The following is a 115,343-nucleotide window of genomic DNA, read 5'->3' as shown; positions in this document are numbered from 1 at the left end:
AGAAATTTCTTCAACTCGAGGGTTTTTAAAAATTGAACTTATTTTTAACAGCTTTCCTGTACACTTTTCAATTTCCCTTATCATTTTTAAAACTAAAATGGATTGTGCCCCCATATCAAAAATATTGTCGCTCATTGAAATATTATTGGCAGGTATGTTCAAGACATCTGATATAATTTCAACTACTGCTTTATCAGTTTCAGATACAGGTGGAGACATAAGAGTATTAGAAACAATTTTTGCATTTGGTAATTTAGAAATATCTAATTTTCCAGTTGTCTTTATAGGAAATTCATCGATTTGTGCGTACCTTCTAGGAACCATATAATTTGGAAGTCTTTTTTCAAGAGATTTCATTATGGCATATAAATCCAGATTATTATTTGAAATCATATAAGCAGCTAATGATGCATTTTTTTCATCCCAAATAACTTTAGACTTAGTAATTCCAGGCAAGGTAAGTAATATTTGTTCTATCTCAGATAATTCAATTCTATGTCCATTAAGTTTTACTTGCTTATCAGACCTACCTATGAATTCAATATTTCCATCAGAATTCCAACGACATAAGTCTCCAGTTTTGTAATATCGCTTACCATTCAGTTCGATAAATACTTTTGCAGAAAGATCAGGCCTATTTACATAACCTTTTGCAATTCCTTTTCCAGATACTATCAACTCCCCAATAATCCCTATACCTGTATCTTTTAACTTTTGATCAACTATCCTTACTTCATAGCCTTCAAGAGGTCTACCGATAGGAATACGTTTTTTCAAATTTGTTTGTGTGTCTAGTTGATAATATACACAACCAACAGTAGCTTCAGTCGGTCCATAGCCATTAATAATTACTACTTTATTATTCCTATTTGTTATTCTCTTATACAAACCAACATTAAATTTTTCCCCTCCCATCATTATCATAGAAGTAACATCAAAGATTTTCTCATCTAGTAGCTCTAATCTACTTGGTGTTGAAAATATTCCAATATTTCTAAATTTATGAAAATCTGGTGTTTCCCTTGTGTCCTTTGAAATAATTACAGGAATACCTTTAATTAATGGCAGATAAATTTCCTGAACAGTTATATCAAAAATAAAGTCGTTTAAAAAAAGTACATTATCACATACTTTATTAAGTAAACATAAAATACGATTATCTTGATAAAAATTTCTTAAATTTTTTCGAGAAATTTCAACTCCTTTTGGAACACCAGTAGTACCAGAAGTATATATAATATACGCTGAAGTTTCTTCATCTATTTTTAAAGGAGCGTATTCATATTCTTTATTAAAATCAATATTATTTTTATTTACTATAGCTGTTTCAAATAAGTGTGTGGCTTCACTTGTATCACTAATAATGATAGATAAATCAGAATCTTTTTCAATAAAAGAAAGCCTTTCTTCAGGATCTTCTTTAGAAAGTGGAACATAACAACCGCCTGAATAAAGTATTGCTAACATAGATATAATAATATCCGGCCCTCTATCTAAAAAAATACCTATCCTATCTCCCGCTTTGACCCCATAGTTATCAATCAAATTTTTAGCTAAGATTGTAATTCTATGAACTAGATCTCCATAAGTTATAGTCTCATTAAAAAAATATAAGCAAGCTTTATTAGGATTTTTTAGTGCAATTTTATTAATTTCTTCTAAAATATCTTTGTTGACAGTCCATTCAGGAGTAGTGGAATATTGATTAATTAAATTCTTTTCTTCATTGTTAACTAATACTAAGTCAGTAATATCAGAGTCAGTTTTTTCCATAGCTTCCTTAAGAAGATATAAATAGTGCTTCATTACATATTTAACAAATCCGGCGGAATAGCTTGAAGTGTCATATTCAATTTTTATTTTACCTGACTGTTCTCCTGGTTCAGAAAATAATAAAGAAAACTTAAATTTTGATTTACCATTTGAAATTGAAGAAAATATTAGTGTATCATTGCTAGTTCCAATTTTTATATCACTAGGCTGACTAGCGAATACAAAATCAATTGTCTGATTTGGAATAAATGTTGGGTGAGCAATTGATTCATAAAAATCTTTCTTAACTCTGTTGACAACTTCATAAAATTTACAATTTTTAATATCGACTGATATGAACAATGTCTTCACAAACACATCAATCTGATCTTGATTCTCTTCAGTCTCTCTTCCTGAAATTGGAAAAGAAAATGATATTTTATTACTTCCAGTATATTTATATAAGAGGACAGCATAGACAGACATTAAAATGATGTAAGGAGTTGTCTTCATTTGTACTGAATATTCCACAAGACTAGCCCATAATTCTTTAGAAAACTCTTCTGAATAAGTAACATCACTGATGTTTGAATTTTCTGATACAATATAATTTCCATCAATATTTACAGGGCATAATTTTGACTGTTTTTCTTCCCAATACTCAAAATCTTTATTATTACTTTCGATTTTAAAATTGGGTAAAAATAATGATGGTTTAATATCAGAACTTTCAAGATAGTATTCATTGTCTAATATCTTAGAAAAAATACTAAAGAAATTTTTCACTGCAATTCCATCAAAAAAAGCATGGTGAAAATCAAACAAGAATCGTGTAGATTCACTTGATGATTTGATTATAAAAATTCTAAAGGCTTCTCCATTACTGATATCAAACGGTTGAATTAAATCTTTTATAGAATTGATACTCTGTTCTTCTATTTCAATGACTTTATTATTATGAATATCCCTTTTTTCTCTACGAAAATCATTTTTATCAAAAACTAAATTCATTTTCAAAACTTTAAAATGATCACAAATAGAATCTACAACTTTGCGAACTTGTTCTGTAGAAATACCTCTTTGATAATTACAAATATATGGTAAATTATATCTCGTATCATTATATTTTTGATTAGCGAGGTATATTCTTTTTTGAGTTTCAGGCATCTCACTGATAGATAACTCTTTATCCGATAAATTATTTTTAAAATTAGAAATTTTCTGACTAACCATATCGCATAAATCAGAGACTCTTAAATTATAAAATATATCACTAATAGTACAATCTATTCCAAAAACCTTATTTATACGTCCTACCAACCTGATTGAATGGAGTGATGTCAATCCCTTTGATAATAGGTTATCTGTCATTTTTAAATCAACAACATTTAAAACTTCTTTTACAATTTCTATAATACTATAATTATCGTCTCCAATTTTTGCAGAACTTCTAAATGATATTTGAGGTAACTTATCTCTATCTACTTTCCCATTGATATTAGTTGGTATTTGACTAATTCTTATACAATAGTTTGGAAGCATGTAAGACATTAACTTACCAGTTAATTTTGAATCAATATAATTCTTATCTAAATTTTTTTCAGACACATAATAAACAGTTAAATAGTCAAATCCATCAATATTTTGTAATTTAGCAACTGCATTTACTACCTCTGGAATTTGGTTAAATTGATATTCAACCTCTTCAAGTTCTATTCTGTAACCATTTAATTTGACCTGATTATCGATCCTACCGATAATTCTTATTTCTCCATCTGATGATATCAAGCCACAATCCCCTGTATGGTATCCTTTTCGATCTTTCAAAAATGCATCTGACTCTAGATTTTGATAACCTAGTCCTACTCCCCTACCATATACTACAATTTCACCAACTGTACCAGCTAAACAGTTTTTATTATCTCTTTCTATTGAAATTTGATAATTTGAATAAGGTTTTCCGATAGATATAGTTTTCAAATTTGAAATTTTGTCCGTATATTTAATTCTCTTAAAACTTGAATAAATTGTACATTCTGTTGGTCCATAGCCATTAATAATATCTGCCTTTGTATATTTTCTTATCTCTTTAACTAACTTACTTGATAATTTTTCTCCAGCAAGAATTATTAAACTGACACTATTCAGATATTCTTTCTTTTCAACAGTATCAAATACATATTGAAATTTTGATGGTGTAGTTTGTAAAATATCTGTTTTAATAATTGATTCTATAATATTATTTTCGTCTGGTATCACTACAGTACCTAAATTAGTTAAAGGAACATGAATTTCATTTTGAAAAATATCAAATGAAGTTGATGTTAACGAAAGCATCGTACGGTTTTTTATATCATTTTCCCTTACAATTGTATTTTCATTATTTAGAAGTGTAAAATTGGCTAAGTTATCAAAACTAATTTTCACCCCCTTAGGATTCCCAGTCGACCCAGAAGTATAAATATATGTACAAATGCTATTTGGATCTACTTTTACATTTTTATATGTCTTGTCTATTAAATTTTTTGATTCAAGAATCTTAGTAATATCCATCATAGATAACACACATAATGGATTCAAATCACTTAGAATTTTTTTTGACCTATCATTAGGAACAGAAGGATCCAATATAAAGCACGCTGCTCCTATTAGCCAACATCCATACATAGCAATGATTAAATCAATCGATTTTTTCATGCCCAATACTATGACTTTATTTTCTAATTTTTCTCCATATTTCCATTGAATGTAGGTAGCGATTTTTTGAGATTTCTTTAACAATTCAGCATATGTTACTTTATTTTCCTTCTCCACTACTGCAATTTTCTCAGGATATTTATTAGCTAGAATTTGGAATCTATCGACTGGCAACATAATTGATTTATTATTTATAACATCTTGTTGATTCTCTTTAAAGAAGAAAGAATCAGTAATTTCACCTTCTTCTGAATTTAGTAGTATGTCTAGACATTCTTCATATAATTTAATTAAATGATTAACAAAATTACTAGAAAACTCGTTAGTACTGTAATTTAGTGTAATATCAATACTATCTTTATAAGTACTAATAACAAAGTGTAGAGGAAATTCATTTTCCTCTCTTTCATATTTTTGTTCTAAAAAATAACCTGTAGTTTTCTCAGAATAATTATTATTAACTACTAAAGAACCAAAATTATTAGTAGGAGAAACTTTTACAATGTCTGAAAATGAACAAAACTGATGAATATTATCATTTAAGCTTTCACTATTAAAAGTAACTACTGATTCTTTTATTTTACTTTCATAGTTAACATTGAAAATTACAGGAACAATATTAACAAAGTTTCCTATTTCATTATCTACACTATCTAGTCCCCAACTTCTTCCTGATGTCGCTCTTGCAAATAAGATATTCTTTGATAATGAAAGTCTAGACTGAGTAATTCCCCAAAGATATTCTAAAATATTATTAAGTGTTACATTCCAAGAACTTGACAATTGCTTCAATTTATCAAACTGAGTTCCTTTAAGATTTATGCTTTGATGTAACCATTCACTTCTTTCCGATTTTTCTGAAAACACATCAGATAAATGATAGTCACTTTCAATTTTACTAACCTTTTCATTCCAATAATCTTGGTTTTCTTTTTTGACACTATTATAAAAATCTGAATAGGCACTAAAAATATTATCAGCCAACTTAATATTTAATATTTCGTTACTATATAATTTCATAAATGATAATATTAAATTATCAAAACTTTTTCCATCAACTAATAAATGGTTAGTTGTTAAACATAAATAATAATCTGCATTATTCTTTATAATATCCATTCGAACAGCCGATTCTGTTTGAATATCAAATTTTTTTAAATGTCTTTGCTTACAAGTTTTCTTTAATTCTTCAGAATTACCGACTGTAAAAAAATTTATTTTATTTTTAATACTCTTTAATGTCACAGCAACAGGCTGTTTTACATCTTTATAGATAATTACTGTTCTCAGAGCACTGTACATATGTGTTAGCTTATCTAAGATACTTTGACATTTTTCGGTATCTAAAGGAATTTTTGATTTATATAGTCTTTGAACAGAATATTTAGGATGGTATTCATTACTTAAAATTTGAAACAGTATTCCTTCTTGAGCAGCAGTTAATTTATTAATTCTTTCAACATTATTTTTTTCCATATTTTTCCCCTACAGCTTTTAATTAAATTTATCTAGAATATTAGAAAAATCATCAAAATCAATACCTTCATCAACTTCAATTTTCACTTCATTAACTTCAGTATTTTCTAATTTTAGTGTTTCAGAAATAATTTCATCGACAATTTTCTTTAAAACTTTTTGTGAATAAAATCTTTGTTGAGCTTCAATAGAAATGGTAACATCTCCATTTAAAATCATTACATCAATTTTCATTGGATGCATATTAATAAAGTTAATTTCATTTTTTTCATATTTGAAGAAATCTTTTACATATTGAATATTATTGTCTTCTGTTATTTCTCCAAAAAAATTAAATAGAAAATGTGGCATGATAAAATTCAAGTTGTCAAATGAAAGCCCATAACCGATTCCATCGTTCGGTATTGATTTAATTTGCTGATGTATTTTAAATAACCCCTCTTCTGTGGTACTTTCTTTAGTTAATATTAAAGGGTAAAAGCTAGTAAACCAACCAACGGTGTTTTCTATCCTTAATTTCCCTGAAAAATCATGTCTTCCATGACTCTCAACTAATAATGGAACTTTTTCAATGTTTTTAATTTTTTGTAAAGCTTTCTTTAAAAGGAGTAAAATCAGATCTAAAATAGTATATTGGCTACCATCGATTATTTTCTTCAATGAAGAGATTGAAGAAATTTTTTGTGTTATATTTACAACAGGTTCGGCTACTTCGGTGATAGTAAGTTGGTTCAAATTTTTATTCAATTCAAAAAATTCCTCATTTAAATCTTTCCAATACTTAAATTCTGAAGAATTTACAAAATCTTTTTTATATGATTCTAAAAAGTAACTCCAAGATCTAAAAGAAGTCCCAACAGTTTTATGATCTTCATAATCAGAATTAATCAAAATATTTTTTCCTAATTGATCAAAATCATCAAAAATATTTTTCCAAGAAATTTCATCAATAATTAAATGATGTGCAATAAATAGAAGTAAACATTTATTAGACATTTCAAATACGACTACTTTAAATAATTGTTCATTGCTATGAAATTCTAACTTTCCATCAGTTAACAGTTTATCTAGCTCTTTCTTCCAATCCAACTCTTGATCTGACCTACGATCTATAATTTCTAAATTTGAGAAAGGGCTATTTTCAATAGTTAGAGTGCCATTCTTTAAAAAGATTGCTGTTAGCTCAGGATGAATTCTTGCTAAATTAAATAGTACCTTTTTGATTTGACCAACATTTAAATTTTCTTCAGTTTTTGACCGAATCTGATTAAAATGTCCTGGATGTTGCATTTGATATTTTTTAAATAATTTTATAATAGGAGTATCAATGACACTACCATATGGTGTAATATCATCTTCAAATTCTGAAGTATCTTCAACAATATTTTGACAAAGGTCAATAATTTTATTACTTGTCAATATTTGTTTTATTGTACAGTTAAATCCATTTTTTCGTAAAATTGATACAGCACGTATTGCCTTCATAGAGTCACCACCTAAAGAAATATAATTTTTATTCAAATCAATATCTTGTTTCCCTAGAGACAACGCTAAAGAATTATAAATAGCCTTTTGCTTTTCATCTAGTTTATCAGTGTAATTTTGTAAATATTTTAATTTACTATTCGATAACTCAAGCAATTTCTTCTTATCAAGTTTTCCATTTAATGTTATAGGAAACTTATCTAACTGATAGTACTCATGGGGCACCATATACTTAGGGAGCTTTGTTTGCAAATAATTTCTTATAGATTCTTCTTCTATTTTTTCTTTTGAAATAAAATATACTTTTAATGTGTTTACCACTTCTTTAGTATAAATAATTCTAACATCATCAATACTGTCGAATTTTTTTAAATGAAATAGGATTTCATTTAAATCAACTCTATAACCATTAATCTTTATTTGATCATCCTTTCTTCCTACATAATATATTAATCCATTTTTAACATATCCAAAATCCCCTGTTCTATAAGCTCTCCCTGTTCCGAACGGGTTATTTAAAAAGGCTTCAGCATTTTTGGCTGGGTTATTCAAATAACCTTTAGCTAAACCTACTCCTAAAATAAATATTTCTCCCTTTTTACCTTCATCACAAATCTTTAAAGTTTTGGGATCAGCTATTACTACTTGCATATTTTTAATCGGTACGCCAATTGGTATTTGAGATTCTTCACCAGATACTTTATAGTGAGTAACGTCTATACTAGCTTCAGTTGGTCCATACAGATTTACTAAGGTTCCCTTACTTAATTTGTAAAATCTAGAGGAATATTCTGGAAGCAATGGTTCACCACTTGAAAAAATCCATTTTAAATTAGATGAATCTTCAATACTATTATCTTCCAAATAATTCAAATATTCTGATAACATAGTTGGTACAAAATGGGTAACTGTAATTTTTTCCTCAATAATTTTTCGATAAATTTTTTCAGGATTTCCTTGTTCGCCATCTTCTAATAATACACATGATGCACCAGTAAAGAACCACCAGAAAAGTTCCCATACTGACACATCAAAAATATAATTTGTCTTTTGAAGTATCCTATCATTATTATTAATTGGATATTCTTCTTGCATCCATGAAATCCTGTTTATACAGCCTAAATTCGTATTCACAACTCCCTTAGGTACACCAGTAGTACCTGAAGTATATATACAGTAAAGAGGATCATCACCGTTTATAAGAGGAATACTAACTTTTGAATTTAATTCTCTTTTAAAAAAATCATCATTAGCAACTAGCGTAAAAATTGTATTGTTTAAATTAATGTCTCCATCTACAATTACTATTTTAGAATCTGTATCTTTTAATATATAATCTGTTCTTTCTTCTGGAAATTCTCGTGAAATTGGAACATACACAGCACCTACTTTAAGAATTCCTAAAATCGCAAATAACATTTTTTCTGATCTATGCATAATAACAGAAATAAAATCGCCTTTTACTACATTATTTCGTAAAAGTTCATCAGCTACTTTATCAGAATTTTTATCAATCTCATCATAACTATAATTAGAAAAATCCGTAACTAATCCTACATTGTTTGGAGATTCCATAACTTGCTTTTTAAAAATTTCAATAATACTATTTGCTCTTTTCATTTTAAAGTCTCCTCTATAAATTCTGTTATGCTATCAACAATTGGTTTAACATTGTCAAAAATAAAAAAATGATTTCCCTGAAAATTATGAATTTTAAAATTTGAATTCGTAAGCTTTTCCCAGAAACTTACTTTTTCTTCAGAAAAATTCTTATCTTCATTGCCACTAAAAGCAAGAATAGGAATGTTTATTAATTCAGAACTTGCTCTAATACTATCAAATATTTGATAGTCATTTTTAATAATTTCCCCAAAAAATTCCACAGCTTCTGGATTATTTAAAATTTCTAGAGGAATTCCTCCTAGTTTCATTATATTCTCAATAAAGTTCTTGTTAGAATAGTATTTTGAGGATCCCCTACTTTCTTTCATATCAGGTGGGTACATTCCAGAAACTATCATTCCTTGTACTCTATTTTTTGATTTATTAAAATCTTTAACAACTTCATATGTAATTAATGCACCTAAACTATGTCCAAAAATAAATAAAGTATCATTGTCACTAATATTTGATTGTATGTAATTTACACAATCTTCTCTCACTTTATCAATGTTATCCATTAATTCTTCAGTAACTCGTTTACCATGCCCAGGATAATCATAAAGAATACAATCAATATTATTATTTTTCAGTCGCTTAGAAATATCAGCATATCCCCACGAATTTCCTCCCGCATAAGGTATCATAACTAACTTAATCACATAAGCCTCCTCATTTTTCTTTGTAAATTAAAGCAATTTTTCAAACTCTTTATCTTCGTAAATAAATAATTGACAGCTAGGATTTCCACTTAAAATATTAGCTGAAATCCAATATTCCTGAATATTGACACTTATAGAATTTAAATTTAACTTAGATGTATTAACGTTAAATAAATCATCAATTAAACCAGTTCCTTTCATCTTCAAATAAGACTCCTTCAATGTCCAAATTCTTGTTGCTTCACTTTTAGCATTACAACTTTCTGAACATACTTTTTCCATTTCTTCTGTACTTAAAAACATATCTTTTATAGATAGGTCCATATTTTTAACAGTCTCTACATCAATACCAACTTTTGAATTTGATACAGCAACAACCACACATCCATTCGTATGGGAAATATTAAAATATAACTTTCTCAATCCCTGTTTTATTTTAAAGTACGGTTTTCCATAATGTGTATAAGAAAATTCTGGAATTTTCTTAATATTCAGACTATTTTTTATAATATGCTCTAGAAGTCTATAACCTATAATCGAATTAATGCAATCATTATAAGCATATTTCAGCGCTTCTTTCTGTCTATCATATGGAAGTGAATATAAAGCTTTTTCTACATTTTTGGTATTATAGTCAATATTTTTAACTACACCTAAAATAAATACACTAGCATCCAATGGTATCATAAACCTCATAATCTCCCTATCATCTAAATGTTGATTTTTATTTTCAAACATTTTACATCTTTTTTTCAATCTTTGCAAGCTTTTTCTAGTATGAAGCACCCATGTTTCTCTGATTACCCCTATTTTTTAAAAAGATAAATTGCAAGAATAAGTGCAACATTTTTACCACTTATTTGAAAGTACCTCGAAGGGTGTTCTGTAACCTAAACATTTGCGTGGTAGATGGTTGATATGAAACAGTGCTGAGAACAAGTCTTCATCACTAAAGCTTGTTAAATCAGCCTTCTTAGGGGAATATTCTCTGAGTAAACCATTGGAGGTTTCGTTATTTCCCCTTTGCCAAGAAGCATAGGTATCCTCAAAGTAAAAATCAATACCAAGATCTTCTATCAAAGGGTAACAAGAGAATTCCTTTCCATTACAGAAATTTCATCACTACTATGGTTTCGGCTGAGAGCCTGCCCCAGCCATTGTTATTCAACGAAGAATAAGTTGATAACAACAATAGGCGAGGGTACTTCTTATGATTAGTTGTTACTACGTCTTATTTACTCCCATGAGACCTCACGGGATAAGTCGTACAAAGAAAAAAAGCAACGATTTTACGCTGCTTTTTACATCATGGATATTGATTAGCTATCAAAAAAATAAAATGGTTCACCTATTTAGTTTACTAAATCAATCTTCAAAGTAATCCTCTAGAAGCAAGTTATTATTTAGAATGCATAACTTTTTAAAATGTAATCTTTCTTGAAAATATGTGTCATGACAAACCAATAGTATCGAACCTGGATAACTTAATAAGAATTTTTCTAGTGCATTAAGTGAGGTAATATCAAGAAAGTTTGTTGGTTCATCTAAAATAAGAAAATTTGAATCGCTCAGAAGGACTGATGCAAGTTGGCCTTTAACTTGCTCACCCCCAGAGAGCTTGCCAAACGGAACAAATATTTTATCAAATTTTAAATCTAGCATTGCAAGAAAGTTTATAATTAATTGTTTATTATGACTACTTGTTTCATATATATTATCAAAGAGTGTTTTATCTTGGTCTAGTGTATTTAATTCTTGACTAAAATACCCAATTTTTAAACCTTTTGAAAAATATCCATCTATTTCTTGATTTACTATACTTTTTAATAATGTAGTCTTTCCAGATTTATTTCTCCACCTGCTCCAGTTTGATAGTTGAAGTCAGGTTCATCTTGGCAAAGAGATTGAAAAGAAAAATGATAAATAAGAGTAAACGATAAGATAAAACCATTGAGCAGTTGAATTTATCCAACAAATCAATAAAAAAACTAGTAAGGAAATAAGTGAATAAATATAAGGAGATATTTGCTCAAAATGATGATTTTTTTGTATCGTATGTGATAACTAAATCTACGACTGATGCAATAAAAATTATCATAATTCCAAATATGTTTTATAAAAGATACACATTTTATATAATGGTTGTCTGGGTTCCTATTTTTGAAAACATATCCCTTCTTCTTTTGAAATTTTCTTACTCAAACGATTGATAAACTTATTCACTTTAAATACGATATTTTCATATCTATTGCTCTCTAATTCTATCTGGATACCTAACTCATTCAATTCCTTCTCAACAACATCAATGCCAATTTTATCAGTTATATTCAATTTTGAAAGATTCAATTTCATTTTTTGCTTATTTTCAACTGAAGCCAGTAAATATTCTGCTACTTGATTTAAGGTTGTCACTCGTTCTTGCAAAGCATTGATTCTCAATTCTGAAGCTGCCAATTCATGAATTAAATCATCTTTAATTGTAATATAAGAGTGCTTATCCATATCCAGCTCAAGTAAAGTATACACTTCCTCAATCTTCTCTTTAATCATATCGACTGTCGTTTTTCTGCGGAATGGAATCGTTTGATTTTCAGAGCTGAACTGTCTAATCAAGGTTCGACCTTTCATGTAGCGATTCTTCTCAGGATCGTCTTTATGATAGACATAGTAGGAGCTAGTTTCTCTAATAAAAACTTTCACCTTCTCCTCTTCAATATCGAGCTGCATATTCGGCACAAAGATAAGCCCCTCCTGACGAATACCAAACTTGACCTTGATGTAAATACCATCATCTACTACTTTTTCAATTTGATTGAGTGACAACTCTACCTCAAACTCATGAACGGCATCTCTGTTGCTCTTGAACTCTTGATAGGATTCCCAGAACTTCTCATCTCTTGGGAGTTCTTTTTCTTTGGAAAATTTTTCTTCTTGATAAAATTGAACCAAATCCTCAATTTCTGGATTTTGCCAATCTTTTCTACTCTCAAAATAATCTTGGAAAAATTCTACACCATAAAGATTTTTCTGGTCTAGTTCTGTCTCTTTCACCTCCACTCCTGCCAACTGGAAATACACATGCTTTTGTTTGGGAATGATAGTTAGATCAAAAAGTTTCGCAGTTTCAATCAAGTCATCTATATTCTCAGCCTTTGATAAGAGAAATTCCATGAGTTCTTCCATTTCCCTTTTGGCAAAGTAATTCTTAAAAAATTCTTCTGTATAAGGTTGCTTGCGATTGAGTTTATTGCCACGCACCACCTGTTTCATGGATGAGTCCGTCATAAAAAAGGTCGCATGCTTGTGGCTAAAATCCATTTCTACATGTAGTAGTGGAGCATTCTTTTTGAAATCCTCAAAGTCTCTAGAATGTTCCATCAAAAAATAGAGTCGCTGCTTGAGTTCATACTTGTGATTGGTCTTGCGATAAACTTCATACTGCTGGTGAGAATAGCGATTCTCTATAATTTTCGCCCCTGCAATTTTAGAAAATCTATCTGAAATCATTCGAAGATTTCGCTCCACTTTATAATCCCACTTAAGTTTTTTGTCAGAATTGCTGTCAACCGAGTTTATAATGATGTGATTATGCAGATGGTCTTTATCAACGTGGGTCGCAACGATAAAGCGAAACTTTCCACTAGTCAATTCTTTCATGGTCTCATAACCAATCTGATTGATTTGTTCAGGAGTGAGATTGTCCTCTGGCGAAAAGGACTGAATAATATGGTGAGCATGGATTTGTCGTTGTTTCTCCTCCAGCCTATCGTGTCGAAAATCGTAAAGCGTGTCATTGTTGATAAAATTTTCATGATACATCTGCACCATTTCCTCATAGCTAGGAAAGTCCAGAAAATTCCTCATATCATAATCCGACACTAAGGTAAGATTTTTTGTTTTATCAGGATTGAGAATATACTTGATGAGCTTTCTGCGATAACTCTTTCCATGAATGGCAAAATGCTTAGTGATGACCATGGAACTCCCTCAGCTTTTGAGCTTGTATTGTAAATTCTTTCTCAACTTCTTTTATCAATTCAGCGATTCCCTTTTTCAACTCTTGCAATTCTTCGCTAGAAATCAACTGAGATTGGTTCACACTTCGAGCAATCTGATTGATGTTATTGCCAATCCTCTTCAACTCAAACACTAAGTCTTGGTAGCCATTTGTATCAATGGTGATGAAATTCATTCCAGGGTCAAGTAGGGTGCGTCTCGCATATTCAGAAAAAGATTGGCAGCTACTTTGGTCGATATTTCTATTTAGTTGGTTCAACTCAATATCAGACAAAAACACTTTCTTGAGATTGATTCGGTAACGATGTTCCATGTGTCTACCTCATATATTTGTCTTGGAAGTCTTGACTGAGAGGAATGGAGTTGCCAACTTCTTTAATCAATTCCTGTACGCAGGTTAAGAGAATAGATACATGTTCCTGGGTGACTTGACGTTCTGACTGGATCGAAATTAAAATCTCATGAACATCACGGCTGATTTGTTCTAGTTTTTGAGATTGCCAAAGGGTGAACCATATCTCTATCTGTTTTTGTAAATCAGAGGAGAGTAAACTTTTACGGAGAAAATCTGAAAAATTAGTATCTCCCTGCTCTCTCATCAAAGCTAAAATTTGCTTTTCCTCTTCATCTGTTAGGCGAAATTGTTTCCGAATATCACGCACGTCTCGTTTCATACTGCTACTTCCTTTCCAAAATACCTGTACTGACAATGTCTGCTACCGTACAATGTCCGTACACTTTTACACCAACTGATTTTCATTCTTGTAAGGCTTTGCGAGCTCAGATATTGTGTCCACAATATCCCAAAAATCATATCGCCAGCCTATCAAAACCTTCTAGTTTTGACAGCCAACGATAAGAAAACTTGGTGACTTCGCCCCCAAACCCCCATAGAAAATCTTAGTTGGATTTTTTAAAATTGAAAAAAGTATATCAGAGGGAATTTGGAAAAGTTATCACAGGAGAATGAGAGGATGAAAAAAAAGAGCCTTTCGACTCTTAAAAAGTTGAACTTATCTCAATAGCAGAATTATCTACAAGGAGTGTTTATTACATCCTCTTAGCTATATTGAACTCATCTAATCGTTCTCTTTTGTCTTTTGCATTCTGAATATATCGACTATAATCTTCTTTGAAATCGTTCAAACTCACTAAAGAAATATAAGAATCGTGCTCATCATCATAAAGATCATTACATGGATTTTTCTTATAAACCGACTTAATATTTAGCATGTTCTTTCTAGCTAAATTATCAAAATATTTCAAAGACCTACACGACTTAGTCTGCTGACAATGTTGACAATAATGAGTACTATCATCTAGTACCTTATCTTTAGCTTCATCAGTATAAACAGCTATCACACCATTTGTTCTGTTATTTTTTCTATCCTCTAAAGAATACCTTAGTTCATCATAAAGCCAATCATCATAATTTCCAATCCAATTCTTTCTATAAGAAACAGCCTCTGGAGTTAATAATACAATTGTAACCGATGTATCTTTTAACTTCTCATATAGATATTCCTTAATAATGTTCTCACTCATTTGACCTCTATCAACATCTTCTGATCTATTAATTACCTCAGTAGATTCATCAAATAAATCAACTAGTTCGTCTTTAATCTCTTTTCCATCACTAAAACGGAACGAAATAAATATTTTGGTTGCCATTATCGTACCTCATTGACAATTTTATCAATCGTGGAAAAAACTTTAGTGAAATCCTTTTCAGTCTCCAAAGTTTCCCAGTAATTATCTAAATAACTATATTCTCCTGATTGTTTCATCTCATCATAAATTTCTTTTGCAGCAAATCCAGTAGAGGCAATCGGAATGATTATCTTTCCTTTTTCTTTAGCTATTTGAAATTCCTCCATCATGCCTGAAGCAAGTTCTACCTTACCATCAACTAGCTTGTTACCAAATAAAAATATACACACCCCTGACTCACTAATCATTTGTTCACGATTCTCGGTCCAACATTCTTTTAACGATTTCTCTCCATTAGCATTTTGTGGAAAAGGAAACAAACCAAGGTGTTCAGCCACATGTCTATATTTAGTTTTATAAATTTGATCCAGCGCACCATTAATAACACTGCTTCCTATCCCCAGTCCAAACCCTGATATTATTTTATAATCTTTTGAAATAAGAAAACTAGATAAATCATAGCAGTATTGATTTACCTTTTCTTCACTCCAATTCTCATTATAATCTGATATACTACCTGAAATGAAGATTGTATTTTTAAAATATTCTCTTTCAATTTCTAGTAATAATTGGGGAATCTCAGTATAATCATTTACCAAAACAGTCTCAATACCATATCGTTTTAAGTCTATTATTTTTAAACCTTGCTTTATTTTTGCATAGTCATACTCTTTTTTCGTTTTATAATCTTTTCTTAATACAGTTCTCTGAATACAATAATGTTCTCTTTTGTTATCTCCTAATAAAACATTCACCTTTCCTAAAATAGACTCTAGGTTTGGATCTTCAAAACTGAACCCTACAAATAGGAACGTTTTTGAGACTAAGTCCCCACGCAAGGCTGTAACAAATAACGAATTTTTCTCACCATATCTTTCATAATCATCTTTTGAAATAACTGCATCTTGGGGAGATCTTATATCACCGTGCATTTTATATACGATAGCATCACTATCATAAATATTAATAGCCAAATCATCTACTTTTCTTTTTATATCCCCCCTGCGATTATTTTTTTCCAATCCATTTTCTATGACCTCATCATAATTTGTTGTCCAATATGTAGAAATGGGAAGACGTGTTAATATATTCATAACATCCGTTTCTGCATCTGAACTAGAAAACTGATTAATTATTTTTTGATTCACAGTACCACGATTTCCCATTTTAGAATTGATATAGTATTGCGCCACTCCAATTAAATCTGTTTCTTTATCAATGTCCAAATTTATTTCTTCTGAGAATGGTCTTACCAATTCTTTCCAATTAACAAAACCGGCATCAACTGATGTCCCCGCACCAGCAAATACTGCAGCATTCCCTTCTTGAATAACTTCAGTATATTTTTTAATAAATAGCTCTTTTTCCATATTAACTACTCCTATTTTTCCAATCATTAAATATAATAGATGATTGTTTATCAACTTCAATTGTAATGTTTTCAGAAAGATGTAGCTCTGGATAAATAGAATAAAATTTGGGAATAATTGTTCTATCTATTTTTTCTGAAAAATAGATACATATTTTCTTTCCAATTCCATCTGCATATCCCAATTCCCAAGCACACCACTGAGAATTAAGTGTCTTACTTGAAAAGTACAAAACAAATACATCCGATTGTTTTATACGCTCTTTGATAATATCGACTGTTGAAGTATTACACCATTCTCGTTTCAGATCGTATTTATCATTAACCCAGTCAATATATACGACTTGGCCATTTTTGTTTAGTTTTTTATAAAAGGTTATTATTTTTTCTTCATCTTGAGAGTTATGTGAAAGAAAGATATCAAATTTTTTTATCTTTTCTAGATCATCAATGTATAACCTCTTCTTCAACTCTTCTGGTCCTTTCCTATTTGTTACTATTTCATTATCAATAAAATTTGTTTTTCCTTTCTTTTTTCTACTCAATCTAAACGGTAGAGATAAACTTTGAAAGTACGACTGAACTTCTTTTTTTAGCGATTGATTTCTTACATGACCATTTATTGCATAGAAAAAATTATGAACTTCCTTTGAATCATACTTCGAAAGTTCTCTAATGATTTCTAATCTTTCATGTAAATCATGTGTTTTAAAAAATCTTTTGCGATAATGTTCCAGATAAGAGGGATTTATTTCTTGGATATAATCTAATGATTTTTTTCTTTTTATAGTTTGCAGCTTTAATTTTGCTAAAGATTTTTTTCGAATTTCATCTGCCTGAGTTTTTCTTTCTTCAATACTCAAAATATTTTTTCTTACTTGTCTTCTTATATATTTAGATGTTTCAAGAATAAAATCATTAGTTTCTAAAGACATCCTTTTACTCTGAATTTTAACTAAATTTTTTTTAATAATACGTTTACCATACCAATAGTTTCTTTCTATTATAAGTCTAGAAATTTTATCAGGAAACATATAAATAAATTTTTTAACATAATCTTTGTTGGAAAATTTTGCTGGCATAGCTTCTATGGTCATATTATGAGCCAGTTTAAACTCTTTTTGCAATTTTATATAAAATTCATTATATTGTCTCATTACTTTGCCCATTTAATCTGCAACCTCATAATAAATATTTACTGTTTTATAACTCCTCTACGGAAATTATTACAAATTCCCTTTTTTAATTTGGTACTCTTCTGCAACAAGAGAAGCCGTTTTATTATCGTACCTTTCACTATCGTAATAGAAAAAATAAGGTACCTGATAACCATACCACACGTTTAATCCTGTTTCTTCTTTCAGTAATTTACAGAACCCCATTGAATATTTCTTACAAAATATTGAAGTCATTATTTTAAATTGACCTTCAAATATTATTCCTCTATTTTGAAACTCTGTAACAATCTCTTCAAATTCTTTGTCTAATATATCTCTTAATTTCATAGTGTTCCTCCCATCTTGATATTGATATAACATAAAGCATGACTAATTAAAATTTTCTCAATTTGTTTTCCCCAGTCTCAACATTTACTTCTTACCTTACTCCACTCATCAAACAGAAACTCTTTGAGCTTGATACAATGGATAATTGTCTTTCTAGTTCGCTTTTTCCATGGAGAAAGATAGCTATTGGATTTTGGCTCATTCACTTTCCTTTCGTCAGTGTGCAAACATTTCGACCTAAGGCACAGGCAAACTCATTCTCACTAGAATCATATAAACTCATTAAACTACCATTCACATTTCTGATGTTTTTAGTATGTACTCAATACCATCCAAGTAGCACCTGTAACGCTCAAGCTCTTCAAAAGTACTCACTAGATAAATGTTGGTATTCACCATATCAGATAAGGCGCCACTCATTACAATCCAGTGAATGCTCTCATCATTAAAGACGAGGTTCTGGCTATCTTGATAACAATAGTGATGAGTTAGGAGATTTGTTCAACGTTTCTTAACAATCTCCATTTTTAAAGTCAGTTTATTATCTTCCCACTAGATTTAATATTTTTTCTTTCCCAACAATATTCACACACGATACATTGAATTTTTGGCAGATTGTGTCTATTAATTCTTTTGAAATTATACTTGTTCCCTTCTCATCACGGTTAAGGCTATTGGGTGAAATGCTTATAATTCGTGCAAATTCTGAACATGTCAGGTCATGTGCCTTTCGTATGAATTTTATATTGTTTCCAATCATGGCATGCTTCTTTTACTCGATAATACTATTATAACATTTAGAAATTAAAAAACAGATTCTAAATCAATAGAACGTATAATTCTAAAATTAGAATTTTCAGTGATAATTCTATAAAATGTTGCTTTTCTAATAAATTTGTACTTATTTTCTTCAGACTAGATAAATATCTCGTTGTTGTAAGTTTGTAATTGAATCAAAAGTATTAGATATAATTTCAAAACAGTGTTTTAAGCTATAGCTGATCAATATCATAGTTTGATATTGAATGATAAGTAAAAATTCATTATACAATTCAAGCTACTGAAGATGAATTTATGATATACTAGTGATAATAAATAGTTATCGGGAGGAAAGTTGAGAAATGACCAGTTGTTTTGTAGTTATGGGGTTTAATACTAAAAAAATTCCTAATACAAATATAGAAGTGGATTTGAATCAAGTCTATAATAATTTAATTAAGCCAACAATTTTAGAAAAAGAATTAGTTTCTGTTCATGGTAAAAACCACTTTAGAGCTGATGAAGTTTTCAGTACACAGAGTATAACGAAAACATTTATCGAAGGTATATTAAAAGCAGATATTGTAATTGCAGATATTACTACTTTAAACCAAAATGCTATCTATGAGTTAGGTCTACGTCATGCTATGAAACCCAAATCAACCATTATACTGTGTGATCATCACACAGCTAAGATTAGCTTTTTTGATATTGCACACTTACCTCAAATCAGATATGATTCTGATAAGTTAAACGAAGTGGATGAAGTTAACAAGGTGAAAAAACTGCTTTCTGAATATATTGATTCCGCTATAAAGTCAGATGAGACATTTACTGATAGTCCAGCCTTTGAATCTGCTCTATACCGTGTAATAATTAACGATTTAATCGATAAAACTGAAATTCAAAGTGAAGAAGCATTAGACAAGTCAATAGCTGAACTTTATGATCAAGCCACGGAACTCAAGAATTCAGAAAAGTATCCTGAGGCAGAAGAAATATTTCAGCAAATTTTAGAAAGTGGATTTATTGATGAAGAAATTTTGGCAGGCTATTTACTATCATCCTATAAGAAAAATGAATCTTCGCTAGCAAATTTAAAAATGGCACAGCAAAATATTAGTAAATATATAGATATAAACACCACAACATATCATAAGTTATTAGGTATTTATGGAGCTATTTTCTTACGTATATTTTATATTACAAAGAATAGGAGTGACTTAATGTCTGCAATTAATTACTATAGGTTAGGCATGAATTTTGAAGATAGAAATATTTATTGTGCAAGGAATTACTGTGCTAACCTGTTAAAAATAGCCTTAGTTGAGAAAGATGTTGAAGTTTTAAAGGAGTTCTACTATACATCTGTTTATACAGCAAAAACTATTTTAGGATCTTTAGAAAAAATACATCGTAAATCTAGTGAATATGACGACATTTGGTTTCTTTCCAATCAAGAGGATCTAATGCTGATTTCAGGCCTTCTTTCAAAACCTATTAATGATATTGAGGGTTTAACTGAACGACAGAAAAAAACAATTAATGAAGGTAGTATTATGTTAAGTGAGGATCTCCAGAGGATTAAAACTGCAATTGTAAATGGTAATTAATAGTTTATTTCCCCTCCTTTGATAAAGTTATACTTATCATCAAGAAGGTTTTTCCATGCATGAAAACTTTTTTGAAACCCTTCTGATTGCAAGTACATTAATATATTTTCTTTTGTTTCTAATGAGAATTCAGGTGATGTTATAGAATATTCTCCCTTCTTTAAAATCCCTTCTTCAGTTAAATTTTCTTGAGGAATAGATAGCATTGGAAGATTATAAGTTAGCGCTAAAATCCCTTCAATATGACAATAAACACTTGTAACCCACTTATTCTTTAAGTGGGTCTCTTTGGATGCAAAGAAGTCTGGATTATCCTCAGCTCCCATTTTTCTGGTTCCACTAGAAATAAATGTCTGACCAAATGCAACAATTATAATTCCGTAACTCCTTTGTATCATCTCACTCAACGAATTCATGACTTCGTAAGGAGTATACTCAGCAGCTTGTAATGTTACACATTCAATATTGTGTCGTCTTAAAAATTTAATCAATTCTTTAATAAATAAATTTTGATTCTCTGTAAATGGATTAGGTCTGCTTAAAAATACTCTTATTTTTTTATTTGACATATTCGCTATCCCCTACCGATAACTATTTATTATCACTATACAAAGTACTCAAATAGGTTTATAATAGCATGATTATTGATAAAGGAGATTTTTATGGATTATAAACTTATTTCTACTTACTTAGATTTTTGCAAAACTCATAAGCGTTTGAGTTCACACACGATTCGCGCTTATAAGAATGATCTTATGCAATTTTATAACTCAGACTATGATAATGTCGAATCCTATATAGAACAGTTGACACAATCTAACATAAAAACGAATACATTAAGAAGAAAAATTGCTTGTATGAAGGTGTTTTATAACTATCTAAAATACCAGAACATAATTGAAGAGAATCCCTTCAATCAATTGCGCTTTCAATTTAGAACTGAAAAAGTATTGCCTAAAACGATTCCGTATGACATTCTGAAAAGCATTTTTATATATTTAGAACAGAAAGTAATTGTATCTAAAACTGACTATCAAAAACAACACGCTGAAAGAAATCTACTAATTATTTCACTTTTACTTTCAACAGGCATCAGAATTTCTGAACTTTGCCACATTCATCTCAAAGACATTAATCTTTCCAATAAGACACTCCAGATTATAGGAAAGGGTAAGAAAGAACGTATCCTATTTTTAGGAGATCAAACAACCTTCAATTTATTAGAAACATATATAAATAAAACAAGAAATGAATCCAATGATTTCTTGTTCCCAGGGAAACATTCACTTAAACCATTGTCAGAGCAAAGTGTACGTTTAGTAATAAAGAGAATCGTTGAACAAAATAACTTTTCTAGAACTATTACACCGCATATGTTTAGACATAGCTTTGCGACAATGCTTCTAGATAGTGATGTAGATATTCGATATATTCAACAAATTCTTGGACATAGTTCTATATCAATCACACAAATCTATACTCACGTATCTCATTCAAAACAAAAAGAAATACTTAGTTCTTTTAATCCCATATCAGTAATTCATTCTGAAATCGAGTAAGAGACATCTCCAAAGTCTACAGTTCACTTCATCTTAAATTAATTTTTGTAGTTCGACTGTAGTTAATAGATTTTATACTCAACAAAAGCAAAAAACATATAAAACTTCACTTTGAATCAGCATTTATACTTTATTCCGTATTAAGAACTCCATAATTGTTTTTCTAAAATACATCTTTCAAATATCCTTAAATATAATAAAAAGAGATGGTCAAAATCTCAATTCTTGAAGAAAACGCATAATTTCAAGTTTTTCAACACCTGAGACTATGCGTTTTTTTGGTTCTAAAAAATTTTCGCCCACCTTAAACAACTAACAAAAGTTATAAGTAGATTATATTTTAAAATTTGTGTTCTAACTACCATTTCGATTAGTTAAATCTTTCAGTCTTTCTTCTCCAGATTTAAGCATCTCTTTCTCAACTTGATTCCATTCTCCAAATAGTAAATCATGTAGAACGGTTGCTGCTGAAGTTTTGTCTTCTTCTGAATCGTATACACAACTTCTATCTCGTTGGTAAATTTGAATTCTTTCAAAGATAGCTAGTTTTTCCAATTGTCTTGTATTATCAACTAGATGATTTACAATGAAATCATGATGTTCTTTTGGAGTTGCGCGTGCTTGATCTGGATTGATAGCGTACAGTTCTTCATAACGGATAAGGGTGCTCAGATAGGACAGCTTAGGCTTTGTCGCAATCAAAGCTAATTGTACTTCATATCCCATACTTTTCAAGAGTTGTGCTGTTTCCTTTGGAACATCAACGCCCTTTAACTACCCTATTCTAACGCCAAATTGGAAGCGACTAATAATCTCATTAAACTCATCAAACGAAATGCCTTTGGTTTTCGAAACTTTGAAAACTTCAAAAAACGGATTTTTATCGCTCTGAACATCAAAAAAGAAAGGACGAAATGTGTCCTTTCAAGATCTTAGCTTTTCTTCAACCCACTGCAGTTGACAAAGAGCCATAACATTTAGAAAAAAGAAATGCACCATTTTTGGTGCGTTACTTCTTGTTTTTCTAGCCTAAACTTTACTTCTAAAAAAGCCACCTTAAAGAGTAATTCCTTTTTCGGTGGCTTTTTAAAATACTATACATTAAAATACTCTTGTTTAATTTTTGTAAGCAGATTGTTAGCAACCGAAGTTACACCAACATGCATCAGTTCAGGATCAGAATAATCTAGATTACGAGCATAGCCTTCTGCAACAGTCTGAGCAATACGCTTATCCAATTTATAATTAGAGGCTTTTAATAGTGCTTGAAATAATTCTGAACTATATAGTTTAATATTATTTTCCAATGATACTACTGCCATTTTTGTAACTCCTCTCCTGTTTTTGATTGATAAACCTTCTCTATTTTCATTATATCACAAAAAGATTGGTTGTGGATGGATAATTGTTTAAAAGAATATGGTTTTCTAAACTCAGCAAGCATTTCTTCTTTTGTAATTTCATTCTGACGAAAACGAGCTAAAGCTTGGGTTGGATTGTCATCAGTCTGAACACCATAGATAAAATCAAAATGGTGTTGTAATTCATCTGGATTTTCCCGATTTTGAACGACAAATTCAGCAAAATCTAAATCTGACTCTGACTTTTTATGTTTTGCAAAATAGTGACAATGATAGTCAGGGTTCTTAAAAATTTCTATAAAATTTGAAATACGAAATTCTACTATAATTCCTACTTCTTCTTCTGAGTCAAAAATATTATTATTAGAGCTGCTTCGATTTAATACTTCAACTTGCTTGTTAATAAATTTTCTAGCTTGTTCAAAGTCAGGCGTGATATAGAAACCAGGACCAAAATCTAGCTCACTTCCTAAATTAAATTTAACATCTATACCACTTTTTAAGGATTCTAAATGTCTCAATAATGTAGCATGAAACCACTGCGTCTGACCTAGTTGCTTTTCCTGCTTGGTAGTCAACTCCAAAATATTTACTTCCTTCTCTAGTCTATACTAAAAGTATAACACAAGACTTTATTCAAGTAAAAGAAAATTGTATAAAACTATTCACTTCCTTCCGTCTTTCCTAAATCTCTCTAAATTCTTCTCCAATTGTTCCTTATGAAGTTGATTCTTAGCTTCCTTTAATGTGTCGTCCAAAGTTTCTTCTCTATAAGTTGATTCTGTTTTTACTTGTTCTGATTCTTGATCTGGAGTGAAAATGATATCTAACAGTCGGTCTATTTTTTCAAGATCTTGGACAGACATATCAGATAGTCTATGAATCAGCTTTTTAAATACATCACTATTGTCGTGATTTTTCTTAAAAAATGTTGTAAACATCTATAACCTCTCAAAAAAAGCAGCCTATCAGGACTGCTTAGTGTAATTCCGAAATCGCATCATAAATGGACTGTAATTTCTTATTGTCTTTATTCTTTGTGTCAATCAACGTATGTAGCTCTTCAATTTTCTTTTGACTGCTTTGAATATCGCTATTGTTATCAGCAATAAGTCTTTTAAGATGTTGCTGATAACTTGTAGTGATATCTGTCTCTTTTCCTGTTCTAACCTCTGTAACTTTAGGTTTAGAACTAGAATTTGATTCCGTCACAGGCGCTTGTTTTCGCTTTTGAAAAGCTGCTTCATAATTTACATCATTACCTCCTTGATGATTTCCAAATAAGGCCGCAATTTTATCTGAATCCCCTTGATTTTCTGATTTACTTTCTAATGGTTGATTAAAATTCCAATCTTTTGTCATTCACTCATTTCATCCTTTCTAAATTCAGAATCATCGAATTGTCTTTCTTTACCAAAGGCATGGTCAAGAGCTTCTTCAAAACTCATGTGACTGATGCTTTGACGCCTTTTGAACGTCGCAAACATCGCTGTCTCCAGTTGCTCTTTGTAAGCAGCGAGTTTTTCTGTCTCTCTTGCTACCTTGCTTTCTTGCCTAGTGACCTTTTCTTCTAAGCGCTCGATTATGGTCATATACGATCCTCCTTCATTCTAATATTAGCTAAAACAACTTGATTTTGTTATCACAATTCTAAACATTGAGAGTTTTGTCTTACTGGTGGATTTCCAAATGTCTCTTTTACAGTTTCAAGCTTAAATTGAAAATCTGATTTCTTTTCTCTAAGAATATCGTTCCAGTCTATTTTTTCTTTCCCAGATTCATTATTAGGTAAATCCAGTAAAACAGGAAATCCTGATTGAGATAACTTATCAGAAAAATCTTTTCCTGCATCATCACAATCTACCGCAAGTGTCAATAAATCAGGATGATTATCGAAATAGGTGGTGGTATCACGAATTGTATTGATCAAATGCAATAACTTTGAAGGTGTTACTGTATCTAAAAATTCCAACTTCTGATTTTCTTCAGCTATTAGTCGTAAAGTTTGATAAGCAACAACAGACCTTTTTAATCCTTCCATAGATACCAAACGAACATTAGTTAGACTTTGTTGATGAAGTTCGTAATAGCTCATCAAGTCGATGAACGATTCACAAAAGACCAGTCTATTTGGTTTACCAATGTCAAAGGATATTCCAACATGTCCATGGCTTCCTTTTAGAATCGTTTTTAACCTTTCTCTAGGAAGAGAGTGATTCTTATAAATTCCTTGTAAGCTTGCTGCCTGCAGCTTGTGGCGATGATCAAAGCTTTTAAAAACGTTAACAGGTTCAACTGTTTCATTTGTTTTCCAACTAGCTTGTGCTATCAAACCTTGTTGAATCATCTTTTGTATGATTTCTTCTGAGATTCCTCTACATTCTGTTAAGTAATATCTAGTCAAACTGCAGTTAGAATCTTCTACTCTCTTTAAAGGATAATAAAATGGTCTCTCTCTTTTTTCTTGAATAGCTTCTTTTTGAAAAGGTTCTTCAGAAAGAAAGGCTAGAGCTTCTTTAAAGGAAATTCCCTTAACAAGTCGAACAAAATCAATGACATCACCTTGAATATCTCTTGAAAACCATTTAAAAGTATTGGTAGTTGAAAAAATCCGAAATGAATCGTGTTCAGGATGTTCATAGACACTGCTCGAAACTTGTTTAAAGGAGATACCTAAACGATTGGCTACATCAAGAATTGAAATTTGCTTACATTCTTCTATTCCCATGCAATATCATCATTTTGTCGTAGTATTTGGCAGTGATGGTATTGATGATGATTCTTCTAAAGTTTTAGGAGTTGCATTATCTAAATCATCTAACCCAGATTTCCAAACCTGTACTTGATTGACCAATAACTTACCTGGTAGTTTCGAATAAGACAACTTAACCGTTCTGGTTTCTGTCTGATTGGTCTTTGATTGGTTGGCATTCTTTAAATCGGATACATAGGTTACATTATAAGACACCATAGCAATGGCTTGATTCGTAGTCTGATTGACAAAGATATCAGCTTTTTCAAAATGATAATCCAAAATATAATCCTTATACACTTGGTTCATGGCATCATTTTGACTTGACAATTCTTGAGAATAAGCTGATTCAGTCATATAAGGTTGAATACGTGTATTATTTTCTCCGAGCTTTTCTTTCGTATAGTACTGTGTCAAAAATTCTTTTACAGTATCTGATGACAAAATACTTGCTTTATCTTCTGCTTGTTTGTCCTCTACAAGTTTAGCTGCAGCCAATTCAATCTCTTTACGACTTTGTTTAGCAGTAGAATGTTGACCAGCAGTATATCCCATCATGAGAATAAAGCTAGTTGCAGCCACTGCTCCAACACTAATTAAGGCTTTAGTTTTGACTTTATTTAACATCTTAGACCTTCTTTCTATAAAAACTAGGTCAAGAATAACAAAAAGAACTTGTAAGTTTTATCACATCACAACGAAAGGTAATTCCTACATTTCAGGCGCAAAATCGTACAGTTCAGAGAAAAAAATAAAACTAGCTGTCTTTGAAGTATAATAGACTTATTGGAAAAAAATAAAATGCATACTGTACTATGCTATACTATAGTTAAGAAAACTATTTACAAAAGATCATGCAACTAACTTCTGAGAACTTTAAATTATTTATTAGTGTAAAAAAGGACACCTTCCCAACGAAGATATCCTGTCTAAATAAAGCTTATAAAACCAAACACTATAAAGGAGGACGTCCAAAAACGCTAAGTCTATAAAAACAGTTGATGCTAAACTTGCGTTATTTATTCTATTGACCAACTCTACGTCTCCTAGCTTTTGATTTTGGTCTTGGATTAGCGACAGTCACCGAACGATAATATTGGTAGAAGATACTCTTCGTTCTTCAGGTCTATTTGCCTTAGACAACTTAAAAGCAGCAAGTGTCACTATAGCTATTGATGTCATAGAAAGTCCTATTTCAACGTCCTAAAAGAAACCAAAGTAAAATTATTCAGGAAAAAAGAGACACACCATGAAGACACAAATCATACTCGATTTAACACCACTTCATGCCTGCTAATTAGTTTTTTAAGAAGGTCATACACATGATTTTACTCTTTTTAAGAAAGGATAGGTCAAGTTTGCCAGAGCAATCACTTGATTTTCTGTATTTGGATTATTTATGCATTATGAATATTCATAATATAACCTTCATTCCTGTTAAAAATTCTAAAAAGCATCTATTGACTGAAGAGGATAAGAAGTTTAATAGAGATACTTGTAATACGTATTAAAATTGAGCATTTTAATGCTAAGTATAAAACTTTTCAATTTATGGAATCATCAACTATGAGTTAAAATAATTTTCGAACAAAGGCTGTCCAAAAAACTTGATATAATGCGTTTTATTATGGGAATATTCATTTCATTTACTCCTGAAATTGAGTTTTTACCCAGACTCATTAATGTTATTGATATAATCCAATAATAATGATAATATCAAATAGTAATAAAAAAATTTGATAGTATTTTTTCATAATCTGTCACGCTTTCTAATGATTTTTTATGGTAAATGGAGATAAATATGATTATAGGTGAAACTTATAGAAAAATACGAGAAGGAAAAGGTATTTCTATTTCTTCATTAGCAGGTGCAGAAATTTCAAAGTCTCAAATATCTAGATTTGAATTAGGAGAGACAGAAATCTCATTTTTTAAATTATTATATCTACTTGAAAAAATAGGTGTAACACTAGAGGAGTTTTTGCTTTCATGTAATAATTATCAGCCTTCAGACTTCAATACCTTGATACGCTTAGTTCAACAGGCTGCATACAATCAAGAAATCAAATCATTACTTAATATGGTAAGCAAAGAGATGGAACTGTTTAGAGAAACCAAATCTCATTATCATAAGTTAAACGCTATTTTCATTGAAAGTATTATCTATGGAATTGATAATACTCATCAATTGAGTAATCAAGACACCTCTTATCTTACTAATTATTTATTTTCTGTTGAAAACTGGGGATATTACGAAATTCTTATTCTTGGAAATTGTTGTCGAGCAATATTACCAAATTTATTATTTAGATATGCCAAAGAGGCGCTTAAAAAAGGAAAGTTGTATAGTTCTATACCTAGAAATAAACAAGCTCTCGTTCAATTACTTCTTAATTCACTTCTTATTATGATTGAAAACAGCTTATATGAGGAAGCTTTATTTTTAGAACAAGCTACTAAGAATATATTATCTAATTCCACAGATTTTTTTGAACAAACTATTCTTTTGTATTTAGAAGGATTTTTTGAACTTAAATTTCATCATAATCAAAAATCAATTTTAAAAATAGAAGATGCTTTAAAAATTTTTGAATTATTCAATAAAACATTATACAAAAATTATAAAGATTACTACAAAAAAAATATTATCATTTTATAACAATGTGGTAATTCCTATTTTGAATAATTGCTTTTTTTGAAAAACTTTTTAATTCATCTAAAGAAATCAATTCCAGCTCTTCAGCAATACTATCCCAACTTGGAATATCAAATAATTTTTCTCTACAAATTGTTTTTAAATATTCATTTTTATTAACTTCACAATTTATGTACAATTCATTGATTACTCTTTTTTTAGCCTTATAAAATAATAGTTCATCAGATAAATCGGATTCATTAACAAGATTGTTCTCCAGTGTTTTAATCAATTTTTTCTTATAGATTGTAGGTGTTATAGTTACTATTTTTAGTAAAGTCATATTACTATAAAATATTGGGTATGATACAATACTATATATCCATTGCTTTTGTGTCCTTAACTTATGGCCTAATAATGAATCTTTAATACCAGTTAACATCGAGTTTAAGATACTTAACATTGCCATTTCATGAGATGATGCTACCATACCAGATATATCTAGATACATAGAAATTTCAGAAAGTTCTTGTTGTTTATCTAATTCCGTTAAACCAGTTGAAAAAGCCGGAGAGTTAATTTCTACAGATGATCCACTTAAAGGTAACATATTTTCAATACTTATGATTTCACTTTGTAGAAAACTTGGACCAGCAATAGCAATCTGGAATTCTCCTGCTTGAATATTTTTTATATAAAATTTATATATAGTTTCTAAACTAACATACTCAATATTACCTCTAGTACCAATAATATCTATTGACCAAGAACTATTTTTAAAAATTACTCGATTATCATTAATAGATTTTTTACTATTTTCATACTGATTTAATTCAATTAAGACTATTTTCTTTTCCCTCAATAGTTCATCTTCAGTAATAGAAAGATTGAAAATCCTACTTATCAGTATTTTAAAAATTTTATTGAAATCTTCAGCTAGACAGTAACCACTTAAATTAATATAATCTCTAGATGTCTCTCCTTTAATAGCTGCACCATTCATATCAAACAATTCATTTAGTGATTGTTCATTCCCTGCTCGTATTAGTAAATGTTCAATAAGATGTGAAAATCCTAATTCATTTACTTGCTCAATACTAGTACCTGCAACAAACATCAATGAAAAATATGCAAATTTACTTGCTTGATTTTTTTTAAATATAATTTTCTTATTCATCAATTTTTAGAATCTCCCAGAGTTTACTTTTATCGAAATCATGACCACATGTAGGACAATGAGATTGCTTAGAGAAGTGCTTGAATTCATCTTCCCTAAAACTATAAAAATCAAATCTAAATAAAGTATTCCAAACATTACTATTTTTCTCTGTTACACAATCTAACCATTTCTTCACAACCCATGATGACAATAATAGAATATTAGTTAAAATATTTGCAGTTATTAATTTTCCATCATAGTTTGAAAATTTTTTAACTAAATTTTGAAAGTTATCACTATCTTGTTCATAAAGTAAACAATCAACACAGCCTATATTTTGAATATTAGGATTACAAAATAAGAGTTTACCTGCGCTACGTTGGCTAAAACAGTATATACTAGGGATATTAAATAAATAGCATGCTCTATTTACTAATCTTTGTGCTATATAAGGAGGTTCATCCATACAACAAAATACCCAGTCACTTTCAGAAATTTCTTTTTTTACAGCATCAACAGTGCTCATTTTTAATTTTCTTTTTGTGACTACACACTGATAATTACGTTTTAGAATACAATCTTTTACACAGTCAACTTTATATTTACCAATATCGTTAAAGGTAAACATAGATTGCCTATTTATATTATTTTCTTTAACAATATCATCATCGACTAAATGAAGTCGCCCTACCCCTAATTGGGCTAATTGTAATGCGATATGAGAACCACCGGCTCCACATCCTAGTATGGTAACTTTTAAATTACTCAATTTTTCAAGTAATTTAATCCCACCAATACCTTCACTAGAATAATAAGTTTCTAGTGATTCATTAATTAAATAGTGATCAATTTGATTTACAGGTCTATCTAATATTTCTAATAAATTACGATCAGAAAATTTAGATATATATTTTTCTATAATATTTTCGGATATATCATATTTTTTTCTTAATAAATCTTTAATTTCTTCAAAGCTATTAATTCCATTGCAACAAGAAATTAAATCTGACCAAAAATCTGAGTATCCTGTAATTTCTAATACATCAACATCATCAGCTCCAATTCTTAATCTGTCGTTCTTCCATTGGTAAACGATTCTATCCTGGTTCCATTTTGGGAAATAATTATCCATTTTATATCCTCAACTATTTGATAAAAGCATGCAAGATGAACATGCATGCTTCTGTTATACACGAGAAGTCGATTAATATTATTGACTTCTTTTTTATTAATACAAACTAATTTAAACTCTCTTTTTAAGAGTTTAAATTAACTAAATCTAAAATTATCTTAGATAAAGTACCAATTAGTTGTATCTTCTTCACGAATTTCTTCAAATTCTAACTCCAAAATGTTGAAATCTTCCATAATCATGATCATCACCTCCTTTCTATTATAAAACAATAATCTGATCAAACTCTTCCAATATTTCTGGATTTTGATCATGAGTAATGACAATAACAATTGCATCTTTAATGGATAGAATGTAATCCATTATTTCTTTTGCTTTTATTGGATCAAGGTTACTTGTAGGTTCGTCAAATATATAAACTGAATATGTTTTGACTAAAAACCTAGCTAAATCAATTCGTTGCTTTTCTCCTTCTGAAATGATTTGGTTTGATTGAGCTAGGTTTTTACGAAGGAAGTCTTCATTAAAACCTAAGGATTTTCTTAATTTTTCAGTTAAATGAAGGTTTCTAGCCAATTTGATATTCTCTAGAATATTGCCTTCAATCAGAAAGTCATTTTTTTGCACAAACGCAATATCTTTATATAACTCCTCTGAGGAAATATCAATATTCTGTTTTCCGTTGATTTTTATTTCTCCATCATAAAGATTTTTTGGATAATAATTTAGTATTAATTTTACTAAAGTTGTTTTCCCAGCTCCTGAAGCACCTATAATTGCATAGCGCTTGCCTTTTTTAAATTCATAGGAAAAATGATCAAATAATATTTTATTTTCAATTTCATAATGTAATTGGCTAATAGAAATGGTCGAAATGTTATCACAATCAATTGTACTTGTTTTATGGGAAGTTCCTTGATTTGTCTCATATAGATTTTCCTGGATATTATCAATAATGGACTTGCTACTGCTGATTAAATTTTTATTGTAAAGAATAGATTGTAATGGAGCAAAAACACCGTTTAATAATTGAATACTTGCTACGAGTAATCCAATAGTCAGTAAGTTATTTCTTACAAAAAAGATACCAGCGACCATACAGGATAGTTGAGAGCCAAAACTTAGTAAAATTCCAGTAGTTGAAGCTAAGTCTTTTAAGAATTGATATGTTTTTCTGGACTCTTCAAATTCTAAACTGATTCCCTGAATTTTTTCTTGGGTCCAGCTTTGAATATTTAATAACTTAATTTGTTCAAAACCATTAATAAAGTTTGTCATTTTTGACAAATAGTGATTATTTTGTAGAGAATAATTATTTGTTGATTTAGTCATTAACTTTCCAGGAATTTGTGATAGGAAAACCGTTATACTCGACAATAAAAGGAAGACTAATGCTAATCGCCATTCTATATAAATAATAGCAACCACACTCATGATAAGGCTCCCTAAATTTGCAATTAGAGAGATTTTAGGGATTAATAAATTTTCTTGAATAAGGTCACTGTTTTTGGTGATATTATTTAAGAAATCTGAATGGTTACGGTTGTCAGTTTGGTTAAATTCACGCGATAAATAATGTAATAAGAGACGCCTTTTTAGATCTAAAATAACTTTTTTTACATATTCGTTTTTAAGATAGGAATAGGAAGAAGAAATCAAGAACCACAGTAAAATCGAACCTACAGAAATAGTGATATGAAAGAGTAATCCACTATTTGAATTAGATATACTATCAAGTATTCTTCCTAATTGCAGAGAGAAGAATGTCATTAAAAGAGCACTTGTCAAACTTAATAAAATAATCAAGAAATATAGTAATTTATATTGTTTCATAATCTGGTTCATATCTTACTCCTTAAGTAACTCTGATGAGAATATTATAATCCAAATATGAAAATCAGAAACAAACTTCCCGTATTGGGGACGCAATGAATAGTTTACACTAAATATAAAAAAAAATTATAAAATAATTATTTTTTAAAATAAGAGGAGAACTCATATTTTTATTTAACAATGAATATATCACACTAAACCAGATAGAATATACAAGTTAATTTGTACCGAAATTACTATATATTATAAGAAAAATAGAAACTCTAAAGCATTCTGTACACTTTAATTTTAATTCATCTCTTTTTGTTTCTAATACAGAGTATTGAGACTGGATTATAAGCACATCAACAAAAAACTCTATTCAAACCTACCTTTGAATAAAGTCTTTTAACTATCTAAAAAGTTCACATTTTATGCTTATTTATGGAGTTAATGAAGCGCCAACTAAATCCTAGAACCAACATCAGATTGATGAAAAAGTACACAGCCGTAAAACTAGTTAAACCATGTTGTCTGATATCATCAAAATATAAACTAGGTTCAGTAAAGAACAGATAAATTCCATAGACCTCCACGAAAATAAGAAAACTGATAAAACCAATAAGGAAAAGTCCACTGGCAATAAGAAAGAGTCTCCATAAAAGAATGAGAATTCCTCCTACTGCTAAAAAAATTACTGGGATAAGGAGTAAATCATTCATGACTTTCTCCTTTCTAATCAATCAACTGACGATAATGGGTGGCAAGAGAGGAATCAAACTCTTCTAATTTTTGAACTAAGTCCAAATACTCTTCTTTTTCATGTTCTTCAAAGTCCACACCTTGATGATTCTGAAGAGCGATTTCCAATTGACTAGTGAGCTCTCGTTTAGAAAAACTGTAATCCCCTGTCACTTCCTCATAATGTTCCTTTAACTCCTTGTAGGCTTGGTATTCTTCAGGTGTTTGAAATCCCTGTACCAAAGCCTCTTCTAATTGATAATAGGTATCTTCCATCATAATCGTTACCTCGTTTCTTTCTATCTTTATTCTACCGCGCTTTTCTTTTCTTGTCCGCTATTTATATCTATTTTTTAATCTAATTCAAAAGAAAGTTGTTCTTGCTTTTCTTTTCCTTTTTCGTGGAATTGTCGTAAGGCCTGATCAATAATATCTAAATCCGTTTCTGTTTCAATCAATGGCGCGAGTACATCGTATTCGGCCTTTTTAGTTTGATAATCCTCTTCCTTTGGAAAATTTTTCTCAATTTCTACCTTAGCAGTAGTCCATTTATCCTTTAATTCATCCAATAAGTTCTGAGTTTTCACTTGGTCATCTTTAATGTGGTCTATCGTATGCTGAAGCCTTTGAATTGTCCCCAAAGGAGAATACAAATCCAAACTGACAGAATACTGATTTTCTCCTACAATCTTAACAGAGAAGGTTTCAGGAAGAGGCTGATTCGTTGGTAGACTAAGCATTTTAATGTCAAATCCTCGATAACTTGCTAGGGTTCGAAATTCTTTGCTGTCAGATTGATTATGACGGATAAGACGGTGTAGGGATTCACCTGCTTCAGCTCGTTGCTCAAAAACTTGTTTACCTATCGTCATAGAAAATGATTGGTCTTTCGACATTTCAGACTGTTGAATGTCGCCTTCATACTTGCTTAATCGTTTCTCAAGAATGGGCATATTTTCTTCACAGTAAGAGATTGTATGACGATAGTGATCCTTGCTGCGTTGAAAGGCGCGTCTTTGATTTTCTAATAGAGTTAGATCATTCTCTAGTTCCATCTTATATTTGAGATAAGGATTACCTGTTGCTAGTGCCTTAAAATCAGAAGCTGTCATAGTCTGTTCATCAATATCTTCCGCAGCACGAATCGGCTCCTTAGAAGTCATAATCTGCTTAATATAACGGAGTTTGTTCTCCTGAGTTGCCCATAGATAATTATCAAACGAACCTTTGGTAATATAGTGGTAAATATCCACTTCCTTGTTTTCATTTCCCTGTCGGATAATACGTCCATTACGTTGCTGAATGTCACTTGGTCTCCACGGTACATCCAGATGGTGAACTGCTTTCATCTTGCTCTGAACATTTAAACCTGTTCCTCCTTTTTCAGTTGAGGCAAGAAGAACCCGAACCTCTCCTACATTAACCTTTCGAGACAAGCTATTCTTCTTTTCATCACTATTGGCATCATGTACAAAGGCAATTTCCATACTAGGGATTCCTCTATCAACTAATAAAGCCTTAATCTCAGAATAAACATCAAAGCCATTATCTTTTTTCTTAGGTGTGCCAATATCTGAAAAAATCATCTGAGTAGCCTTATTTTCCATTCCCTCACGATAAATTCTTTCAACATTATCCACTACCTGAAGCAGTTTATGATTGTCTGCTAGACTATAACTAGAGTCCAATAAACGCATATCAATAGCTAGTTTCCGCGCCTCACCCGTAATCTTCAACATGTTATCCTGGCTCGGATCAACTGTTCCACATTTGACCATATCTGACCTCATAACTAATTCTTCTAAATAGAGTTTCTGGTTTTCAGTTAACTCACTCTCAATAGGGATAATATGAGCTTCTGGAACAGGTAAATCCAACATATCTTGTGTTTGAATGTCGGCTGTTTCTTTATAGATTTTCATCAACTCAGGTAGATTGACAAACTTTTTAAATCGTTTCTTAGGTTGGTACTTATCCCCTGTAGGAGCTAATTCCATAGAGTTTTGAATTTCTCCAAAAGCACCTACCCAAGAGTCAAAATAATCAACTTGATAGCGTTTTAAGATATCTGGTTGAATGTAGTTCATCATAGTATATAACTCACTAATAGAATTGGAAACAGGTGTTCCTGTCGCAAAGACAATGTTTTTAAAATCATGTTCTTCCTGAATCTGTCGAACCTTCATTTCCATATCCACATTCTTCTTAGACGTTGTATTGGTAATCCCTGCTACATTTCCAAGTCCAGTAATTGGACGTATATTTTTAAAGTGATGTGCTTCATCCACAAAGAGAAAATCAATTCCTAAGTTCTCAAAATCAATAAAACTATCACGATTAAAGCGTTGGAGTTCTTCCAATTGTCTCTCAAGACCACTTATTGATTGCTCTGCTTCTTTAACGGTGTACTTATTTTCAGAATGTGTTTTAATCTCTCGTAGTTCATTGAGTTTGTCCTCGATATAATTCATCTGTCTTTCCTTACTGACAGGGATTTTTTCAAATTGAGAATCCCCAATGACAATGGCATCGTAATCTCCTGTAATGATACGTGACACAAATTGTTTTCTTCTCGCCTTCACAAAATCTTTCTTAGTGGTCACAAAGACTTTTTTAGTAGGGAAAAATTTCATGATTTCTTGGCCAAACTGAGCAGACAAACTAGAGGGCACCACATACAAGGGCTTATGAACCATCCCCAACTCCTTTAATTTAAACCCAGCACCAAGCATGGTCAAGGTCTTTCCTGAACCTACCTCATGAGCTAATAAAGCTCTTTTTTCTTCTACGATTCTTTGAATAGCATTCTCTTGATGAGGACGAAGACTGATGTTTTGTGCCAAGCCATCAATGACTAGATGGCTACCATCATACTCTCGACTAACTGTTCGATTATAAAGACGATTATAGCTTTCCTCAATGACCTGTTGGACTTCTGGATACCGTGAGACAAATTCTTGAAAGAGCTCTTGTAAATGCTGCTCTTTTGCTCTTAGAACAGAGGTTTTTTCCAAATCTGTGATAGTCTTTTTCTTTTCCCCTTCCGTAACAGTCATGGTAATCGTCGGTTGGTTCGAATTAAGTAAATTCTCAAAAATCTTTCTTCCTGTATCATAACGTGACCCACTAACTCCAAGACTACTATCTTTGGCACTTGGATAGCGATAAACAAATGATGTCCTTAAATGAACCTGGCCATCGACAGGATTCACTTCAATGACTTGTTCAACATCTGGCGAAGACAATTCAAATTCACGATTGGTAAAACATTCAAAGGCAAATTTACCATAAACGGATTGAGGAATCCAACGTGACCCTATTTTGAACTCAATATCTGCCAGATGAATCCGTGGAGGGCGAACAGATTCTAACAAATCTAAAGCATGAGACCAGTCAAATTCTTGGTTGTTTTCATCTACTAATAGTTGAACTACTTCTATCTTATTGAGAATATCTCCTGACAAAAACTGGTTCTTAGAAAGATATTTTCTTTCCCCTCTTAAATAACTTTCTGGATCCATTAAAACCTGGTCACCTAACTCATCTAAAATAGCAGCTTGGCTATGTTCGGGATAAATTGATACCATATAGTCTAAATCAACTCCTCTACCATCCGATAAACTGGAGTTTAAGGCATCTAAAGCCGTTGATACTCTTGTAATCTCTCTCTCTGGTCTAACCAATGCTTTCTCAAAGGCTAAAGATTTTTTATATTTTACTTTCTGGTCTTTAGAATCGATGTATTCATCTTCTAAACTTGCTAGTAAAGAATACTTATCGTCACTATCAAATAAGTTCCGATTGACTGAGGCATTCAAGTATCCAAATTGACTTACAAAGCGGTCATAGTTATGATTGAGTTTACTAAGTAACACCTGAAATTCTGTCCGACTATAATCTTGATGACGTTGAATTTCAATTAAGGATTGATAGGTCTCTCTCAAATCAACCATGCCCTTAATGCGACTAATATCCTTATCCGATAAGGGACTTTCATAAAAGACAGTTTTTTTGAACAGTCCCTTATACTTCCCTCTTTTACTCGCTTCTTCTGACTTGTAAACATCTAGTGCTTCCTCTTCTGTCAAATGAAGTTGCACGAATCGGTCTATTTTATGTTCAGACAAAGAACTGTCCCAAGCTTTAAAATCTCCCTTCTCATCTACATAATAACTAATTTCGTCTACTTTTGAACTTTTCCGAATGCCATGCGTATCTCGGTAATAAATTTGATTTCCCTCATATCCAAAAGAATAGAGCGCTAAGTCCTCACGTATACGACTTGGGATCGAATTATCCACTTCTTCTTGGATAAAAACAGGTGCTTTCAAAGAATTGTCAATTTGTTTAGGTGCTTCCACATTCTCGAATGCTTTCATTATATCAGTAGATAATGTTTCTGATTCCCCCTTTACATTGAGGGTTCCTCCATTAAAATTACGTACTTCATATTCACCCAAAACTTGTGTGTTGTATTTCCCATCAAAATAAGGATTGATCCAGACACGCTTATCTTCCTCAAAGGGAATAGAGCCACTAAAGACAAGTTCCTCCTCATTAAGATTCTTTGCTTGATCCTTTTGAAAGAAGAGGAGATCTGTGGTCACTCGAGTACCTGCAATCGTTTTAAAAGCCGTATCCGGCAAACGAACACCCCCTAAAAAATGAGTGTTGGTTTTAATCTCTTGTAAGACATTATCTGTCCGCTTATCCATTGTCCCAATAGATGAGATAATCGACACTTGTCCTCCGTCTCTTACTAAATCAAGTGAGTGTTTGACAAAGTAATCATGAATCATATAAGGTTTATCGTAGTTTTTATCGGCAATGCGAAAATTTCCAAAAGGAACATTCGTTAAGACTAAATCAAAACTATTATTTTGATAGGGAACTTCTTCAAATCCTCGCACTTCAATATGGGTATTGGGGTGGAGTTGTTTTGCGATTGCGCCTGTCACACTGTCTAATTCAACCCCATAGAGCTCTGATTTATCTCGTATACTTCTAGGCATCGCCGCAAAGAAGTTCCCAGTCCCCATAGAAGGATCTAATATCCTTCCTCCCTCAAAACCATCATCCAGTAATTTTTGCCAAATCTGGCGAATAATCATTGGGTTTGTATAATAGGCTGTGAGAGAACTTTGTTTCATGGTGGAGTATTCTGATTTACTTACTAAACTCTTAAGAGTTAAACGTTCTGCTTCATACTTTTGATTGAGTTCATCGAAAAATTCATTAGCAAGACCACCCCATCCAACATACTTGGCTAGTAGTTCTTGTTCTTCTGGACTTGCTTGTCGTCTCTCTTTTTCTAATCTTTTAACAAGATCAATTGCGGCGATATTCGTTTCAATTTTTTCTCGATTTGTCTTAGGATAAAAGTCCTCTAAATCATCTGGAAAAACAAAATCTTGAACAGGGACATCCGTCTCTTCTATGCCTACAATAAGCGTTTCTGTTTCCTTATCCTTTTCATTTTCTTCTTCCAGGTAGGAAAACAGATCTATTTCCTGGCTTTCACTTGGTGATTCAATCTCAATCTCTGAATCTTCTTTTTCAAGTTCTAAATGAGACAATACTTGTTCAATCTCTTCCAAACTGTTCAAGTATAAGATAGGATTCTCTTCAAATAACTGGTTGGAATCATTGAATAGCTCTAGGCGAACTAAGTCATTTAACTGCGCATTTTCAATCGAAACCAACTGAAATACTTGTCCTTTATAACTTACTTGTGAACCGATTGGATATTCCCTCAAAGCTTCTTCTACAATTTTATCTACTTTAGATAGGGAATGAACTTCCACATTTTCTTCTACCTGGTCAATATTATCTAAAGGTAAGACTGCTTCCTCTACTTGCTTAGACTTTTCTCTTATAGCCTTTACTTCATCAAAATAAGTAATAATTTTCAGCTTTTGTGTCAGTGGGAGTTGTGTGTAGTTTTCTTCATGATGGACAAGATCCGTAACGATATCTAAAGTAGCCATCAATTCTGAACCCAAATAGGCTAGAACATCTCCTTCTTTTTCTTCAAAATGAATCTCAAGAACTTCTTTTTTTAGTTCTTTGGAATCAACCATTAGAAGAAACTCCTCTATATCTCTACTAATGCGGTCAGATAGATTATTCGCAACCCGATAGACATTGACTAAATTGACATCCTGATTCTGATGAAATACAAGCTCACTTAATGGTGTTAGCTTCTCTTTCTCAGATTGGATGTAAAATCGAGTGAAAAGATTATAGGTTGCGACTTCTAGCACCAAGTTTTTCTCAAAATTACTTAATTGAGATAATTTACTTAGACCTGCTTGTCCAAAATTTCTTGTGTAACTTTCTAAATCTTGGTCATTATTTTCAGAACTGGCCTCTAGGAAAGAGATAATATCTTGATGAAACGAATAGACATGAGGTATCTCCTCTATCTTGCCCTCTTCAGTCAAAAAACTCTCTACCAAATTCTGCCATTTCTCATCAAAATGTTGCGCTTGATAACGAAGAAATAAGTCCATTTTCTCTCTATCTTTTGGAATTGTTCCACGAAACATAGCCAATAATTGTATTACTTCCATACTCGCTCCTTTCATCTATACGAAAATAGGAGAATCACATGATTCCCCTACAACTCTATCTCCATTTCAACCTCTTGAGGACTGATTTCTAAATCACTAGATAAAAGAGAAACGGCATCCGTTCTCATGTAGTAAGTATATAAGTCTTCTAGGTCTTGTTGGTTTTCAATCCCTGTTTCAATACTAATCAGAGCCTGTATAAATTCCTTGTAGTGACTCTCCATCATATCTGAAATCTTTTGTTTCATTTCCATAAATACTGAGGACGGTTCAGTGATACTTGTTTGGTCTATGTCTTGTAAATCCTTTTCTAAGGGATTGGTTCCTTCTTCTATTTCCACTAAATCTGAACGACCATCACCATCAGAATCTGCGCTAAGAGGATTGGTTCCTAGCGCAAATTCTTGAGCGTCAGTCAGTCCATCTTGATCCGAATCACGTTGATAAATGGCTTCCATATACTTCCTTCTTTCTTAGTTAATCTTTTTTCACTCCAATCCTACCAAATATTCCTTGAAAGAAGTATCACAACAAAAAAGAGAACGAGCCAAAACTGCGTTCTCCTGAAAATGATAAAACATTACTATTAAAATAGATTACATGTAAAACTCTAATCAGGCAGAGCCTGCTAACTCATGACAGAAAAAGATGTTTAGCCTATAGTGCTGGCATTAAAAAATCCTCACACATCACGCAAGGAAATCGCTAAATAAAACAGGCTTTGACCATGTCGGGATTAATTGCAGCACATTCCAAGGATCCAGCTTTTTCTTTTTTTTATAATCGAATTTCCCAAAGAGTAAGCAAGATGAAGGCCGTCATTGCTTATGCTCATAAGATTCTCAGAATCATTTACAAACTACTTTCTGCCAAGCATACTTATCAAAAAGAGAAGGGGCTAGGACTGAGGAAACAGTTCTAACGCCAAAACTAAAAAATTTCAATTACACGCTAGTACAGGAATTGATTTTTTACGCTTTCTTACTGTTTTTTCAAATAAAAAAGATGACTTACTGAACCTGTAAGCCACCTAATCAGTCGGTTTATTCTGGTGTCTGCCACCGCTTGGCCCGTACGTCCAAGATTGCTATCGGATTTTGTTCTGGTGTCCGCCACCGCTTGGCCCTTATGTCCAAGATTACTATCAGATTGACCATGAGCCGACCACTCATTTATAGACATATTGTATCTTTAAATAGCTACAATTTCAAGTGTAAACTCTTCTATTTGGTCGTATAAGCAAAACTGATGGCACTATCTGCTTGAGAGATTTTTCTAAAGGTATAGTTAGGATTGCCACCATAGTTGGTTTCAGACACAAGGAAAGAACCATCATCATAGACCTTCTCTACAAAAGCCACATGACCATAGCTGGCTGGTGTACCATGTGTACCTCCTACAAAAGAAACAATAGCACCTGCTCTTGGTGTAGAGCCCGTTTCCCCACCAAGACTTGAAGCTGTCGCAACCCAGTCTTGACCATTTCCCATGGTATTAATGATTGAAATCTTTTCTCCATTTCTACCTTTTAATTTTAAGCCTAACTGGTTCATACGAGCCGCAACACCCCATGTACATTGTCCATAAGCATAGGCCATACCATCTCCACCACCAGGAACAGAATGATCATACAAGTCCCCACGAACCCCTTCAAGGGATTGTGGATCACTTTTTGCCTGTCCTCCATTTGTTTGACTAAAGCCTTTTTCAATTTGGTAATACCATTCCGTTGCTCTGGTTTGTCTTTCCAGTAGTTTGTCACCAGAATTTCCCTCCCAATAGGTCAGAAAGAGTTGGGCCAGATTGGCTGCACTGCCTGTATTTTTAAAGAAATCCTTTAACCAACTTTGATAGTAAGGACTATCCCCATGAAGCATAAAATCAAATTGTAGGTCTAAATCATACCATTTCTTATTTTGGGTGCGTGCATAATTTAACAAGGCTGTATGCCGTGTTGACCCATCTGCGGTATCTGTCCATTGCCCTAAACCTAGACCTCTATGAAGAATATTAGGATAAGCACCACTATAAATGGCTGGACCTCCAATCGCTAACCAGCTTTCATCATCCCATGAGGAATCGGTAGCGCCAACAGGAGGAGATAAATAATCTCCTTCAGCTCGTTTAGGATTAATAGAAGACTCTACCGACCAATTTCCTAAAATTGCCGCAATGGCTTGGGGACTTGCCCCTTGAGATTTCAAAAACTCATAAATATGTTTTGCTCGTTCAAACTCATCCCCACCAAACTGACCAATGGCTGGTAAGATAGTGGTCTGAAGTTGAATGACTTTTGGAAAATAAAATTGCGGATTGACATACACCAATTTTTCTTTCTTGTTTTTATACTTTTGATAGGAAACTTTCAAACCTGTATCGTCTGGTGTTTCACCAATAATATCACCCGTTAGGACTCTTGTCCCCTCAATCGCACGGCCATTATGAATAGAATACAAGGTCAATCGACTCTCATTCTCTCCTTTTCCGTTAGTGAGAATAACATCATCTCCGTCTAGAGATACAACACCATCCATTGGTGCGACAATTGTTTGGTGAGCCTTCGCTTCTAGTAGAATATACTCCTGAAGAGTAGGTTTTCCGTCTAAATCATAGTATCCATAACGATAAGTCATGGTTAGACTATCTTCGTTGCTTTTCCCCTCAAATGGATTGTCCAATTCCTGCATGGAAGCATAGACACCCTCTTCTTTTAGTTCCTTTATTTCCTCTTGATCGTCTCTCGATAGTTTATACTTAGGAGTTTCATAGAGGTCTTGCATGGATTTCAAATCATCCCCATCGTTTAAATCATGCCACAAAGTAGACAGATAATCCTTGTAAGATTCTGAACTAAATAAGTGAACTGGTTTGTGTAACTCATAGTCATGGAATTTAAAGTTCATATACCCCATCACATCATCAACTTTTGTGTAATAAGTAATTCCTTTGTCATTTGTGCGAGTATGTTCTGCATCTTCCCAAGTTAGGTGGGTATAAGCTTTTGTTAATTCAAATTCATCTTGTTGAATCAAACTAGAAGATGAAAATCCTAAAAAGAAGCTCATCATAAGTAAAAGAAGAAAGACTATTCCTCCAACTATCCAGGTTACAGGATTTCCAGCCACAAATGTAAAGAAGGAAAAGGCTGCTTTTAATTTTTGATAGATATTTCGGACACTTAAAAGACCTTGTTTCTTTAATTTTCGATACCGATTTTTAAAGGAACTTGGATTATCTTTAGTTAGTTTCCATCCTTTTCCATCCTTAAAATGATGGTATCGCTCTTTTGTGTTGGTCAGTCTTTTCTTGGTAAAACGACCTGTTGCTTGTCCTGTTTTGACACTAGCTTTTCCAAGATTATAAGAAAGCCGACTGTAGCGTTTCCCTTTTCTAATGGTCTCATGAAGTGTGCGATAACTTTCTAAATCTTCATTTTCTGAAGCTAACTCTCCACCTTCACGTCCAAGGACATAAAGAAAAGTTTTGGCTTTCCTACTGACTTTTTTGGACTTATAGGCTTGTTTAGTAGATTTTAGATTCTCTTTTGCGGCCTTGACTTCTTTCTTAGCTTTTAATTCTTCTAAACTCTTCCCTTGAAAGAAAAAATTAGATTTATGTTTCGATTCCTGACCGTAAAGAAATTTTTGATTGGTTTTTCTTTCTTTACGACTCTCTTTTCTTTCTTCTTTTGCTTCTACCTTGGCTTCTCTAAATTGCTTCTTGGCTATTTTCAATCGTTTCCTAGCATGAGGCAACCGTCTGTCTCTTAATTCTTTCCGATTCAAAAGAGATGGAGGACTATTTTGAAGAATATGATTGTAGTCTTCATTTGCTTGTCTTACTCTCTCCTTTGAAGCTTCTCTCATCTCCTCTAGCTTTTCTTTTATCTCTTTTTTCCATGCTTTTTCATCCAGTCCAGCGGAATCTTTTTTCTGTTTCCTCACCTCCTTCTTTCCTTGTTTCAAGAATTTCTTCTCATCTTTTAGACTTCTTCTAAATGCCTTTCCGGCACGTATGATTTCTCTTTTATCCTTCATTTACCTTCCCCTTAATTAGAAGCCATTTTATCAGGATCTGTACTCATGATATCAAACAATTGAGTACCTTGAGGAATCTTATTTTTAAAGGGAACAACAACTGAACCAGCTTTTATCAGTCCTGCCCCTTTTTCTGGATTGACAAGGTATTTTTCAAGTTCTTTTGACAAGCCTAAGAGTTGAACCAGTTCTTCTCTATCATTTTTTGCTTGCTTGAGGAGAATCATAAATTCACTATTTGCAATAATCCGTCTACCATTTGGATCTAACAATAAGGTTTCGACGTTTTGAGTTATTCCAGTCGGACTGGCTCCATATTTTCTGACACGACTCCACAATTTAAAGAAGAAATCACTGGCATATTTATCTAATAAGAGAAGCTGCATTTCATCAAAATAAATCCAGGTCTTCTTCCCTAATTTTTGGTTCCGAACGACACGATTCCATATCTGATCAAAAACAACCATAAGGGCGATTTGTTTCAGCTCATCTCCTAACTTCTTAACGTTATAAATCAAGAAATTAGATCCTGTCTGAATATTGGTCTTATGAGAAAAAATATCAAGAGAACCTTCGACATACAGTTCCATATCAAGTGCCAAATTCTGCGCTTCTTCTTCTGGTTGTTGACTCAATACAAAGACCCATTCTTCCAAAGAAGGCTCTTTAAATGACTGATAGGTGAGCCTCGTAACTCGGTCGATAATCGATTTTTCTCTTCCATCCATTTTTCTATCCAATAACTTGCCGATAAAGGATAAAAGAAATTCTGATTTTACCTTTACAGGATCTTCATCCATATTTTCCTCAGACAAGTCAAGGACATTGAGATAGGTTTGGGAATCAGGCGCAATATCAATCATTTCTCCCCCAAAAGTCCGTCCAATGACACTGTACTCTGCTTCTGGATCCACGATGATAATTTCAGTATTTTCACCAGATTCCTTGATTTTGGTCGTGATAATTTCATGCTTGGTTGCCATCCCTTTCCCTGCTCCAGATGTTCCTAAAATCAGACCAGACGGTGTATTTAATAGGCTGCGATCAATGGTAATAATATTACTTGATATTTGATTGATACCGTAATATTTCCCACTACGGTCTTGTAGGTCTACTGAAGTCCAAGGTGAGTTCACTGCTATATTGGACGTTAATAAACTCCGTGATACTCCCTCTAAAAAATCACAACCAAATGGCAGCAAACTATTAAAGGCTGCTTCTTGCATATATGGAAGTTTATCAATCATTAGGTCATTTGAGCCGGCCACTTGTTGAATCGTGTCTAGGGCTTGTTTGAGTTCTTCTTCATCCTGACCAAAAACACCAATCAAGAAGACCGTTTGAAATAGTTTATCTCCTGTCTCGGTCATGGTTTTTAATAGTTCCTCAGCTTCATCGATATTGCTTTCTAATACATGACCTACTTTTTCCAAATAGATACCTGTACGAGCTAGTTTTTGTTGTTCCCCAATCTTTTGAGATTCCATCAAGGTCTTCTTTGTTCGTAGTTTCTTCATAGCATCTGCCTTAGTCGAACTTTGAGCATGAAGGCTTACAATCAATTCCAAATCTCCTTGCATGAGATCTCGAATAAACTGATCCCCTAATTCCATGCCGTAGTCTCTCACATAGACAATCTGCAATAAGCGGTCATTGATTTGTAGGTAATTCTTGTTTTTAAAATCCAAGAGATTAGGTGCTATGAAGTGACGAGTTGTCTGACCCGATCTCGTTAAATCACGGTAAGAAAAAGGAAGATGGTGTTCTCCTCTAAGCATATCCGCCAACAAGTTGACACGTTCTTCACCAGCCAAGGATTCAAAACGTGCATCAATTTCTGAGAAACCACTCTTGAAATATTCTCCAATTTGGGACAAGGAACGATAGGCTTGTTTGGGATTAGAATCCTTTCTACCAAAGCTAATCAGTTTCACAGCTGAAAAATTATTTTCACCACTGTCTAAATTCTGATTCATCATCCGATTCAATTCTTTACGATAGCTATCATACCCATCTTCTTTTTCCTCATACAGAACACTCTGTCTAAACTTTTCTAAATTCAATCTTTTATTAAAGATGGTCAATTGGAAGTTGGTTTGATCGTCTAAAGCGTTAATCAAATCAGAATACTTCTCAATGATTGCGCCCTTATCTTCTAAACCAACAGTTTGATAATTGACATCACCAAGTAAGTAGCTTTGTGAGAAATAATCTTCTTTTACCTGCATCAGACCATTTTGATACAGAGCTTGATAGGAAAGAGTATTAGCCGTAGAAGGTAACACTTCCTCTTTTTTCCCTTTAACTTCTTCCTTTTTATTAGTCATTGAAGTTTTTTGTTTCTTTAATGTATTTGATTTTCTTTTCATGTTCAGGTCCTTTCTTTCCTGTAATTGTGCGTAGGGGAACCGTTAATTCAAAATGAAGACGGTATTTCAAATAATGTTCAAAATATAAATCATTGGGTTTATAGACTCCAAAAAGCAAGAGGGGGATGGTAAAAGCAAACACAAAACCGTAAACAAACCAATCTCCAAATTGCCAGAAAAAGAGATTCAAGCCCAAAACAATAATTGTGACAATAAAGGCTGGTAAAACAAAGATGATTTGTCTTGTGGTGAAACCTAACCAAGCCCTGTGTTGGTATTTTGAGATGTCTTTAAAGACACGTGTATTCATGACTTTCCTTTCTAAAAAGGCTAAGAAGCAACCACTTCCTAGCCTTTATCTAATTACATACCTAAGATTGAGCGAGCCGTACGTTGAGAACCAACGAGGGCAATAATCAGTAAGATAGCTTGTACCAAACTACCAAACATAATCGCAAGTGATTGCAGGACTCCTGCACCATTTGAAACAGCTATTTTCCCAGCAGATTCAAACAAAGGAACAAGAGAAACAATCAGAAAAATAAGAACCCCTTGTACCGCATAGACCATAATATTTTTTAAATAGCCAATACCAATAGACTTCCATTCATCACTTAAAAATGTTGGAATCGTAAGAGGTGCAAATGGAATCATAAGGTAGAGTTGAATAAATCGAATGGATACCAAAAGATTGACCATGGCTGCACTTACTATCCGAACTAGCCAAATGAGGAGGGCGAAAAAGCCCACAATCATCCGGCCAATAAATCCTGACCCTTTTAATCCAGAGAGCGTATCATACTTTGCCCCACCGTGAGCCACAATCGAAGCCACTTGTTCAATGGCGTGACTCGCAATCCCGATGATGGCTTCTACAATGACGGTAGTGTTAGTAATTACAACTGCGACCATAATATAACTAATCAACATCGGGGCTAATGCTTCAAAGGTCATCGCTCCACCAGAGTTAGCAATTTTCTTTGCCATCTTCGAAAATTCCAAGATGAGAACAACTGATAAAATCGCAACTCCAAGAGGCTGCATGACACTTTTAGTAATACTAGACATATAAGTCCAAACTGTTGGATTGTAGCTAGATAGGGATTTAATCAGATCTACCGTAGATTGTAAATCCACATTAAATCCTTCAAATAAATTTTCAGCTGATATTTTTTCAGATGCAAGGTAAACAAAGGATGAGACTAAACTAAGATTCATGTCATTGTTTATCCTCCTAAATTGAAATCTGGGTTACAAAGGCTCCAGCAGCCCCTACCATAACACCACCGACAATTTCAAGAATGGCATTCCGAACACCTGGTCCACCATCTTTAATATTGGTTGCAAGATTGACAATTCCTACAACAACGAGAAAGGCACCAACCGCAATCAATCCCTTCTGTAACAAAGACATAGCTTGTGCAAACATAGCACTTGCGTCCACTCCATAAACAAAACCTTTAAAATGCGTAATCATCTATTTCCTCTTTTCTATTTTTATTTTAAACTAGATTCAAAAGTTAGATCACGAATTCTAAGGCCGTCAAAATGATTTTCTTGTCTTTGATTCAAAGGATTGATCTGATAGTTCCACCACCGTTCATCAGTTTCTTGATTGGCTAGGTACTTCCAGTTTGGATGCTTGATTGAATTGTATTTTTTGCTTTTAAAGACTGGCATATTAGCAATTCGGACCAAGCATTCATGCCGTTTCATATTTCCGACTTCATCGGGTGTCATTAAATCACGAGCAATCTTTTGATGAGAAAGGGATCCTGACCCTGTTTGGCCAAAGGAACGACTAGTATTTCGAACATCAATGGTTTGTTTACCGAGTAAGCCACTCATAAATTTAAAGGTATCTTCATCATTACCACCTAAGTAGACTAAGCTATCACAGTTCCCAAGAATGGTTTTCCAAGCTTCTTTTTCTTTATAGAGCCCTTGAAGTTGGGCAATATTTTGAAGAATGGGAACGAGGCTCATATTACGAGAACGGACTGTTGAGGTTTGTTCAGCAAAATCTGGAATTTCTCCGATATTTGCGAACTCATCTAAGTAAACTCTCACATGAAGAGGCAATTGACCCTTAAAATCAATATCTGCTTGTCTTGTTAGGGTTTGAAATACGGTTGAAAAAAAGAGAGCTGAAAGAAAGCGAAAGGTACTATCGTTATCTGGGATAACTAAGTAAACCATTGATTTTTCCTGGCCCCATGTCTTCATATCAAGGGTATCTCTTTTGGTCAAATCCATGACACTTTGAATATTGAAGAGGGCAAATTTAGCAGTGGTTACAGCTATAACAGAATCCAGAGTCTTATCCTTATAATTTTGGAAATCTGCCCAATTTCGCATGGTGAAATTTTCAGTCCCATACTTTTTAGCATAATTTTCAAATAGAATTTCTAAGACACTTTTTTCTTGGTTTTCACCCTTGGATAAGTGTTTAATGAGTTTTGAGATTTCAGCAAAACTTGGATAACGCCCTCGTTTTTTTCGCTCCTCCACTTCTTTTTTTTGACGTTTCAACAAGTTTTGGTATTCTGTTTTACTCAAACGACTCTCTTCAATGAGCTGTTCTCTTGTTTTGGGTGGATTATAGAAATCGACCAAGTAAGAGGCTAAAGCTCGTACCAAAGTCATAGAAGCTTCATCCCAAAATGGATCACTACGGGAGCCAGAGCCTTTGGTGTTATTAAAATAAACCGTCAGCATGCGATTCAAATCATTTTCTGTCTCTATATAGCGAAAAGGATTGAAGCCATCTGAGTTCTTCATATTGACTAAATCTAACACCTTTACTTGGTAGCCATGTTCTAAAAAGAGTTTTCCTGTTTTCTCGGCCAAGTGATCTTTAGGATCCACGACAATATTTGAACTATTCATCTGAATCAGATTGGGTTTCACAAAGCGAAATGTCTTCCCACTTCCTGAACCTCCGATCACCGCAATATTCTTATTTCTATCATATTGGGGTGATTTTTTATCTAATAATGTCAAACGAACATCTTGTGCTAAAATCGTATCATGAGAAAATTCTTTACCGTAAAAGAGCTTCTTTTCTTTTAGAGATCCAAAACGGGCGCTCCCGTATTCTACTCCTTCTCGATATTGTTTTTTACCAGTCTCTAGATAGAGATAAACTAGTAACATCATCACAAAACCTAGTAGAAAAAAAGCACTTGATTTTCCAGTAAAATAAACATTCCATGGCGACTGAAGAACTTCATCTTGACCTTCCATCAGGAGATGAGTCCATTTATCTAAGCTATTTCCAGTATAGGAATCATACAAAAGCGTCAAACGATGAAAAAAATAGCCTAGTAAGATACCTAACAGTGAGAATAGTAGGAATTTCTTTCCACTGTACATCATCTCACCATCTCTTTCTGTTTGACGGCTCCTTCTTGTCTAAAGGTAATTTGGGATTTAGCCTCATCAATTGCGTCGTCTAATGACTTATCCATGGTAAAATCAGCTAATTTCTCCGGATTATTAACCATTTTTTCTAACAGATGGTCTAAATGATTGTCTAGAATCGAACGGTCTTTCGTGTAGAAATGTAGAGAATCCCCTTGCCAAGCGATGGCTAAAGGAATCTCTTCTTTCTCTAAAAAAGCTTTAAATTTCTCTATATCAATTGGTTTGTCTAAAAAATCTTTTTTCAGATTAATCGTATCAATCGAATAAGGAGATTGTAGCAATTCTTCTAATTTCTGCACCCCTATCTTATAGGCGGAATCTTGTGCTAAAGCCTGACGTCTAGACCATTCTAGAATCTTTAAAAGACTTTTTACAGTAAATAAAAGACTACGCTCAGCATATTGAACTGCCATTCGTTCCTGTTGTTCAGAGGACATCTGAAGCCTCCTTCTTAACAAATAGCAGCTTTCCTTCTTTATAACGATAAGCTATCAATTTCTGACGTTGCTTAATCGACTTGACAACCTGCAGTAGATCTCTCGAATAAGGTTCTCGAAGAGTAACTTCTACTGCTTTCCCATTAAAGATACCAACACGTTTAAATTCAATGCAGTCTTTTTTGAGATGTCCTAAGCCCATACCAAAAGGAAAGTGATGAATCAATTGGATGGTACAACCACCTTTATTTCCCATTTGTTTCAAATCATACAAGTTTACTACCTTCATGATTAACTCCTTTATCTAGTTTGTCGCATCGTTTAAGTCTGGTAACGATAAACTCCGTGTCTGTTAGAAAATTCTCACACACGTCTTGTGCCAGTTGCCCTTCACAGGGAAATACTCTCAGTCCCTACTTACACAGGCACGCTAATCAAGACGGAGTGGATTCAATTTTCAAAGAACAGGTAGCTTTATTATAGATAAGAGTAGTTGAAATTTTTATCACATTTCTTATTTTTCTGTCGAGCTAAATTCATACTAATCAAAGAGTTTGAAATAAATTTGAGTATTATTAACAAACGTTCTTCGTCTAAAAATACAGTAGGGCATATTTCATTCTTTTATTTAAAATTGTCTAAGTTCGATAGAAGGAAGTAGCAAGCATTGTCGCTAAAAAAATGCATCAGGTTATCCTGTGCATTTTTTGATATCAAAATAATCAATTTCCTTTATGAGCTAATTCTTCTCTACAAGCTCTTTGGAGCAGAACAACTGTAAGTATAAAAACCACACATAAAATCAAGATACTTCTCTCAGCCCCAAAAACACCACCAGTATATAAATCTTGACCCGTTAAATTTGTACTGAATAAACTAAATGAAATTTTTATCCCACTCACTAATACTATTATATCAACCCACTACAGTTGACAAAAAGACAAACCAGCCTAATGACTAGCTTGTCTTCAATCAAGAGAGGATTCTGTTCCCCCCATATAAGCACTAACATTCCAACGTGCACATATTGGAACGACATCCATAACTCCAGAGTATCTCTAAAGTTTACAATTTAAATGAATTAACAATTTGCCCAACTAAAAGCACTCCAGTTACCGCAACGGTTTGTACTGAATGTACTAAATCGCATTCCATCAACTTCATCTGTTTCGTCAACTTGAACAGATACTAATTGAAGATTTAATACTTCTTCTGCCATAGCTAGCTCCTCCTATTTAAATTTTTGGGATTAAGTACTTTATCCACCTTTATTATACTCTCTCCACCAGTAAGATGCAAGCAATTATACAATGTTTCACATAGAAAATAATGTTTCCGTAACTTTTCAAAGTAACTTCCATCTCTCTCCCAAAGCTGGAAGTTAGTTTTAGAAGTTACCTAAAAATCAGGTCACCTATTTTAAAAAAGCAGCAAACTATAAACTAGTAGGTTCCACACCAAATGTAGCCCCATAAGTCCGATTTGTAGCGTACAAGTCCTGAAAACATCCCCAGCGATACATACAAACACCAAGCTATAATGGTTCCTGGATGATGTGCTAAGGCAAATAAGACACTTGTCAAAGCAACTCGAATATCTAATTTTCTAACCAAGTTCCATAAAATTTCTCGATACAAAATTTCTTCAACCATACTCGCATTGATTAAGAAAAGAATGGTGATGTAATCATGATTTCAATTTTTAAATCATGATGGCCATTTTACCTTTCTTGCCTTAACTGGTTTAAATCGAATCTTATTAATGAGTCTAAGCTCTATTTCTCTACAATCTGTAACGGAGGTATCATTGATTTTAAGGCTTCTTGGAAAGTATTGATTACCTTTTTCATGTGATAATTCTACTGTATAACTGACACCATTACTTAATTTAAAGACTACAAAATAAATATAATCTCTTTTAAATCGGCGACCGACTCTTCTATTCAAAATGCCATCAGTTGTATAGAATTTACACTCCATTACATGTAACATTTGATAGAGCAACAAGGTTCCAACTATTTTGAATTTATTTTCGTTGAACCAACCATTATCAGCTTTATTAAGACGTTCCAATGTCCAATCATCTTTTAATCCTTCAAAAATACTCCCTGCATTATTAGTTGGTAAATTAACATGATGTTCTCTAGATAATCCTAAAAGATGAGGAATGGAGGAGTTTGGGACTGATAGAATAATTTCAGGACAGTTCTCCATATTTGTCTGATAAATATATTTGTACTGAGAAACATTTTTCTCAATAGTATTGGCCAAGCAATTCATCTTAATATTGAGAATATCAATCTCTCCATCAAAAGTCTTTAGCCATTCCAAAGTATAAGTCATTTGAATTTTCTCCTAAAAAAGAGAAGGAAGCTCCTGCTTCCTTCTCTCCCACGTATTGAGTTTCACCTCACGCTAGATATGCCCTATCTATTCCTCAAGGGTAGGCAGTCCTGCTATTCTTTTTCTCGACAAACAGTCTGAACTGAGAGCGGAGCCCACAGGCGGGTGCAGACCATATCCACTAGCCCACAAGTAATTATATCATTTAACTATCTTCATTATACGCAATTAGTCCATATTTGTCAACAATTACATTCATTATGAATATCTAAAAATCAGGTCACCTATTTTAAAAAAGCAGCAAACTATAAACTAGTAGGTTCCACACCAAATGTAGCCCCATACTGCCCCATAAGTCCGATTTGTAGCGTACAAGCCCTAAAAACATCCCAAGTGAAACATATAAACACCAAGCTAGAATGGTTCCTGGATGATGTGCTAAGGCAAATAAAACACTTGTCAAAGCAACTCGAATATCTAATTTTCTGACCAAGTTCCATAAAATTTCTCGATACAGAAATTCTTCAACCATACTCGCATTGATTAAGAACAATAAAAATGAAAACCAAGGAACTTGATGTTGAAGGCCAATTAAGTTTGCTTGATTCGTAGTTCCTTGAGGATGGATTAGACTAAAACATAGACTTATAATCAGTAGGCTAACAAATCCAACACCAATCCATTTCATCCTAGATTTCATACTGACCTTATGCGCTTTTTTACGTTGGCCATACATCCATAAAAAAGAAATGAGTGACGAACTATAGAGAATCTGTAGTATAGTTAACTCACCGATACAAAGAAATTTCAATAAGTATAGAGATACCAATAGGACATTTACTTGTTGGAATATATAAACTGGAATTATTCTTTTCATAGTTACCTCCGAAATAAATCTTCATAATCTAAATCTAATACCTGCACAATCCTTTCTACCCATGGACTTTGAGGCATTCGTTGTTCCATCTTATAGTGGCGAATCTTTTGATACAAACGATTCAATTCACTTGGATAGTGAAACTCTCCCGCAAACATTTTTCTGGTTAACTCAATCCAGCTGATATTTCTTTCAGCCAAAATAATGGACAAGTTCTCCCAAAATCGTTCAGCCATATTACTTCTCCTTTAGTTAGATAAATAATGTGTTTGTGCCATGTAAATCAATTGTTTCGTATCTCTTGGCAATAAAGCTCTAGCCTCTTCCAAATTCAGATTTGGATAAACCCGCTTATTTGAAACCGCAAGAGGAAGTCTGATGGTTAGTTCAGGATTTTTTAAAATCATCTCAACGAAATCCGTTAATCTTAGATTGTCACGGTTCTTAAATCGTAATAAATTGGGAGATAAAAATTCAAAACAATCAGAAGAATAGCTCATCATCTCAATTAATTTATCCTTTGTCATTTCAGAAACTGAATGACAAGATACCTCTATGCCATAGTTTTGGAAGAAGTCTAAAAGAAGTTGATTTCTTTGGCTATTTTTACTTAGATAGAGATCAATCATGGGAGACCTCCCAAAGATTCGGTTCCATTTGATATTCTGAGACTATTAAGGAATCTAATAAATTTGCGAAGTTAATCGGTTTCTTGTCTTCATCATAAGCTTTTACAGTTACTTGGGTTGTAAGTATTCCCTCTTTTCCCTCGGCTCGATAGCCTTGTCCATATAAAACAAAAACAAGATTCTGATTATCATCTACAAAGGCATCAGCTCCGTTCTTTATATCCTGACTTTCAAGGAATTCCATAACGTTTTGAAGATAGGATTCATAAAATAGTGGGTAATTATGTTTTTTATGGTAATCATCTAAAAATGTCACTTCAAACTCACATGGATAATTGGGCATCAAAAATATTTGTTCATCCAGCTGTTTGATCTCTGCATCATGTAATTGTGTTTCTAATTCATCACAATCTAGTATTGACTCTTTATTTAAAGCTTTCATCTTTTTCCTCTACTTCTTTTAATTTCTTTGCGATTGCAGCAATCACAGGTACTGTTACGCTATTACCAGCTTGTTTATAGAGCTGACTATTACTAGAGACTTTTCTAGCAGCTTCAAAAGCCCAATCAGGAAAGCCCTGCAGGCGAAAACACTCTTTAGGAGTGATTCGTCGTATTCTCAAACGGTAAAATTGTCCATCTATTAATACACCGGCTACATGATAAACTTGTTTATCTTCTCCTTCATAACTAGCAACTACTACTCCCATTTGACCACTAGTTGTTAACGTATTCGCTATACCTTTTCCAACTCTACCACGCCGATACTGAGAACTTGGTCTTTCTAAATTGATTGAATCTCCAATCTCTGCTTGAGCATATCCTTTTTTCGTTGCTTCCCGTACTTTTAGAAATTGGATTGGTTCTGGAATCAGTATTTTGGGGATTTTATCTCCTCCTTGCATCGTAGTCAGTGTTGGAGATAAGCCCTCACTTCCATAGACGCGACCAGTTTCCTTAAAGCTAGTTGGTAAATCCCCAACAACGACAATACCATGGCGATCCTGAGTATTTAAAGTAAACATTGGCTCTTGATTATCCTTGAAACGTCTACCATTTTGTCTTTTTTCTAATCTGTCTGGTGTCATACAAGGAATCGCAACTTTAAATCCTTCTCCTTTTCCACGAACTAAGGTTGGCGCAAGACCTTCTGAATAATAGACTTTACCACTCATTCCACTTCTTGATGGATTCAAATTTCCTAGTGCTTTCAAATTCTCAGAGTTAGTTGCTTGACCTTCTCGTCTGAAAGGAAATAAGAGTCTGGTACCTTTCTTTCTAGAATGTCCGATAATAAACACCCTCTCTCTGTTTTGGGGAACGCCAAAATCCTTACTGTTAAGCACCTGCCACTCAACATCAAACCCCAACTCATCAAGTGTGGTAAGGATTGTGGTGAACGTCCGTCCCTTATCGTGATTGAGTAAGCCTTTAACATTTTCAAGAAAAAGAAAACGTGGTTGGATTTGTTTGGCCGCCCGAGCAATTTCGAAGAACAAAGTTCCTCTAATATCTTCAAATCCCAATCGTCTTCCTGCGATTGAAAATGCTTGACAAGGGAATCCCCCACAGATGATATCGACTTTCCCTCTAAGTTTTTTAAATTCGTCATCTGAAACATCTCGTATGTCATGAAATTCGATTTCTCCTTCCGTTTGAAAAATGGATTTATAAGATTCTCTAGCAAATTTATCAATCTCGCAAAATCCAATACACTCGTGTCCGACACTTTCCATTCCAAGTCGAAAGCCACCGATACCTGAAAATAAATCAATAAATCTCATTTCTTTATCACCCCTTTCTGATCGACTATCAATGCCCAAAGAGTCATACCGCTTGAAATTAAAATGAGCAAAACTAATATCCACTCGATTGACGACATCTAACCACCTCCTTTTCTAACACGGTTATTCCAAACAGAATACAGGCCATTAAACACAAATTCAGCAAGTACTTCCGCTCTTCTAACAAAGCGAACATTGTCAAGAGCATACTGATAGATTCTCTCAAAATCAGTCATAGCAATTTCACTGGCTGTTTCAGAAAAACCTTCTCGTCTAAATTGATCTTGTACCAATCCCCAAATATAATCTTGATCATATTTTGTGACCTTTTCTACTTTTCTTTTCAAGATAGGTTGAGTATACCTCTCCTCCTCATCCTCAATAAATAAAGAATCAGTCTCACTATATTTAGTCTCACTAACTTCAGTTTCACTAGGGGCTGAATGTGAGACGGGGGCCGTTTCATTTTCATCCTGCCCTAGTCTTTTTTTAACACTAGGCCTGTTTGAATTAGCTACTGGGGTAGAAGACAATTCCCCTAAATAAATCTTATTAGCAAGTCTCCCTTTCTCACTTGAAGACTGTTGAACTTCATCAATTAAGTCATATTCTTTAAGAATCTTTTTGATGGACAATAATTTTGACTTAGAACAACCTAACAACTTCATCAGTTTAGAATTAGAAAATACTAAATAAACCGCCCCTTCTTCATCTATCCAACCACGACTGAGAGATAATTCTAAACGATCTTTTAAAATAGAATAAGCCACCTTTACTTCTAGTTTCATATCCATATATTTTTCATCCTCAAAAAGAATTTTAGGTAATTTATAATACCGTTCTGAAGTATGGTATTGATTTGCGGTAATTCGTTTCATAGAGCTCCTCCTAGTTCTTTGAGTATTAAATCTCCACTTGATTCCAATCGAACCAAGCCACTTTTTTCTAATTCTGCCATAAGAGAGATGGCTTCAACAATATCAATTCCCATTTCACGTACTAAAAATGAAATGACAATATAGCGTGATGATTGTAATTCTTTTGTCATTTTCCCTCCTGAAAATAAAAAAAGGAGAACAATATTCAATTGTTCTCCACGATAAATTTGTTAAAAAGAAAAACCCTGCCAAATTAATTTTTGGTAGGGTTTTTGGTAGGAAACTAAATTAATTTATCAGTTTCTAAAATGTGTTCACGATTCTAAAAGGCTGATACTATAGTATTCCGAATTCTAATTGGTATATGCCTCTTATTTAAGAGTAACTGAAGCTCCAGCTTCTTCCAATTTAGCTTTGATTTCTTCAGCTTCTGCAGTTGCAACGCCTTCTTTAACAAGTGCTGGTGCACCATCAACAAGTTCTTTAGCTTCTTTAAGTCCAAGACCAGTGATTTCACGTACAACTTTGATAACGCCAACTTTTTTGTCACCAGCAGCTGTCAATTCAACGTCAAATGAGTCTTTAGCAGCACCAGCGTCAGCAGCACCAGCTGCAGCAACAGCTACAGGAGCAGCTGCAGTTACACCAAATTCTTCTTCGATAGCTTTTACAAGGTCGTTCAATTCAAGGATTGAAGCTTCTTTAATTTCAGCAATAATGTTTTCAATGTTCAATGCCATTGTTATTTCCTCCAAATAAGTTTAAATTTAATTTTGTTATTTTTTTGTAGCTAGGCTACGCTGCGTAGCTTATGATTAAGCTGCGTCTTCTTTGTTGTCTGCAACCGCTTTGACTGCAAGAGCAACGTTGCGCACTGGCGCTTGAAGTACAGAAAGGAGCATAGAAAGAAGTCCTTCGCGACTTGGAAGAGTTGCAAGAGCAACGATTTCTTCTTTTGATGCGACAGCGCCTTCGATTGCACCACCTTTGATTTCAAGTGCTTCAGCGTTTTTAGAAAAGTCGTTCAAGATTTTCGCTGGCGCGATAACATCTTCGTTAGAAAATGCTACTGCAGATGGTCCAACAAAAACAGATGCAAGATCTTCAAGACCAGCTTTTTCAGCTGCACGACGTAAGATTGAGTTTTTAATAACTTTATACTCAACTTCGCTTCCACGAAGCTCACGACGAAGAACTGTATCTTGTTCAACTGTCAAACCACGAGCGTCTACAACGACGATTGATGCAGCAGCTTTCATTTTCTCAGCTACTACGTCAACTAGTTCCGCTTTTTTAGCAATAATTGCTTCACTCATTAGTGTGTTCACCTCCGTAATTATTTTGCTTGGGGAATTTTTCCAAAAGAAAAACGCGCCCAAACCTAGACACGAAAGTACAATACGCTTCTTTTTACATGATACGTTTTGTCCTCGGTAGGATATTTATGAGTCTTGCTCCCCTACTGTCTTAGGCAGTTTTTTCAAACCGTCTATAAGTATATCACAAGAATTCTATCAAAGCAAGTATTTTTTAAAAAAATTTGAGTTTTTTCTCAGTTCTACTGACACTTAGAGAAGAATATTTAAATATTTTCTCAGTAAATGGAAAAGATTGGTACCAAGGTATTATAGATTAAGAGCGCATGAAAGATCAACATTAACACATGAAATATGAATGGAGTATTTTCCATGGTTTGAATATCCTGATTAGATTTTTGATTGTCTAAGAAAAAAGTTAATGACAAGAAAAGTAGGATTACGCCATAAATAATGCTAATATGATAAAGAATGAGCCCTATGATACTGAAATAGAGGAAACCGAATATGGGTATCGAGAAAACAATCAGAGCTAAGGAACCAAATGCGATTCTTATTATCGAAATCATTAAGAAACTATAGGCTGTATATGTAGTAAATTTAGATACTTGGAATCCTAATTTTTTCTGCTTAGATATGTAATGAATGATAAAAATTGGATAAAGAATATCTACCATCTTAACTCTCTATTCTTTCTAAGATACTTTACTTTATTTTAACTATTTTTCCTTCAAAATTCAATTTCTATCTTGACGGATAATATTATTTAGTGTACTATACAACTGTATATACATATAAAAGGAGTTATTATGAATACACAAAAGAAAACCCAATTCATGACTTTAACCGCATTGCTAACCGCTATTGCTATTTTGATTCCCTTGGTGATGCCCTTCAAGATTGTTATTCCGCCCGCTTCTTACACCCTAGGAAGCCACGTTGCAATCTTTATCGCTATGTTTCTTTCTCCTTGGATGGCAATCTTTGTCATTATAGCTTCTAGCCTAGGATTCCTCATGGCTGGTTATCCAATTGTCATTGTACTTCGAGCTTTCTCCCATATCTTTTTCGGCACTTTGGGAGCCTTCTATCTGCAAAAACATCCTCAAACCTTAGATAATCCAAAATCTTCCTTGATTTTTAACTTTATACTTGGTTTAGTACACGCTATTGCCGAAGTCTTTGCTTGTATTATCTTCTATGCTAGTACAGGAACAGACCTAAAAAATATGTTCTATGTTCTCTTTGTACTGGTTGGTATTGGTACAATTATTCATAGTATGGTAGACTATTACTTAGCATTAGCTGTTTATAAAGCATTGAAAAAACGCCGTTAAGCGTTAAGAAAGAAGAATATGACAAAAAATCGAAAAGAAGCACTTCTACAACTCTTAAAAGAAGCTCAAAAACCTCAAAACGGAAAAAGCTTAGCAGAACATTTTCATGTCACTCGCCAGATTATCGTTCAAGACATTGCAGTTCTTCGTGCAGACGGTGCTCCTATCTTATCAACCAATCGTGGATATATTTATAAAGAAAGCAAAACCAATCCGTATGTTCACAAGCTGTTTAAAGTAAAGCACGAGATGGAAGAAATTGGTCAAGAACTTCTAGCTATCGTCGATAATGGGGGACGTGTTCAGAATACCTTAATTGATCATCCTGTCTACGGGGAAATTGAAACCTTGCTCAAACTCTCTTGTCGCCGTGACGTTCAGCATTTTTTAGAGCAAGTCGAACGGTCTGACTTTAGACCACTTTCTGAATTAACAGATGGCGTCCATTATCACCTAGTCGAAGCTGAAAACGAACAAGACCTCCTCTATATCGAGAAGGCCTTGGACAAGTTAGGGTATTTGGTAAAGGATTAAAAAGTTCTTTTTTCCCATCCGTCTTCTGTACGATGACGGTAGAAAAATTCAGACTTGTCTGGAGCTTCCATCATCTTCATCAAAGCTAACATATCATAGGCCAGATCCAAATATGGAATCTGGTCTTTTTGTACCCAGGAAACTTCTCCTTCTTCAGATGATTGTAGAGTACCAGTAAACTCAGTCGCCTTGTAACAAAAGACAATATAACGCTCACCTGTATCTAAGGGCCAATTTTTAATGCCGACAAGTTGAGGATTTTGAATCGTCAGACCTGTTTCCTCGTATATTTCGCGAATAACTGACTCTGCAAAAGCCTCTCCGTCTTCGACATGTCCTCCTGGAAAGGCATAGCCAGACCAGCGATTGCTTTCGGGTGAACGATACTGCATGACCACGCGCTGCTTTTCTAGATCTTCAATCATACAAATATTAGTAAGAATGGTTAATTGTGCTCGAGACATAGGACTCACTTTCTAATCTTTAATTTTCTATCTTATACTTAACTTTAGATTTCATAATCAAAGGATTAACTAAGTCATGATATTCATGAATTTCATGGAGCAAGGAACCTCTGATGATTCTAATTTCATTATTTTCTTTATTAACGTAGTAGTCTATATTGATTGGCATAGATGAATCTGGAACCATGGAGAAAAAGAAAAATATCACGAACCAGATTATGAGAGCAAAGAATCCGCTGAGAGCTTGAAAAATCAAATGATGCCATTGAAAGATTCTTGTTTTATAAAAGATTGTCCATGGATGGATAAATAGGGTTAAGCAGAGACCAAAAAACCAGACATTCCACAAAACTGGGGTAAAAGCTAAACCAAATAAACCTAGGACAAAATGAATTAAGGCAAATACCAAGAACAGTAGGTAAAGAATCCTAAATATTGTTAGATGTTTTCTCATGATTAACTCCTTTTCTTTTCAATATATCTCATAAATAAAATCATTAAAGCAGCTACGGTAAAAAAGACCAGATAGGTTGCTATAGGAAACCAAATATAGCGGTGATCTAGGGATAAGAGAGATGGCAAAATCCCTTTACTATTTTTTCCACCAACCCCGATAAAGAGATGAACTATTAAACCGATACTATTAAGATAGATAAATAAATCTGCGAATCTTTTTATTGTCATCCTTGCCCCAGACAAGTCTAGGAACCAATAGTCAAATAACCGATATATCAGACAAAAAAGATTTATATATAGTGGAAAACTATAGTTGATATCTCTGTATGGCGAAGGAATAGGAAGACTTTCAAAAATTAGATTCAAACTTAGTCCTATTGCTAGGACAAGACCGAGGATCAAGAAGAATCCTAAAAATTTATGAGAATCTAGCCAAAGATGAAAACTTTCTCTCCTTGAGAGATTCTTTTTTGTATTTGAATTTCTTTTATTCTTTTTCATTTGAGTGGACTTTCCCTATTTTCTTCTTGTCCATTTTTCTTTTCAATATGCTTGGAAATTAAAATGATTAAAGCAGGTACTAAGAAGAAAATTATATAAGTAAGGATTGGAAACCAGATGTAGCAGTGATCTAAGGTTAGCAAGGGAGGAATAGACTTTCTATTTTTACCCATTATTCCGAAAAATGAGTGAAACAACAAACCTACTCCATTTAGGTACAAGAATGGATTTGCAAAATCTTGAACTCTAGTCATTCCATCGAAATTATCTCTAAAAATACCCTGATAAAGTATATTCACTAAGAATATTAGATTCATAATAAGCGGAAAGACATAATTGAGGTTTTGATATGGTTTTGGAACAAAAGTTGTTCCAAGCAACAAATAAAATAACCCGATAGCTGAAAACCAAAATACACTACAATCTAATAGAAAAGCTATTTTTGAATGCTGTAACAACCACAATTTTACTTTATCTAGCCAGCTCATTTTTCGATTTTGCTTATAGTGTTTTTTTGATGTTTTCTCTTTTTTATTATCTTGTTTCATGATAGTTTTTTAACTTCTTCAGCTACCTTTTGGAGATGGTGTTCCCGTATGCTAGCAGTGTTCACATCTCGTCCGACTTCACCTAGTATGCACACGCGCTTGGTTTTAATTCCACAGTGATTCAAGACGGCATTTTTCAAAACTGAGATGCCATAGCTATCTGGAATGTTGATAGGACCCGAAAAGATTTTGTACCACCAAGTGGGCGCCATGGAGGTTGCGTAAATACTGGCTGTTTTCCCTTTTAATAACTTTTTAAACTGCTTGCCTCTAAGGTAATTCCAGATGAAGCTTCCTTGATCATTAGCAGAGTAAGCAATCCCCGGTGTAAAAACCCGATCAATCCAGCCCTTCATAAGGCTCGGCATACTACTCCACCAGATGGGATAAACGAAGATCAGGTGATCCGCCCACTGGATTAATTCTTGGGAACGAAGGATAAAAGAATCTTCTTCCATACGTTTTCGATAGCCATAACGTAAAACAGGATCAAAGTCCTCCTCATTAAAGTTGATGACTTCAAGTTCATGGCGATCTGAGTCAATATTTTCTACAATGGTTTGAAAAATAGCCTGACAGTAACTTTCCTTATCAGGGTGTCCATTGATGACTAGAATTTTCATTCGTCTTCTCCTATCTAATCCAACGCCTTGACTTCCAACATCATATCACGGATTTGAGCTGCGAGTTCAAAGTCAAGCACTTCGACGGCTTCTTGCATTTGTTTTTCCAGTTTCTTTACCAGTTCTTTACGTTCTTGTTTATTGAGGCTATTGATATCGACTTCCTTGTCTTCTTCCTTGGCAACTGCCTTGGTTACAGAGATTAAGTCACGGATTTCTTTCTTAATCGTTTGTGGCACGATACCGTGTTCTTCATTATAAGCCATCTGGATTTTACGACGGCGAGCCGTTTCATCGATGGCTTTTTGCATAGACTGCGTCATCGTGTCCGCATACATGATGACATGCCCCTCGCTATTACGGGCAGCACGACCAATGGTCTGGATCAGGCCACGTTCGTTACGAAGGAAACCTTCCTTATCCGCATCGAGAATAGCAACTAGACTCACCTCTGGAACGTCAATCCCTTCACGAAGGAGGTTAATCCCTACCAAGACATCAAAGACTCCTAAACGCAGGTCACGGATAATCTCTGTTCGCTCCAGAGTCTTGATATCTGAGTGCATGTATTTGACCTTGATGCCCATTTCTTTGAAGTAGTCAGTCAAGTCTTCAGCCATTTTCTTGGTCAAGGTTGTAATAAAGGTCCGTTCGTTCTTTTCAACACGGGCATTGATCTCACCTAGGAGGTCATCAATCTGTCCCATAGTTGGACGGACTTCCACTTCTGGATCCAAAAGACCAGTCGGACGAATGATTTGTTCAATCACGGTATCAGTCTGTTCGTGTTCATAATCACCAGGTGTCGCTGACACATAGACAATTTGGTGAACATGACTTTCAAACTCTTCACGACGAAGAGGACGATTATCCAAGGCAGATGGCAAACGGAAACCGTAATTAACCAACATTTCCTTACGTGAACGATCTCCATTATACATGCCCTTGATCTGTCCCATAGTCATGTGGCTCTCATCAATCATAATCAAAAAATCATCTGGGAAGAAATCAAGAAGGGTGTACGGTGGCTCTCCTTCGCTTCGTCCATCCATGTGGCGTGAGTAGTTTTCAACCCCGTTTGTATAACCCATCTCACGCAGCATCTCGATATCGTATTCTGTTCGCTGTTTCAAACGTTGAGCTTCAAGGAGTTTACCTTCCTTCTCAAAGATAGCTAACTGCTCCTCCAACTCAGCCTCAATCTTAGCAATAGCTACTTCCATATGGTCATCATTAGTCACAAAGTGAGTCGCTGGGAAAATCGCCAAATGATCCACTTCGCCGAGAACTTGACCAGTCAGAGCTTCGACTTCACGAATACGATCAATTTCATCCCCGAAAAACTCAACACGAAAGGCATGCTCATCACGAGAGGCTGGGAAAATCTCCACCACATCCCCACGGACACGGAATCTTCCACGCTGAAAATCAATGTCATTGCGCTCAAACTGAATGTCCACCAAATCATTAAGCAGTTTATCTCGAGAAATCTCAAGACCCGGACGCAAACTTACCACGCTATCAGCGTATTCTTTAGGAGAACCCAAACCATAGATACAAGATACAGATGCTACAATGATAACGTCATTACGCTCCAAGAGGGCTGATGTTGCGGAGTGACGAAGCTTGTCAATTTCATCATTAACAGAACTATCTTTTTCGATGTAGGTATCGCTTGATGGCACATAGGCTTCCGGCTGGTAGTAATCGTAATAGGATACGAAATACTCGACCGCGTTTTCAGGGAAAAATTCCTTGAACTCCCCATATAGTTGCCCTGCAAGAGTTTTATTGTGGGCAATGACTAGGGTTGGCTTATTAACTTGAGCAATGACCTGGCTCATGGTATAGGTCTTCCCCGTACCAGTCGCTCCCATCAGGATTTGCGCCTTTTCTCCACCCTCAATATTATCCACCAACTGTTCAATGGCCTGCGGTTGGTCCCCAGACGGTTGGTATTTGGATACTAGTTTAAATTTGTTGTCTGTAATTCGATTTATCATAATAGCCTCATATACATTTTCTATCCTTCTATTTTACCATAAAAAGGAAAGAGTTTCTGTTTCTCAACAGACCACCTCACTTTGTTCTATGTTATATCTTCTTACATCGAAATATAAAATGTTTGCCGTTCTTCAACTTTTTTGATATAATTTAAAAATATCTTGAAAGGAGACATCACATGAAGAAAAAAATTCTAGCTTGTTTGCTTATTTTATTTCCTATTCTTTCACTAGGAATAGTAAAAGCTGACACAGAAAAAACCAAGTATGTTATCGCCAGTGACTCATCTTTTGCGCCATTTGTTTTCCAAGACTCAAGCAATCAATACACTGGTATCGATATGGATCTAATCAAGGCAATCGCTGAAGACCAAGGTTTTGAAATCGAGATTACCAATCCAGGTTTTGATGCTGCTATTAACGCAGTCCAATCTGGACAAGCAGACGGTATCATTGCAGGTATGTCAGTGACTGATGCTCGTAAAGAAACTTTTGATTTCTCTGATTCTTACTATACAGCAAATACTATTCTTGGTGTTAAAGAATCAAGTACCATTTCTTCTTATGAAGATTTGAACGGTAAGACTGTAGGTGTGAAAAATGGTACTGCTTCACAAACCTTCCTAACAGAAAATCAAAGCAAGTACGGTTACAAGATCAAAACTTTTTCTGATGCTGCATCTATGTATGATAGCTTAAACACTGGTTCAATTGATGCCGTTATGGACGACGAACCTGTTATTAAATACTCTATTAGTCAAGGACAAAAGTTAAAAACACCAATCGCAGGTACACCAATCGGAGAAACTGCCTTTGCAGTTAAAAAAGGAAGTAATCCAGAATTGCTAGAGAAGTTTAACAAGGGACTCGCAAACCTTAAGGCGAATGGAGAATTCCAAAAAATCCTTGATAAGTATCTAGCTAGCGATTCTACTACTACAAGTTCATCAGCTGATGAAACAACTATTTGGGGATTGTTGAAAAACAACTACAAACAACTTCTCAGTGGACTCGGAATTACTCTCTCATTAGCACTGATTTCATTTGTAATTGCGATTTTCATCGGAATTATCTTCGGTATTTTTAGTGTCAGCCCTTATAAATCACTCCGTTTGATTTCAGAGATTTTCGTTGACGTTATCCGTGGTATTCCATTGATGATTCTTGCTGCTTTCATTTTCTGGGGCATTCCTAACTTTATCGAATCTCTTACAGGTCAACAAAGTCCAATCAACGACTTTGTCGCTGGTACTATCGCACTTTCCCTAAACTCAGCTGCCTACATCGCTGAGATTGTTCGTGGTGGTATCAAGGCCGTGCCTGTTGGACAAATGGAAGCCAGTCGAAGCCTAGGTATTTCATATGGAAAAACCATGCGTAAGATTGTCTTGCCACAAGCAACCAAGCTCATGCTTCCAAACTTCGTCAACCAATTTGTTATCGCTCTTAAAGATACAACAATCGTATCTGCAATCGGTCTGGTAGAACTCTTCCAAACTGGTAAGATTATCATTGCTCGTAACTACCAAAGTTTCAAAATGTATGCAATTCTCGCAGTCTTCTACCTTGTGATTATCACTCTTCTAACTAGATTAGCGAAACGCTTAGAAAAGAGGATTCAATAATGGCAAAATTAAAAATTGACGTTCATAACTTACATAAACAATATGGTAAAAACAAAGTCCTTAAAGGAATTTCAGCGAAATTCTATGAAGGAGATGTTGTTTGTATCATTGGACCTTCTGGTTCAGGTAAGTCAACTTTCTTGCGTAGCTTAAATCTCCTCGAAGAAGGAACAAAAGGAAGCATCACAGTTAATGGCTATGATTTGACGGATAAATCTACCAACGTAGACCATGTTCGTGAAAATATCGGAATGGTGTTCCAGCACTTCAATCTCTTTCCACATATGACCGTATTGGAAAATATCACTTTCGCTCCTGTAGAGCACAAGTTAATGACTAAGGTTGAAGCTGAAAAATTGGGTATGGAACTCCTTGAAAAAGTTGGGCTTGCTGACAAGGCCAATGCCAATCCTGAAAGTCTATCCGGTGGTCAAAAGCAACGTGTGGCTATCGCTCGTGGTTTAGCAATGAACCCTGATATCATGCTCTTTGACGAGCCAACTTCTGCCCTTGACCCTGAGATGGTTGGCGATGTTCTGAATGTTATGAAAGAGTTGGCTGAACAAGGCATGACCATGATTATCGTAACCCACGAAATGGGATTCGCTCGTAAGGTTGCCAATCGAGTTATCTTTACAGCAGACGGTGAATTCCTAGAAGATGGTACACCTGATCAAATCTTTGACAACCCACAACACCCTCGTCTAAAAGAATTTTTAGACAAGGTCCTCAACGCTTAAAAAACTGCAAGGTAAACCTTACAGTTTTTTTCTCACTTGTATTGGAATTTTGGATTTTTTAGAAAATTATGATAAAATAAAGGGTATGAAAATGGGGATTCCTCATGCCTAGGATATCTAGGAAAGTAAATAGAAATTAGGTAGCTGGATGTCATCTAAAGTTATTGTTACAATTTTTGGTGCTAGTGGAGATTTAGCTAAACGTAAGCTCTACCCTTCACTCTTTAGACTTTATAAATCAGGTAATTTGTCTGATCATTTTGCTGTTATTGGAACCGCTCGTAGACCTTGGAGTAAGGAGTATTTTGAATCTGTTGTTGTCGAATCTATTTTAGATTTGGCAGATAGCGCAGAAGAGGCTCAAGCTTTTGCTAGTCATTTTTACTATCAAAGTCATGATGTTAATGACACTGAGCACTATATCGAATTACGTAAGCTTCAGGCTGAGTTAAATGAAAAATATCAAACTGAACACAACAAGCTCTTCTTCCTCTCAATGGCACCACAATTCTTTGGTACCATCGCCAAACACCTCAAGTCTGAGCAAATCGTTGACGGTAAAGGCTTTGAACGTTTGATCGTTGAGAAACCTTTTGGAACCGACTATGAAACTGCAAGCAAACTAAACGAAGAGCTTCTAGCTACTTTTAACGAAGAGCAAATCTATCGTATCGACCATTATCTTGGTAAAGAGATGATTCAGAGTATCTTTGCCATTCGTTTTGCCAATATGATCTTTGAAAATGTTTGGAATCGGGAACATATTGATAATGTGCAAATTACCTTTGCAGAACGTCTAGGTGTTGAAGAGCGTGGTGGCTACTATGATGAGTCTGGTGCCCTTCGAGACATGGTTCAAAACCACACACTTCAGCTTCTGTCACTCCTTGCTATGGATAAGCCTGCAAGCTTTACAAAGGATGACATTCGCGCAGAGAAAATCAAGGTCTTCAAGAACCTTTACCACCCTACAGATGAGGAACTTAAAGAGCACTTCATCCGTGGGCAATACCGTTCTGGTAAAGTTGATGGCATGAAATACATTTCTTACCGCAGCGAACCAAATGTCAACCCAGAATCAATGACAGAAACCTTCGCTTCAGGTGCCTTCTTTGTAGATACCGATCGCTTCCGTGATGTACCTTTCTTCTTCCGTACAGGTAAACGCCTAACTGAAAAAGGAACACACGTAAACATCGTCTTCAAACAAATGGATTCAATCTTTGGAGAACCACTAGCACCGAATGTGCTTACCATCTACATCCAACCGACGGAAGGATTCTCTCTTAGCCTTAACGGTAAAGAAGTTGGAGAAGAGTTCAAACTTGCACATAATTCGCTTGATTACAGAACTGATGCTACAGCTACAGGTGCTTCACCAGATCCTTATGAAAAGCTAATCTACGATGTATTGAATAACGATTCAACTAACTTTAGCCACTGGGAAGAAGTTAGCGCTTCTTGGAAATTGATTGACCGTATTGAGAAGCTTTGGGCTGAAAACGGTGCTCCACTTCATGACTACAAGGCTGGTAGCATGGGACCTCAGGCTAGTTTTGATCTCCTTGAAAAATATGGTGCCAAATGGACATGGCAACCAGATATCGCCTATCGTAAAGATGGTCGTTTAGAATAATCAAAAACATCCTGCAAGAATTCTTGCAGGATTTTCTTTTATATCAAACCTTCTAGAAGGCCCTTCATAAAGTTTTCAGAGTTAAACTCACCGATATCATCGATTTTTTCACCAAAACCAATTAGCTTAACAGGGATATTGAGTTCCTCACGGATAGCAAGAACAACCCCACCTCGAGCAGTTCCATCAATCTTGGTTAAGACAATCCCTGTAACAGGAGTAATTTTTGAGAATTCTTTAGCTTGTACAAGAGCATTTTGACCAGTTGAGGCATCAAGAGCTAGGAAGGTTTCATGAGGTGCTTCTGGCACTACGCGTTTGATGATACGACCAATCTTTTCCAATTCTGCCATTAAGTTTTCTTTGTTTTGCAGACGGCCTGCTGTATCAATCATGAGAATATCAATGCCTTCTGCTACTGCTCGTTCCATCCCATCAAAGACAACGCTGGCTGGATCTGCCTTCTCAGGGCCAGTAACGACAGGAACATCTACACGACGTCCCCATTCTGCTAACTGAGCAACCGCACCCGCACGGAAGGTATCAGCAGCAACAAGCATAACCTTTTTACCAGCTTTTTTGTATCGATTAGCTAATTTACCAATTGAAGTTGTTTTCCCGACTCCATTAACTCCAACAAAAAGCATAACCGTTAATCCATCTTGGAAGTTAATATTTTCATTATAAATGCCGTCCTTTTCGTATAGCTCCACCAATTTTTCGATGATAACACGACGAAGGGCATCAGGTTTCTTAGCATTCTCAAGCTTGGCTTCATAACGCAATTCTTCCGTAAGATTTGAAGCCACCTGCACACCAACGTCACTCATGATGAGTAGCTCTTCTAGTTCCTCAAAGAAATCTTCATCGACTGAGCGGAAATTTGCAAAGAAAGCATTCAAACGGGCACCGAATCCCGTACGCGTTTTCTTAAGACTACGGTCATATTTTTCTTGTTCAGTCTCTTGGACTTGAGAAGTTTCTTCGATTGCTTGGTTTGCTTCCTCTTCCTCAAAAAAACCTGTTTCTGCTTCGTCTGATTGAGTCTGAACAATTTCTTCCTCGTCACTATCATTTGAAGTTGCTTCTTCAACATGAGTCAATTCCTCTTGAGGACTATCGGCTTCTTGGACTTGATTTAACTCTTCTTGAGAAACCTCAACTTCGTCAACTGATTCTACAATAGTTTCTTCGTCAACCTCTGCTTTAAATAAGTCTTCATCATTTTCTTCGGCTACGACAGTCCCATCTTGCTCTTTGACTTCGATATTTTCAGACTCTAGCGTCTCAGTTTGCTCGATATCATCCGATAAATCAATGTTTTCTAGAGCTTCTTTGACAACATCTTCAATTTTAGGTTCTTCTATTTTTCCAAATAAACGGTCAAATAATCCCATTCTTTAGTTCTCCTTCAGTACATATTTTTCAATTGCCCAGGCGACAGCTTCTTCGTCATTAGTCATTGGTGTTACCACATTTGCCACAGCCTTAACTGCCGGCACAGCATTTTGCATAGCGACACCGAGACCGGCCCACTCAATCATCGAAAGGTCATTAGCCTCATCTCCGCAGGCCATAACCTGACTTTGGTCAATTCCCAGGTGTTCAATCAGTTTAGATAATCCTGTCGCCTTATGAACATTCTTTGGTGACCATTCTAGCAAGAGTTCACGTGATTTAAAAATTTCATACTGGTCGTATAATTCTGGTGAAATCTTTTGAATAGCTGCATCCAAAGGTTCCTGAGGAAATGCAGTCACACATTTATTGTATGTTAGCTGACTAGACAAATCTTCAAAAGCAGTTGGAACAAAAGTTAGAGCCGGGTTAAACTGAGCATATAAACTTTCTTGGTCAGACTGAATCTGGTAAACTGTTCCTTCTGAAATTGCATCTAAAGGAATGCCTAGTTTTTCAGTTTCTTCATAAATACGTGTCACATCATCAATTGAAAAGACTGTCTTATCAAGAATCTCACCTGTATTTTTTTGAACCAATCCACCGTTGAATGTGATAGTAAATTCGTCATCGTGACCATCTGTTCCAAGCTCTTTAAGGAAGAAATCCATGGCCTTGAGAGGACGTCCAGTTGTTAGGACTACTTTGACACCCTGTTCACGCGCAGCCTTTAAAGTCGCCTTGGTACGATCAGTCAATTTCTTGTCTGTCGTCAGCAAGGTTCCATCCAAATCTAGGGCAATTAATTTAATATCTGCCATTATAATCCCTCCATATAAGCGATAACTGATTGATCTTTATGGTGACCGATAACTGTTTCGGCAAGTTCCAAAATCTCTGGACGAGCATTTTCAGGTGCGACTGGGTGCCCTACAACCTGCATCATATGAAGGTCATTGAGGTTATCTCCAAAAGCCATCACTTGGTCCATATCCAGATTTAACTTCTTAGCCAATTCGACAATCGCAACTCCCTTGTCCACATAATCAAGAACAATATCAATGGATTCAAAACCTGTCGTCATTGCCTTAACACCAGGCACATGTTCATTGACCCAAGCTTCGCCGGCTTCTACTGTCTCTTCTGTAAAGTTCGTTGTGAATTTGAAAATTTCATCGGTGATATCTTCTAGACTAGCTACTTTTTGAATATTCTCATTGTAATGATGACTAAACATGAGATAGGTTTCATCTACAGTATCTAAAACATAGCAAGCTTTCTTACCAGTCAAGAGCATCTTCCTCTCATCGAAATAAGGTGAAGTCTTTAGCTTTTCAAAAGTTGATAGGTAAAAATCTCTAGGCATGGTCGCTTCATAGAGGTCTTGTCCATGAAAACGAACGAGACTCCCATTTTCGGCGATAAAAATAATCTCATCTTTGACATCCGCAAAATGTTTCTCTAAGGACAAAAGACCGCGGCCAGAAGCTACAGCAAAGTAAATCCCTTTTTCTTTATAAGAATGGAGAAGCTTTTTTAAGCGCTCCATATCAAATTGGCCAGCTTCATCCAAAAAAGTCCCGTCCATATCAGTTGCGACTAGTTTAATCATAAATACTTCTATTCTCCAGTTGTAAATCTATCTTCTATTATACCATAGAAAAAGTAAAAAAAGACGTGCTGAATTGACACGTCCTTGTATTCTATAAAACTATCCGTAGGGCCAATTGTTATTAAAAATATAAGCCCCTCTCCACACTTTCCTGAATCAAATCTTCCGTCAGTTTCCATAATTCTTCTGATTCACTTTTTATGAACTTTTTCTTATCTAATACCATGTCTGCACTGATATTATCAGGGTTATAATCTAATTCTGACACTTCTAAGTGATTTATCAGTGGTACCAATGCATCGATTACTCTTGCATATCTTGATTCAGCACTCTGTCCTTTTTCAAATTCCAACCACAAATTTTTCATATTAAAATATTTATCTTCTGGAAGGAGGCTCATTGTTATTTCTATAGATTCTAACTCTCTATCATGAGAATGAATCTTTTTTTCATCATCAAAAACCCAAGTATCTCCGGCATAAATCTCACCTAAATCATGAATCAATAACATAGAAATAACTTTTTCCATTTTTAACTTTTCAGGATAATAATCTTGAAGAACTATAGCAGCTATAGCACCTTGCCAAGAATGCTCGGCACTATTTTCAAATCTTCCATCAAGCGTTCTATTAAATCTTGTTACTGACTTTAACTTCTCTATTTCTTTAATAAAATCGACTGAATTCTTTAAATTACTCATTGTAGCTCCTATCTTATTTAAAATTTTAGATATAATACCAAAAAATATTAATTTCATCAAATATTTCCCGTATTTGCAAAAATAAAATAGCGCCTAATCCATACGAGATTAGACGCTTGATTAAACTTGTAATTTGTAAAATATTTATCAATCGAGTGATTGAACTTTCCTACCATCAATCAATTCCAAGTCTTTTTATCCATATTTGGCAAAGAGAGCTTAAACTTAATAATAAAGAGTCGAATCACAAAACCGACAATTGAGAGAATGATAAAAGCAGTGATTCTTGGAAAGTGAAGGACAAAGGCCAACCAGTAATAAATAACGCCAATTACAAAAGATAAAAGGGCATAGATGTCCTCTTTTAGAACACTTGGGACTTCATTAATCAAGAGATCTCGGATGATACCTCCGCCAGCACCTGTTAAACAGGCCAAAATCCCTGCAGACATCAAGTTCAATTTACTATCAGCTAAAGCTGTAGCCCCGATTAGAGAGAAGATAATCAATCCAATCGAATCAAAGATGAGATAGGTTTCTCTCAGCCACTTATAGAATTTTTTTTCTTGACTAGCATTGGCTTGTTTTGAAGTCACAAAGGCATACATAATAACAGCTACAAGAATAGAGACATAAATCGGTCTAGGATCTGCGAGAGCGGAGGGAAAACGACTGATAATAGAATCTCTTAAAATACCCCCGCCTACTGCCGTTACAATTGCTAATAAACTAATTCCAAAAATATCTAAACGTTTACCAAATCCTTTGATGGCTCCTGACGCCGCAAAGGCTATAGTCCCAATATAATTACAAATCATTAGGAATAGGTCAAAATCCATGTAAGCTCCTCAATTTATTTTTGTAACCTTTCTGACTTCTTGAAGGTCATTCTACATGCTCTAGCTTGAAATGTTATATTGAAAACAAACTAAGCATCCATATTTTCTAAATCTTTAAGTTTAACAGAGACAATCTTAGAAACACCAGATTCTTGCATAGTTACTCCATAAATAGAGTCTGCGGCTGCCATGGTTCCCTTACGGTGGGTAACAACGATAAACTGGCTATCCTTGTCAAATCGGTTAAGATAATCCCCAAAGCGTTTAACGTTAGCTTCATCGAGTGCAGCCTCTACTTCATCCAAAATAACAAATGGAATGGTCTTGACACGAATGATTGAGAAAAGTAGAGCCAAAGCTGACAAGGCCTTCTCTCCACCACTCATGAGGTTGAGAGATTGGATTTTCTTACCTGGCGGTTGAACAGAGATTTCAACACCTGCTGTCAGTATATCTCCCTCGGTCAGGATTAGGTCCGCTTGACCACCACCAAACATCTGCTTGAAGGTCACTTTGAAGGATTCACGAATCGCTTCAAAGGTTGATTTAAATCGTTCCTTCACTTCATCGTTCATCTCTGTAATGGTTTCAAGAAGAAGATTTTTAGCCGAAAGAATGTCATCACGCTGACTATTTAAGAATTCCAAGCGTTCGTGAACTTCGTCAAACTGTTCAATAGCATCCAAATTGACTGGACCAAGTGAACGGATAGATTTTTCCAGATCCTTGACCTCTTGTTCAGCGACAACCAAATCTTCTACCGGATTGGCTTGTTCTAAAGCTTCCGTATAACTAATCTGGTATTCGTCAGTCAGTTGACCTTGAAGATAGCGAAGGCGGTCCGTAATCTTCTCTTTGGTTGCTTCTGCACGTGTTTGCTTACGAATCCATTCTTCATTTTGCTGACGAGCTTGTTCTAAATGACTAGCAATATCATCCAATTGACCTTCAATATCATCCAGTTCAAACTGCTTACGAATGAGTCCTTGTTGAATTTCTTCCTTCTGACTCTTGGCTTCTGCTTCTTGCTTGGCCAAAAGTTCCGTATCAACCTTTTCAAGATTGTCTACCTTTTCTTGGAGGAGGCGTTCGATTTCATCTTGCTCCATATCAAGGTATTCAAGCTCTTTGTTAATCCGTTCAATATCTGCAACTTCGTAACGTTTTCGCCCTATCATTTCTGTTTTGAGCAGACGTTCTTGGGAAAGTTTATTCTGCAAGCTTTGATAACGTTCTTGAATCGCATTTTTATTGGACTTGATTTCTTCAATTTCTGATTCCAGTTTTTGCTTTTCAGTTGCGATGATTGAGAGACGTTCTTGGCATTTTTCTTTTTCAGCTTGCCAATCTCCACCTCTGAGATTGTTTAATTCTTTTTCCTGAAGTTCTAACAGTGTTTCGAGTTCTTCGACTTGTTGGCAAGTTTGTTGATAAGCCAGATATAAGCCTTGCTCCTCTATTCTAGCTTGCTCTCCTTGAGACTTAATAGTCTCCAAAGTTTGACTGAGGGCTGTCAAGCCTTCTTGAAGTGATTTCAGATTTTCTTCCTCTTGACGAAGAAGTTTTTCTTCCTTAGCAATTTCTTTTTGCAACTGCTCCAATTCAGGCTTGATGAAAATACTGTTATTTTGACGATTTGCACCACCAGCATAAGAACCACCTGTTCGCAATTCTGTACCATCTAGCATTACCATCCGAACCTGATAACGTACCTTACGAGCTGCATCACGTGCATGCTCTACCGTATCAAAGATTGCTGTTGTAGCAAGCAAGTTTTTAAATATTGCTTCATGCTTGGCATCAAAAGTAACCAGTTCATCTGCCATTCCAAGAAAACCTGGACTTGCAGCAATCATCTCTTGATTCTGACTAGAAATGCTACGAGCCTTGATGGTTGTTAAAGGTAGGAAAGTCGCACGACCAGCTCGATTTCGTTTAAGGAAGTCGATAGCCTTAGTCGCAGCCTGTTCATCTTCGACGATGATATGTTGGCTACTTGCCCCGAGGGCGATTTCAAGAGCTGTTTGATAACGAACATCAAAAGTTAAATGTTCACTGACCGCTCCGACAATACCGCCCAGGCGATTTTTTTCTTGTAGAACACTTTTAACACCCGCATAGAAATTACTATGGTTTTTAAGAATGTTTTCCAGACTTTGCGCCTTGGCCTGCTTGTTTTTCAGACTATCCAAAAGGTCAAAAAGTTGATTTTGCTGACTTTGATAAGCCTGCTTTTGTTCTTCTTCCTGTTTAGCATTCGTCTGATAGTCAGCAAGCAAGGTCTGTACTTTTTCTTTTGCTGATTTAAGAGCAGTTTCTTGCTCACTAGCCTTAGACTTGGCAGAAACTAATTGTTCCTTCAAGGACTCCAATTGTTCTTCTTGCTTTTGAGTCTGTTGGCGACTATTTTCAAGGTCATTCTCAATCCGTGTCAACTGATTAGAGACATCCGCTTCTTCCTGCAAGAAAGCAACAAAGCGCTCACGCAGTTGCTCAATCATCTGATCTGGATCATCAGAAAATGCTACTAACTCAGCTTCTAAACGGTTGAGCTCCTTGGTATTAACTGCTAGATTTGCTTCTAACTGACTGAGATTTGTTTCTTTTTCTTCCTTCTCTTGAATAAGAGCATTTCTCTTTTCATCCAAACTAGCTAAACGAGCTTGAGCCTCTTGTTTATTGAGAGCAACCTGCTCTGTCTCCAGTTTAGACAAGGCTAATTTCCGTTCCAAATCACTGATTAGAGCAGTCAAATCCATCAAACTCGTTTGATCTTTAGCCATCTCTGCTTGTAAATCTTGTCTCTGCTTCTTGAGAGATTGATTTTCAAGTTCTAGTGACTCGCGTTTTTGATAATAACTAGTCAACAGTTCTTGAACTTGGTTTAATTCTTCTTCTGTTAGATCCAATTCAGCCTTATTGGCTTGAATTTGTGCAACTAAAACATCTAAGTAGATGGCTTTACGCTGACCGTCCAAGTCCATAAATTTACGAGCTGTTGCTGCTTGCTTTTCTAATGGTTTGATTTGATTATCTAACTCATAAATGATATCTTCCAAACGATCCAAGTTGTCCTGAGTTTGTTGGAGCTTGCTTTCAGTTTCTTTTCGACGGGTTTTATATTTCAAAACTCCGGCAGCTTCTTCAAAAATAGCGCGACGTTCCTCAGGCTTAGAGTTAAAGATTTCTTCAACCTTCCCTTGGGAAATAATAGAGAAGGAATCACGTCCAAGTCCAGTATCCAAGAAAAGGTCATGAATATCACGAAGACGAACTTTTTTACCGTCAATCTTGTATTCACTGTCTCCAGTACGATAGATGTGACGCTCCACCTTGATTTCCTGTCCTGCATCCTTGATGAAACCGTCCTGATTATCTAGAGTAACAACTACAGAAGCATAGTTTAATGGTTTTCTACTTTCTGTTCCTGCAAAGATAACATCTGGCATCTTCCCACCACGAAGACTTTTGACACTGGATTCCCCAAGAGCCCAGCGTAAACTTTCTGTGATGTTAGATTTTCCAGAACCATTGGGTCCTACAACTGCTGTAACTCCCTGGTCAAAAACAACCTTGGTCTTATCAGCGAAGGACTTAAACCCCTGAATCTCAATTTCTTTTAAATACATGAATCCAGTCCTTCCTCAACTGCATTTTTAGCGGCTTCTTGCTCGGCCAATTTTTTTGATCTTCCTTGACCCCTACCTAAACTTTGACCCTCGACAAGAACTTCAACCTCAAACATCTTATCGTGGGCAGGTCCGATCTCTGAAATGACCTGATAACGAATATCAACATCACCATTGACTTGAAGTAATTCTTGGAGGTGAGTCTTGTAGTCTTTAATCATCTCAAAATCACCAGCCTCAACCTTCGGTATCATGACCTGGTAGATAAACTCTTTTACTGTAAGTAGATCCTTATCTAAAAGCAGGGCACCCAAAAAGGCTTCGAAAGCATCTCCCAAGATGGTATCTCGATTACGGCCTCCAGATTTTTCCTCTCCCTTTCCTAGCTTGATAAACTGGTCAAACTGGCAGTCACGGGCAAAACCAGCCAAACTCTCTTCACGTACAATCATGGCACGGAGTTTAGACAGGTCACCTTCTGGTTTTTTAGGATATTTTTTGTACAGATATTCTGAAATTAATAATTGCAGAACAGCGTCTCCTAAAAATTCCAAGCGTTCGTTGTGTGAAATTTTTAAGAGGCGGTGCTCATTGGCATAACTAGTGTGAGTAAAAGCTGTTTCAAGTAATTGTTTATCTGAAAAAACAAGCCCAAAACGTTGCTCTAACACGGTTTCTAATTCTCTCATAAGAACCTCTTTCTAAAACATTATAATACACTCCATTATACCAAAAAAAGCTTTCTGAGTCAGAAAATAACCGTTAAAAGTCCTTTTTCTGACTTGTGTTTAAAATCAATCCATTACTAGCAGTTCAGGCTATTTTTTGGTATAATAAATCTTATGGAAATTGAAAAAACCAATCGAATGAATGCTCTGTTTGAATTTTATGCAGCCCTTTTGACTGATAAGCAGATGAACTATATCGAGCTCTACTATGCAGACGACTATAGTTTAGCTGAAATTGCAGAAGAGTTCGGCGTTAGTCGTCAGGCTGTTTATGATAATATCAAACGAACGGAAAAAATTCTGGAAGATTATGAGATGAAACTCCATATGTACTCTGATTACATTGTCCGCAGTCAGATTTTTGACCAGATCATTGAGCGCTATCCAGAGGATACTTTTCTACAAGAGCAAGTTGAGATTTTAACAAGTATTGATAATAGAGAATAAGAGGAATAAATATGGCATTTGAAAATTTAACAGAACGTTTGCAGAACGTCTTTAAAAATCTACGTAAAAAAGGAAAAATTACCGAGAGCGATATCCAAGAAGCAACCAAGGAAATTCGTCTGGCTCTTTTAGAAGCCGACGTTGCTTTGCCAGTGGTTAAGGACTTTATCAAGAAAGTTCGTGAACGTGCCATTGGGCACGAAGTCATTGATACCCTCAACCCAGCTCAACAAATCATCAAGATTGTTAATGAAGAATTGACGGAAGTTCTTGGTTCAGATACAGCTGAGATTATCAAGTCTCCTAAGATTCCTACAATCATCATGATGGTTGGTTTGCAGGGTGCTGGTAAAACAACTTTTGCAGGTAAACTTGCCAACAAACTCAAAAAAGAAGAGGATGCTCGTCCTTTGATGATTGCAGCCGACATCTATCGTCCTGCGGCCATCGACCAGCTCAAAACACTGGGACAACAAATTGATGTTCCTGTCTTTGCTCTTGGAACTGAAGTTCCTGCAGTGGAGATTGTTCGCCAAGGTTTGGAGCAAGCTAAAGCCAACCATAATGACTATGTTTTGATTGATACAGCCGGTCGTTTACAAATCGACGAACTTCTCATGAATGAGCTCCGTGATGTTAAAGCTCTTGCTCAACCAAATGAAATCCTTCTCGTCATCGATGCCATGATCGGTCAAGAAGCTGCTAACGTTGCGCGAGAATTTAACGCTCAATTAGAAGTTACCGGTGTCATCCTTACCAAAATTGACGGGGATACTCGTGGTGGTGCGGCCCTTTCTGTTCGTCATATCACAGGAAAACCAATCAAATTCACTGGTACTGGTGAAAAGATTACCGACATTGAAACCTTCCACCCTGACCGTATGGCAAGCCGTATTCTCGGTATGGGAGATATGTTGACTCTGATTGAGAAAGCTTCCCAAGAATACGATGAGCAAAAAGCCCTTGAAATGGCTGAAAAGATGCGGGAAAACACCTTTGATTTCAACGATTTCATCGATCAGTTGGATCAGGTGCAAAATATGGGGCCGATGGAAGATTTGCTCAAGATGATTCCTGGTATGGCCAACAATCCTGCCCTTCAAAATATGAAGGTGGATGAAAAACAGATTGCTCGCAAACGTGCTATTGTCTCATCTATGACTCCTGAAGAGCGTGAAAATCCAGATTTGCTCACTCCAAGCCGTCGTCGTCGTATTGCAGCTGGTTCTGGTAATACTTTTATCGATGTCAACAAGTTCATCAAAGACTTTAACCAAGCTAAACAACTCATGCAAGGTGTCATGTCTGGTGACATGAACAAGATGATGAAGCAAATGGGCATCAACCCTAACAACCTTCCTAAAAATATGCCTGGTGGCATGGATATGTCAGCCCTTGAAGGTATGATGGGACAAGGTGGTATGCCGGATATGTCTGCTCTTGGAGGAGCCGGAATGCCTGATATGAGCCAGATGCTTGGTGGAGGTCTCAAGGGTAAAATCGGTGAATTTGCCATGAAACAATCCATGAAACGCATGGCCAACAAAATGAAAAAAGCTAAGAAAAAACGCAAATAAAAAGGACTCAATTGAGTCCTTTTTTATTGTTCGTTTCTAAGTTTCTCCAAGGTTTGCTTGAATATTTCTGGAATATCAGCAGTAAATTCCAGTGTTTCATCCGTTCTTGGATGGGTAAATCCTAGCGTTTTAGCATGGAGAAATTGCCCATGTCCCTTTAGTGTTTTACGAGGACCGTATACCTCATCACCAGCGACAGGATGACCGATATAAGCCATGTGCACACGGATTTGATGAGTTCGCCCTGTTTCCAGTTGTAATTCCAGTAAGGTATAATCACCAAAGCGTTCCAAGACATGGAAACGTGTCACTGCTGGTTTCCCTTTGGCAGTCACAGCTTGTTTCTTGCGGTCTTTTTCGCTACGACCAATCGGTGCCTCAATGACACCACGGTCATTGGGAAGATTTCCATGAACGATGGCCCAATATTTTCGAAGAGATTTCTTGTCCTTGAGTTCTTGGGCAAGTGCTAAATGCGCTTCATCATTTTTAGCAACCATGAGAAGCCCAGATGTGTCCTTATCGATACGATGAACAATCCCTGGTCGAAGCACACCATTGATTCCTGATAAGTCTTTGATATGATACATAAGGGCATTCACCAAGGTACCACTGGTATGACCAGCACTTGGATGAACAACCATGCCTTGAGGTTTGTTGACTACTGCTACGTCCTCATCTTGATAAATGATTTCTAGAGGAATATCTTCAGCTACATACTCCAAAACCTCTGGTTCTGGCACCTGATAAGTAACGATATCGCCCTCTTGGACAGTATACTTGGCTTTCTTGACCTGGCCGTTGACCAAGACTTGACCTGACTTGATTTGTTCGTTGGCAAGACTGCGAGACAATTCTGTCAAATCTGATAAAGCCTTATCTAAACGTACCCCGCCTCTTTCAATTTTAATTTCCATTCATTTCCTCTTTTAGCATTGCAAGCAATAACACAACGACCCCTACTGTCAGATAACTATCAGCCACATTGAATATGGCAAAATTGACAAAGTCTAAGTGGAACATATCCACGACAAATCCTTGACTAACGCGATCGATAAAGTTTCCCAGACCACCTGCAATAATCAGAACCAATCCAAAGACTGTCCAGACGGAATCTTCTATATGCTTGTGCAAATACCAGATAGCCCCTGCCATAACTACTAGAGTAATCACTGCAAAAAACCACTGTTGATCTTGAAGCATAGAAAAAGCTGCACCCCTATTTTGCAGATAGGTTAAACTAACTAGATTTGGGATCCATGTTTTAACTTCACCTAGAGCAATATTCTGAACGACATAAGCTTTTACCAATTGGTCTAATACAATCAAGGCTGCTATAATCCCTGCTACTATTCCTCTTTTTTTCATGCTTTCCTCTTCTGATCAAAATACTCTTGCATGACCTCTACAAATAAAGTCCCTGCTTGACTCAAGTCTACTTCCTCACGTTTCACATAAACCATGCGATTATTGAGATTATCATTTAGCGGAATAACGGTGATCCCGTTGACACTATCGCTATCTAAGAATCCAGAACCAGTCGCATAAGCATTTGTTCTTTCAAGAATTCCATTTAAGGTAGCACGATCAGTTACGTTAAACATCTGAGAGCTGGCACTTGTATCCACAAAGTTTTCTGAGTAATAGAGATATTCATCCTTTTCTTGTGTGAAACGAACTGTTGGCAAATCTGCCAAATCCTCCATAACCAACTCTTTTTTCTTGGCTAAGGGGTGTCCTTCACGCAAATAGATATGCGTTTGGAAAGGAATCAACTCAATTACCTCAAGACCTAGCTTTTCAACCCGCTGCATGATTCCCTTTTGGTTCTGATTGTTAAGGTAGATAATCCCAATCTCACTATGTCCTTGGGCTACTTCATCCAAAATCTGAACAGTTGTAGATTCAAAAATACGGAAATTCTTATATTCAGGGTATTGTTGCGAAAAAGCTGTAATGGTTGGTGGCAAGAAATCATAGTGCTGGCTGGCTATTGAAAACTCACCCTTTTCCTCTTCAGGATTGGCATACTGGTTCTGGAAAACATCAAATCCTTTGACCAACTCTTGTGCCTTTTCATAAAATTCCATACCGCGACGAGTAAGGAAAGTTCCTGAACTAGTTCTGCGAAAAATCTTGAAGCCGAGCTCTTTTTCCAAGTCTCTTACAGAAATAGATAGACTCGGTTGGCTAACGTACATCTTCTCAGCTGCTTCACGAAAAGTACCACTATTAGCAATAGCTACAACGTAGCGTAATTGTTGAATATTCATGATTTCTCCTTCGTTTTCTATCTTATCATTATACCATAAAAAAAGCCTATCCAACAAAGGAAAATCATGAGACAGTTACTTCTAAAAAAGGAAACAAAAAAACACCTTTAAAGCTAGACCCAAAATCCAACTAAAAAGGGGTGTTATCAAATGCGATTATTTAGCTGCTGCGTAAAGCTCGTCTACTTTGTTCCAGTTGATAACTGAGAAGAAAGCTTTGATGTAGTCAGGACGAACGTTGCGGTATTTCACGTAGTAGGCATGTTCCCAAACGTCCAAGCCCAAGATTGGTTTTTTACCTTCTGAGATTGGTGTGTCTTGGTTTGCTGTTGAAGTCACTTCAAGTTTACCTTCTTTGTTAACAACCAACCATGCCCATCCAGAACCGAAACGAGTTGTTGCTGCCGCAGTAAATGCTGCTTGGAATTCTTCGAATGAACCAAATGTTGCATCGATTGCTGCTGCAAGTTCTGCTGAAGGAGCTGTTTTTTCAGGAGTCATCAATTCCCAGAAAAGAGCATGATTCAAGTGTCCACCACCGTTGTTGATAAGCGCTTGACGGATATCAGCTGGGATAGATTCTACATCAGCAAGCAAAGCTTCAAGGTCTTCACCAATTTCAGGGTGTTTTTCAAGAGCTGCATTAGCGTTATTTACATATGCTTGGTGATGTTTGTCATGGTGCAAATGCATCGTTTCAGCATCAATATATGGTTCCAAGGCGTCGTAAGCGTATGGAAGATCTGGTAAGATAATAGCCATCTGTAATACCTCTTTTCTTTCTATATAAAAATGATAACGCAAACAACCTTTTTTTTCAAGTTATTTGCTCAATTCGACTGGCTGGCAATCTGTAAAAGAGCCCTTTCAAATAGGTAGTTTTTCTCATAGACACCAGTTTTGATTTGGTAATCAGCCTGGATGAGATAACGGATAGAATCCCGTAAGAAATTCAAGGACAAAGCTCGTGCGTCACGAAGGGCAAATTTGATTTGATAGGGATTCGGATTACGACCAAGATAGTGACCTAAACTGCTGACCATCTGTGATTCTGTCTGACCAGACTCTTGCAATATTTTTACCTGGATATAGAGTCTAAACTGCCCCAGCATAATGGCAATCAGTTTAATCTCATCTTCACCCTGTAAGGTCAAATCTTTAACTAAATCTCGTGCCTGATCAATTTTCTTAGTTAATATTAATTGGGTCAAATCAAAAATATTATCCTGCAAAGTCTTTGGAATGGCTTCAACAATATCTTCTTCTGTTATCAGACCACTATCCTTATAAGACTGTAAGAAGAGCAAGTTTTTCTGAATTTCACTGAATTGAAAACTAGATTTGATAAGCAACTGTTCAAAGGAATTTCCATCAAAAGTAAGTCCCTGTTCCTGAGCCCACTTTTGAAAATAGGCTCGCAACTCTTGCTCTTTAGGTTCAAGAGCCTCAAATACTGTCGCATCACGCTTAAGTAATTTGACCAAACGTCTCTTGCTATCTAACTTGCCTTCAGCAAAGATTACTAATTTACTTGAGGGTACAGGATTTTCCAGATAGTCTTCAAAGGCCTTTAGCTCATCATCAGTTAGATAGCGTTTTTTAGCAGTTGTAATATCGAGAAAATGATCTAAAATAACAATTTTTTCATCCGCAAAGAAAGGAAGACTGACCAACTCTAGCTCCAAGCTTTTGTAGTCTACTTCTTTCATGTCAAAATAAGCAAAATTCAAATCTGCAGGATCATATCCGATTTGCTTTAGAACTTGTGCTTTCATGACGTCATACTGTCCTTGATCAGTTCCTGTAAACAGGGTCAAACTAGGAAGGTTCGCTAAGGATAGCTTTCGACTTTCTTCTATGGCTAGCATTTATTCTCCTTTCTTTTTAATTTAGTTTCTTTTTAATCCATATAATTCAATTTTCCACGGAAATCCTCTAGGCTTTGGTATCCTTTTTCCGACATAATTTCTTTGAGTTCCTTTGTAATACGCTCAAAAACACCTACACCTTCTTTATGAAGAGTAGTTCCTACTTGTACCATGCTGGCACCACATAGGATATGTTCAAAGGCATCACGCCCTGTGAGCACTCCACCAGTTCCGATGATTTGAATTTGAGGATTTAAGCGTTGATAAAAGGCATGGACGTTGGCAAGGGCAGTTGGTTTAATGTATTCTCCACCAATTCCACCAAAGCCATTCTTTGGACGAATCACGACAGACTCATCTTCTATATAAAGTCCATTTCCAATAGAGTTGACACAGTTGACGAATTTGAGTGGGTACTTGTTAAAAATAGCTGCCGCTTGGTCAAAGTGAACAATATCAAAATAAGGTGGAAGCTTAATTCCAAGAGGTTTTGTAAAATACTCAAAAACTTCTGACAAGATATGGTCTGTTGTTTCAAAATCATAGGCAATCTGAGGCTTACCTGGAACATTTGGACATGAGAGATTGAGTTCAGTTAAACCACGGAAATCACTTTCTTGCACCTTTTTCAAGATGGTATGAGTTTCCTCTGGAGACATTCCAACTAAAGATAGAAAGAAGATACGATTTGGTTCCTTTTCTTGCAATTCCAAAAGGTAGTTCAAGTAATAGTCTAAACCATTATTTGGGAGCCCCATAGAGTTAATAGAACCAAGTGGAACATCTTGATAGCGTGGTTCAGGATTTCCCTGACGAAATTCCAAGGTTGCTGTCTTAGTGACAAAGGTTCCTGCTGCTGAATTTTTGACACCTTCCAATTCCTCAATTGTCATACAAGCAACACCTGCTGCATTCATCAAGCAATTATCAAACTCAAAACCAGCAATCTGTGTTTTCGTTGATACCATGATTCTATTCCTCCAAAATCCATTATTTCTTTATTATTATACCATACTTTGGCAGGAGCCTTTTAATAAAACTAACCCTATAAAAAGGTTTCTAATTCAACTAATAAAACTAGCTTATTCAAATTGAAAGAATTTTTAGAAAATTTATGTTTTTTTCTTTACACTGAAAATTTTTTCTGCTATAATGTCTCATGTAATAAAATATAACAACAAAAAAAGGAGAACGATATGACATCTGCTAAAGAATATATCCAAAGCGTGTTTGAAACTGTAAAAGCTCGTAACGGGCATGAGGCTGAATTTCTCCAGGCGGTTGAAGAATTCTTCAGCACTTTGGAACCTGTCTTTGAAAAACACCCCGAGTATATTGAAGAAAACATCTTGGCACGTATCACTGAACCTGAGCGCGTAATTTCTTTCCGTGTTCCTTGGGTTGACCGTGATGGAAAAGTTCAAGTTAACCGTGGTTACCGTGTTCAATTTAACTCTGCTGTTGGACCATATAAAGGCGGACTTCGTTTCCACCCAACTGTTAACCAAGGGATCTTGAAATTCCTCGGTTTCGAACAAATCTTTAAAAACGTTTTGACTGGACTTCCAATCGGTGGAGGTAAAGGTGGATCAGACTTCGATCCTAAAGGCAAAACTGATGCTGAAGTGATGCGCTTCTGCCAAAGCTTCATGACTGAATTGCAAAAATACATCGGACCATCTCTTGACGTACCTGCTGGTGATATCGGTGTCGGTGGACGTGAAATTGGTTACCTTTACGGACAATACAAACGCCTCAACCAATTTGATGCCGGTGTCTTGACTGGTAAACCTCTTGGATTTGGTGGTAGCCTGATTCGTCCAGAAGCGACTGGTTACGGTTTGGTTTACTACACTGAAGAAATGCTCAAAGCTAACGGAAACAGCTTTGCTGGTAAGAAAGTGGTTGTTTCTGGTTCTGGTAACGTTGCTCAGTTTGCCCTTCAAAAAGCAACTGAACTTGGTGCTACAGTTATTTCTGTATCTGACTCAAATGGTTATGTCATTGATGAAAATGGTATCGACTTCGACCTTTTGTCAGATGTTAAAAACAACCGTCGTGCTCGTTTAACTGAGTACGCTGCAGAAAAACCTACTGCTACTTACTATGAAGGTTCTGTATGGACTTACACTGGTAACTACGATATCGCTCTTCCATGTGCGACTCAAAACGAGATCAACGGTGAAGCTGCGAAACGCTTGGTTGCTCAAGGAGTTATCTGTGTATCTGAAGGTGCTAACATGCCTAGCGACCTTGAAGCTATCAAAGTCTACAAAGAAAATGGAATCCTTTACGGACCTGCTAAAGCTGCTAATGCTGGTGGTGTAGCTGTATCAGCGCTTGAAATGAGCCAAAACAGCCTTCGCCTTTCATGGACACGTGAAGAAGTTGACGGTCGTTTGAAAGATATCATGACTAACATCTTTAACACAGCTAAAACAACTGCAGAAACTTACGGTCTTGGTACTGACTACCTTGCAGGTGCAAATATTGCAGCCTTTGAAAACGTAGCAAATGCTATGATTGCCCAAGGTATTGTTTAATTCTAAAAAATGAACTCCTCACTATTTGTGGGGAGTTTTTCTAATGCAAAAAAACCTATCCAAACGGATAGGTATTTTTGATTACAATTTACCTGCTACTGCATCCAATAATTCTTGGATTTTCGCTTGGTTGCTTCCTCCTGCCATGGCCATGTCTGGTTTTCCACCACCACGTCCATCAACGATTGGAGCCAATTCTTTGACCAAGTTACCTGCGTGGATGTCTTTTGTCTTGCTGGCTACAAGGACATTAACTTTATCACCGATGGCTGCAACAAGAACAAGCACATCCGAATAGTCTTTTTGCTTCCAGTTATCTGCAAAGGTACGAAGAGCACCTGCATCTGATACAGAAACTTGACTAGCAATGTAACGGTGGCCATTTGCTTCTTGAACATTCTTGAAGACATCGCCAGCTGCCGCTGCTGCCGCTTTTTCCTTCAATTCTGCATTTTCTTTTTGCAATTGACGGAGTTGTTCTTGAAGTCCTTCAACCTTGTGAGGTACTTCTTTGAGTTGAGCAGCTTTCAAGGTTGCTGCGACTGCTTTCAGAGCATCCTCTTGTTCACGATAAGCTTCAAAGGCTTCCTTACCAGTCACTGCCAAGATACGACGAGTTCCTGATCCGATCCCTTCTTCCTTGACAATCTTGAAGAGACCGATTTCAGAAGTGTTACCTACGTGAGTACCACCACAAAGTTCAACTGAGTAGTCACCAATCGTTACAACGCGGACTTCTTTACCGTATTTCTCACCAAAGAGGGCCATAGCTCCCATTTCTTTGGCTGTATCAATATCTGTTTCAACAGTCTTGACTGCGATGGCTTCCCAAATCTTCTCATTGACTTGTTGCTCAATAGCACGCAATTCTTCAGAAGTGACAGCTTGGAAGTGGGTGAAGTCAAAGCGAAGGAATTCTACTTCGTTAAGAGATCCCGCTTGAGTTGCATGGTGGCCAAGGATATTGTGAAGAGCCGCATGGAGCAAGTGAGTAGCTGTGTGGTTCTTCATGACACGGTGACGACGATTGCTATCGATGGCCAAAGTGTATTCTTGGTTCAAAGCAAGCGATGCAAGGACTTCAACAGTATGAAGAGCTTGTCCATTTGGTGCTTTTTGAACATCCGTTACAGTCGCTACAAGGTTTCCTGCAGCATCCAAGATTTGACCGTGGTCTGCAACCTGTCCACCCATTTCAGCGTAGAATGGAGTTTCTGCAAAGATCAGTGATGCAGTTCCTTCAGAAACAGCCTCTACTTCCGCATTGTCCGCCACGATAGCCACCAACTTAGAAGACAATTGGCTAGCATTGTAGTTGAAGACACTTTCAACTGTAATGTTTTGAAGGGTTTCATTTTGCATCCCCATAGATCCGCCTTTAACAGCTGACGCACGCGCACGTTCTTGTTGCTCTTTCATGGCAGCTTCAAAACCTTCACGGTCGACTGTCATTCCTGCTTCTTCAGCGATTTCTTCTGTCAACTCTACTGGGAATCCGTATGTATCGTAGAGTTTGAAGACATCTTGACCAGCGATAACCGTTTGACCTTTTTCTTTCAAGTCTGCTACGATAGTTTCTGCAAAGTGTTGACCTGAGTGAAGAGTGCGGGCAAATGACTCTTCCTCGCTCTTCACAATTTTTTCGATAAAGTCACGTTTTTCAAGCACTTCTGGGTAGTAGCTTTCCATGATTTTTCCAACAGTTGGAACCAGTTTGTAAAGGAAAGGCTCATTGATACCCAATTTTTGACCATGCATAGAGGCACGACGGAGAAGACGACGAAGGACATAACCACGACCTTCATTTCCAGGAAGGGCACCATCACCGATAGCAAATGACAATGAACGAATATGGTCCGCAATAACCTTGAAGCTCATGTTGTCGCCATCTTGGTCATACACCTTACCAGACAACTTCTCAACTTCGCGAATGATTGGCATGAAGAGGTCTGTTTCAAAGTTGGTCTTAGCCCCTTGGATAACAGCTACCAAACGCTCCAAACCAGCGCCCGTATCAATATTCTTGTGTGGCAATTCCTTGTATTCGCTACGAGGTACAGCTGGGTCAGCGTTAAATTGTGACAAGACGATGTTCCAGATTTCGATGTAACGGTCGTTTTCGATATCTTCTGCGAGAAGTCGAATACCGATATTTTCTGGGTCAAAAGCTTCCCCACGGTCAAAGAAAATTTCTGTATCTGGTCCAGAAGGTCCAGCACCAATTTCCCAGAAGTTGTCTTCGATTGGAATCAAGTGACTTGGATCCACGCCCACTTCAATCCAGCGGTTGTAAGAATCTGTATCAGATGGGTAGTAGGTCATGTAAAGTTTTTCAGCTGGGAAGTCAAACCATTCAGGACTTGTCAAAAGTTCATAAGCCCAAGTAATGGCTTCGTCACGGAAGTAATCCCCAATTGAGAAGTTTCCCAACATTTCAAACATGGTATGGTGACGCGCCGTCTTCCCTACGTTTTCAATATCGTTGGTACGGATAGCCTTTTGCGCATTGGTAATCCGTGGGTTTTCAGGAATGATAGTCCCGTCAAAGTATTTTTTAAGAGTGGCAACCCCTGAGTTAATCCACAAAAGGGTTGGGTCGTTTACTGGAACCAAGCTAACTGATGGTTCTACAGAGTGGCCTTTGGTCGCCCAGAAATCAAGCCACATTTGGCGGACTTGTGCACTAGATAATTGTTTCATTTATATCTCCTTTTTACTAATTTGAGTCTCTTTCTAGCATTTCCACATAGTCGATAGCGACACAGAGGGAAATGACTAGGTCAGCATAAGATTCGTCGTAGACTGTTACGGTATAGGTAGAGGTTAAATGGAAAAGTTCCTTGGCGATTTCCGCAATCACTTGATCACGGTCATCCAGAAGTTTAAAGTTTAAATCCCAGATATTCCCCTCAATGCGAAGACCTAGGTTGTCAAATTCATACTTATCTCTAAAGAAAGTCAACTTCTTTCGGATATAAAAACTATCTCCATTACTGAGTTGAATCTCAAAGCGTGGCATGAAGGTCAACATTTCTTTACTAATCTCACTAACCTGTTCACCAGAATTATCAAAAATGGTAAAGGTCTTAGGAATCTTAAAAAATGAACCTTCAACCTGATAGGCGACATTGCCCATTTCATCCTTGATATCAAAGCGTTCACCACCTAGGCGAAATTTTTGTTTGACAAGAAATCTTCTCATAAGTACCTCCAAAAATAAAAGACAAATCCATATCACGAAGGGCGAAAAACCGCGGTACCACCTTCATTCAATGAACTTGTCATTCTTGATTCTTATGCAATTGTTACAATCGAGTAGCATGATTTTCTATCTTAGATGGCTCGCAGCACCGCCAATTCTCTGAACTAAGATGGGGAGAAAATCAATTCTCAACATTCCTATTATACTGTTTTTTTGAGTTTGAGTCAACTGGGAATAATTACATTTAAATAACCAAATCCCTATATCTCTGATTACTTTTTCAGGATATATTTTTTCTTACTGTCATTTTTCTTTAACAATTAAAAAGGGGGGCCAGTAACTTTTTTTGAAAAAAGTAGATATTTTCATCTTTGTTATCGCCTTCTATTAAAAAAACGAACCAGCTTGACTGATTCATTTTCTTTATATCTACTCCTACTTCCGATACATCTTAAATTGTAGGAAGAGGTCGCTGTAGATTCCTGTCCATTTATGGTCAAACTTCTCATAAACTTCTAGGTGTTTCATTGTATCTGCATCTGGATAGAAGGACTTGTCCTCTTTTGTTTCCTCTGGGAGCATTTCCTTAGCAGCATTGTTTGGTGTTGAATAGCCCACGTACTCTGCATTCTTGAGAGCATTTTCAGGCTTCAACATAAAATTAATGAAGGCATAAGCTGCATCTTGGTTCTTGACAGTTTTAGGAATAACCATATTGTCAAACCAGAGATTGCTTGCTTCTGTCGGTACAACATATTTGAGGTTAGGATTCTTTTCCAACATCTGGCTAGCTTCCCCTGAGAAGGTCACACCGATAGCAGCATTGTTCTGAATCATGTAACCCTTCATCTCATCGGCTACAATAGCCTTGATATTAGGAGTCAGCTCATACAGTTTATCAACCGTTTGTGATAGTTGTTGAGGATCTTTTGAGTTGAGGCTATGGCCTAGTGAGTTAAGACCTAAACCAAGTACTTCACGCGCCCCATCAAAGAGCATGATCGAATCCTTGTATTCTGGTTTCCAGAGGTCGTCCCAATGTTCAGGCGCTTCTTCCACCATGGTTTCATTGTAGACAATTCCCAAAGTTCCCCAGAAGTATGGGATAGAGTATTCATTGTTTGGGTCAAAAGACTGGTTGAGAAATTCTGAACCAATATTCTCAATTCCCTCAATTTTACTATAATCCAGTGGAACTAAGAGGTCTTCGTCCTTCATCTTATTAATCATGTACTCACTTGGGATAGCAATATCATAGGTTGTCCCGCCCTGCTTGATTTTGGTGTACATGGCTTCGTTAGAGTCAAAGGTTTCGTACTGGACTTGGATTCCTGTTTCTTCTGTAAATTTCTCCAGAAGTTCAGGATCAATATAGTCTCCCCAGTTGTAGATAACCAGTTTTTGACTATCACGACTATTGATTTTACTATCAAGATGATAGGAAATTCCCCACAAGACAAGGATAATGGCTAAAATTCCTGCTAAAAATGAATAGAGTCGTTTCATGCTTGTTCCTCCTTCTCACGTGAAATGAAGTAATACCCTACAACCAGGATAATACTAAAGAGAAAGACCAAGGCTGAAATAGCATTGATTTCAAGCGAAATTCCCTTACGAGCTCGAGAGTAGATCTCAACTGAGAGAGTTGAAAAACCATTCCCCGTTACAAAGAAGGTCACGGCAAAGTCATCTAGTGAATAGGTGAAAGCCATAAAGTAGCCTGCGATGATAGAAGGCGTTAGGTAAGGGAGCATGATTTCCTTAAACATCTGGAACTGGCTAGCTCCAAGGTCATAGGCCGCATGAATCATATCCCCATTCATCTCTTTCAATCGTGGCAAAACCATAAGCACTACGATAGGAATCGAGAAGGCCACGTGACTGGACAAGACTGTCAGAAAACCAAGCGAAAACTTGAGTTGGGTAAAGAGAATCAAGAAGCTAGCACCAATCATAACGTCGGGTGCAACCATCAAAATGTTATTAAGAGATAGAAAGGCTTCTTGGTACTTTTTACGTGATTGATAGATGTAGATAGCACCAAAGGTACCAATCACTGTCGCAATCAAGGCTGATAGAAAAGCTAGTAAAAAGGTTTGAACCAAAATCAGCATGAGCCTTCCATCACCAAACATGGTTTCAAAGTGAGACAAACTAAAGCCTGTAAAGCTATTCATATCATCCCCGGCATTGAAGGCATAGCCAATCAAATAAAAGATCGGCAAATAGAGGACGATAAAGACAAAGGCTAGGTAAAGATTCGATAATTTTTTCATCGTTCTCTCCTTTCCTTAGTCACCCACATAGTGATAAACATAGTCAGGATAAGAACAACACCGATAGTTGAACCCATACCATAGTTGTCATTGGTCAAGAAGTTCTGCTCGATGGCAGTCCCCAAGGTAATCACTCGGTTCCCCCCAATCAAACGGGTCAACATGAAGAGACTCAAACTTGGGATAAAGACAGATTGAACTCCGCTTCGCACCCCGTTCATAGACAGAGGGAAGATGACATGACGGAAGGTTTCCCACTTGGTTGCACCAAGGTCATAGCTGGCATTGATGAGATTATTATCCATATCATCCAAGACATTGAAGATGGGCAAAATCATAAATGGAAGCTCGATATAGCTTGCTACAAAGATAAATGAGAAATCGGTAAATAGCAACTGCTGAGAACCAATTCCGATAAATTCGAGGAATTGGTTAATAGAGCCATTTTGCCCGAAAATCCCGATAAAGGCATAAGCCTTAAGGAGAAGATTAATCCAGGTTGGCAAGATGATTAGCATGAGCCAGAGTTGACGGTGTTTAAGACGAGTCAAAAAGAGGGCTGTTGGATAGCTAATCAAGAGTGTCACTAAAGTCACAATCCCTGCATAGAGAACTGAGTTAAAACTCATTTTGAGATAGGTCAAGTTTTGTGACGCAAAGTAGGATTTATAGTTTTCTAAACTGAACTGGCCTTCAATGTTAAAAAAGGATTGTCCAAATATCAAGACCAAGGGTGCCAATACAAAGAGTGCAATCCAAAGCATGTAGGGCACTACAAAGAGTTTAGAGGTTGTTTTCTTCATCTCTTTCCTCCTCGATAGCGTTAATCAAACCTGCTTCATGCTCTTCAATTTCTACGTACTCTTCGATACGAGCATCAAACTCTTCTTCTGTTTCATTGAGACGCATGATGTGGATGTCTTCTGGTTCAAAGTCCAAACCGATTTCCTCACCAACGATAGCCTTACGAGTTGAGTGAATCATCCATTCATTGCCGAGTTCATCATAGGCAATAATCTCATAGTGAACCCCACGAAAGAGCTGAGTATCGACCTTCACTTGAAGTTTTCCTTCTTCTGGCAGAGTGATGCGCAAGTCTTCTGGACGAATCACGACTTCGACTGGTTCATTTGGCTTCATACCACCGTCGACCGCTTCAAAGCGTTTGCCGTTAAACTCGACCAAGTAGTCCTCAATCATGGTTCCTGGCAAGATGTTTGATTCACCAATAAAAGTTGCAACAAAGTGGTTGATTGGTTCATCGTAGATATCCACTGGTGTACCAGACTGAACAATTTCACCATCATTCATGACAAAAATCCAGTCACTCATAGCCAAGGCTTCTTCCTGATCGTGGGTAACAAAAACAAAGGTAATACCCAATCGTTGTTGCAATTCACGGAGTTCGTACTGCATGTCGGTTCGCAACTTCAGGTCAAGAGCTGACAAAGGTTCATCCAAGAGTACCACACGTGGTTGGTTGATAATGGCACGGGCAATGGCCACACGCTGACGTTGTCCTCCAGAAAGCCTACGAATTGAACGTTTTTCAAAACCTTCCAACTGTACCATCTTGAGAACTTCTAAGACGCGTTGTTCAATTTCTTTCTTATCGACTTTACGCAAACGCAATGGAAAGGCAACATTTTCAAAGACATTCATATGCGGGAACAGGGCGTAAGACTGGAAGACCGTGTGAACATCGCGTTTATTTGTCGGGATATCATTGATACGAACACCATCCAATAAAATATCACCAGTGGTTGCATCCAGCAAACCTGCAATGATATTAAGAATGGTTGATTTTCCTGAACCAGAAGCTCCTAAAAGTGTGTAGAACTTTCCTTCTTCCAACTCAAAGTTAATATTCTTAAGCACCTTAGTGTCACTGTCTTCAAAAACTTTAGAAACGTTTCTGAATTCGATAATTGGTTTTTTCAATTGTCATAAATTCCTTTTTCTTCGTAAATTAACAGATTGGGACCTTTTTGAATGCTAGAAAGAAGCTTAGGACATAAAATGGCCTAAATCTCATCTAGCGATAAAATCCCAATCTTTGAATGATGTGTAATAATAATGTTATTCGTGTTCACCCAAGATACGAACTTCTCTCTCGAGGGTAACGCCTGAATGTTCTTTAACTTTTTCAATGACAGACTCAATTAAGTCTTCATAATCTCTAGCAGTTCCATCAGCTACATTTATCATAAAGCCTGCATGCTTTTCTGAGACTTCGACACCACCGATACGGTAGCCCTTCAAACCAGCTTCTGAAATCAATTGCCCTGCAAAATGCCCGACTGGACGTTTAAAGACAGAACCACATGAAGGATATTCCAAAGGTTGTTTGAGTTCTCGAAGGTGGGTCAAACGTTCCATTTCTTGATTAATAGTCTCATAATTCCCTGGAGATAGTGCAAATTTAGCTGATAAGACTACTGCTCCAGAATCTTGAATAGCTGAATGACGGTAACCAAAGGATAAATCCTTAGCTGATAAAGTCTCGATTTCCCCATCCTTGGTCAATACTTTGCAAGACTGCAAAATATGAGCAATCTCACCTCCATAAGCACCAGCATTCATAAAGACTGCACCACCGACGCTTCCTGGAATTCCACAGGCAAACTCAAATCCTGTCAAACTATGGCGTAGAGCGATTCGAGTGGTCTCAATCAAGTTAGCTCCCGCTTCTGCTTCAATGGTGTAACCATCGACCGAAACATTATTAAGTTTGTCACACATAATGACAAAGCCACGGACTCCGCCTTCTCGGACGATAATATTACTGGCATTTCCAAGAACCATCCATGGGATATTTTCTTGATTAGCGAACTTAACCACACGGGCCATCTCATAATGATTGCGAGGAAAAGCTAAGTAATCTACCTTCCCCCCAACTTTGGTATAGGTATAAGTTTTCAATGGCTCATCGAATCGAATATCAATTCCTTCTAAGGTTTCTTTTAATTTATCTAATACAGTCATCTTTCTTATCCTTTTATAAAATTCATTCCATTATACCATTTTTAGCGATTTTTTTCGACGATTTGAAAAAGCTTTTTTATTCACACAAGTAAAAAAGAGGTCAGACCTCTTTTGCATGATTATTTTTTATACAAGATAGTTTTTGTAAAGTATACAAATAGAACAACTTCCACTGCTAACAATCCTTCAACAAGAAGCGGATTTGAAATCCAACCAACCTGTGAAAGACTCGGAGCCAAATCAAATAGGGCATGTAGACCATAGGCAGCTACTAGGTAAATCCAATTCTTTTGACGGACTGCTTGATAAACCCAGAAAGAGAGACCAATTTGCATAACAAGAGCAAGCACACGCTCAACACCGAGTAAATAAACCTGCCATCCAGATAGAGATTGGACTGTTTCAAGTGTATTTTTGGGAAGGAGATTTGCCAAATCTGGATTTGAAGACTCTAATAACGAAAAGAGAATCAAAAGACTAATCAAGCTTCCCATTCCGAGGTAGAGCAATTCCAAGCCACCATGACCAAGTCCATAGGCGAGGGCATCCGAATCTTCCAAAGCTCTCTTCTTCTCTAACCATTTAAAGAAGACAAGTCGAGCTGTTTCTTCAAACAAAGCAGCCATACAGACCCCGTAAATCACATAGAGAAGGGGATTTTCCGTCATGAGTGGAACTGTCCCATCTTTTTGTGGATGAAGAACTATAAGGTGAACAATTTTCTCCAGTACTTGAGATGAGACAAAAAATGCAACTGCCCCAAGTCCTAAAACTGAAAGGTTAATCTTGTACTTCTTTTTTGAGAACCAAATGGCAGCTATGAGAATTACAAATAAAGCTATCATTGTGATTATTACATGAATTTTCATACTTTTCTCCTTTTATTCAGCCTGATCGATATCTTTTTTCATCTCATCAACATTGAACTTAGCAAAGAGGTACTGACGATCCTGGACAGGGAAACGTTGATCTAACTGATCAACAGCTCCAACCTCTACGATTCCTTCCTTGATGACAAAGTCCATGACATGACCTCCAAAAGTTAGGTCATCTGAAATAAAGTGCAAATGATAGCCTGCGACACTGACACCATGGAAAATTTCAGGTGTCCAGAATCCAACGATAGTCCCAGAGACATTTTCGCAACTATATTCAGGCTGATGAGTCGCAACCTCAGCAAATTTCGTTTCGCTTGTCGATTTTGGAATCATGCGAACATGCATGTGTTTAAAATCACCATGAATCTTAATCGAACGGAAAAGATTTTCTCCATCATAGTAGGACTCAATACGTTTTTCTAGTTCCTGATCAGTCATTTCAAAACGCTGGCGGAAAATAACTTCTGCCTGGTGGGGTACAACTGCCGCATAAGGAATCAGCGCGTCTGGTGAAACTTCAACGATTTCAGGCTTCTCACCTGAACCCTTAGCTTGATAGGCTTTACCATCTAAGACAATTAACTCCCCATCAATAGAGTCCAAGGTTCCTAGCCCTAAATCTCCATGTTCAAGTAACTCACCAACTGTCATGGTCCCGCCGTAAAGTCCTGCCATCAAGGCTCCCAAAGTATTATATTGGAATAATTTAACTGGTTCTTGCACCTTCATCATCTCACTCTTCTTTGAAAATTTACTTACTAAGTATATCACATTTCTTCTTAGAATTGAACGCTGGACTGCCGTTTAAAACTCAATGAAAATCAAAGAGCAAACTTGGAAATCAGCCGCAGTTTGCTCAAAACACTGTTTTGAGGTTGTGGATAGAACTGACGAAGTCAGTAACATATATACGGCAAGGCGACGTTGACGCGGTTTAAAGAGATTTTCGAAGAGTATAACATTGCCAAACAACTAAAAAAAGGGTACAATGTAACAAAATCAAGAGAGGTCTGGAATGAAGCAAGAAAGTAAGTACGAACAAGTTGTTCACTATCTAAAAGAAGAGATTGAATCAGGAAAACTTCAAACAGGAAGTCGTCTACCTTCTATCCGAAAACTCAGTCAAGACTTCCACTGTAGTAAAGATACTGTGCAGCGTGCACTTTTGGAACTCCGATACGAGAAATACATTTACTCCAAACCTCAAAGTGGCTATTATGTTTTAGAACAACAAGCTAGCCACGAAGACCTCGTTATCTCGGTCAATGACGAACATGCTGCTGCCTATGATGATTTTCGTCTTTGTGTCAATGAAAGCTTGATCGGTCGAGAAAATTATCTCTACAACTACTATGAACACCAAGAGGGTTTAGAAGAATTACGAAAGTCTGTTCAGAAACTACTGTTTGAGCAAGCTATCTATAGTAAACCCGATCAATTAGTCATGACAACTGGAACCCAGCAAGCACTGTTTATTCTTTCTCAAATTGACTTTCCAGGTAAGGGCCAAGAAATACTGGTCGAACAACCAACTTATCACCGAATGAACCAACTGCTGCTGGCTCAAAATATTCCCTATCAAACCATTGAACGTCGCGTGGATGGCATTGACCTGAAAGAACTTGAGAAACATTTTAAAAGTGGTAACATTAAATTTTTCTACACCATTCCTCGATTTCACTATCCGCTGGGTCATTCATATTCTGAAGAGGAGAAACGTGCTATCCTTGATCTAGCAGCCAAATATCAAATTTATATCGTTGAAGATGATTATCTGGGAGATCTAGATCCTAAAATGGGACAAACCTTTCATTATTTGGACCAAAAAGACTTGGTCATCTACATCAAGTCTTTTTCTACAAGTATTTTCCCTGCACTTCGAATCACTGCTCTCATACTTCCAAATGTTATGAAAGAAGCTTTTGTCTCTTATAAAAACATTCTGGACTATGATAACAACCTCATTATGCAAAAGGCTTTATCACTCTACATCGATAGTCAACTTTTTGAAAAAAATAGAGTAGCAAGATTGGCACTGCAAGAGAAAAGTCAAGACTTCATTCATAAGCTATTAAAATCTTATCCCCTTTCCCTACCAAACTATCCTCTCCATGATGGACTTTTGCTTGATCTCAGGAACTATCCTAAGATTGCAAGCCTCAAACATAGCTCTTTAAATCTAGACTTTTTCGAATCGTCCTACATTGAGACTTGCCCTTATCAATTTGCTAAGGTTCCTTTAGAAAATCTTGAAACAACATTAAATTACTTAAAAACAGAGAGTGGGACAGAAATCGGTAATTCGTTAGAATTCGATTTCGTCGTCCCACCTCCGCACAGTTGAGTAAGGCTGTAAAAGCTGATGAAATCAGCGTAGTAGAGCCCACTCAACCACTGCGTCTTGCTTGATAATCCAATGACAATTGAGAGGCTAGGACTTTTGTCCCAGCCTCTGTTATTTTTTATTGCTCTACTTCTGTTAGCTTGGCAGCTTTTTCAAGATATGTTTGATAAGTACCGTCATCTTTCAGTTTTTGAATAACCTTATCAACTACTTCCTTCAAATCTGAGTTGCCTTTCTTGATAGCAACTGCATTTTCTTCGCCTTCTTTCATAGTTAAGCTTACTGTTGCGACAGCCAAGTCAGCATTTTTTGTTGCATAGCTGAGGGCTACTGGCTCGTCCATATGAACAGCATCAACCTTACCTGATTGAAGTTCATTAACAGCTTCACCCATATTTGTCAATGAAGTCAACTGTGCTTTAGGAAGTTGCTCTTTGACCATAGATTCAGGGACAGTTCCTTTTTGAGCTGCAATATTTGCACTAGCAAGAGAATCCAAATCTTTGTATTTTTCAAGATCAGTTTTTCTGATTAGGAAGCTAATCTTGTTTTCATAGTAAGGGATTGAGAAATCAAAGACTTCTTTTCTTTCTTCAGTTGCACTGATTCCCGCAATGGCCAAATCTGCTTTCCCTGTTTGAAGACTGGTCAAGACATTGTCAAAACTCATGCTGGAAACTTCCAATTTCACTCCAAGTTCATCAGCGATAGCTTGTGCCATATCAATATCAGCACCTACGACTTGGTTCTTGCCATCCACAAGTGCTTGAAACTCAAATGGTGCATAGTCTGGGCTAGTTGCGACCACTAATTTACCTTTTTGTTTGATTGCCTCTACTGCAGACTGTGAACTTGAGCTAGATGATTGGCAAGCAACTAAAAAGAAACTTGCAAGAAAACTACATAAGACAAATATCCATTTTTTTAACTTCATAAATAAACAACCTCTCTATCAATTTTGTATAATTATAACTTAATTAAAAATAATTGTCAACATTTTCTTGCGTTTTCCATAGAATAAATTTATAAAAAATACAAATTCAATGATTGGTTTATCTATCTATTGGGAAACAATTTTCAAAAAAATCATTTATCATATCTTGATGTTGCTGGTTTACAATTGTGATATTTTGCATGTCCCTGTGATCAAACAATCCTAATTCTAAAGTTTCATCACTCGTAAAAACATTTGTAGAGATCGAAGTTTCAGATGTAACTAAATACAACATTGTAATAACTTGTGCCTCATCACCATTTGGATAACTATCTGAATATTTTGTATAAACATTTAAGAGTTTTTTCACTATTACTTTCACTCCAGTTTCTTCATAAAACTCTCTCACTAATGCTTCTACAGCCGATTCACCTAATTCAATAGCACCACCTGGTAACCCCCAAGTTCCTTTGTCTGCTCGTTTTTGTAATAATATTTTTCCTGATTGACTTAAAATTCCACAAGTAAAATTTAGAATAATTTTATCTTTTCCAACTTTTTTTCTTATACTCTGTATATAGTTCATTATTCACCTCTGACAAAGTAAACTATCGATACAATGAAAGCTTACTATATTAAAAAGTAAGCTTTCACAATAATTTTTATCTTCTATATATTTTACAATTCTACAATTTTACCTGTTTCAAAGTAAACAACCCATTCACAGATATTTTTTGCATAGTCACCGATACGCTCCAAGTATGAAATCACTTGGAAGTAATCGCGACCTGTGACAATAGCATCTGGATTCTTTCTAATTTCTTCAGTTGCCAGATCACGAATATTTTCAAAGTAATGGTTGATTTTTTCATCCATGGTTGCAACTTCATAGGCCTTATCAACGGATCCGTTTAGGTAAAGTTCGAGGGTTGTTTCTACGAAATCTTTAACATCACGTCCCATCTTTTTGATTTCTTCTTCGACTGCTGGGATGCGTTGTTCCCCCTTCATACGAATGGTTGCCTCAGCAATGGATACTGCATGGTCACCCATACGTTCCAAGTCTGAAACAGCCTTTAAAACTGTTAGAACTGTACGTAAGTCTTGTGATACTGGTTGTTGAAGGGCAATGATTTCAAATGATTTCTTTTCAAGTTTCAATTCGTATTCATTGACTTCTGCGTCTTGCTCGATGACTTCTTTAGCCAAGTCACGGTCATGGGTGACAAAAGCACGTACAGTACGATTGATTTGGGAAAGAACTTCTTGTCCCATAGCGTAGAATTGGTTATGCAATTTCTCTAAATCTTCTTCAAATTGAGATCGTAACATCTTTTTCTCCTTATCCAAATTTACCTGAAATGTAATCTTCTGTTTCCTTATGTTGTGGATAGAGGAACATTTCCTTGGTATCGTTAAATTCAATCAAATCTCCATTGAGGAAAAAGCCTGTTTTATCAGAGATTCGAGATGCTTGCTGCATGGAACGAGTAACCAATAGCATGGTGTACTTGTCCTTAAGGCTATATAGGGTTTCTTCGATTTTTCCAGCCGAGATAGGGTCTAAGGCTGAGGTCGGCTCATCCAAGAGGATAATCTTTGGACTAGTCGCCAAAACACGGGCGACGCAGACACGTTGTTGTTGTCCACCTGATAGACCAATTGCTGAATCATGCAAGCGATCCTTAACCTCATCCCAGATTGAAGCACGCTGTAAAGCTTTCTCCACAGCTTCATCCAAGACTTGCTTGTCTTTCTCTCCATTAATTCTTAGTCCATAAACAACATTTTCGTAGATAGACATTGGGAATGGATTGGGTTGTTGGAAAACCATTCCAATTTCCTTACGTAACTCAACGGTATCAGTACGAGGGCTATAGATATTGTGCCCATTATAAACCACTGATCCAGTTGTCGTCACTTCAGGATTAAGGTCACCCATTCGGTTAATAGCCTTGAGAAGGGTTGATTTTCCTGATCCTGATGGACCTATAAGAGCTGTAATTTCCTTGGGTTGGAATGATAAGGAAACACTATTCAAAGCCTTCTTTTTGTTGTAATAAACAGACAGGTCTGAAACCTGCAAAATCGGTTCTGTCATACTGTTTCCTTTCTAACCAAAGTGTCCAGTTACATAGTCATTTGTTGACTGTAGCTTGGCATTTTGGAAAATATTTGACGTTTTATCGTACTCAATTAAATCACCTAAGTAGAAAAATCCAGTGTAGTCACTCGCACGCGCAGCCTGTTGCATGCTATGGGTCACGATAATAATGGTGAAGTCCTTCTTCAACTCTAACATAGTTTCCTCTAGCTGAGCTGTCGCAATCGGATCCAAGGCTGATGCCGGCTCATCCATTAAGAGAATGTCTGGTTTTACAGAAATAGCACGCGCGATACAGAGACGTTGCTGCTGGCCTCCTGAAAGCGTCAAAGCCGACTTGTGAAGGTCATCTTTGACCTGGTCCCAGAGGGCAGCCTGCCGAAGTGAGGTTTCTACAATTTCATCAAGGACTTTCTTGTCCTTAACACCTGCACGTTCATGTGTAAATGTGATGTTGCGGTAGATTGATTTAGCAAATGGGTTTGGACGTTGGAAAACCATTCCGATGTGTTTACGCATTTCATAAACATTGATTTCAGGGCGGTTGACGTCGATTCCCTGATAGAGAATTTGTCCTGTAACCTTAGCAATATCAATGGTATCATTCATACGGTTGAGACTGCGTAGGTAGGTTGATTTCCCAGAACCTGACGGTCCGATCAAGGCCGTAATTTTATTTTTTTCGAATTGCATATCCACGCCCTTGATGGATTCATTCTTACCGTAGTAAACATGTAAATCCTTCGTAGAGAGGGCCACTTTTTCTTCTGGAAAAGTAATGATATGCCTTTCATCCCAATTATATTTTGACATGGCTTCTCCTTTAGGCTGCGGTTAATTTCTTATGTAGATAGCTTCCGAGTTTACGTGCTCCAAAGTTAAAGATTAAGATAAAGATTAGGAGCACCGCTGCAGAACCTGCTGAAACAAGTGTTCCATCAGGAATAGTTCCTTCACTGTTGACTTTCCAGATATGGACAGCCAAGGTTTCTGCTTGACGGAAGATTGAGATTGGACTACTTACGCTGAGAACATTCCAGTTAGACCAGTCAAGAGCTGGTGCAGATTGACCTGCTGTGTAGATAAGGGCTGCAGCTTCACCAAAGATACGACCTGATGCAAGCACGATCCCCGTTACAATACCTGGAAGGGCTTCAGGAATAACGACATGAAGGACAGTTTCCCAACGAGAAAGTCCAAGCGCCAAACCAGCTTCACGTTGCGTATGGTGAACGTGTTTCAAACTATCTTCAACATTACGAGTCATCTGTGGAAGATTAAAGACTGTTAAAGCCAAAGCACCTGAAATAATTGAAAATCCATACTCAAACTGGACTACAAAGATGAGGTAACCAAAGAGACCTACAACGACGGATGGTAGAGAAGACAAGATTTCAATACAGGTACGAACGAAATTTGTAATACGACCTTTTTTAGCATACTCTGCTAGGAAAATTCCAGCTCCCATTGATAGAGGTACAGAGATGAATAAGGTAATCACCAAAAGGAAAAAGGAATTATAGAGCTGAATCCCAATACCACCACCTGCTTGATATGAGGATGATTTCCCAGTCAAGAAGGACCAAGAAACATGAGGTAAGCCTCGAACCAAGATATAGAGAATCAAGGAAGTAAGGATGGTCACAATGATTCCTGCGATGGTATAGAGGACAGCTGTAGCAAGTTTATCTAATTTCTTAGCGTGCATAGTTTTTCTTTCCTCTTTCTTTCGTAATCAGTTTAATGACACTGTTAAAGGCCAAGCTCATCAAAAGCAATACTAAGGCCAGTGACCAAAGAACATTATTATCAACAGTTCCCATAACGGTATTACCGATTCCCATGGTCAAAACGGATGTCAGAGTCGCTGCTGGTGTCGTCAATGAAGTTGGAACAACTGCTGAGTTACCAACAACCATCTGAATAGCAAGGGCCTCACCAAAGGCACGCGCCATTCCGAAGACTACTGCCGTAAAAATACCTGAACGAGCAGCCTTCAAGGTTACACGCCAGATGGTTTGCCAACGAGTCGCTCCCATGGCTAAACTTGCTTCACGGTAGTGACGAGGAACCGCACGTAGGCTATCTGTTGTCATGAAGGTTACAGTCGGCAAAATCATAACAAAGAGAACGAAAATTCCTGATAAAATACCGAAACCTGTTCCACCAAAGACACTACGTACAAATGGTACGACGACCTGCAAACCAATAAATCCATAAACTACTGAAGGAATCCCAACTAAGAGTTCAATAGCAGGTTGCAAAATCTTAGCTCCTTTTGGAGACACCTCTGTCATAAAGACTGCTGCTCCAATGGCAAATGGTGTTGCAATAAGAGCTGACAGGATGGTCACAATAAAGGAACCTAAAATCATTGGAAGGGCACCAAATTGTTTACCTGACGGATTCCAAGTTGCACCAAAAAGAAAATCAAAGATATTCACACCATTAACAAAGAAGGTGGACAAGCCTTTTTGGGCTACAAAGATCAAAATCATTGCAACAATGATAACAATCAAAGATAGGCAGGCAAAGGTTAGTCCTTTTCCTAATTTCTCAAGACGAGAGTTTTTTGAAGGAGAGAGCAATTTTTTTGATAATTCTTCTTGATTCATTATTGGCTCCCTTCTATGGCTGTCACAGTACCTGCAGCATCTTTTTCAACCTTCATTTCCTTGACAGAAATATAGCCCATTCCTTTAACGATTCCATTCTGCGCTTCGTCCGAAAGAACAAAGTTTAAGAATTCGGCAACCAATTCATTTGGCTCACCAAGGGTATACATGTGTTCATAAGACCACAAAGGCCAGTTATTCGTGGTTACATTCTCAGAAATTGGTTCATAGCCGTTAATTTTGATAGTCCCAACAGAATCATCAACATAAGCAAAGGCAAGGTAGGAAATCGCTCCAGGGGTTTGAGAAACAATGGACTTCACCATACCGTTAGAATCCTGCTCCTGACTTTGAACCGCTGACTGACCATTCATAATCACACTGTCAAAAGTCGCACGAGAACCTGAGCTCGCAGCACGGTTGATAATAGAAATAGCTAAATCTTTACCGCCGACTTCCTTCCAGTTGGTAATTTCTCCTGTAAAAATTTTGCGAAGTTGTTCTGTCGTAAGATTATCAACATCTACTTCTTTATTGATGATAACAGCTATCCCAGCAACAGCTACCTTGTGGTCAACTAAGGCAGATGCATCGATACCATCTTTCTCTTCCGCAAAAACATCCGAGTTACCGACGTCTACCGCTCCAGACTGGACTTGAGACAGACCTGTACCTGAACCACCGCCTTGAACATTGACTGTTTTACTAACATTTGCGGACGCAAATTCATCTGCTGCCGCCTCAACTAAAGGTTGAAGGGCAGTAGAACCGACAGCCGTCATAGACTCCCCACGATCAATCCAACTTGCACATCCTGCTAGCGAACCAGCAAGTAAAAGAGTTGCAAGAGAGATGGTGAGTTTTTTAAATTTTTTCACTATTTGTCTCCTTGAAAATAATGATGAATAGCTTGAATTTTCGCCCTTATTTTCTATTGTTTTCAGGGAAAATCCATACCTCCACTATAACATAGAATACAGTTTTTGACTAGTTTTTCACCTGAAACCTTAAGCCCTTGGGAAAATAATTCTTCAAGGTATTTCCGGTTACTTTTGCAAAACCTAGACCATTTCCACCAACCAAAACTTGGTACCAACCATTTGGAAGAGTTTCAGCTAATTGGACCGTTTCACCAGCCACATATTTGACAAAGTCTTCTTGATGAATTTCGATTCCTTGCTTGACTTGGCTTGGTTTTAAAGCTAAGCCAAGAGCAAAACTTGGTTCAAAACGTTTTTTCTTAAAAGTTCCAAGATGAAGACCATTACGAGCTATCTTGAGTTTTCCTATATCGGGTAGGACTTCTGGCAAGAGATAAAGCTGGTCTCCAAAAACTTGTAGGACACCGGTCAGTTTTTCTTTAAGATGTTTTTTCTCAAAATCCTGCCATAAGGAAATCTGTTCACGAGATAGGTTGGATTTAGAAGGTTTCAACTTCCCAGTCTTGTTTTGATCTTTAAACTGAAGATGGGCCACGAACTGACCTTCTCCCTTAAAGCGATGAGGGTACATTCTAGCTGTTTCAGGTAAATCAATCCCAGGTACCATTCCATTGATGTGTTGGATTGGAATCAATTCAAAATGATAGCTATCCAGTAACCATTGGACGATTTCTTCGTTTTCTTCTGGCGCCCAGGTACAGGTTGAATAGACTAGTCGACCACCATCAGCCAGCATGGTAACAGCATCTGATAAAATCTCACGTTGTAAACTAGCGCACTGACTAGGATAATCGACACTCCAATAATCCATAGCGTCAGGTTGTTTACGAAACATCCCTTCTCCTGAGCAAGGTGCATCTAAAACGATCAGGTCAAAATAGCCTTTAAAAACCTTGGCTAAACGGTCTGCTGATTCATTGGTCACAACGACATTAGTCGCACCAAAACGTTCCATATTTTCAACTAAAATCTTTGACCGTTTGCTTGAAATCTCATTTGAAACAAGAAGACCGTCTCCTGCAAGATAGGAGGCCAGTTGAGTGGATTTCCCACCGGGAGCCGCTGCCAAGTCTAAGACCTTCATACCTGGCTTTGGCTGGGCTACTTGAGCTACCATTTGTGCGGCAGGTTCTTGTGAATAGACCAAGCCAGTTACATGTTCTGGTGATTTCCCTGAAACCTTCCCATAGTAGCCCCAGGGTGTATTGGGAATAGCATCTGAAAAAGAAAGCTGTCTTTCTTTTAAAGGGTTGATACGAAAGGCAGAAACAGCCTCATCATCAAAAGAGGCAAGAAAAGCTCTTGCCTCATCTCCCAATATTGTTTCGTATTTTTTTACAAATCCATCTGGAAATTGCATGTAGGTTTATTTCCTTTCATAGATATAGGATTGAATCTCATCTTTCATCTCTACTGGCACCATCATAACGGCCTGTCGTGTTTGAAAATCGACTTCTTCACCAGCAATCGTAAAAACCTTATAACCCAAACTCTCACCTAGAATACTTGCAGCCGCATAATCCCAAGGTTGTAAATAAGTGATATAAGTTAAAAGTCGACCTGATAGCACCTTGGCAAAACTAATAGCGGCACTGCCATAAACTCGTGTACCAAGTGCAGCGTTTCCCAAATCAGCTAAGCCCCATTCGTTAGTCGCTAGCATTCCAGAATTACCAGACACCAAAAATTCTCTCAAGGGTTTCTTTTTAAATGGTGGTAAAGGTTCATCATTGCGACAGGGCGGGAAGTCTCCTCCACCATGGTAACAATCACCCTTCATAACATCATAGATAATACCGAACTTGCCAATACCATCCTCAAAATAGGCCAGCATAACAGCAAAATCTTCACCTTGTGCTACGAAGTTGTTGGTTCCATCAATAGGATCAATAATCCATACAGAACCTTGTCCTACTGCTGTACGCATGCAGCCTTCTTCTGCACAAAATAGGTCATCTGGATAGCGAGAACGGATTTTTTTTATAAGTAAGTCTTGAACTTCTTTATCTAACTTAGTTACCAAATCTGTAGGGGAAGACTTTCTCTCAACATAGAGATCTTCATTCATATGCTGGAGAATGTATTCCCCAGCTTCCCTGACAATTTCTTTGGCAAATGTAAATTTATTTTCCAAGTGAAATCTTCCCTTCTCCTTTTTCTTTGGCCAACTGGACTGCGCGGTAGAAAGAGTATCCACTAACTGATTCAAACTCACGTCCCAAACGTTTTTCTTCGCTCTTGCTAGGCACAACTGACTTGAATACCTTGTAGGAATCTAATAATTTCTTAGCATCTACCTGTGTCTCATAGGCAGCTTCAACATCATTAAAAAAAGAAAGCACTGAAGCAAGTTCTTCAGTGCTCCACGACAAATCTAGTGGGTAACTATACTGTTTATTCATCTAATTAATACCAGCTCTTAATGTAGCTTCTTTCAATTCTTGCTTACGATAACTACGAGGAAGAAATGCACGAATCTCATCTTCATTAAAGCCAATCTGCATACGTTTATCATCAATGATGATTGGACGACGCAAAAGACTAGGATATTGCTCAATTAAATTAAGCAACTCTGTCACCGAGATACTTTCCACATCGATATTTAACTTTTGGAAAATTTTTGAACGAGTTGAAATAATGTCATCGGTACCGTTTTCGGTCAAGGAAAGAATGTGTTGTAATTCTTTTCTTGATAAAGGACTGGTCATAATGTTGTGCTCTTGGAAAGGCACTTTATGATTATCAAGCCAGGCCTTTGCCTTACGACATGATGTACAACTCGGTGATAAAAATAGTGTAATCATGCTATTCTCTTCTTTGCATACTTTTCTTACTCTATTATACAAAAAAATAAAGCGCTTGACTAGTTATTTCCGTAAAAAAACCTACTTTTTAAAGAAAAATAGGTTTTTCGTACAATTTTTAAAACATTTTAATGCATTTATGATATTTTTGGTAATTTTTTCCAACTTAGTAGATAAATAAAGCCAAAAAGCAGTTCATACAAGCAGAAAAATAGGAGAAAGGCATGCAGGAAAAAATCCTCTGGTAGAATAAGAATGACCGGATCTTTAGCGGGATCAAAAAGCCAGGTATCATCACCTACAAATAGAATCTGATGAAACAAGGTAAAGAATTGTTCAAACCCAATGAAGACGCCAACTAAACCAAGAACCAAAGGTAAAGACAGCATAATCAAGAGACCTCTGCGATATAGAGACAGAAAACCTTTCTGAATGACTTGCTTCCAAAAAAGGTAGAAAATCGGTAGAGTTACAATTGCTACTCCTTGCGCTAGGTGAAAGAGTCCCTTTACAACCACAAAGTGGTGAATTCCAGAGGCAGACGAAGGAAAATCTGGCATTGCTAATACTTGACTCAATGGATTGGTCAAATAATTCATCAAAACATTAAAGTTATGTTGGATGGTCTGAGGTTGGACATGAACACGACTTGTCAGATTTAACCAAGAAATCTCCAGAGGGTAAATCAACCAAGCCAGGTAGATGGTCAATAAAATAGCAAGCGAGAGGAGAAAGAGAAGACTTCCTACAAAAGTAAATTTAATTTTCATCGAAATTCCACTCCGCTAGACTTGAGAGGACATGGGTTGGGTCAATTGGTAAATCCTCCACTTCTTCAGGTTTTGTAAATCCTGTCGTCACCAAAAGACTAGGGATCCCATTGTCAATACCAGCTCGAATATCAGTAAGATAATTATCCCCCACCATGACAATTTCTTGGCGTTCAAGTCCTAGGTGTTCAACAGCCTTATCCATAATAATCGCGTTTGGTTTTCCAATATAAACTGGTTTTACGCGAGTTGCTGCCTCAAGAAGAGTAATCAGAGAACCAGCACCAGGTAAAAGTCCACGTTCTGTTGGAATATTTAAATCTGGATTGGTGCCGATAAAATGAGCACCTTTATGGATAGCTAGGGTTGCAGTAGCAAATTTTTCATAGTCAACTTGCCAGTCCAAACCTACAACCACATAGGCTGGATTTTCTTTATCTTCAACATAACCAGCTGCTTGAATAGCTTCCTTGAGCCCTGCTTCTCCAATCACATAAACGGTCTTTTCAAGCCCCAGATCATTCATGTAATCAATGGTCGCTAAGGTTGCAGTATAGATTGTCGATACAGGCGTGTCAATATTAAACTGATTTGCCAACATCTCTTGGACACTTTCAGGTGTACGAGTAGTGTTGTTTGTTACAAAAAGATAAGGAATTTCCCTTTTCTGCAGCTCATGTACAAAAGCTTCTCCCGCTGGAATTCTATCTTTTCCTTTATAAATTGTACCGTCTAAATCAATTAAATAGCCTTTATAAGTCATATATTACTTTCTAATCTGTGTTAATTTCTTGCCAAATAATCTTTGCCTGAGCATTGATATCGCCATCACTTGTGACTTGGTGATTGCTTTCTAGTTGATTCAATTCGTAACTAGAAGTAATCATACCACCTGGTCGAACTTCCTTGACATACTTGAGGTTGATTTTTTTAGGAATATGATTGGTTAGGAAATCTGCCCCCATAACTTCAAAAACCCAGTCCAGATATTTGCTGTTATTGACGTGGCCATTCATATCCAAGTCGTAAAAACGAACATGGTAATCTTTGCTAATCGCTTCTTCCAGCTCTGCGTATTTTGGACCGCGAAGGAGTTTCTTAGAAAACTCAGATTGATAAGGAGCGACTATTTCAGGTTCTACAGGATGAACCTTCCGACTGTCACGATCCATAAGGACAAAGGTAGCTACCATGCGAATGATTTCTTGACCGTCTTCATCATAAATAGTAAATCGGCGGTAGCAAAATAGACGATTGTAGGTCAAGGCCTCTGTTTCGATGGTAATTTCCTCAGCAAATTGAGGTAAACGTACAACATCGATATCATAATCAGTGATAATCCAGACTAGATTATACTGTTCTAAAACATCCTTGTCACTCACTCCTAGATTAATGGATTGCATTCCTGATACTTGCAGGGACAACAAAATAACATCTGGCAACTTGATATGGCCATTCATATCAGCCATATCAAAAGGAATTTTCATCTTCATTTGATAAGTTAAGCCCATAATTCTACTCCAATATAAATCGTTCTGCTACTGTATCTCCTAAAAAGAGACCTTTTTTTGTCATTCGTATTTGTTGACCTTCTACTTGTAAAAGACCTTGATGACACAAATCTCTTACAACTTGACCATATAAATTTTCAAAAGATGTACCAAATTTTTCTTCGAATCTTGCTTTTGAAACTCCTGTCTTCTTGCGAAGTCCAAGAAACATCTCTTCTTCCATTTGTTCCCTTAGACTCAGGTGTTCCTCATTGATGCGAGCATTGCCTTCTTCTACTGCCTTTAGATAATGGCGGATAGGCCCATGGTTTTTATAGCGAACACCGTTTACATAGCCAGACGCACCTGCACCTATACCATAATACTCAGCATTATCCCAGTACATAAGATTGTGACGACTTTCAAAGCCAGGTTTTGAAAAATTTGAAATTTCATAATTCTCAAAACCAGCACGCTCTAATTCAGCAATGATATATTCGAACATTTCAGCTTCTACTTCTTCTTTAGGAAGTGGTAACTTCCCACGACGCATACGATTCATAAAGATAGTATGGTTTTCCAAAATCAAGCTATAGAGACTCATGTGGGGGATGTCCAAAGCGATGGCCTTGACAACATTGTCCTTGACCTGGTCCATAGTCTGACCAGGAAGAGCGTAGATCAAGTCAATGGAAATATTATCAAACCCTGCTAATTTGAGACGATCAATATTTTCATAGATATCTTTCTCCAAATGACTACGACCAATTTTTTTCAGCATTTTGTCATCAAAGGTTTGGACACCCAATGAAACACGGTTGACTGCTGAATTTTTCAAAACTGCAATCTTATCCTCATCCAAATCTCCAGGATTGGCCTCAATGGTTAATTCTTCTAAGACTGACAAATCTAAGTTTTTAGTCAACCCATCCAGAAGCACCTCTAACTGTGGCGCAGACAAGGCTGTCGGTGTACCTCCCCCAATATAGAGAGTACGCAACTTCTGAATGTCATAAGAATGAAATTCTTGCAGTAGATGTTCTAGATAGCTGTCTACTGGTTGATTTTTAATAAAGACCTTAGAAAAGTCACAATAATAACAGATTTGTGTGCAAAATGGAATGTGCACGTAAGCTGATGTTGGTTTCTTCTGCATAGTATTTATTATACCACAAAGACTTCACTCAAGAAAAAAATCACCATCTCCGACTCTAAGGGAATCAAAAATGGTGATTTCTATTTTAATCTTCTTGAATATCAATGATGATTTCTTGACCGTCTTCTGGGTCTTCAACAACTACTTTTTCTTCCAATTGTTCCTTGAGACTGTTCAAGGTCTCTTTTGAAGCTTCAGTAGCTTGTTGAGCTAAAGATTTAGATTTTTCAAGAACTGAATCCAAGGTAATTTCGCCTGATTCTACTTGTTCTTTTGTCTTTAGGACAAAATCTCTGGTTTGTTCTTTGACTTCTGTCAATTTTTCAAGAGCTTGTTCCTTAGCATATTCTGGATCTTCTCTCAGATCTTCAATAAAGTCTTGTGCCTGACTAGTAACACGTTTCCCTTTTTCACTTGTTAGAAACAAGGCAACAGCCACACCTGAAACAGTTCCTAAAAGGATTGATGATAATTTACCCATGAGTTATCTCCTTTTTATTTTTTAAAAAATTTACTTGCAATACGAACGGCAGATAAGCCTGCACTAGTCTTTAATGTTTTTGAACCTGCAGATGATGCTTTTTTACTCAAGACACGAGCCTGATCATTTAAATCAGAAACAGAAACAGAAAGGTCTGCAACTGCTGTAAAGAGTGGATCAATGGTTGCAACTTTGATATTGATATCATCAGCAAGAACATTGACCTTGGCAAGAAGTTCGTTTGTGTGATGTAGAGTAACATTTACATCTGAAGTTAGCGTTTTAACAGTATTTTCTGTTTCATCAATTACACGTCCAACTTTTTGAAGGGTAATAATCAAATAAACAATAAATACAATCAAGGCAATAGCCACAATAATATAAGCAAATTCTAACATTTTAATTCTCCTTTTTTACATTATAAAATGGTGCTTTTTTCCGATTTTGATAAACGATAATATAAATACCAAGCCCAATTAATAGAACAGACAACCACTGAGATACTCGAAGTCCAAAGAACATGAGACTATCTGTACGCATGCCCTCAATAATCATACGTCCAAAACCATACCAAATTAAGTAAAAGGCTGTGATATGACCACGACGAATGCCATTTAATCGGCGTCTAAAAATAACAATTAAACTAAAACCAATAAGGTTCCAAATAGATTCGTACAGGAAGGTTGGTTGTCGATATGAGCCATCAATATACATCTGATTCTTAATGAAACTAGGCAAGTAGTCAAGACTCTCTACAACTGCACCGTAAGCTTCTTGGTTAAAGAAGTTCCCCCAACGTCCTAGACTCTGAGCAATCATAACGCTCGGAGCTGCAATATCCAAGAAATCCCAGGTATTGATTAATTTACGGTCTGCGAAAATATAAAGTACAATCGCTCCAGTAATTAGACCGCCGTAAATCGCAAGACCACCATTCCATATAGCAAAGATTTCTCCAATATGTTGACTATAATAGTCAAACTTAAAGATGACATAGTAGAGTCTTGCACCAATAATGGACAGAGGAAAGGCTACTAGGATAAAGTCAATAATATCATCAGATAAAATTTTCTTTTTGGGTGCTTCTCTCATTGCAAGAATAACTGCTAGCATTAATCCAGATACAATGCAGATAGCATACCAGCGAACAGCAAAGGGACCTATTTGAAAAGCAACTGGATCAATCATTTTGCACCTCGTTCTTTTCGATTAATTTCGTCAATCTTTCTTCAAAGAGACGTGTCGCATCAAAGCCCATTTCCTTAGAACGATAGTTCATGGCAGCAGCTTCGATGACCACAGAAATATTGCGACCTGTTTTTACAGGAATCCGAATACGCGGAATAGAAACACCTGAAATTTCCAACTCTTCAGCATTATTTCCTAAGCGGTCAAAGGTCTTATGTGTATCGTAATTTTCCAAATAAACAGCTAGCTGAACTTGTGAAGAATCCTTAACTGCACTAGCACCGTATAGACTCATGACATCAATGATCCCTACTCCACGAATTTCAATCAGATGTTTCAATATTTCAGCAGGTTCACCCCAGAGAGTCATTTCATCCTTAGAATAGATATCTACTCGATCGTCTGCCACCAAGCGGTGACCACGTTTAACTAGTTCTAAACCTGTCTCACTCTTACCAATTCCACTATCACCTTGAATCAAAACACCCATACCATAGATATCCATTAGGACACCGTGTACACTAGTACGTTCTGCTAGACGAGAATCAAGATAACTAGACAGTTCTCCAGAAAGACGACTTGTAGCTGTGCGACTTGTTAAAATTGCGATCTTACATTCTCTAGCTGCCTTTAACATTTCCTCAGGAACAACTAGACCACGCGCAACAATGACCGCAGGTGTCTCCGGTTGAAACATTTTTTTCAAGACATCGTAACGATTTTGAGAAGGCATAGAGACTAGGTAAGACCATTCCTTCATCCCCAACAATTGAATACGCTCTGGAGTATAGTAATCAAAATAGCCTGTCATTTCAAGACCAGGTCGCGTTATATCTGCAGTATTAATTTCCTTTTCAAGTAATTCAGGCTCCCCATAGACAATGTCTAATCTAAGCTTCTCAATAACTTCTTTTACTGAAACCGACATATATTTCTCCTTAAATCGAGTTCTCTTACTATTATATCAGATTGTAGCTGGAAGTTTCCTTTTTTTTGCAAAATTTACAGTATTTATTTAAAGTTGCCTAAAAAATGATTTAGCATGTGAGTCTTCTCGTACTTTCTCAAATCAGTTGAGACAAATCTACTGCAAACCGGTCAACGTCTATCACCAAATCCCTTCCTGATTTTTCTATGTGAATTCTCGGAAGTTCATTTTTTAGTATTTTGTTTGCATCAGCCATATCTTGTGGATAGATATAGAACTGTTGTCCTTGTGGAAACTGATTTTGAACTTGCCATTTTTCAAATTCCTGCAGAAAAGTCTTATGAGACGGCATACTAACTTCTTCAAACATGGAATCATCAAAATATTTCACCAAGCGATAAAGACCATGAACTTCATCAGCGAAGCATTTATCTATCTTCTCAAAAGGATAACCCCGTCTCTGATAAGTTAGGCATAAGTTTTGTAAGTTTTGGCTTATCCCAGTTGCGTCTTTTCTTGCCAAGTTTATAAAATAACGAACAGAAAATTCTTCCATACCTGTTCGTTTTTTCTTCTCTAGAAACTGTTGTGCCAATATGATAGACTCTGATAATCTGTCTTCATCCTGATAATAAAGAGCGTGTAAAAGATTGATGACATTTTGGGGATAACAGGTTCCTTTCAGTAAAGGCAAGTCTTTTGGTATATAAGATGAAATGACTGAAAAATCGTTACATGCAAAATTGGTAAATAAGCCCCTCAAAATACCATCTGTATAGATTGTTCCACTTGCAAGCAAACCTCCTCTAATCAATTCTTCTCTTCCAGTTTGCCACAGAGCATTATTTAATTGTTTATAATCCCCGTCTAAAAAAGCTATATAGTATGCAAAATACTTGATATCATCTAGCAATAAGCTACTGTACAACTTTGTCCTTAAAACATTATCGGACAATACTTTCGAATCCTTCAAATACTTTTGAAAAATCCTCTGATTAGACTCTTCAAATTCCTGCCAGTTTATAGGAGTTGAATAATAACCCCAATCCTTAAAACGTTCTTCGCGCATCTTTTGATATTCTTTTATATACTCTTTCATAAGTTCCTCATATCTCTAAACAATGTGCAAAAAAAGACTAGACAAGTCTAGCCTTTCATTTCAATTAGAATTTTTTACGTTTACGAGCTGCTTCTGATTTACGTTTACGTTTTACAGAAGGTTTTTCATAGAATTCACGTTTGCGTGTTTCTTGAAGAGTACCAGCTTTAGTAACCGCACGTTTGAAACGACGAAGTGCATCGTCAAGAGATTCATTCTTACGTACTACTGTTTTAGACATTTTTTTCACTCCCTTCAAGTTCAAGATCTATTCTATTTTACATGGATAAGAGCTATTTGTCAAGACTAAAATACTTTATTCCATGAATTTTCACTATTAATTTCAAACTTGCTATTATCACTTTTTTATAAAAAATAATTTATTAAGTAGGAAGATTTATATACACTCATTAAATTGAAAAGAGAGCCTTTCGGCTCTCTTTAAGATAGTGTAGATTTTCTAAAAATTATTATTTAGTAAATTTACGTTTCATAACAACTGTTCCTGACATGATTACCACACCAGCCAATACAAGTACTAGGCT

The 115,343-nt window shown here is 36.0% G+C and carries 107 protein-coding genes, 6 pseudogenes and 1 other annotated feature (1 of these 114 running past the window's edge); of the genes and pseudogenes, 13 read left to right on the top strand and 100 right to left on the bottom strand.

Annotated elements, in window-relative coordinates; all coding sequences use genetic code 11:
- From ACESNQ_RS00565 to ACESNQ_RS00500, 14 genes and pseudogenes are all read right to left on the bottom strand, one after another.
- On the bottom strand, positions 1-5,925 hold the 5' portion of the coding sequence (locus ACESNQ_RS00565) for a non-ribosomal peptide synthetase (protein WP_373074212.1). The gene continues 1,308 nt to the left of window position 1, outside the view; only the first 5,925 of its 7,233 coding nucleotides appear in the window; it begins with the start codon at positions 5,923-5,925; its stop codon lies off the left edge, out of view.
- 18 nt (positions 5,926-5,943) lie between these two features.
- Positions 5,944-9,030: an amino acid adenylation domain-containing protein gene (locus tag ACESNQ_RS00560; RefSeq protein WP_373074210.1), complete on the bottom strand. Its 3,087-nt coding sequence runs from the start codon at positions 9,028-9,030 to the stop codon at positions 5,944-5,946.
- Complete coding sequence (locus ACESNQ_RS00555) at positions 9,027-9,731, bottom strand: thioesterase II family protein (protein WP_049498449.1); 705 nt, start codon at positions 9,729-9,731, stop codon at positions 9,027-9,029. Before ACESNQ_RS00555 ends, ACESNQ_RS00560 begins: the two co-directional genes overlap by 4 nt.
- Positions 9,732-9,758: 27 nt before the next feature.
- Positions 9,759-10,469, bottom strand: a complete 711-nt coding sequence (locus ACESNQ_RS00550) for a 4'-phosphopantetheinyl transferase family protein (RefSeq protein ID WP_049498450.1) — start codon at positions 10,467-10,469, stop codon at positions 9,759-9,761.
- Positions 10,470-10,580: 111 nt separating this feature from the next.
- Positions 10,581-10,835, bottom strand: a pseudogene (locus ACESNQ_RS00545) (transposase); the annotation flags it as partial.
- Between the two features lie 261 nt (positions 10,836-11,096).
- Positions 11,097-11,570: pseudogene (locus tag ACESNQ_RS00540) on the bottom strand (ATP-binding cassette domain-containing protein); the annotation flags it as partial.
- Positions 11,571-11,885: 315 nt separating this feature from the next.
- The gene (locus ACESNQ_RS00535; RefSeq protein ID WP_070586235.1) at positions 11,886-13,709 is read right to left on the bottom strand and encodes an SAG1250 family conjugative relaxase; all 1,824 of its coding nucleotides are present in this window, start codon (positions 13,707-13,709) and stop codon (positions 11,886-11,888) included.
- The gene (locus ACESNQ_RS00530) at positions 13,696-14,061 is read right to left on the bottom strand and encodes a MobC family plasmid mobilization relaxosome protein (RefSeq protein ID WP_000401233.1); all 366 of its coding nucleotides are present in this window, start codon (positions 14,059-14,061) and stop codon (positions 13,696-13,698) included. The genes ACESNQ_RS00535 and ACESNQ_RS00530 overlap by 14 nt, the downstream gene beginning before the upstream one ends.
- A gap of 4 nt (positions 14,062-14,065) precedes the next feature.
- Positions 14,066-14,422: an SAG1252 family conjugative relaxosome accessory protein gene (locus tag ACESNQ_RS00525; RefSeq protein WP_000817622.1), complete on the bottom strand. Its 357-nt coding sequence runs from the start codon at positions 14,420-14,422 to the stop codon at positions 14,066-14,068.
- Positions 14,423-14,798: 376 nt separating this feature from the next.
- Positions 14,799-15,419 carry a TIR domain-containing protein gene (locus ACESNQ_RS00520; protein ID WP_000201607.1) on the bottom strand — a complete coding sequence of 207 codons (621 nt, stop codon included), beginning with the start codon at positions 15,417-15,419 and terminating at the stop codon, positions 14,799-14,801.
- Entirely contained in the window at positions 15,419-16,828 is a 1,410-nt protein-coding gene (locus ACESNQ_RS00515) for an SIR2 family protein (protein WP_023916203.1), read from the bottom strand. The genes ACESNQ_RS00520 and ACESNQ_RS00515 overlap by 1 nt, the downstream gene beginning before the upstream one ends.
- Before the next feature lies 1 nt (position 16,829).
- A complete protein-coding gene (locus ACESNQ_RS00510) occupies positions 16,830-17,996 on the bottom strand; it encodes a toll/interleukin-1 receptor domain-containing protein (RefSeq protein WP_002917265.1) in 1,167 nt (388 codons plus the stop codon).
- A 57-nt stretch (positions 17,997-18,053) separates the two neighbouring features.
- The gene (locus tag ACESNQ_RS00505) at positions 18,054-18,332 is read right to left on the bottom strand and encodes a hypothetical protein (protein ID WP_373074205.1); all 279 of its coding nucleotides are present in this window, start codon (positions 18,330-18,332) and stop codon (positions 18,054-18,056) included.
- A gap of 294 nt (positions 18,333-18,626) precedes the next feature.
- Positions 18,627-19,092: pseudogene (locus ACESNQ_RS00500) on the bottom strand (helix-turn-helix domain-containing protein).
- Positions 19,093-19,453: 361 nt separating this feature from the next.
- Here ACESNQ_RS00500 and ACESNQ_RS00495 point away from each other — a divergent pair.
- Positions 19,454-20,704, top strand: coding sequence for a hypothetical protein (locus tag ACESNQ_RS00495; protein WP_000199791.1), 1,251 nt, complete (start codon positions 19,454-19,456; stop codon positions 20,702-20,704).
- Here ACESNQ_RS00495 and ACESNQ_RS00490 read toward each other — a convergent pair.
- Positions 20,701-21,273 (bottom strand): hypothetical protein, encoded by a 573-nt coding sequence (locus ACESNQ_RS00490; protein WP_002917268.1) that lies wholly within the window; start codon positions 21,271-21,273, stop codon positions 20,701-20,703. The two genes, ACESNQ_RS00495 and ACESNQ_RS00490, sit on opposite strands and share 4 nt — an antisense overlap.
- Positions 21,274-21,366: 93 nt before the next feature.
- On the opposite strand from ACESNQ_RS00490, the gene ACESNQ_RS00485 reads away from it, so the two are divergent.
- A complete protein-coding gene (locus ACESNQ_RS00485; protein WP_000384878.1) occupies positions 21,367-22,263 on the top strand; it encodes a tyrosine-type recombinase/integrase in 897 nt (298 codons plus the stop codon).
- Between the two features lie 354 nt (positions 22,264-22,617).
- Here the strand turns inward: ACESNQ_RS00485 and ACESNQ_RS00480 are convergent.
- Positions 22,618-23,037 (bottom strand): annotated as a pseudogene (locus ACESNQ_RS00480) (zeta toxin family protein); the annotation flags it as partial.
- Between ACESNQ_RS00480 and ACESNQ_RS00475 the strand changes: the two are divergent.
- Positions 23,038-23,199, top strand: a pseudogene (locus ACESNQ_RS00475) (transposase); the annotation flags it as partial. It abuts the pseudogene before it with no gap.
- 158 nt (positions 23,200-23,357) lie between these two features.
- Here the strand turns inward: ACESNQ_RS00475 and ACESNQ_RS00470 are convergent.
- From ACESNQ_RS00470 to ACESNQ_RS00440, 7 genes are all read right to left on the bottom strand, one after another.
- Complete coding sequence (locus ACESNQ_RS00470; protein ID WP_000301903.1) at positions 23,358-23,585, bottom strand: hypothetical protein; 228 nt, start codon at positions 23,583-23,585, stop codon at positions 23,358-23,360.
- Positions 23,576-24,208, bottom strand: coding sequence for a DUF3990 domain-containing protein (locus ACESNQ_RS00465; protein WP_000424175.1), 633 nt, complete (start codon positions 24,206-24,208; stop codon positions 23,576-23,578). The genes ACESNQ_RS00470 and ACESNQ_RS00465 overlap by 10 nt, the downstream gene beginning before the upstream one ends.
- An 81-nt stretch (positions 24,209-24,289) precedes the next feature.
- Positions 24,290-24,565: a hypothetical protein gene (locus ACESNQ_RS00460; RefSeq protein ID WP_000495441.1), complete on the bottom strand. Its 276-nt coding sequence runs from the start codon at positions 24,563-24,565 to the stop codon at positions 24,290-24,292.
- A 37-nt stretch (positions 24,566-24,602) separates the two neighbouring features.
- Positions 24,603-24,986: a DUF5945 family protein gene (locus ACESNQ_RS00455; protein WP_000159223.1), complete on the bottom strand. Its 384-nt coding sequence runs from the start codon at positions 24,984-24,986 to the stop codon at positions 24,603-24,605.
- A complete protein-coding gene (locus ACESNQ_RS00450; protein ID WP_000152419.1) occupies positions 24,983-25,216 on the bottom strand; it encodes a DUF5965 family protein in 234 nt (77 codons plus the stop codon). The genes ACESNQ_RS00455 and ACESNQ_RS00450 overlap by 4 nt, the downstream gene beginning before the upstream one ends.
- A gap of 50 nt (positions 25,217-25,266) precedes the next feature.
- Positions 25,267-26,352: a thioredoxin domain-containing protein gene (locus ACESNQ_RS00445; RefSeq protein WP_000510561.1), complete on the bottom strand. Its 1,086-nt coding sequence runs from the start codon at positions 26,350-26,352 to the stop codon at positions 25,267-25,269.
- A 9-nt stretch (positions 26,353-26,361) separates the two neighbouring features.
- The gene (locus ACESNQ_RS00440; RefSeq protein ID WP_050078401.1) at positions 26,362-27,003 is read right to left on the bottom strand and encodes a hypothetical protein; all 642 of its coding nucleotides are present in this window, start codon (positions 27,001-27,003) and stop codon (positions 26,362-26,364) included.
- 1,174 nt (positions 27,004-28,177) lie between these two features.
- Here ACESNQ_RS00440 and ACESNQ_RS00435 point away from each other — a divergent pair.
- Entirely contained in the window at positions 28,178-29,035 is an 858-nt protein-coding gene (locus ACESNQ_RS00435; protein WP_373074199.1) for a helix-turn-helix domain-containing protein, read from the top strand.
- Here ACESNQ_RS00435 and ACESNQ_RS00430 read toward each other — a convergent pair.
- The 27 genes and pseudogenes from ACESNQ_RS00430 to rplJ form a co-directional block, all read right to left on the bottom strand.
- Positions 29,025-30,188, bottom strand: coding sequence for a M16 family metallopeptidase (locus ACESNQ_RS00430; protein WP_002917271.1), 1,164 nt, complete (start codon positions 30,186-30,188; stop codon positions 29,025-29,027). The two genes, ACESNQ_RS00435 and ACESNQ_RS00430, sit on opposite strands and share 11 nt — an antisense overlap.
- On the bottom strand, positions 30,181-31,302 hold the full coding sequence (locus ACESNQ_RS00425; RefSeq protein WP_000371017.1) for a HesA/MoeB/ThiF family protein: 1,122 nt from the start codon (positions 31,300-31,302) through the stop codon (positions 30,181-30,183). The genes ACESNQ_RS00430 and ACESNQ_RS00425 overlap by 8 nt, the downstream gene beginning before the upstream one ends.
- Positions 31,303-31,563: 261 nt before the next feature.
- Positions 31,564-33,147 (bottom strand): ATP-binding cassette domain-containing protein, encoded by a 1,584-nt coding sequence (locus tag ACESNQ_RS00420; protein WP_001071847.1) that lies wholly within the window; start codon positions 33,145-33,147, stop codon positions 31,564-31,566.
- Positions 33,148-33,539: 392 nt separating this feature from the next.
- Positions 33,540-33,836 (bottom strand): DUF5966 family protein, encoded by a 297-nt coding sequence (locus ACESNQ_RS00415; RefSeq protein WP_000998890.1) that lies wholly within the window; start codon positions 33,834-33,836, stop codon positions 33,540-33,542.
- Positions 33,837-33,849: 13 nt separating this feature from the next.
- Positions 33,850-34,134, bottom strand: a complete 285-nt coding sequence (locus ACESNQ_RS00410; RefSeq protein ID WP_000969637.1) for a DUF5962 family protein — start codon at positions 34,132-34,134, stop codon at positions 33,850-33,852.
- Positions 34,135-34,208: 74 nt separating this feature from the next.
- Entirely contained in the window at positions 34,209-40,427 is a 6,219-nt protein-coding gene (locus ACESNQ_RS00405) for a helicase-like domain-containing protein (protein ID WP_373074195.1), read from the bottom strand.
- 47 nt (positions 40,428-40,474) lie between these two features.
- Positions 40,475-40,885, bottom strand: coding sequence for a thrombospondin type 3 repeat-containing protein (locus ACESNQ_RS00400; RefSeq protein WP_020998530.1), 411 nt, complete (start codon positions 40,883-40,885; stop codon positions 40,475-40,477).
- A 765-nt stretch (positions 40,886-41,650) separates the two neighbouring features.
- The gene (locus ACESNQ_RS00395; RefSeq protein ID WP_373074193.1) at positions 41,651-44,464 is read right to left on the bottom strand and encodes a phage tail tip lysozyme; all 2,814 of its coding nucleotides are present in this window, start codon (positions 44,462-44,464) and stop codon (positions 41,651-41,653) included.
- Positions 44,465-44,475: 11 nt separating this feature from the next.
- Positions 44,476-46,833, bottom strand: a complete 2,358-nt coding sequence (locus ACESNQ_RS00390; RefSeq protein ID WP_373074191.1) for a VirB4-like conjugal transfer ATPase, CD1110 family — start codon at positions 46,831-46,833, stop codon at positions 44,476-44,478.
- Positions 46,784-47,143 (bottom strand): PrgI family protein, encoded by a 360-nt coding sequence (locus ACESNQ_RS00385; RefSeq protein ID WP_316109030.1) that lies wholly within the window; start codon positions 47,141-47,143, stop codon positions 46,784-46,786. Before ACESNQ_RS00385 ends, ACESNQ_RS00390 begins: the two co-directional genes overlap by 50 nt.
- A 53-nt stretch (positions 47,144-47,196) precedes the next feature.
- Positions 47,197-48,051 (bottom strand): VirB6/TrbL-like conjugal transfer protein, CD1112 family, encoded by an 855-nt coding sequence (locus tag ACESNQ_RS00380; RefSeq protein ID WP_373074189.1) that lies wholly within the window; start codon positions 48,049-48,051, stop codon positions 47,197-47,199.
- A 16-nt stretch (positions 48,052-48,067) separates the two neighbouring features.
- Positions 48,068-48,310: a hypothetical protein gene (locus ACESNQ_RS00375; protein WP_000627865.1), complete on the bottom strand. Its 243-nt coding sequence runs from the start codon at positions 48,308-48,310 to the stop codon at positions 48,068-48,070.
- 20 nt (positions 48,311-48,330) lie between these two features.
- Complete coding sequence (locus ACESNQ_RS00370; protein ID WP_373074701.1) at positions 48,331-50,208, bottom strand: VirD4-like conjugal transfer protein, CD1115 family; 1,878 nt, start codon at positions 50,206-50,208, stop codon at positions 48,331-48,333.
- Entirely contained in the window at positions 50,208-50,696 is a 489-nt protein-coding gene (locus ACESNQ_RS00365; protein WP_048791736.1) for a hypothetical protein, read from the bottom strand. Before ACESNQ_RS00365 ends, ACESNQ_RS00370 begins: the two co-directional genes overlap by 1 nt.
- Positions 50,686-50,985, bottom strand: coding sequence for a hypothetical protein (locus tag ACESNQ_RS00360; protein WP_373074184.1), 300 nt, complete (start codon positions 50,983-50,985; stop codon positions 50,686-50,688). The genes ACESNQ_RS00365 and ACESNQ_RS00360 overlap by 11 nt, the downstream gene beginning before the upstream one ends.
- Positions 50,986-51,777: 792 nt before the next feature.
- The gene (locus ACESNQ_RS00355) at positions 51,778-51,915 is read right to left on the bottom strand and encodes a SapB/AmfS family lantipeptide (RefSeq protein WP_094753897.1); all 138 of its coding nucleotides are present in this window, start codon (positions 51,913-51,915) and stop codon (positions 51,778-51,780) included.
- A gap of 200 nt (positions 51,916-52,115) precedes the next feature.
- A pseudogene (locus tag ACESNQ_RS00350) lies at positions 52,116-52,372 on the bottom strand (CPBP family intramembrane glutamic endopeptidase); the annotation flags it as partial.
- 30 nt (positions 52,373-52,402) lie between these two features.
- A complete protein-coding gene (locus tag ACESNQ_RS00345) occupies positions 52,403-53,038 on the bottom strand; it encodes a hypothetical protein (RefSeq protein ID WP_373074182.1) in 636 nt (211 codons plus the stop codon).
- Positions 53,039-53,327: 289 nt separating this feature from the next.
- Positions 53,328-53,915, bottom strand: coding sequence for a CPBP family intramembrane glutamic endopeptidase (locus ACESNQ_RS00340; RefSeq protein WP_373074181.1), 588 nt, complete (start codon positions 53,913-53,915; stop codon positions 53,328-53,330).
- A 2-nt stretch (positions 53,916-53,917) separates the two neighbouring features.
- A complete protein-coding gene (locus tag ACESNQ_RS00335) occupies positions 53,918-54,151 on the bottom strand; it encodes a hypothetical protein (RefSeq protein WP_000840776.1) in 234 nt (77 codons plus the stop codon).
- Positions 54,152-54,163: 12 nt separating this feature from the next.
- Positions 54,164-54,544, bottom strand: coding sequence for a thioredoxin domain-containing protein (locus ACESNQ_RS00330; RefSeq protein WP_001845485.1), 381 nt, complete (start codon positions 54,542-54,544; stop codon positions 54,164-54,166).
- Positions 54,537-54,986 (bottom strand): hypothetical protein, encoded by a 450-nt coding sequence (locus ACESNQ_RS00325; RefSeq protein ID WP_373074177.1) that lies wholly within the window; start codon positions 54,984-54,986, stop codon positions 54,537-54,539. Before ACESNQ_RS00325 ends, ACESNQ_RS00330 begins: the two co-directional genes overlap by 8 nt.
- Positions 54,970-56,328, bottom strand: coding sequence for a DNA (cytosine-5-)-methyltransferase (dcm, locus tag ACESNQ_RS00320; RefSeq protein ID WP_049498281.1), 1,359 nt, complete (start codon positions 56,326-56,328; stop codon positions 54,970-54,972). Before dcm ends, ACESNQ_RS00325 begins: the two co-directional genes overlap by 17 nt.
- A gap of 98 nt (positions 56,329-56,426) precedes the next feature.
- The gene (locus tag ACESNQ_RS00315; RefSeq protein ID WP_000822760.1) at positions 56,427-57,206 is read right to left on the bottom strand and encodes a replication initiator protein A; all 780 of its coding nucleotides are present in this window, start codon (positions 57,204-57,206) and stop codon (positions 56,427-56,429) included.
- Positions 57,203-57,376, bottom strand: a complete 174-nt coding sequence (locus tag ACESNQ_RS00310; protein ID WP_000159607.1) for a hypothetical protein — start codon at positions 57,374-57,376, stop codon at positions 57,203-57,205. Before ACESNQ_RS00310 ends, ACESNQ_RS00315 begins: the two co-directional genes overlap by 4 nt.
- A 201-nt stretch (positions 57,377-57,577) precedes the next feature.
- Entirely contained in the window at positions 57,578-57,946 is a 369-nt protein-coding gene (gene rplL / locus ACESNQ_RS00305; RefSeq protein WP_001196963.1) for a 50S ribosomal protein L7/L12, read from the bottom strand.
- 75 nt (positions 57,947-58,021) lie between these two features.
- Entirely contained in the window at positions 58,022-58,522 is a 501-nt protein-coding gene (rplJ, locus tag ACESNQ_RS00300; protein ID WP_006152070.1) for a 50S ribosomal protein L10, read from the bottom strand.
- Positions 58,523-58,560: 38 nt separating this feature from the next.
- Positions 58,561-58,696: a sequence feature (ribosomal protein L10 leader region), on the bottom strand.
- 635 nt (positions 58,697-59,331) lie between these two features.
- Here rplJ and ACESNQ_RS00295 point away from each other — a divergent pair.
- Together ACESNQ_RS00295 and ACESNQ_RS00290 are read left to right on the top strand one after the other, a co-directional pair.
- Positions 59,332-59,859 carry an ECF transporter S component gene (locus ACESNQ_RS00295; RefSeq protein WP_373074175.1) on the top strand — a complete coding sequence of 176 codons (528 nt, stop codon included), beginning with the start codon at positions 59,332-59,334 and terminating at the stop codon, positions 59,857-59,859.
- Between the two features lie 18 nt (positions 59,860-59,877).
- Positions 59,878-60,393 (top strand): transcription repressor NadR, encoded by a 516-nt coding sequence (locus ACESNQ_RS00290; RefSeq protein WP_254724281.1) that lies wholly within the window; start codon positions 59,878-59,880, stop codon positions 60,391-60,393.
- Here ACESNQ_RS00290 and ACESNQ_RS00285 read toward each other — a convergent pair.
- Genes ACESNQ_RS00285 through uvrB form a run of 6 tightly spaced genes read right to left on the bottom strand, consistent with a single transcriptional unit; the run spans position 60,390 to position 64,988 of the window.
- On the bottom strand, positions 60,390-60,857 hold the full coding sequence (locus tag ACESNQ_RS00285) for an 8-oxo-dGTP diphosphatase (protein WP_373074172.1): 468 nt from the start codon (positions 60,855-60,857) through the stop codon (positions 60,390-60,392). The genes ACESNQ_RS00290 and ACESNQ_RS00285 overlap by 4 nt on opposite strands.
- A gap of 19 nt (positions 60,858-60,876) precedes the next feature.
- Positions 60,877-61,311, bottom strand: coding sequence for a hypothetical protein (locus ACESNQ_RS00280; RefSeq protein ID WP_373074170.1), 435 nt, complete (start codon positions 61,309-61,311; stop codon positions 60,877-60,879).
- A 2-nt stretch (positions 61,312-61,313) separates the two neighbouring features.
- Entirely contained in the window at positions 61,314-61,814 is a 501-nt protein-coding gene (locus ACESNQ_RS00275) for a hypothetical protein (protein WP_373074169.1), read from the bottom strand.
- A complete protein-coding gene (locus ACESNQ_RS00270; RefSeq protein WP_373074167.1) occupies positions 61,811-62,362 on the bottom strand; it encodes a hypothetical protein in 552 nt (183 codons plus the stop codon). The genes ACESNQ_RS00275 and ACESNQ_RS00270 overlap by 4 nt, the downstream gene beginning before the upstream one ends.
- Entirely contained in the window at positions 62,359-62,985 is a 627-nt protein-coding gene (locus tag ACESNQ_RS00265) for an NAD(P)H-dependent oxidoreductase (RefSeq protein WP_373074165.1), read from the bottom strand. Before ACESNQ_RS00265 ends, ACESNQ_RS00270 begins: the two co-directional genes overlap by 4 nt.
- 14 nt (positions 62,986-62,999) lie before the next feature.
- Positions 63,000-64,988: an excinuclease ABC subunit UvrB gene (uvrB, locus tag ACESNQ_RS00260; protein WP_070678101.1), complete on the bottom strand. Its 1,989-nt coding sequence runs from the start codon at positions 64,986-64,988 to the stop codon at positions 63,000-63,002.
- A 179-nt stretch (positions 64,989-65,167) separates the two neighbouring features.
- Between uvrB and ACESNQ_RS00255 the strand changes: the two genes are divergently transcribed.
- From ACESNQ_RS00255 to zwf, 3 genes are all read left to right on the top strand, one after another.
- Entirely contained in the window at positions 65,168-66,613 is a 1,446-nt protein-coding gene (locus ACESNQ_RS00255) for an amino acid ABC transporter substrate-binding protein/permease (RefSeq protein WP_373074163.1), read from the top strand.
- Positions 66,613-67,353 carry an amino acid ABC transporter ATP-binding protein gene (locus ACESNQ_RS00250; RefSeq protein WP_373074161.1) on the top strand — a complete coding sequence of 247 codons (741 nt, stop codon included), beginning with the start codon at positions 66,613-66,615 and terminating at the stop codon, positions 67,351-67,353. Before ACESNQ_RS00255 ends, ACESNQ_RS00250 begins: the two co-directional genes overlap by 1 nt.
- Before the next feature lie 148 nt (positions 67,354-67,501).
- Positions 67,502-68,989 carry a glucose-6-phosphate dehydrogenase gene (zwf, locus tag ACESNQ_RS00245; RefSeq protein ID WP_006152232.1) on the top strand — a complete coding sequence of 496 codons (1,488 nt, stop codon included), beginning with the start codon at positions 67,502-67,504 and terminating at the stop codon, positions 68,987-68,989.
- 38 nt (positions 68,990-69,027) lie between these two features.
- On the opposite strand, the gene ftsY is transcribed toward zwf, so the two are convergent.
- The 7 genes from ftsY to rnc all read right to left on the bottom strand — a co-directional run bounded on the left by ftsY (position 69,028) and on the right by rnc (position 77,856).
- Complete coding sequence (ftsY, locus tag ACESNQ_RS00240) at positions 69,028-70,386, bottom strand: signal recognition particle-docking protein FtsY (RefSeq protein ID WP_373074159.1); 1,359 nt, start codon at positions 70,384-70,386, stop codon at positions 69,028-69,030.
- 3 nt (positions 70,387-70,389) lie between these two features.
- On the bottom strand, positions 70,390-71,208 hold the full coding sequence (locus ACESNQ_RS00235; RefSeq protein WP_373074157.1) for a Cof-type HAD-IIB family hydrolase: 819 nt from the start codon (positions 71,206-71,208) through the stop codon (positions 70,390-70,392).
- Positions 71,208-71,999, bottom strand: a complete 792-nt coding sequence (locus ACESNQ_RS00230; RefSeq protein WP_373074155.1) for a Cof-type HAD-IIB family hydrolase — start codon at positions 71,997-71,999, stop codon at positions 71,208-71,210. The genes ACESNQ_RS00235 and ACESNQ_RS00230 overlap by 1 nt, the downstream gene beginning before the upstream one ends.
- Before the next feature lie 121 nt (positions 72,000-72,120).
- Positions 72,121-72,699 (bottom strand): HD domain-containing protein, encoded by a 579-nt coding sequence (locus ACESNQ_RS00225; protein WP_373074698.1) that lies wholly within the window; start codon positions 72,697-72,699, stop codon positions 72,121-72,123.
- Between the two features lie 179 nt (positions 72,700-72,878).
- Positions 72,879-73,538, bottom strand: coding sequence for a trimeric intracellular cation channel family protein (locus ACESNQ_RS00220; protein WP_373074153.1), 660 nt, complete (start codon positions 73,536-73,538; stop codon positions 72,879-72,881).
- An 89-nt stretch (positions 73,539-73,627) separates the two neighbouring features.
- The gene (gene smc / locus ACESNQ_RS00215) at positions 73,628-77,167 is read right to left on the bottom strand and encodes a chromosome segregation protein SMC (protein WP_373074151.1); all 3,540 of its coding nucleotides are present in this window, start codon (positions 77,165-77,167) and stop codon (positions 73,628-73,630) included.
- A complete protein-coding gene (gene rnc / locus ACESNQ_RS00210; RefSeq protein ID WP_373074149.1) occupies positions 77,158-77,856 on the bottom strand; it encodes a ribonuclease III in 699 nt (232 codons plus the stop codon). Before rnc ends, smc begins: the two co-directional genes overlap by 10 nt.
- Positions 77,857-78,009: 153 nt before the next feature.
- On the opposite strand from rnc, the gene ACESNQ_RS00205 reads away from it, so the two are divergent.
- Together ACESNQ_RS00205 and ffh are read left to right on the top strand one after the other, a co-directional pair.
- Positions 78,010-78,342 carry a putative DNA-binding protein gene (locus ACESNQ_RS00205; protein ID WP_070678085.1) on the top strand — a complete coding sequence of 111 codons (333 nt, stop codon included), beginning with the start codon at positions 78,010-78,012 and terminating at the stop codon, positions 78,340-78,342.
- A gap of 11 nt (positions 78,343-78,353) precedes the next feature.
- Positions 78,354-79,919 carry a signal recognition particle protein gene (ffh, locus tag ACESNQ_RS00200; RefSeq protein WP_075231685.1) on the top strand — a complete coding sequence of 522 codons (1,566 nt, stop codon included), beginning with the start codon at positions 78,354-78,356 and terminating at the stop codon, positions 79,917-79,919.
- A gap of 23 nt (positions 79,920-79,942) precedes the next feature.
- Here ffh and ACESNQ_RS00195 read toward each other — a convergent pair whose 3' ends face one another.
- The 6 genes from ACESNQ_RS00195 to ACESNQ_RS00170 all read right to left on the bottom strand — a co-directional run bounded on the left by ACESNQ_RS00195 (position 79,943) and on the right by ACESNQ_RS00170 (position 85,028).
- A complete protein-coding gene (locus tag ACESNQ_RS00195; protein WP_373074146.1) occupies positions 79,943-80,836 on the bottom strand; it encodes an RluA family pseudouridine synthase in 894 nt (297 codons plus the stop codon).
- Positions 80,826-81,287, bottom strand: coding sequence for a signal peptidase II (gene lspA / locus ACESNQ_RS00190; protein ID WP_373074144.1), 462 nt, complete (start codon positions 81,285-81,287; stop codon positions 80,826-80,828). The genes ACESNQ_RS00195 and lspA overlap by 11 nt, the downstream gene beginning before the upstream one ends.
- A complete protein-coding gene (locus tag ACESNQ_RS00185) occupies positions 81,284-82,192 on the bottom strand; it encodes a LysR family transcriptional regulator (RefSeq protein WP_373074142.1) in 909 nt (302 codons plus the stop codon). Before ACESNQ_RS00185 ends, lspA begins: the two co-directional genes overlap by 4 nt.
- 156 nt (positions 82,193-82,348) lie before the next feature.
- Positions 82,349-82,954 carry a superoxide dismutase SodA gene (gene sodA, locus ACESNQ_RS00180; protein WP_000974725.1) on the bottom strand — a complete coding sequence of 202 codons (606 nt, stop codon included), beginning with the start codon at positions 82,952-82,954 and terminating at the stop codon, positions 82,349-82,351.
- A gap of 68 nt (positions 82,955-83,022) precedes the next feature.
- On the bottom strand, positions 83,023-84,060 hold the full coding sequence (holA, locus tag ACESNQ_RS00175) for a DNA polymerase III subunit delta (protein ID WP_373074139.1): 1,038 nt from the start codon (positions 84,058-84,060) through the stop codon (positions 83,023-83,025).
- A gap of 32 nt (positions 84,061-84,092) precedes the next feature.
- Positions 84,093-85,028 carry a dihydroorotate oxidase gene (locus ACESNQ_RS00170; protein WP_373074137.1) on the bottom strand — a complete coding sequence of 312 codons (936 nt, stop codon included), beginning with the start codon at positions 85,026-85,028 and terminating at the stop codon, positions 84,093-84,095.
- A 228-nt stretch (positions 85,029-85,256) separates the two neighbouring features.
- Between ACESNQ_RS00170 and gdhA the strand changes: the two genes are divergently transcribed.
- The gene (gene gdhA / locus ACESNQ_RS00165; protein WP_373074135.1) at positions 85,257-86,603 is read left to right on the top strand and encodes an NADP-specific glutamate dehydrogenase; all 1,347 of its coding nucleotides are present in this window, start codon (positions 85,257-85,259) and stop codon (positions 86,601-86,603) included.
- Between the two features lie 81 nt (positions 86,604-86,684).
- Here the strand turns inward: gdhA and alaS are convergent, their stop codons facing one another.
- The 9 genes from alaS to budA form a co-directional block, all read right to left on the bottom strand.
- Entirely contained in the window at positions 86,685-89,303 is a 2,619-nt protein-coding gene (gene alaS / locus ACESNQ_RS00160) for an alanine--tRNA ligase (RefSeq protein WP_373074133.1), read from the bottom strand.
- Positions 89,304-89,319: 16 nt separating this feature from the next.
- Positions 89,320-89,805 carry an LURP-one-related/scramblase family protein gene (locus ACESNQ_RS00155; protein WP_373074131.1) on the bottom strand — a complete coding sequence of 162 codons (486 nt, stop codon included), beginning with the start codon at positions 89,803-89,805 and terminating at the stop codon, positions 89,320-89,322.
- A 435-nt stretch (positions 89,806-90,240) separates the two neighbouring features.
- Positions 90,241-91,311 carry an ABC transporter substrate-binding protein gene (locus tag ACESNQ_RS00150; protein ID WP_373074129.1) on the bottom strand — a complete coding sequence of 357 codons (1,071 nt, stop codon included), beginning with the start codon at positions 91,309-91,311 and terminating at the stop codon, positions 90,241-90,243.
- Positions 91,308-92,081 carry an ABC transporter permease gene (locus ACESNQ_RS00145; protein ID WP_373074127.1) on the bottom strand — a complete coding sequence of 258 codons (774 nt, stop codon included), beginning with the start codon at positions 92,079-92,081 and terminating at the stop codon, positions 91,308-91,310. The genes ACESNQ_RS00150 and ACESNQ_RS00145 overlap by 4 nt, the downstream gene beginning before the upstream one ends.
- On the bottom strand, positions 92,078-92,884 hold the full coding sequence (locus ACESNQ_RS00140) for an ABC transporter permease (RefSeq protein WP_000754116.1): 807 nt from the start codon (positions 92,882-92,884) through the stop codon (positions 92,078-92,080). The genes ACESNQ_RS00145 and ACESNQ_RS00140 overlap by 4 nt, the downstream gene beginning before the upstream one ends.
- Positions 92,865-94,022 (bottom strand): ABC transporter ATP-binding protein, encoded by a 1,158-nt coding sequence (locus ACESNQ_RS00135; protein WP_373074125.1) that lies wholly within the window; start codon positions 94,020-94,022, stop codon positions 92,865-92,867. Before ACESNQ_RS00135 ends, ACESNQ_RS00140 begins: the two co-directional genes overlap by 20 nt.
- Positions 94,023-94,160: 138 nt before the next feature.
- Entirely contained in the window at positions 94,161-95,066 is a 906-nt protein-coding gene (gene murB / locus ACESNQ_RS00130; protein WP_373074123.1) for a UDP-N-acetylmuramate dehydrogenase, read from the bottom strand.
- Positions 95,067-95,185: 119 nt separating this feature from the next.
- Complete coding sequence (locus ACESNQ_RS00125) at positions 95,186-95,935, bottom strand: YhfC family intramembrane metalloprotease (RefSeq protein WP_373074122.1); 750 nt, start codon at positions 95,933-95,935, stop codon at positions 95,186-95,188.
- Between the two features lie 12 nt (positions 95,936-95,947).
- Positions 95,948-96,676: an acetolactate decarboxylase gene (gene budA, locus ACESNQ_RS00120; RefSeq protein WP_373074120.1), complete on the bottom strand. Its 729-nt coding sequence runs from the start codon at positions 96,674-96,676 to the stop codon at positions 95,948-95,950.
- Positions 96,677-96,959: 283 nt separating this feature from the next.
- Here budA and ACESNQ_RS00115 point away from each other — a divergent pair, with 283 nt between their 5' ends.
- Entirely contained in the window at positions 96,960-98,288 is a 1,329-nt protein-coding gene (locus tag ACESNQ_RS00115; protein ID WP_373074118.1) for an aminotransferase-like domain-containing protein, read from the top strand.
- Positions 98,289-98,406: 118 nt separating this feature from the next.
- Here the strand turns inward: ACESNQ_RS00115 and ACESNQ_RS00110 are convergent, their stop codons facing one another.
- The 22 genes from ACESNQ_RS00110 to rpsU form a co-directional block, all read right to left on the bottom strand.
- Positions 98,407-99,222: an ABC transporter substrate-binding protein gene (locus tag ACESNQ_RS00110; protein WP_254804356.1), complete on the bottom strand. Its 816-nt coding sequence runs from the start codon at positions 99,220-99,222 to the stop codon at positions 98,407-98,409.
- Between the two features lie 118 nt (positions 99,223-99,340).
- Positions 99,341-99,808 (bottom strand): NUDIX hydrolase, encoded by a 468-nt coding sequence (locus ACESNQ_RS00105; protein ID WP_254724317.1) that lies wholly within the window; start codon positions 99,806-99,808, stop codon positions 99,341-99,343.
- Positions 99,809-99,900: 92 nt separating this feature from the next.
- On the bottom strand, positions 99,901-100,554 hold the full coding sequence (phoU, locus tag ACESNQ_RS00100; protein WP_004252561.1) for a phosphate signaling complex protein PhoU: 654 nt from the start codon (positions 100,552-100,554) through the stop codon (positions 99,901-99,903).
- Between the two features lie 10 nt (positions 100,555-100,564).
- Positions 100,565-101,323, bottom strand: a complete 759-nt coding sequence (gene pstB / locus ACESNQ_RS00095; RefSeq protein ID WP_016466007.1) for a phosphate ABC transporter ATP-binding protein PstB — start codon at positions 101,321-101,323, stop codon at positions 100,565-100,567.
- Positions 101,324-101,335: 12 nt separating this feature from the next.
- The gene (gene pstB / locus ACESNQ_RS00090; protein WP_373074114.1) at positions 101,336-102,139 is read right to left on the bottom strand and encodes a phosphate ABC transporter ATP-binding protein PstB; all 804 of its coding nucleotides are present in this window, start codon (positions 102,137-102,139) and stop codon (positions 101,336-101,338) included.
- A gap of 10 nt (positions 102,140-102,149) precedes the next feature.
- A complete protein-coding gene (gene pstA / locus ACESNQ_RS00085; protein WP_373074112.1) occupies positions 102,150-103,034 on the bottom strand; it encodes a phosphate ABC transporter permease PstA in 885 nt (294 codons plus the stop codon).
- A complete protein-coding gene (gene pstC, locus ACESNQ_RS00080) occupies positions 103,024-103,941 on the bottom strand; it encodes a phosphate ABC transporter permease subunit PstC (protein ID WP_006150773.1) in 918 nt (305 codons plus the stop codon). The genes pstA and pstC overlap by 11 nt, the downstream gene beginning before the upstream one ends.
- Positions 103,941-104,819: a phosphate ABC transporter substrate-binding protein PstS gene (locus ACESNQ_RS00075; RefSeq protein ID WP_373074110.1), complete on the bottom strand. Its 879-nt coding sequence runs from the start codon at positions 104,817-104,819 to the stop codon at positions 103,941-103,943. The genes pstC and ACESNQ_RS00075 overlap by 1 nt, the downstream gene beginning before the upstream one ends.
- Before the next feature lie 109 nt (positions 104,820-104,928).
- On the bottom strand, positions 104,929-106,242 hold the full coding sequence (locus tag ACESNQ_RS00070; protein ID WP_373074108.1) for an RsmF rRNA methyltransferase first C-terminal domain-containing protein: 1,314 nt from the start codon (positions 106,240-106,242) through the stop codon (positions 104,929-104,931).
- Positions 106,243-106,248: 6 nt separating this feature from the next.
- Positions 106,249-107,016 carry an inositol monophosphatase family protein gene (locus ACESNQ_RS00065; RefSeq protein ID WP_373074106.1) on the bottom strand — a complete coding sequence of 256 codons (768 nt, stop codon included), beginning with the start codon at positions 107,014-107,016 and terminating at the stop codon, positions 106,249-106,251.
- Positions 107,006-107,284, bottom strand: coding sequence for a UPF0223 family protein (locus ACESNQ_RS00060; RefSeq protein WP_004252549.1), 279 nt, complete (start codon positions 107,282-107,284; stop codon positions 107,006-107,008). Before ACESNQ_RS00060 ends, ACESNQ_RS00065 begins: the two co-directional genes overlap by 11 nt.
- Complete coding sequence (locus ACESNQ_RS00055) at positions 107,285-107,686, bottom strand: Spx/MgsR family RNA polymerase-binding regulatory protein (protein ID WP_006148218.1); 402 nt, start codon at positions 107,684-107,686, stop codon at positions 107,285-107,287.
- Between the two features lie 137 nt (positions 107,687-107,823).
- Positions 107,824-108,456, bottom strand: a complete 633-nt coding sequence (locus tag ACESNQ_RS00050) for a TIGR01906 family membrane protein (protein WP_373074103.1) — start codon at positions 108,454-108,456, stop codon at positions 107,824-107,826.
- A complete protein-coding gene (locus ACESNQ_RS00045; RefSeq protein ID WP_373074101.1) occupies positions 108,446-109,219 on the bottom strand; it encodes a TIGR01457 family HAD-type hydrolase in 774 nt (257 codons plus the stop codon). The genes ACESNQ_RS00050 and ACESNQ_RS00045 overlap by 11 nt, the downstream gene beginning before the upstream one ends.
- A gap of 10 nt (positions 109,220-109,229) precedes the next feature.
- Positions 109,230-109,967, bottom strand: a complete 738-nt coding sequence (locus ACESNQ_RS00040) for an acyl-[acyl-carrier-protein] thioesterase (protein WP_036753842.1) — start codon at positions 109,965-109,967, stop codon at positions 109,230-109,232.
- A gap of 4 nt (positions 109,968-109,971) precedes the next feature.
- Positions 109,972-111,102: a radical SAM family heme chaperone HemW gene (hemW, locus tag ACESNQ_RS00035; protein ID WP_373074099.1), complete on the bottom strand. Its 1,131-nt coding sequence runs from the start codon at positions 111,100-111,102 to the stop codon at positions 109,972-109,974.
- 85 nt (positions 111,103-111,187) lie between these two features.
- The gene (locus tag ACESNQ_RS00030) at positions 111,188-111,583 is read right to left on the bottom strand and encodes a YtxH domain-containing protein (protein ID WP_373074097.1); all 396 of its coding nucleotides are present in this window, start codon (positions 111,581-111,583) and stop codon (positions 111,188-111,190) included.
- A 14-nt stretch (positions 111,584-111,597) separates the two neighbouring features.
- Positions 111,598-111,981: a DUF948 domain-containing protein gene (locus ACESNQ_RS00025; RefSeq protein ID WP_006148212.1), complete on the bottom strand. Its 384-nt coding sequence runs from the start codon at positions 111,979-111,981 to the stop codon at positions 111,598-111,600.
- A gap of 1 nt (position 111,982) precedes the next feature.
- Entirely contained in the window at positions 111,983-112,771 is a 789-nt protein-coding gene (gene lgt / locus ACESNQ_RS00020; protein WP_373074095.1) for a prolipoprotein diacylglyceryl transferase, read from the bottom strand.
- On the bottom strand, positions 112,764-113,699 hold the full coding sequence (hprK, locus tag ACESNQ_RS00015) for an HPr(Ser) kinase/phosphatase (protein ID WP_006148210.1): 936 nt from the start codon (positions 113,697-113,699) through the stop codon (positions 112,764-112,766). The genes lgt and hprK overlap by 8 nt, the downstream gene beginning before the upstream one ends.
- Positions 113,700-113,835: 136 nt before the next feature.
- Positions 113,836-114,798 (bottom strand): hypothetical protein, encoded by a 963-nt coding sequence (locus ACESNQ_RS00010; protein ID WP_373074093.1) that lies wholly within the window; start codon positions 114,796-114,798, stop codon positions 113,836-113,838.
- A gap of 64 nt (positions 114,799-114,862) precedes the next feature.
- On the bottom strand, positions 114,863-115,039 hold the full coding sequence (rpsU, locus tag ACESNQ_RS00005) for a 30S ribosomal protein S21 (protein WP_000048054.1): 177 nt from the start codon (positions 115,037-115,039) through the stop codon (positions 114,863-114,865).
- Between the last annotated feature and the right edge of the window lie 304 nt (positions 115,040-115,343).

This window comes from Streptococcus infantis, from assembly GCF_964243025.1.
GTDB lineage: Bacteria > Bacillota > Bacilli > Lactobacillales > Streptococcaceae > Streptococcus > Streptococcus infantis_N.
The sequence above is the reverse complement of the archived record's forward strand: the minus strand, read 5'-3'. Positions and strand labels throughout refer to the sequence as shown.

Excerpts from the sequence above, each read along its gene's own strand:
- sodA (WP_000974725.1), bottom strand. The coding sequence starts at position 82,954 with ATGGCTATTATCTTACCAGATCTTCCATACGCTTACGACGCCTTGGAA.
- ACESNQ_RS00390 (WP_373074191.1), bottom strand. The coding sequence starts at position 46,833 with ATGAAAAGAAAATCAAATACATTAAAGAAACAAAAAACTTCAATGACT.
- ACESNQ_RS00435 (WP_373074199.1), top strand. The coding sequence starts at position 28,178 with ATGATTATAGGTGAAACTTATAGAAAAATACGAGAAGGAAAAGGTATT.
- ACESNQ_RS00145 (WP_373074127.1), bottom strand. The coding sequence starts at position 92,081 with ATGAAAAAATTATCGAATCTTTACCTAGCCTTTGTCTTTATCGTCCTC.
- uvrB (WP_070678101.1), bottom strand. The coding sequence starts at position 64,988 with ATGATAAATCGAATTACAGACAACAAATTTAAACTAGTATCCAAATAC.
- ACESNQ_RS00430 (WP_002917271.1), bottom strand. The coding sequence starts at position 30,188 with ATGAATAAGAAAATTATATTTAAAAAAAATCAAGCAAGTAAATTTGCA.
- dcm (WP_049498281.1), bottom strand. The coding sequence starts at position 56,328 with ATGAGATTTATTGATTTATTTTCAGGTATCGGTGGCTTTCGACTTGGA.
- ACESNQ_RS00535 (WP_070586235.1), bottom strand. The coding sequence starts at position 13,709 with ATGGTCATCACTAAGCATTTTGCCATTCATGGAAAGAGTTATCGCAGA.
- ACESNQ_RS00510 (WP_002917265.1), bottom strand. The coding sequence starts at position 17,996 with ATGGGCAAAGTAATGAGACAATATAATGAATTTTATATAAAATTGCAA.
- ACESNQ_RS00150 (WP_373074129.1), bottom strand. The coding sequence starts at position 91,311 with ATGAAACGACTCTATTCATTTTTAGCAGGAATTTTAGCCATTATCCTT.
- ACESNQ_RS00330 (WP_001845485.1), bottom strand. The coding sequence starts at position 54,544 with ATGATTGATCTCTATCTAAGTAAAAATAGCCAAAGAAATCAACTTCTT.
- ftsY (WP_373074159.1), bottom strand. The coding sequence starts at position 70,386 with ATGGGATTATTTGACCGTTTATTTGGAAAAATAGAAGAACCTAAAATT.
- zwf (WP_006152232.1), top strand. The coding sequence starts at position 67,502 with ATGTCATCTAAAGTTATTGTTACAATTTTTGGTGCTAGTGGAGATTTA.
- ACESNQ_RS00345 (WP_373074182.1), bottom strand. The coding sequence starts at position 53,038 with ATGACTTATACTTTGGAATGGCTAAAGACTTTTGATGGAGAGATTGAT.
- ACESNQ_RS00235 (WP_373074157.1), bottom strand. The coding sequence starts at position 71,208 with ATGGCAGATATTAAATTAATTGCCCTAGATTTGGATGGAACCTTGCTG.
- ACESNQ_RS00530 (WP_000401233.1), bottom strand. The coding sequence starts at position 14,061 with ATGGAACATCGTTACCGAATCAATCTCAAGAAAGTGTTTTTGTCTGAT.
- ACESNQ_RS00410 (WP_000969637.1), bottom strand. The coding sequence starts at position 34,134 with ATGATGGAAGATACCTATTATCAATTAGAAGAGGCTTTGGTACAGGGA.
- ACESNQ_RS00425 (WP_000371017.1), bottom strand. The coding sequence starts at position 31,302 with ATGGATAATTATTTCCCAAAATGGAACCAGGATAGAATCGTTTACCAA.
- ACESNQ_RS00370 (WP_373074701.1), bottom strand. The coding sequence starts at position 50,208 with ATGTACAGTGGAAAGAAATTCCTACTATTCTCACTGTTAGGTATCTTA.
- ACESNQ_RS00050 (WP_373074103.1), bottom strand. The coding sequence starts at position 108,456 with ATGAAAATTAAATTTACTTTTGTAGGAAGTCTTCTCTTTCTCCTCTCG.
- ACESNQ_RS00040 (WP_036753842.1), bottom strand. The coding sequence starts at position 109,967 with ATGGGCTTAACTTATCAAATGAAGATGAAAATTCCTTTTGATATGGCT.
- ACESNQ_RS00295 (WP_373074175.1), top strand. The coding sequence starts at position 59,332 with ATGAATACACAAAAGAAAACCCAATTCATGACTTTAACCGCATTGCTA.
- ACESNQ_RS00105 (WP_254724317.1), bottom strand. The coding sequence starts at position 99,808 with ATGAACTATATACAGAGTATAAGAAAAAAAGTTGGAAAAGATAAAATT.
- ACESNQ_RS00125 (WP_373074122.1), bottom strand. The coding sequence starts at position 95,935 with ATGAAAATTCATGTAATAATCACAATGATAGCTTTATTTGTAATTCTC.
- alaS (WP_373074133.1), bottom strand. The coding sequence starts at position 89,303 with ATGAAACAATTATCTAGTGCACAAGTCCGCCAAATGTGGCTTGATTTC.
- pstB (WP_373074114.1), bottom strand. The coding sequence starts at position 102,139 with ATGTCAAAATATAATTGGGATGAAAGGCATATCATTACTTTTCCAGAA.
- ACESNQ_RS00520 (WP_000201607.1), bottom strand. The coding sequence starts at position 15,419 with ATGGCAACCAAAATATTTATTTCGTTCCGTTTTAGTGATGGAAAAGAG.
- ACESNQ_RS00110 (WP_254804356.1), bottom strand. The coding sequence starts at position 99,222 with ATGAAGTTAAAAAAATGGATATTTGTCTTATGTAGTTTTCTTGCAAGT.
- ACESNQ_RS00030 (WP_373074097.1), bottom strand. The coding sequence starts at position 111,583 with ATGGGTAAATTATCATCAATCCTTTTAGGAACTGTTTCAGGTGTGGCT.
- ACESNQ_RS00325 (WP_373074177.1), bottom strand. The coding sequence starts at position 54,986 with ATGAAAGCTTTAAATAAAGAGTCAATACTAGATTGTGATGAATTAGAA.
- ACESNQ_RS00025 (WP_006148212.1), bottom strand. The coding sequence starts at position 111,981 with ATGTTAGAATTTGCTTATATTATTGTGGCTATTGCCTTGATTGTATTT.
- ACESNQ_RS00045 (WP_373074101.1), bottom strand. The coding sequence starts at position 109,219 with ATGACTTATAAAGGCTATTTAATTGATTTAGACGGTACAATTTATAAA.
- rplJ (WP_006152070.1), bottom strand. The coding sequence starts at position 58,522 with ATGAGTGAAGCAATTATTGCTAAAAAAGCGGAACTAGTTGACGTAGTA.
- ACESNQ_RS00265 (WP_373074165.1), bottom strand. The coding sequence starts at position 62,985 with ATGAAAATTCTAGTCATCAATGGACACCCTGATAAGGAAAGTTACTGT.
- ACESNQ_RS00460 (WP_000495441.1), bottom strand. The coding sequence starts at position 24,565 with ATGTTTACAACATTTTTTAAGAAAAATCACGACAATAGTGATGTATTT.
- ACESNQ_RS00010 (WP_373074093.1), bottom strand. The coding sequence starts at position 114,798 with ATGAAAGAGTATATAAAAGAATATCAAAAGATGCGCGAAGAACGTTTT.
- ACESNQ_RS00405 (WP_373074195.1), bottom strand. The coding sequence starts at position 40,427 with ATGGAAGTAATACAATTATTGGCTATGTTTCGTGGAACAATTCCAAAA.
- pstA (WP_373074112.1), bottom strand. The coding sequence starts at position 103,034 with ATGCACGCTAAGAAATTAGATAAACTTGCTACAGCTGTCCTCTATACC.
- ACESNQ_RS00155 (WP_373074131.1), bottom strand. The coding sequence starts at position 89,805 with ATGAGAAGATTTCTTGTCAAACAAAAATTTCGCCTAGGTGGTGAACGC.
- ACESNQ_RS00250 (WP_373074161.1), top strand. The coding sequence starts at position 66,613 with ATGGCAAAATTAAAAATTGACGTTCATAACTTACATAAACAATATGGT.
- ACESNQ_RS00170 (WP_373074137.1), bottom strand. The coding sequence starts at position 85,028 with ATGGTATCAACGAAAACACAGATTGCTGGTTTTGAGTTTGATAATTGC.
- ACESNQ_RS00115 (WP_373074118.1), top strand. The coding sequence starts at position 96,960 with ATGAAGCAAGAAAGTAAGTACGAACAAGTTGTTCACTATCTAAAAGAA.
- ACESNQ_RS00280 (WP_373074170.1), bottom strand. The coding sequence starts at position 61,311 with ATGAGAAAACATCTAACAATATTTAGGATTCTTTACCTACTGTTCTTG.
- ACESNQ_RS00185 (WP_373074142.1), bottom strand. The coding sequence starts at position 82,192 with ATGAATATTCAACAATTACGCTACGTTGTAGCTATTGCTAATAGTGGT.
- ACESNQ_RS00490 (WP_002917268.1), bottom strand. The coding sequence starts at position 21,273 with ATGTCAAATAAAAAAATAAGAGTATTTTTAAGCAGACCTAATCCATTT.
- ACESNQ_RS00455 (WP_000159223.1), bottom strand. The coding sequence starts at position 24,986 with ATGACAAAAGATTGGAATTTTAATCAACCATTAGAAAGTAAATCAGAA.
- ACESNQ_RS00445 (WP_000510561.1), bottom strand. The coding sequence starts at position 26,352 with ATGGGAATAGAAGAATGTAAGCAAATTTCAATTCTTGATGTAGCCAAT.
- ACESNQ_RS00415 (WP_000998890.1), bottom strand. The coding sequence starts at position 33,836 with ATGAATGATTTACTCCTTATCCCAGTAATTTTTTTAGCAGTAGGAGGA.
- ACESNQ_RS00140 (WP_000754116.1), bottom strand. The coding sequence starts at position 92,884 with ATGAAGAAAACAACCTCTAAACTCTTTGTAGTGCCCTACATGCTTTGG.
- rplL (WP_001196963.1), bottom strand. The coding sequence starts at position 57,946 with ATGGCATTGAACATTGAAAACATTATTGCTGAAATTAAAGAAGCTTCA.
- ACESNQ_RS00225 (WP_373074698.1), bottom strand. The coding sequence starts at position 72,699 with ATGAGTAATTTAAAGAATTCAGTCGATTTTATTAAAGAAATAGAGAAG.
- ACESNQ_RS00255 (WP_373074163.1), top strand. The coding sequence starts at position 65,168 with ATGAAGAAAAAAATTCTAGCTTGTTTGCTTATTTTATTTCCTATTCTT.
- hprK (WP_006148210.1), bottom strand. The coding sequence starts at position 113,699 with ATGTCGGTTTCAGTAAAAGAAGTTATTGAGAAGCTTAGATTAGACATT.
- ACESNQ_RS00525 (WP_000817622.1), bottom strand. The coding sequence starts at position 14,422 with ATGAAACGAGACGTGCGTGATATTCGGAAACAATTTCGCCTAACAGAT.
- ACESNQ_RS00495 (WP_000199791.1), top strand. The coding sequence starts at position 19,454 with ATGACCAGTTGTTTTGTAGTTATGGGGTTTAATACTAAAAAAATTCCT.
- ACESNQ_RS00385 (WP_316109030.1), bottom strand. The coding sequence starts at position 47,143 with ATGAATACACGTGTCTTTAAAGACATCTCAAAATACCAACACAGGGCT.
- pstB (WP_016466007.1), bottom strand. The coding sequence starts at position 101,323 with ATGACAGAACCGATTTTGCAGGTTTCAGACCTGTCTGTTTATTACAAC.
- ACESNQ_RS00315 (WP_000822760.1), bottom strand. The coding sequence starts at position 57,206 with ATGAAACGAATTACCGCAAATCAATACCATACTTCAGAACGGTATTAT.
- holA (WP_373074139.1), bottom strand. The coding sequence starts at position 84,060 with ATGCTAGCCATAGAAGAAAGTCGAAAGCTATCCTTAGCGAACCTTCCT.
- ACESNQ_RS00285 (WP_373074172.1), bottom strand. The coding sequence starts at position 60,857 with ATGTCTCGAGCACAATTAACCATTCTTACTAATATTTGTATGATTGAA.
- ACESNQ_RS00550 (WP_049498450.1), bottom strand. The coding sequence starts at position 10,469 with ATGTTTGAAAATAAAAATCAACATTTAGATGATAGGGAGATTATGAGG.
- phoU (WP_004252561.1), bottom strand. The coding sequence starts at position 100,554 with ATGTTACGATCTCAATTTGAAGAAGATTTAGAGAAATTGCATAACCAA.
- murB (WP_373074123.1), bottom strand. The coding sequence starts at position 95,066 with ATGACTGTATTAGATAAATTAAAAGAAACCTTAGAAGGAATTGATATT.
- ACESNQ_RS00340 (WP_373074181.1), bottom strand. The coding sequence starts at position 53,915 with ATGAAAAGAATAATTCCAGTTTATATATTCCAACAAGTAAATGTCCTA.
- lgt (WP_373074095.1), bottom strand. The coding sequence starts at position 112,771 with ATGATTGATCCAGTTGCTTTTCAAATAGGTCCCTTTGCTGTTCGCTGG.
- ACESNQ_RS00505 (WP_373074205.1), bottom strand. The coding sequence starts at position 18,332 with ATGAAATTAAGAGATATATTAGACAAAGAATTTGAAGAGATTGTTACA.
- gdhA (WP_373074135.1), top strand. The coding sequence starts at position 85,257 with ATGACATCTGCTAAAGAATATATCCAAAGCGTGTTTGAAACTGTAAAA.
- budA (WP_373074120.1), bottom strand. The coding sequence starts at position 96,676 with ATGATGAAGGTGCAAGAACCAGTTAAATTATTCCAATATAATACTTTG.
- ACESNQ_RS00375 (WP_000627865.1), bottom strand. The coding sequence starts at position 48,310 with ATGATTACGCATTTTAAAGGTTTTGTTTATGGAGTGGACGCAAGTGCT.
- ACESNQ_RS00070 (WP_373074108.1), bottom strand. The coding sequence starts at position 106,242 with ATGCAATTTCCAGATGGATTTGTAAAAAAATACGAAACAATATTGGGA.
- ACESNQ_RS00270 (WP_373074167.1), bottom strand. The coding sequence starts at position 62,362 with ATGAAACAAGATAATAAAAAAGAGAAAACATCAAAAAAACACTATAAG.
- ACESNQ_RS00060 (WP_004252549.1), bottom strand. The coding sequence starts at position 107,284 with ATGAATAAACAGTATAGTTACCCACTAGATTTGTCGTGGAGCACTGAA.
- ACESNQ_RS00355 (WP_094753897.1), bottom strand. The coding sequence starts at position 51,915 with ATGGCAGAAGAAGTATTAAATCTTCAATTAGTATCTGTTCAAGTTGAC.
- ffh (WP_075231685.1), top strand. The coding sequence starts at position 78,354 with ATGGCATTTGAAAATTTAACAGAACGTTTGCAGAACGTCTTTAAAAAT.
- ACESNQ_RS00450 (WP_000152419.1), bottom strand. The coding sequence starts at position 25,216 with ATGACCATAATCGAGCGCTTAGAAGAAAAGGTCACTAGGCAAGAAAGC.
- ACESNQ_RS00515 (WP_023916203.1), bottom strand. The coding sequence starts at position 16,828 with ATGGAAAAAGAGCTATTTATTAAAAAATATACTGAAGTTATTCAAGAA.
- ACESNQ_RS00205 (WP_070678085.1), top strand. The coding sequence starts at position 78,010 with ATGGAAATTGAAAAAACCAATCGAATGAATGCTCTGTTTGAATTTTAT.
- ACESNQ_RS00400 (WP_020998530.1), bottom strand. The coding sequence starts at position 40,885 with ATGGAAGCCATTTATCAACGTGATTCGGATCAAGATGGACTGACTGAC.
- ACESNQ_RS00440 (WP_050078401.1), bottom strand. The coding sequence starts at position 27,003 with ATGTTAAATAAAGTCAAAACTAAAGCCTTAATTAGTGTTGGAGCAGTG.
- hemW (WP_373074099.1), bottom strand. The coding sequence starts at position 111,102 with ATGCAGAAGAAACCAACATCAGCTTACGTGCACATTCCATTTTGCACA.
- ACESNQ_RS00560 (WP_373074210.1), bottom strand. The coding sequence starts at position 9,030 with ATGAAAAGAGCAAATAGTATTATTGAAATTTTTAAAAAGCAAGTTATG.
- rnc (WP_373074149.1), bottom strand. The coding sequence starts at position 77,856 with ATGAGAGAATTAGAAACCGTGTTAGAGCAACGTTTTGGGCTTGTTTTT.
- ACESNQ_RS00275 (WP_373074169.1), bottom strand. The coding sequence starts at position 61,814 with ATGAAAAAGAATAAAAGAAATTCAAATACAAAAAAGAATCTCTCAAGG.
- pstC (WP_006150773.1), bottom strand. The coding sequence starts at position 103,941 with ATGAATCAAGAAGAATTATCAAAAAAATTGCTCTCTCCTTCAAAAAAC.
- ACESNQ_RS00380 (WP_373074189.1), bottom strand. The coding sequence starts at position 48,051 with ATGAATCTTAGTTTAGTCTCATCCTTTGTTTACCTTGCATCTGAAAAA.
- ACESNQ_RS00230 (WP_373074155.1), bottom strand. The coding sequence starts at position 71,999 with ATGATTAAACTAGTCGCAACTGATATGGACGGGACTTTTTTGGATGAA.
- rpsU (WP_000048054.1), bottom strand. The coding sequence starts at position 115,039 with ATGTCTAAAACAGTAGTACGTAAGAATGAATCTCTTGACGATGCACTT.
- smc (WP_373074151.1), bottom strand. The coding sequence starts at position 77,167 with ATGTATTTAAAAGAAATTGAGATTCAGGGGTTTAAGTCCTTCGCTGAT.
- ACESNQ_RS00470 (WP_000301903.1), bottom strand. The coding sequence starts at position 23,585 with ATGGCAGTAGTATCATTGGAAAATAATATTAAACTATATAGTTCAGAA.
- ACESNQ_RS00310 (WP_000159607.1), bottom strand. The coding sequence starts at position 57,376 with ATGACAAAAGAATTACAATCATCACGCTATATTGTCATTTCATTTTTA.
- ACESNQ_RS00420 (WP_001071847.1), bottom strand. The coding sequence starts at position 33,147 with ATGAACCAGATTATGAAACAATATAAATTACTATATTTCTTGATTATT.
- ACESNQ_RS00335 (WP_000840776.1), bottom strand. The coding sequence starts at position 54,151 with ATGGCTGAACGATTTTGGGAGAACTTGTCCATTATTTTGGCTGAAAGA.
- lspA (WP_373074144.1), bottom strand. The coding sequence starts at position 81,287 with ATGAAAAAAAGAGGAATAGTAGCAGGGATTATAGCAGCCTTGATTGTA.
- ACESNQ_RS00055 (WP_006148218.1), bottom strand. The coding sequence starts at position 107,686 with ATGATTACACTATTTTTATCACCGAGTTGTACATCATGTCGTAAGGCA.
- ACESNQ_RS00360 (WP_373074184.1), bottom strand. The coding sequence starts at position 50,985 with ATGAAGGTAGTAAACTTGTATGATTTGAAACAAATGGGAAATAAAGGT.
- ACESNQ_RS00395 (WP_373074193.1), bottom strand. The coding sequence starts at position 44,464 with ATGAAGGATAAAAGAGAAATCATACGTGCCGGAAAGGCATTTAGAAGA.
- ACESNQ_RS00365 (WP_048791736.1), bottom strand. The coding sequence starts at position 50,696 with ATGTCCTCTGAACAACAGGAACGAATGGCAGTTCAATATGCTGAGCGT.
- ACESNQ_RS00485 (WP_000384878.1), top strand. The coding sequence starts at position 21,367 with ATGGATTATAAACTTATTTCTACTTACTTAGATTTTTGCAAAACTCAT.
- ACESNQ_RS00195 (WP_373074146.1), bottom strand. The coding sequence starts at position 80,836 with ATGGAAATTAAAATTGAAAGAGGCGGGGTACGTTTAGATAAGGCTTTA.
- ACESNQ_RS00220 (WP_373074153.1), bottom strand. The coding sequence starts at position 73,538 with ATGGATTTTGACCTATTCCTAATGATTTGTAATTATATTGGGACTATA.
- ACESNQ_RS00290 (WP_254724281.1), top strand. The coding sequence starts at position 59,878 with ATGACAAAAAATCGAAAAGAAGCACTTCTACAACTCTTAAAAGAAGCT.